The 113,742-nt window shown below is 67.0% G+C and carries 106 protein-coding genes (2 of these 106 cut by a window edge); 34 read left to right on the top strand and 72 right to left on the bottom strand.

Annotated elements, in window-relative coordinates; all coding sequences use genetic code 11:
• The 4 genes from ACIBK2_RS14430 to ACIBK2_RS14415 all read right to left on the bottom strand — a co-directional run.
• A protein-coding gene (locus ACIBK2_RS14430) for a ferredoxin (protein WP_396967167.1) crosses the window boundary here: on the bottom strand, positions 1-110 show its start. 121 nt of this gene lie to the left of the window's left edge; only the first 110 of its 231 coding nucleotides appear in the window; it begins with the start codon at positions 108-110; its stop codon lies beyond the left edge, outside the window.
• A gap of 12 nt (positions 111-122) precedes the next feature.
• The gene (locus ACIBK2_RS14425; protein WP_396967165.1) at positions 123-1,325 is read right to left on the bottom strand and encodes a cytochrome P450; all 1,203 of its coding nucleotides are present in this window, start codon (positions 1,323-1,325) and stop codon (positions 123-125) included.
• Between the two features lie 107 nt (positions 1,326-1,432).
• Positions 1,433-2,029, bottom strand: a complete 597-nt coding sequence (locus ACIBK2_RS14420; protein ID WP_396967163.1) for a TetR family transcriptional regulator — start codon at positions 2,027-2,029, stop codon at positions 1,433-1,435.
• Between the two features lie 148 nt (positions 2,030-2,177).
• Positions 2,178-3,074 (bottom strand): alpha/beta hydrolase, encoded by an 897-nt coding sequence (locus ACIBK2_RS14415; RefSeq protein WP_396967245.1) that lies wholly within the window; start codon positions 3,072-3,074, stop codon positions 2,178-2,180.
• 935 nt (positions 3,075-4,009) lie between these two features.
• Here ACIBK2_RS14415 and ACIBK2_RS14410 point away from each other — a divergent pair.
• Positions 4,010-4,213 carry a cold-shock protein gene (locus ACIBK2_RS14410; protein WP_069166293.1) on the top strand — a complete coding sequence of 68 codons (204 nt, stop codon included), beginning with the start codon at positions 4,010-4,012 and terminating at the stop codon, positions 4,211-4,213.
• Between the two features lie 53 nt (positions 4,214-4,266).
• Here the strand turns inward: ACIBK2_RS14410 and ACIBK2_RS14405 are convergent, their stop codons facing one another.
• The gene (locus ACIBK2_RS14405) at positions 4,267-4,914 is read right to left on the bottom strand and encodes a TetR/AcrR family transcriptional regulator (RefSeq protein WP_396967160.1); all 648 of its coding nucleotides are present in this window, start codon (positions 4,912-4,914) and stop codon (positions 4,267-4,269) included.
• A 113-nt stretch (positions 4,915-5,027) separates the two neighbouring features.
• Between ACIBK2_RS14405 and ACIBK2_RS14400 the strand changes: the two genes are divergently transcribed.
• Positions 5,028-5,423: a hypothetical protein gene (locus tag ACIBK2_RS14400; protein ID WP_396967158.1), complete on the top strand. Its 396-nt coding sequence runs from the start codon at positions 5,028-5,030 to the stop codon at positions 5,421-5,423.
• Here ACIBK2_RS14400 and ACIBK2_RS14395 read toward each other — a convergent pair.
• The 8 genes from ACIBK2_RS14395 to recC form a co-directional block, all read right to left on the bottom strand.
• Positions 5,416-5,925 (bottom strand): methylated-DNA--[protein]-cysteine S-methyltransferase, encoded by a 510-nt coding sequence (locus tag ACIBK2_RS14395; protein WP_396967156.1) that lies wholly within the window; start codon positions 5,923-5,925, stop codon positions 5,416-5,418. The two genes, ACIBK2_RS14400 and ACIBK2_RS14395, sit on opposite strands and share 8 nt — an antisense overlap.
• A gap of 62 nt (positions 5,926-5,987) precedes the next feature.
• Positions 5,988-6,269: an Ada metal-binding domain-containing protein gene (locus ACIBK2_RS14390; protein WP_396967154.1), complete on the bottom strand. Its 282-nt coding sequence runs from the start codon at positions 6,267-6,269 to the stop codon at positions 5,988-5,990.
• On the bottom strand, positions 6,256-6,984 hold the full coding sequence (locus ACIBK2_RS14385; RefSeq protein ID WP_396967152.1) for a 2OG-Fe(II) oxygenase: 729 nt from the start codon (positions 6,982-6,984) through the stop codon (positions 6,256-6,258). The genes ACIBK2_RS14390 and ACIBK2_RS14385 overlap by 14 nt, the downstream gene beginning before the upstream one ends.
• 116 nt (positions 6,985-7,100) lie before the next feature.
• A complete protein-coding gene (locus tag ACIBK2_RS14380; protein WP_396967243.1) occupies positions 7,101-7,715 on the bottom strand; it encodes a methylated-DNA--[protein]-cysteine S-methyltransferase in 615 nt (204 codons plus the stop codon).
• On the bottom strand, positions 7,715-8,194 hold the full coding sequence (locus ACIBK2_RS14375) for an RNA polymerase sigma factor (protein ID WP_396967150.1): 480 nt from the start codon (positions 8,192-8,194) through the stop codon (positions 7,715-7,717). The genes ACIBK2_RS14380 and ACIBK2_RS14375 overlap by 1 nt, the downstream gene beginning before the upstream one ends.
• 43 nt (positions 8,195-8,237) lie before the next feature.
• On the bottom strand, positions 8,238-10,151 hold the full coding sequence (gene recD / locus ACIBK2_RS14370; protein WP_396967148.1) for an exodeoxyribonuclease V subunit alpha: 1,914 nt from the start codon (positions 10,149-10,151) through the stop codon (positions 8,238-8,240).
• Positions 10,148-13,651 carry a UvrD-helicase domain-containing protein gene (locus ACIBK2_RS14365; RefSeq protein ID WP_396967146.1) on the bottom strand — a complete coding sequence of 1,168 codons (3,504 nt, stop codon included), beginning with the start codon at positions 13,649-13,651 and terminating at the stop codon, positions 10,148-10,150. Before ACIBK2_RS14365 ends, recD begins: the two co-directional genes overlap by 4 nt.
• 262 nt (positions 13,652-13,913) lie before the next feature.
• Entirely contained in the window at positions 13,914-17,288 is a 3,375-nt protein-coding gene (gene recC, locus ACIBK2_RS14360) for an exodeoxyribonuclease V subunit gamma (protein ID WP_396967144.1), read from the bottom strand.
• A 654-nt stretch (positions 17,289-17,942) separates the two neighbouring features.
• Here recC and ACIBK2_RS14355 point away from each other — a divergent pair.
• Positions 17,943-18,788 carry a tat pathway signal sequence gene (locus tag ACIBK2_RS14355; protein WP_396967142.1) on the top strand — a complete coding sequence of 282 codons (846 nt, stop codon included), beginning with the start codon at positions 17,943-17,945 and terminating at the stop codon, positions 18,786-18,788.
• Between the two features lie 32 nt (positions 18,789-18,820).
• Here the strand turns inward: ACIBK2_RS14355 and ACIBK2_RS14350 are convergent, their stop codons facing one another.
• A complete protein-coding gene (locus tag ACIBK2_RS14350) occupies positions 18,821-20,332 on the bottom strand; it encodes a cytochrome P450 (protein WP_396967140.1) in 1,512 nt (503 codons plus the stop codon).
• Between the two features lie 233 nt (positions 20,333-20,565).
• Between ACIBK2_RS14350 and ACIBK2_RS14345 the strand changes: the two genes are divergently transcribed.
• The 3 genes from ACIBK2_RS14345 (at position 20,566) to ACIBK2_RS14335 (ending at position 23,560) form a co-directional block, all read left to right on the top strand.
• A complete protein-coding gene (locus tag ACIBK2_RS14345) occupies positions 20,566-22,002 on the top strand; it encodes an NAD(P)/FAD-dependent oxidoreductase (RefSeq protein WP_396967138.1) in 1,437 nt (478 codons plus the stop codon).
• Between the two features lie 361 nt (positions 22,003-22,363).
• Complete coding sequence (locus ACIBK2_RS14340; protein WP_396967136.1) at positions 22,364-23,083, top strand: hypothetical protein; 720 nt, start codon at positions 22,364-22,366, stop codon at positions 23,081-23,083.
• Positions 23,084-23,293: 210 nt separating this feature from the next.
• Positions 23,294-23,560 carry a hypothetical protein gene (locus ACIBK2_RS14335; RefSeq protein WP_396967134.1) on the top strand — a complete coding sequence of 89 codons (267 nt, stop codon included), beginning with the start codon at positions 23,294-23,296 and terminating at the stop codon, positions 23,558-23,560.
• Here the strand turns inward: ACIBK2_RS14335 and ACIBK2_RS14330 are convergent.
• The 6 genes from ACIBK2_RS14330 to ACIBK2_RS14305 form a co-directional block, all read right to left on the bottom strand.
• Positions 23,540-24,193 carry an urease accessory protein UreD gene (locus ACIBK2_RS14330; RefSeq protein ID WP_396967132.1) on the bottom strand — a complete coding sequence of 218 codons (654 nt, stop codon included), beginning with the start codon at positions 24,191-24,193 and terminating at the stop codon, positions 23,540-23,542. The two genes, ACIBK2_RS14335 and ACIBK2_RS14330, sit on opposite strands and share 21 nt — an antisense overlap.
• Positions 24,183-24,899 carry an urease accessory protein UreG gene (gene ureG, locus ACIBK2_RS14325; protein WP_396967130.1) on the bottom strand — a complete coding sequence of 239 codons (717 nt, stop codon included), beginning with the start codon at positions 24,897-24,899 and terminating at the stop codon, positions 24,183-24,185. Before ureG ends, ACIBK2_RS14330 begins: the two co-directional genes overlap by 11 nt.
• Before the next feature lie 27 nt (positions 24,900-24,926).
• A complete protein-coding gene (locus ACIBK2_RS14320) occupies positions 24,927-25,577 on the bottom strand; it encodes an urease accessory protein UreF (protein ID WP_396967128.1) in 651 nt (216 codons plus the stop codon).
• Between the two features lie 84 nt (positions 25,578-25,661).
• On the bottom strand, positions 25,662-26,552 hold the full coding sequence (locus ACIBK2_RS14315) for an SDR family NAD(P)-dependent oxidoreductase (protein ID WP_396967126.1): 891 nt from the start codon (positions 26,550-26,552) through the stop codon (positions 25,662-25,664).
• Between the two features lie 90 nt (positions 26,553-26,642).
• Positions 26,643-27,086 (bottom strand): hypothetical protein, encoded by a 444-nt coding sequence (locus ACIBK2_RS14310; protein ID WP_396967124.1) that lies wholly within the window; start codon positions 27,084-27,086, stop codon positions 26,643-26,645.
• 49 nt (positions 27,087-27,135) lie between these two features.
• Positions 27,136-28,638, bottom strand: coding sequence for an MFS transporter (locus ACIBK2_RS14305; RefSeq protein WP_396967122.1), 1,503 nt, complete (start codon positions 28,636-28,638; stop codon positions 27,136-27,138).
• A 92-nt stretch (positions 28,639-28,730) separates the two neighbouring features.
• Here ACIBK2_RS14305 and ACIBK2_RS14300 point away from each other — a divergent pair, with 92 nt between their 5' ends.
• From ACIBK2_RS14300 to ACIBK2_RS14290, 3 genes are read left to right on the top strand one after another with little or no spacing between them, the layout of a single operon-like run.
• Positions 28,731-29,411 carry a TetR family transcriptional regulator gene (locus ACIBK2_RS14300; protein ID WP_357389052.1) on the top strand — a complete coding sequence of 227 codons (681 nt, stop codon included), beginning with the start codon at positions 28,731-28,733 and terminating at the stop codon, positions 29,409-29,411.
• A 52-nt stretch (positions 29,412-29,463) separates the two neighbouring features.
• A complete protein-coding gene (locus tag ACIBK2_RS14295) occupies positions 29,464-30,459 on the top strand; it encodes a zinc-binding dehydrogenase (protein ID WP_396967120.1) in 996 nt (331 codons plus the stop codon).
• Between the two features lie 44 nt (positions 30,460-30,503).
• Positions 30,504-31,076 (top strand): exonuclease domain-containing protein, encoded by a 573-nt coding sequence (locus tag ACIBK2_RS14290; RefSeq protein ID WP_396967118.1) that lies wholly within the window; start codon positions 30,504-30,506, stop codon positions 31,074-31,076.
• Positions 31,077-31,126: 50 nt separating this feature from the next.
• Here ACIBK2_RS14290 and ACIBK2_RS14285 read toward each other — a convergent pair whose 3' ends face one another.
• From ACIBK2_RS14285 to ACIBK2_RS14260, 6 genes are all read right to left on the bottom strand, one after another.
• Positions 31,127-31,801, bottom strand: coding sequence for an O-methyltransferase (locus ACIBK2_RS14285; RefSeq protein ID WP_396967116.1), 675 nt, complete (start codon positions 31,799-31,801; stop codon positions 31,127-31,129).
• Positions 31,802-31,846: 45 nt separating this feature from the next.
• The gene (locus ACIBK2_RS14280) at positions 31,847-33,508 is read right to left on the bottom strand and encodes a tetratricopeptide repeat protein (protein WP_396967114.1); all 1,662 of its coding nucleotides are present in this window, start codon (positions 33,506-33,508) and stop codon (positions 31,847-31,849) included.
• Positions 33,505-35,325: a hypothetical protein gene (locus ACIBK2_RS14275; protein ID WP_396967112.1), complete on the bottom strand. Its 1,821-nt coding sequence runs from the start codon at positions 35,323-35,325 to the stop codon at positions 33,505-33,507. The genes ACIBK2_RS14280 and ACIBK2_RS14275 overlap by 4 nt, the downstream gene beginning before the upstream one ends.
• Before the next feature lie 127 nt (positions 35,326-35,452).
• Positions 35,453-36,748: an ABC transporter substrate-binding protein gene (locus tag ACIBK2_RS14270; RefSeq protein WP_396967110.1), complete on the bottom strand. Its 1,296-nt coding sequence runs from the start codon at positions 36,746-36,748 to the stop codon at positions 35,453-35,455.
• A 33-nt stretch (positions 36,749-36,781) separates the two neighbouring features.
• Positions 36,782-38,116 (bottom strand): SPFH domain-containing protein, encoded by a 1,335-nt coding sequence (locus tag ACIBK2_RS14265; protein WP_396967108.1) that lies wholly within the window; start codon positions 38,114-38,116, stop codon positions 36,782-36,784.
• A complete protein-coding gene (locus tag ACIBK2_RS14260) occupies positions 38,116-38,547 on the bottom strand; it encodes an NfeD family protein (protein WP_396967106.1) in 432 nt (143 codons plus the stop codon). Before ACIBK2_RS14260 ends, ACIBK2_RS14265 begins: the two co-directional genes overlap by 1 nt.
• A 140-nt stretch (positions 38,548-38,687) precedes the next feature.
• Between ACIBK2_RS14260 and ACIBK2_RS14255 the strand changes: the two genes are divergently transcribed.
• The 3 genes from ACIBK2_RS14255 to ACIBK2_RS14245 all read left to right on the top strand — a co-directional run bounded on the left by ACIBK2_RS14255 (position 38,688) and on the right by ACIBK2_RS14245 (position 41,332).
• Complete coding sequence (locus tag ACIBK2_RS14255; RefSeq protein ID WP_396967104.1) at positions 38,688-39,515, top strand: DUF3097 domain-containing protein; 828 nt, start codon at positions 38,688-38,690, stop codon at positions 39,513-39,515.
• 90 nt (positions 39,516-39,605) lie between these two features.
• The gene (locus tag ACIBK2_RS14250; protein ID WP_379289165.1) at positions 39,606-40,421 is read left to right on the top strand and encodes a hypothetical protein; all 816 of its coding nucleotides are present in this window, start codon (positions 39,606-39,608) and stop codon (positions 40,419-40,421) included.
• A gap of 134 nt (positions 40,422-40,555) precedes the next feature.
• The gene (locus ACIBK2_RS14245; RefSeq protein WP_396967101.1) at positions 40,556-41,332 is read left to right on the top strand and encodes a serine protease; all 777 of its coding nucleotides are present in this window, start codon (positions 40,556-40,558) and stop codon (positions 41,330-41,332) included.
• 1,440 nt (positions 41,333-42,772) lie between these two features.
• Here the strand turns inward: ACIBK2_RS14245 and ACIBK2_RS14240 are convergent.
• The 8 genes from ACIBK2_RS14240 to ACIBK2_RS14205 all read right to left on the bottom strand — a co-directional run bounded on the left by ACIBK2_RS14240 (position 42,773) and on the right by ACIBK2_RS14205 (position 51,256).
• Positions 42,773-43,837, bottom strand: a complete 1,065-nt coding sequence (locus tag ACIBK2_RS14240) for a ferrochelatase (RefSeq protein ID WP_396967099.1) — start codon at positions 43,835-43,837, stop codon at positions 42,773-42,775.
• Positions 43,838-43,855: 18 nt separating this feature from the next.
• A complete protein-coding gene (inhA, locus tag ACIBK2_RS14235; protein WP_396967097.1) occupies positions 43,856-44,692 on the bottom strand; it encodes an NADH-dependent enoyl-ACP reductase InhA in 837 nt (278 codons plus the stop codon).
• A 77-nt stretch (positions 44,693-44,769) separates the two neighbouring features.
• Positions 44,770-45,486, bottom strand: coding sequence for a 3-oxoacyl-ACP reductase FabG1 (gene fabG1, locus ACIBK2_RS14230; protein ID WP_396967095.1), 717 nt, complete (start codon positions 45,484-45,486; stop codon positions 44,770-44,772).
• Between the two features lie 78 nt (positions 45,487-45,564).
• Positions 45,565-46,569 (bottom strand): VWA domain-containing protein, encoded by a 1,005-nt coding sequence (locus tag ACIBK2_RS14225; protein WP_379289151.1) that lies wholly within the window; start codon positions 46,567-46,569, stop codon positions 45,565-45,567.
• Positions 46,566-47,567, bottom strand: a complete 1,002-nt coding sequence (locus ACIBK2_RS14220) for a DUF58 domain-containing protein (protein WP_396967092.1) — start codon at positions 47,565-47,567, stop codon at positions 46,566-46,568. Before ACIBK2_RS14220 ends, ACIBK2_RS14225 begins: the two co-directional genes overlap by 4 nt.
• A gap of 26 nt (positions 47,568-47,593) precedes the next feature.
• The gene (locus ACIBK2_RS14215) at positions 47,594-48,817 is read right to left on the bottom strand and encodes an AAA family ATPase (protein WP_396967090.1); all 1,224 of its coding nucleotides are present in this window, start codon (positions 48,815-48,817) and stop codon (positions 47,594-47,596) included.
• Between the two features lie 188 nt (positions 48,818-49,005).
• Complete coding sequence (locus ACIBK2_RS14210; RefSeq protein WP_396967088.1) at positions 49,006-50,418, bottom strand: NlpC/P60 family protein; 1,413 nt, start codon at positions 50,416-50,418, stop codon at positions 49,006-49,008.
• 265 nt (positions 50,419-50,683) lie between these two features.
• A complete protein-coding gene (locus ACIBK2_RS14205) occupies positions 50,684-51,256 on the bottom strand; it encodes a DUF6676 family protein (RefSeq protein ID WP_396967086.1) in 573 nt (190 codons plus the stop codon).
• A gap of 343 nt (positions 51,257-51,599) precedes the next feature.
• On the opposite strand from ACIBK2_RS14205, the gene ACIBK2_RS14200 reads away from it, so the two are divergent.
• Together ACIBK2_RS14200 and ACIBK2_RS14195 are read left to right on the top strand one after the other, a co-directional pair.
• Complete coding sequence (locus ACIBK2_RS14200) at positions 51,600-54,407, top strand: aconitate hydratase (RefSeq protein ID WP_396967241.1); 2,808 nt, start codon at positions 51,600-51,602, stop codon at positions 54,405-54,407.
• A gap of 87 nt (positions 54,408-54,494) precedes the next feature.
• Positions 54,495-55,061, top strand: a complete 567-nt coding sequence (locus tag ACIBK2_RS14195) for a helix-turn-helix domain-containing protein (RefSeq protein ID WP_357392088.1) — start codon at positions 54,495-54,497, stop codon at positions 55,059-55,061.
• A gap of 119 nt (positions 55,062-55,180) precedes the next feature.
• Here the strand turns inward: ACIBK2_RS14195 and ACIBK2_RS14190 are convergent, their stop codons facing one another.
• The 7 genes from ACIBK2_RS14190 to ACIBK2_RS14160 form a co-directional block, all read right to left on the bottom strand.
• The gene (locus tag ACIBK2_RS14190; RefSeq protein ID WP_396967084.1) at positions 55,181-59,017 is read right to left on the bottom strand and encodes an NACHT and WD repeat domain-containing protein; all 3,837 of its coding nucleotides are present in this window, start codon (positions 59,015-59,017) and stop codon (positions 55,181-55,183) included.
• 255 nt (positions 59,018-59,272) lie between these two features.
• Complete coding sequence (locus tag ACIBK2_RS14185) at positions 59,273-59,509, bottom strand: hypothetical protein (RefSeq protein WP_396967082.1); 237 nt, start codon at positions 59,507-59,509, stop codon at positions 59,273-59,275.
• Positions 59,510-59,569: 60 nt separating this feature from the next.
• The gene (locus ACIBK2_RS14180; protein WP_396967080.1) at positions 59,570-62,377 is read right to left on the bottom strand and encodes a hypothetical protein; all 2,808 of its coding nucleotides are present in this window, start codon (positions 62,375-62,377) and stop codon (positions 59,570-59,572) included.
• 658 nt (positions 62,378-63,035) lie between these two features.
• On the bottom strand, positions 63,036-63,830 hold the full coding sequence (locus ACIBK2_RS14175; protein WP_396967078.1) for a hypothetical protein: 795 nt from the start codon (positions 63,828-63,830) through the stop codon (positions 63,036-63,038).
• A gap of 192 nt (positions 63,831-64,022) precedes the next feature.
• Positions 64,023-64,097 (bottom strand): 50S ribosomal protein bL37, encoded by a 75-nt coding sequence (locus ACIBK2_RS14170; RefSeq protein ID WP_375914870.1) that lies wholly within the window; start codon positions 64,095-64,097, stop codon positions 64,023-64,025.
• Between the two features lie 32 nt (positions 64,098-64,129).
• Positions 64,130-64,951 (bottom strand): SDR family NAD(P)-dependent oxidoreductase, encoded by an 822-nt coding sequence (locus ACIBK2_RS14165; RefSeq protein ID WP_396967076.1) that lies wholly within the window; start codon positions 64,949-64,951, stop codon positions 64,130-64,132.
• A gap of 783 nt (positions 64,952-65,734) precedes the next feature.
• Positions 65,735-66,283 (bottom strand): MarR family winged helix-turn-helix transcriptional regulator, encoded by a 549-nt coding sequence (locus ACIBK2_RS14160; RefSeq protein WP_396967074.1) that lies wholly within the window; start codon positions 66,281-66,283, stop codon positions 65,735-65,737.
• 102 nt (positions 66,284-66,385) lie between these two features.
• Between ACIBK2_RS14160 and ACIBK2_RS14155 the strand changes: the two genes are divergently transcribed.
• The 4 genes from ACIBK2_RS14155 to ACIBK2_RS14140 all read left to right on the top strand — a co-directional run bounded on the left by ACIBK2_RS14155 (position 66,386) and on the right by ACIBK2_RS14140 (position 69,135).
• The gene (locus tag ACIBK2_RS14155; protein ID WP_396967072.1) at positions 66,386-66,889 is read left to right on the top strand and encodes a cupin domain-containing protein; all 504 of its coding nucleotides are present in this window, start codon (positions 66,386-66,388) and stop codon (positions 66,887-66,889) included.
• Between the two features lie 79 nt (positions 66,890-66,968).
• A complete protein-coding gene (locus ACIBK2_RS14150) occupies positions 66,969-67,385 on the top strand; it encodes an acyl-CoA thioesterase (RefSeq protein ID WP_396967070.1) in 417 nt (138 codons plus the stop codon).
• A gap of 260 nt (positions 67,386-67,645) precedes the next feature.
• Entirely contained in the window at positions 67,646-68,161 is a 516-nt protein-coding gene (locus ACIBK2_RS14145; protein ID WP_396967068.1) for a hypothetical protein, read from the top strand.
• An 11-nt stretch (positions 68,162-68,172) separates the two neighbouring features.
• Complete coding sequence (locus tag ACIBK2_RS14140) at positions 68,173-69,135, top strand: hypothetical protein (RefSeq protein WP_379289122.1); 963 nt, start codon at positions 68,173-68,175, stop codon at positions 69,133-69,135.
• Between the two features lie 255 nt (positions 69,136-69,390).
• Here ACIBK2_RS14140 and ACIBK2_RS14135 read toward each other — a convergent pair whose 3' ends face one another.
• Both ACIBK2_RS14135 and ACIBK2_RS14130 read right to left on the bottom strand, forming a co-directional pair.
• The gene (locus ACIBK2_RS14135; RefSeq protein ID WP_040736162.1) at positions 69,391-69,624 is read right to left on the bottom strand and encodes a helix-turn-helix domain-containing protein; all 234 of its coding nucleotides are present in this window, start codon (positions 69,622-69,624) and stop codon (positions 69,391-69,393) included.
• 80 nt (positions 69,625-69,704) lie between these two features.
• Positions 69,705-71,336, bottom strand: coding sequence for an ABC-F family ATP-binding cassette domain-containing protein (locus ACIBK2_RS14130; RefSeq protein ID WP_396967065.1), 1,632 nt, complete (start codon positions 71,334-71,336; stop codon positions 69,705-69,707).
• 161 nt (positions 71,337-71,497) lie between these two features.
• On the opposite strand from ACIBK2_RS14130, the gene ACIBK2_RS14125 reads away from it, so the two are divergent.
• From ACIBK2_RS14125 to ACIBK2_RS14110, 4 genes are all read left to right on the top strand, one after another.
• The gene (locus ACIBK2_RS14125) at positions 71,498-72,262 is read left to right on the top strand and encodes an SDR family oxidoreductase (RefSeq protein ID WP_396967063.1); all 765 of its coding nucleotides are present in this window, start codon (positions 71,498-71,500) and stop codon (positions 72,260-72,262) included.
• Between the two features lie 349 nt (positions 72,263-72,611).
• Positions 72,612-73,721 (top strand): lycopene cyclase family protein, encoded by a 1,110-nt coding sequence (locus ACIBK2_RS14120; RefSeq protein ID WP_396967238.1) that lies wholly within the window; start codon positions 72,612-72,614, stop codon positions 73,719-73,721.
• Positions 73,722-73,801: 80 nt separating this feature from the next.
• The gene (locus ACIBK2_RS14115; protein ID WP_396967061.1) at positions 73,802-74,725 is read left to right on the top strand and encodes a Ku protein; all 924 of its coding nucleotides are present in this window, start codon (positions 73,802-73,804) and stop codon (positions 74,723-74,725) included.
• A gap of 34 nt (positions 74,726-74,759) precedes the next feature.
• Positions 74,760-75,317 carry a GNAT family N-acetyltransferase gene (locus ACIBK2_RS14110; RefSeq protein WP_396967059.1) on the top strand — a complete coding sequence of 186 codons (558 nt, stop codon included), beginning with the start codon at positions 74,760-74,762 and terminating at the stop codon, positions 75,315-75,317.
• 588 nt (positions 75,318-75,905) lie between these two features.
• On the opposite strand, the gene ACIBK2_RS14105 is transcribed toward ACIBK2_RS14110, so the two are convergent.
• The 4 genes from ACIBK2_RS14105 to ACIBK2_RS14090 form a co-directional block, all read right to left on the bottom strand.
• Positions 75,906-76,532 (bottom strand): hypothetical protein, encoded by a 627-nt coding sequence (locus ACIBK2_RS14105; protein ID WP_396967057.1) that lies wholly within the window; start codon positions 76,530-76,532, stop codon positions 75,906-75,908.
• Positions 76,533-76,732: 200 nt separating this feature from the next.
• On the bottom strand, positions 76,733-77,002 hold the full coding sequence (locus tag ACIBK2_RS14100) for a hypothetical protein (RefSeq protein WP_396967055.1): 270 nt from the start codon (positions 77,000-77,002) through the stop codon (positions 76,733-76,735).
• 112 nt (positions 77,003-77,114) lie between these two features.
• Complete coding sequence (locus ACIBK2_RS14095) at positions 77,115-77,759, bottom strand: hypothetical protein (protein ID WP_396967053.1); 645 nt, start codon at positions 77,757-77,759, stop codon at positions 77,115-77,117.
• Positions 77,760-77,859: 100 nt separating this feature from the next.
• Positions 77,860-78,189, bottom strand: a complete 330-nt coding sequence (locus ACIBK2_RS14090; RefSeq protein ID WP_396967051.1) for a hypothetical protein — start codon at positions 78,187-78,189, stop codon at positions 77,860-77,862.
• A gap of 232 nt (positions 78,190-78,421) precedes the next feature.
• Between ACIBK2_RS14090 and ACIBK2_RS14085 the strand changes: the two genes are divergently transcribed.
• Positions 78,422-79,459 carry an isopenicillin N synthase family dioxygenase gene (locus tag ACIBK2_RS14085; RefSeq protein ID WP_396967049.1) on the top strand — a complete coding sequence of 346 codons (1,038 nt, stop codon included), beginning with the start codon at positions 78,422-78,424 and terminating at the stop codon, positions 79,457-79,459.
• Positions 79,460-79,465: 6 nt separating this feature from the next.
• On the opposite strand, the gene ACIBK2_RS14080 is transcribed toward ACIBK2_RS14085, so the two are convergent.
• The gene (locus ACIBK2_RS14080) at positions 79,466-80,332 is read right to left on the bottom strand and encodes a MetQ/NlpA family ABC transporter substrate-binding protein (protein WP_396967047.1); all 867 of its coding nucleotides are present in this window, start codon (positions 80,330-80,332) and stop codon (positions 79,466-79,468) included.
• A 132-nt stretch (positions 80,333-80,464) separates the two neighbouring features.
• On the opposite strand from ACIBK2_RS14080, the gene ACIBK2_RS14075 reads away from it, so the two are divergent.
• From ACIBK2_RS14075 to ACIBK2_RS14065, 3 genes are read left to right on the top strand one after another with little or no spacing between them, the layout of a single operon-like run.
• A complete protein-coding gene (locus ACIBK2_RS14075) occupies positions 80,465-81,340 on the top strand; it encodes a MetQ/NlpA family ABC transporter substrate-binding protein (RefSeq protein ID WP_396967045.1) in 876 nt (291 codons plus the stop codon).
• Complete coding sequence (locus ACIBK2_RS14070) at positions 81,337-82,344, top strand: methionine ABC transporter ATP-binding protein (RefSeq protein ID WP_396967043.1); 1,008 nt, start codon at positions 81,337-81,339, stop codon at positions 82,342-82,344. The genes ACIBK2_RS14075 and ACIBK2_RS14070 overlap by 4 nt, the downstream gene beginning before the upstream one ends.
• Positions 82,345-82,396: 52 nt before the next feature.
• A complete protein-coding gene (locus ACIBK2_RS14065; RefSeq protein ID WP_396967041.1) occupies positions 82,397-83,059 on the top strand; it encodes a methionine ABC transporter permease in 663 nt (220 codons plus the stop codon).
• 64 nt (positions 83,060-83,123) lie between these two features.
• On the opposite strand, the gene ACIBK2_RS14060 is transcribed toward ACIBK2_RS14065, so the two are convergent.
• Both ACIBK2_RS14060 and ACIBK2_RS14055 read right to left on the bottom strand, forming a co-directional pair.
• On the bottom strand, positions 83,124-83,555 hold the full coding sequence (locus ACIBK2_RS14060; RefSeq protein WP_396967039.1) for a DUF4189 domain-containing protein: 432 nt from the start codon (positions 83,553-83,555) through the stop codon (positions 83,124-83,126).
• 143 nt (positions 83,556-83,698) lie between these two features.
• Positions 83,699-84,124, bottom strand: a complete 426-nt coding sequence (locus ACIBK2_RS14055; protein ID WP_396967037.1) for a DUF4189 domain-containing protein — start codon at positions 84,122-84,124, stop codon at positions 83,699-83,701.
• A 199-nt stretch (positions 84,125-84,323) separates the two neighbouring features.
• Between ACIBK2_RS14055 and ACIBK2_RS14050 the strand changes: the two genes are divergently transcribed.
• Together ACIBK2_RS14050 and ACIBK2_RS14045 are read left to right on the top strand one after the other, a co-directional pair.
• Positions 84,324-84,938, top strand: coding sequence for a DUF6801 domain-containing protein (locus ACIBK2_RS14050; RefSeq protein ID WP_396967035.1), 615 nt, complete (start codon positions 84,324-84,326; stop codon positions 84,936-84,938).
• Between the two features lie 160 nt (positions 84,939-85,098).
• Positions 85,099-86,001, top strand: a complete 903-nt coding sequence (locus ACIBK2_RS14045; RefSeq protein ID WP_396967033.1) for a type IV toxin-antitoxin system AbiEi family antitoxin domain-containing protein — start codon at positions 85,099-85,101, stop codon at positions 85,999-86,001.
• Between the two features lie 477 nt (positions 86,002-86,478).
• Here ACIBK2_RS14045 and ACIBK2_RS14040 read toward each other — a convergent pair whose 3' ends face one another.
• The 9 genes from ACIBK2_RS14040 to ACIBK2_RS14000 form a co-directional block, all read right to left on the bottom strand.
• The gene (locus ACIBK2_RS14040; protein ID WP_135231963.1) at positions 86,479-86,847 is read right to left on the bottom strand and encodes a metal-sulfur cluster assembly factor; all 369 of its coding nucleotides are present in this window, start codon (positions 86,845-86,847) and stop codon (positions 86,479-86,481) included.
• The gene (sufU, locus tag ACIBK2_RS14035) at positions 86,844-87,323 is read right to left on the bottom strand and encodes a Fe-S cluster assembly sulfur transfer protein SufU (protein ID WP_396967031.1); all 480 of its coding nucleotides are present in this window, start codon (positions 87,321-87,323) and stop codon (positions 86,844-86,846) included. The genes ACIBK2_RS14040 and sufU overlap by 4 nt, the downstream gene beginning before the upstream one ends.
• Positions 87,324-87,326: 3 nt before the next feature.
• Entirely contained in the window at positions 87,327-88,616 is a 1,290-nt protein-coding gene (locus ACIBK2_RS14030) for a cysteine desulfurase (RefSeq protein ID WP_396967029.1), read from the bottom strand.
• 1 nt (position 88,617) lies between these two features.
• Positions 88,618-89,436, bottom strand: coding sequence for a Fe-S cluster assembly ATPase SufC (sufC, locus tag ACIBK2_RS14025; protein WP_396967027.1), 819 nt, complete (start codon positions 89,434-89,436; stop codon positions 88,618-88,620).
• Between the two features lie 37 nt (positions 89,437-89,473).
• Positions 89,474-90,682 carry a Fe-S cluster assembly protein SufD gene (sufD, locus tag ACIBK2_RS14020; protein WP_396967025.1) on the bottom strand — a complete coding sequence of 403 codons (1,209 nt, stop codon included), beginning with the start codon at positions 90,680-90,682 and terminating at the stop codon, positions 89,474-89,476.
• Entirely contained in the window at positions 90,682-92,118 is a 1,437-nt protein-coding gene (sufB, locus tag ACIBK2_RS14015) for a Fe-S cluster assembly protein SufB (protein WP_396967023.1), read from the bottom strand. Before sufB ends, sufD begins: the two co-directional genes overlap by 1 nt.
• Positions 92,115-92,918, bottom strand: coding sequence for a helix-turn-helix transcriptional regulator (locus ACIBK2_RS14010; protein WP_396967020.1), 804 nt, complete (start codon positions 92,916-92,918; stop codon positions 92,115-92,117). Before ACIBK2_RS14010 ends, sufB begins: the two co-directional genes overlap by 4 nt.
• 356 nt (positions 92,919-93,274) lie before the next feature.
• Positions 93,275-94,294 carry a zinc-binding dehydrogenase gene (locus ACIBK2_RS14005; RefSeq protein WP_396967018.1) on the bottom strand — a complete coding sequence of 340 codons (1,020 nt, stop codon included), beginning with the start codon at positions 94,292-94,294 and terminating at the stop codon, positions 93,275-93,277.
• A 51-nt stretch (positions 94,295-94,345) separates the two neighbouring features.
• Positions 94,346-95,092, bottom strand: coding sequence for a TetR/AcrR family transcriptional regulator (locus ACIBK2_RS14000; RefSeq protein ID WP_396967016.1), 747 nt, complete (start codon positions 95,090-95,092; stop codon positions 94,346-94,348).
• 105 nt (positions 95,093-95,197) lie between these two features.
• Here ACIBK2_RS14000 and mptB point away from each other — a divergent pair, with 105 nt between their 5' ends.
• Entirely contained in the window at positions 95,198-96,886 is a 1,689-nt protein-coding gene (gene mptB / locus ACIBK2_RS13995; RefSeq protein WP_396967014.1) for a polyprenol phosphomannose-dependent alpha 1,6 mannosyltransferase MptB, read from the top strand.
• A 9-nt stretch (positions 96,887-96,895) separates the two neighbouring features.
• Here mptB and ACIBK2_RS13990 read toward each other — a convergent pair whose 3' ends face one another.
• Positions 96,896-97,195: a hypothetical protein gene (locus tag ACIBK2_RS13990; protein WP_396967012.1), complete on the bottom strand. Its 300-nt coding sequence runs from the start codon at positions 97,193-97,195 to the stop codon at positions 96,896-96,898.
• A gap of 427 nt (positions 97,196-97,622) precedes the next feature.
• Here ACIBK2_RS13990 and ACIBK2_RS13985 point away from each other — a divergent pair, with 427 nt between their 5' ends.
• The 4 genes from ACIBK2_RS13985 to pip all read left to right on the top strand — a co-directional run bounded on the left by ACIBK2_RS13985 (position 97,623) and on the right by pip (position 101,473).
• Positions 97,623-98,555 carry an ABC transporter ATP-binding protein gene (locus ACIBK2_RS13985; protein ID WP_396967010.1) on the top strand — a complete coding sequence of 311 codons (933 nt, stop codon included), beginning with the start codon at positions 97,623-97,625 and terminating at the stop codon, positions 98,553-98,555.
• Entirely contained in the window at positions 98,552-99,343 is a 792-nt protein-coding gene (locus tag ACIBK2_RS13980; RefSeq protein ID WP_396967008.1) for an ABC transporter permease, read from the top strand. The genes ACIBK2_RS13985 and ACIBK2_RS13980 overlap by 4 nt, the downstream gene beginning before the upstream one ends.
• A gap of 66 nt (positions 99,344-99,409) precedes the next feature.
• Positions 99,410-100,378, top strand: coding sequence for a heme A synthase (locus ACIBK2_RS13975; RefSeq protein WP_396967236.1), 969 nt, complete (start codon positions 99,410-99,412; stop codon positions 100,376-100,378).
• Between the two features lie 117 nt (positions 100,379-100,495).
• Positions 100,496-101,473 (top strand): prolyl aminopeptidase, encoded by a 978-nt coding sequence (gene pip / locus ACIBK2_RS13970; protein ID WP_396967006.1) that lies wholly within the window; start codon positions 100,496-100,498, stop codon positions 101,471-101,473.
• Here the strand turns inward: pip and ACIBK2_RS13965 are convergent.
• The 11 genes from ACIBK2_RS13965 to ACIBK2_RS13915 all read right to left on the bottom strand — a co-directional run bounded on the left by ACIBK2_RS13965 (position 101,470) and on the right by ACIBK2_RS13915 (position 111,497).
• Positions 101,470-102,069, bottom strand: coding sequence for a TetR/AcrR family transcriptional regulator (locus ACIBK2_RS13965; RefSeq protein ID WP_396967004.1), 600 nt, complete (start codon positions 102,067-102,069; stop codon positions 101,470-101,472). The genes pip and ACIBK2_RS13965 overlap by 4 nt on opposite strands.
• Complete coding sequence (locus ACIBK2_RS13960; protein WP_396967002.1) at positions 102,066-102,731, bottom strand: TetR/AcrR family transcriptional regulator; 666 nt, start codon at positions 102,729-102,731, stop codon at positions 102,066-102,068. Before ACIBK2_RS13960 ends, ACIBK2_RS13965 begins: the two co-directional genes overlap by 4 nt.
• 45 nt (positions 102,732-102,776) lie before the next feature.
• Positions 102,777-103,244, bottom strand: a complete 468-nt coding sequence (locus tag ACIBK2_RS13955) for a hypothetical protein (protein ID WP_396967000.1) — start codon at positions 103,242-103,244, stop codon at positions 102,777-102,779.
• Between the two features lie 465 nt (positions 103,245-103,709).
• The gene (locus ACIBK2_RS13950) at positions 103,710-104,654 is read right to left on the bottom strand and encodes an MlaD family protein (RefSeq protein ID WP_396966998.1); all 945 of its coding nucleotides are present in this window, start codon (positions 104,652-104,654) and stop codon (positions 103,710-103,712) included.
• Entirely contained in the window at positions 104,651-105,670 is a 1,020-nt protein-coding gene (locus ACIBK2_RS13945) for an MlaD family protein (RefSeq protein WP_396966996.1), read from the bottom strand. The genes ACIBK2_RS13950 and ACIBK2_RS13945 overlap by 4 nt, the downstream gene beginning before the upstream one ends.
• Positions 105,667-106,746, bottom strand: coding sequence for an MCE family protein (locus tag ACIBK2_RS13940; RefSeq protein WP_396966994.1), 1,080 nt, complete (start codon positions 106,744-106,746; stop codon positions 105,667-105,669). The genes ACIBK2_RS13945 and ACIBK2_RS13940 overlap by 4 nt, the downstream gene beginning before the upstream one ends.
• A complete protein-coding gene (locus tag ACIBK2_RS13935) occupies positions 106,716-107,762 on the bottom strand; it encodes an MlaD family protein (protein WP_396966992.1) in 1,047 nt (348 codons plus the stop codon). The genes ACIBK2_RS13940 and ACIBK2_RS13935 overlap by 31 nt, the downstream gene beginning before the upstream one ends.
• Complete coding sequence (locus ACIBK2_RS13930) at positions 107,759-108,766, bottom strand: MlaD family protein (RefSeq protein WP_396966990.1); 1,008 nt, start codon at positions 108,764-108,766, stop codon at positions 107,759-107,761. The genes ACIBK2_RS13935 and ACIBK2_RS13930 overlap by 4 nt, the downstream gene beginning before the upstream one ends.
• Positions 108,763-109,791, bottom strand: a complete 1,029-nt coding sequence (locus ACIBK2_RS13925; protein WP_396966988.1) for an MlaD family protein — start codon at positions 109,789-109,791, stop codon at positions 108,763-108,765. Before ACIBK2_RS13925 ends, ACIBK2_RS13930 begins: the two co-directional genes overlap by 4 nt.
• A gap of 3 nt (positions 109,792-109,794) precedes the next feature.
• Positions 109,795-110,664 carry an MlaE family ABC transporter permease gene (locus ACIBK2_RS13920; RefSeq protein WP_396966986.1) on the bottom strand — a complete coding sequence of 290 codons (870 nt, stop codon included), beginning with the start codon at positions 110,662-110,664 and terminating at the stop codon, positions 109,795-109,797.
• A complete protein-coding gene (locus ACIBK2_RS13915) occupies positions 110,664-111,497 on the bottom strand; it encodes an MlaE family ABC transporter permease (protein WP_396966984.1) in 834 nt (277 codons plus the stop codon). The genes ACIBK2_RS13920 and ACIBK2_RS13915 overlap by 1 nt, the downstream gene beginning before the upstream one ends.
• A gap of 196 nt (positions 111,498-111,693) precedes the next feature.
• Here ACIBK2_RS13915 and ACIBK2_RS13910 point away from each other — a divergent pair, with 196 nt between their 5' ends.
• On the top strand, positions 111,694-112,605 hold the full coding sequence (locus ACIBK2_RS13910; protein ID WP_396966982.1) for a 2-hydroxyacid dehydrogenase: 912 nt from the start codon (positions 111,694-111,696) through the stop codon (positions 112,603-112,605).
• 48 nt (positions 112,606-112,653) lie between these two features.
• Here the strand turns inward: ACIBK2_RS13910 and ACIBK2_RS13905 are convergent, their stop codons facing one another.
• A protein-coding gene (locus tag ACIBK2_RS13905) for a flotillin family protein (protein ID WP_396966980.1) crosses the window boundary here: on the bottom strand, positions 112,654-113,742 show its 3' portion. 369 nt of this gene lie beyond the right edge of the window; 1,089 of the gene's 1,458 nt are visible here — the last part of the coding sequence; the start codon falls outside the window, past its right edge; the stop codon is at positions 112,654-112,656.

Here is a 113,742-nt window from a genome sequence, read left to right as displayed (position 1 = left end):
CTGGAGCGGCCGTCGACGAGGGTGAAGTGGTCGGGGGCGAGGCCGGTGCACATGCCTGAGCCGAGGCAGGTGCTCCGGTCGACCTCGATCCGCCACTGTTGCTGTGCCATACCAGTTTCCCCTTACCAGCTCACTGGAAGCGCTTTCGGCCCGCGTACCAGCAGGCCGGTCTTCCACGGTACTTCCTCGAACGGGACCGCGAGGTGCAGCGTCGGGAAGCGTTGCAGCAGTGAGCCTAACGCGACCTGCAGCTCCAGTCTGGCGAGTTGGGCGCCCAGGCAGTGGTGCACGCCGTGACCGAAGGCCATGTGCGGGTTGTTGTTTCGGGTGAGGTCTAGGTCGTCGGAGTTCTCGAACACGCTCTCGTCGCGGTTGGCGGCCTGGGTGTTGACGATGACCGATTCCCCGGCCCGCACGGTGACGCCGCTGAGCACGACGTCCTCGGTGGCCACCCTGGCGAAGGAACCGCCGGACCCGAGTTGGACGTAGCGCAGCAGTTCCTCGATCGCGCCGGGCACCAAATCCGGCCTGCCGCACAGCAGTTCCCAGTGCCGCGGCTCGCTGAGCAGGACGTAGGTGAAGTTGGCGATCTGGTTGGCGGTGGTTTCGTGGCCCGCGATCAGCAGGCCGATACCCATATTGACCAGTTCGTCTTCAGTGAGCCTGTCGTCGTTGTCGCGAGCGGCGACCAGCGCGCCGAGCAGGTCGTCGCTCGGCTGCTCCCGGCGCCGCGCGACCACCTCGGCAAGGTAGGCCTCGAGGGCCGCGCGCGCGTCATCGATCTGCTCGGTGGTGTGCGCGGTGGTGGACAGCACGGTGTCGGAGAAGTCGCGGAACCGGTGCTGGTCATGGGTGGGCACGCCGAGCATCTCGCAGATCACGGTAACCGGCAGCGGCAAGGCCAGGCTCTGCACCAAATCGGCTACGGGCCCGGCGGATTCGATCTCGTCCAGCCGTTCGTTCACGATCTCCTGCGCCCGCGGACGCAGTTCTTCGACGCGGCGGCTGGTGAACGCCTTCGCGACCAGCTTGCGCAGCCTGCTGTGCTCGGGTGCGTCCATGCTGAGCAGCGAGTTCTGCCGCGACGGGTTGGGCGTGGTGCGCGGGATGTCTTCGCGGTCCACCGTCACGGCACGACTGAATCGCGGGTCGGCGAGCACCAGTTTGGCGTCCGCGTAGCGGGTGACCAACCAGCCCGCGTCGCCGTAGGGCAACTGGACACGCGAGACGGGTTCTTCGCGGCGCAGCTTGGCGAAGAGCGGGTCCATGTCTAGGCGGATGGGTTCACCGAAAGGGTATTGGCGCACCTCAGTTTTCACGGTCATGCGGGTCTCCCTTGGCCGACGCCGACTGGCGCGGTAGCGATGTAAGCAATTGCTTACACAACCTCATGTTAGGGAGGTCACACTGCTCCGTCAACGGTCGGATTCCGTTACGGCGGCGGGAAATTCGCGTCCGTGCGGGCCAAAAGCACTTGGGCGGCGCGCAGCACATGACCGGCAACTGCCGCCGGGTCCGCGCTGGCCAGCGGCTCTCTGCGGTGCACGGAGCGGAGCAGGCCGATGCCGAGCAACCAGGCGAGCAGCAGGTCGGCACACAGCTCGCTATCGGGGCCGTCGCCGAGCGAGGACATCGCACGCACGTACTCGTCGCCCAGCTCGCGGCGAATCGCCGACGTCCCCTCATCATGTCCGGGCGAGCGCAACGCGGCCTGTAGCCAATACTCTTGCGCCGCTGAGCCGGTCGGCTCGAGCATCCCCGCGAGCAGCCTGCTCAGCAGACCCTCGACCGGTCCGTCCGCGAGCCTGCGGCGCCCCTGGTCCGCGATCGCCGCCCGGAACAGCTCGTCCTTGTTGCCGAAATACCGGAACAGCAACGCCTGATTCACCCCGGCGCGCGCCGCGATGTCGCGCACCGTGGCGCGCGCATACCCCCGCTCGGCGAACAGCTCCTGCGCCGCCGCCAAGATCGCGGCGCTGGTGGCGGCCGAATCCTTTTTCCGGCTGACCGTTTCGTTCTCGCTGGACATGCATCCTCCGGTTGCCAAATCTGCGGAAGAGCAGCGTAAAGCAGGCAACCGATCCTTCGCTGACACCAGCCGCGGCGCCGACCGAGCGGTCCACAACTGCCGTCAAGGATTGTCTACTTCGACCATTTTCGCGAGGGCTGCCGGGGCATCACGCACCGAGCGCCCCGGCCAGGTGCGGCCAGGAGTCGTGCAGGTCCGTTTCGAACTGTCCCCAGGTATGCGCGCCCTCTGGTCGGTTGACGTGCACCGCGGGCAGTCCGAGCTGATCGAGTCTGCCTGCGAAGGCAGCCGTGCAGGCGCTAGCGATGGCCTCGATCGGCGGAAAGGGCAGTCCCCCTTCGTCGATCGCGCCGGGTGTGCCGGTGGCGGCGGACAGGTAGATCGTCTTCCCCGCCAGCGCAGCAGCATTGGCGAACGCGTCGTGCGCCCGCCAGATCGCGTCACCCGGTGCGCCCCACATGTTCGCCGCATTTCCGCCACCGCGCAGCACCTGGGCGCTGACCATCGCCACCCCGAGAGCATCAGCGGCCCAAGGACATCCGCTGTACGCGGCCACGGCGCGGTATACCTCGGGCGCCTGGATCGCGAGGTCGACCGCGGACCCCGCGCTCATCGACACCCCCGCGATCGCGTTCCGTCCGGTGCTGCCGAGCCGTGCGTCGAGGACGCCCGGGAGTTCACGGGTGAGGTAGGTCGTCCACCGGTTGCGCCCGACCACCGGATCGTCGGCGAGCCAATCGGTGTACAGGCTGTACGCGCCGCCGACGGGCATCACCACGTTGACGTGCTTGTCGGCGAAGAAGTCCCGGACATCGGTGTCGTCCCACCACGAGATGCCGTCCTGTCCACCACCGATCCCGGTGAGCAGATACAGCGTGGGCGCAGGCCCGCCGGCCGCCCGAATCACCCGGTTGGTCACCACCCGATCCATCGAGGGCGAGTAGACGTCCATCCGCGAGACGGAACCGCCCAGCGACTCCTCGCCCGCCAACCGCGCCCCGGCCGGCGCCGCCGCAGCCGGTCCGACCGAGCAGACCGACACCATCAACACACCGACAAGCGAAACCAAAAACTTTGAAGCCGCCACTATTCCGTTATACCGCCGGAACACCACGGTAAAACCCGAAGCAGCAGACCAAGATTCGGGTCTTGACAGTGCGGCCGACCTGTCGTTTCATCTGCTCATCAGCCACGAGACCAGCCAAGATGACCCTGATCATGAACTGGGACAGGCGCCGTCGCGGTAGGCAGGACAACGGGATCGAAAACGGCCGCACGACTTGCCGATTCGGCGAGTTCGGACGCTCTGGCGAATACCTAGCATGCACCAAGAGCTCCAGCCGACGGCGCGATCGCCGGTCGGTGCCGCGGAGATCCCCGAAGCAACCTGCCGCAGGGTCCGAGCACAACAAATTCAACCCTGACCGATTTCTGCCGGAAATCTACACAAAGTGGACACCCAGGTTCGCGGGGCGTATAAGCCGTTCGGCTCCGACGAACCAACCTGCATCGGATGCCAATTCGCATACCACGAAATTTTGCTCGCGCTCGCCACCATCGCGGCCACCTTCGATGCACAACCCCTACCGAACTAAACCCCGATGTCGGTGAACAAATCACACACAATCGCCGCGGACTTCGTGTCGAAATGCACAAGCGGGCCCGGCCGACGCCGAGGACCCGCCGCACAACCGCCCCGATCAGCGGCGACACCACCGCGGCGCGCCGAAGGCCGGACACGGGTTGTCCGTCGAGCCGCCTAGGCGGCGCCACCCACAATCGGCGCGGAAAAGGTAGGCTGACGCGGCGCTAGTGCTGTCGGCTCTTGGCCGGCAGAGCAGTGAGCGGAGAATGCTTTTGCACACATTCCGCTCGCCCGCGTTAACCATGCGGCCAGCGCGCATGGAATGCTGTCCACTGAGTCCGTAATTTTTGCACCATTTCTGTGGACTGAAACATCACTGAGTACAAGGAGAAAATATGACACAGGGCGTCGTCAAGTGGTTCAACGCGGAGAAGGGGTTCGGCTTCATCGCGCAGGACGGCGGCGGTCCCGACGTCTTCGTCCACTACTCGGCTCTCGGCGGGTCCGGGTTCAAGTCCCTCGATGAGGGACAGCGTGTGGAGTTCGAGGTCGGCCAGGGCCAGAAGGGTCCGCAGGCCACGGACGTCCGCGCCATCTGATCAGGCCGGATTGACGCTCCTCCCACTTTTCGGGTGGGAGGGGCACACCTGCTTCAAATACCGCGAGCGATCATGTCCAGCATCCGCTGTCCCATAGCGTCGAGCTGATCGTCCGGCAAGGTCCGCAGCGGGCCGTCGATGGCCAGAAATGCCATCCCGTGCACCGCCGACCACACCAAGTACTCCGCATCCGGCCTGCGTTCCATCGGCAGGTTTCCGGTAGCGACCAGCTCGTCGAGCGCGTCTCCGAGCAGTTCGATGCCGGATCGGCCGGTGGGACCCGCGGCGTCCGGTGAGCCCGTTGCGGTGGTATCCCGGCCGATCGTGAACGCGGTGCGAAACAGCCCGGGTTCAGTCCGCGCGAAGCGCAAATAACCGATGCCGACACCTCGGAACCGCTGCCGCGCGGCTACCGCGGGATCCGCGTCGAGCGTCAAACTCTCCTGCTCCGCCGCCATCATGGTCGCCATCTGTGCCAGCGCCGCGGTCGCCACCGCCGAGACCAGCGCATTGCGGTCGGCGAAATAGGTGTACGCCGCGTTCGGCGCGACACCGGCCTGCCGAGCCGCCTCGCGGAGCACAATCGCATCCGGTCCGCCGCCAGCCCGAGCCAGGCGCAGCCCCGCCTCGATCAGCGCCGGTTCGAGCGCGCCGTGCCGGTAGGTAGTGCGGCGCGCGGCCTGCGGATTGCGCTCAGTCATGAAACCTCGCCATGTGATTCGCCTCACATCATCTGTATGGCGTCCAGATACGCACTTATGTTCTGTACGTCGTTCAGATTAGTGGAACGGACACATCGACTGAGGAACTACCTATGGACCCCATCAAGCTGTTCACCGCCATCGCGCTGATCTCCCTGCCCACCGTGATGTTCGGCGGTGTCATGGCCCTGCGCCTGCTCACCGCCGAGAAGCTCACCGAGTACCAGCGCACCTACTTCCGGGCCGGGCACGCGCACGCGGGCGTGCTGCTGGTGATGACATTGGCGACGCTCGCGATTCTGGCGGACACCGGATTCGGCGACGGCGTGCTGTGGGTCGTGTGCACGCTGCTCGCGCTCGGCGTAATCGCCCAATCCGGCGGTATGTTCCTCAATCTCGCGATCGGCAAGCCGGGCAAGTGGTCGGCCGCGAACTCGCTCACTGCCTTCGGTGGTCTGCTGCTCGCTATCGCGATGCTCACCACCGCGTACGGGGTGATCGTCAAATAGCCAGGGGCAGTAGGAGATCGGCGGACTCGAGGTCCAGCAGCGCGCGTTTGGCGGGAAGTCCGCCCGCGTAGCCGGTGAGGGTGCCACCCGCGCCGAGGACTCGATGGCACGGGATCAGGATCAGCAGCGGGTTGCGTGACAGTGCGCCGCCGATCTTGCGGGCGTCCTCGGGTCCACGGCCGAGTGCGCGGGTCAGCGCGCCGTAGGTCGTCGTGTCGCCGTAACCCGTTGTGGCTTCGAGGGTTTCCAGGACCTGCCGGTCGAAGGTGCTCATCGCGGACCGGTCCACGGGGACCGTGAACTCCTGACGGGTGCCCGCCAGATACCCGTCGATCTCGGCGATCGCGGTGACGAGATAGTCGAGCGCACAAGAATTTTCGGCAGTCGGCGTGGTGGGTGCGTCATCGGTGAAGACGACGCGGGTGATACCCACCGAGCTTGCCTCGATGCGGAGGTTGCCGAAGGTCGAGGCGTGAACTGTATGGGCTGTCGAGGTGTGCATGCTGTGCTCCTGTTCGGCGTTCTTGTCATCTGGTAGACGCCGGCCGAGCCGCAAACGTGAGATCACGGAGAATTGTTGTGCCGGGTTGCTTTCCAGGTGGCGTACTGCTCCGGTAGGCAGACCGCGCACGGCCGATAGCCCGCGCTGATCGCGGTGGCTTCGTCGGCGAAGAACACGCGGTAGGCACGATAGAAGCCGCGGGACAGCGCGCGCAGAGCGGACGGGCAGTCCAACCGACCGTAGATTCGGCCGCGCCGATGGCCGCCGTATGTTCCCGGAGTCGGGCTGAGATACGAGCGGCCATCGGCGTCGAGCAGCGTGTACATGCCGTTATTGGGCGTCATGCAGGACTAGACCGAGGGTGTGACGGATACCGCCACGAATTCGGCTGACGCCGTGGCGAACCGGCGCGCGCGACCAGCCGCGGCTCGACGGGGTCGGCCGGTCACGAGTGGTAAAGATCAGGCCGTGTCCCTGCTCCAGCACGGTGACAGTGGCTTTCGACTGCGCGCGTGGACGTTGCTCTACGAGCGTGAACTCCCCGCCGATGTGGTCTATCCCCGGACGGTCCAGCCCGATCACCACTTGCAACGGGAACACCAGGTCGCCGTATAGGTCGCGGTGCAAGGCGTTCCAGTCGCCTTCGGTGTAGCGCAACAGAATCGGCGTCGGCTTGGACTGACCGGCGGCGTGGCAGGCCTCGAGCCACTGCTCGAAGTCATCCGGCCACGGTGCCGGATCGCCGAGCCGTTCGGCCCAGGAACGGGCGACGGGCAACAGTTTTCGGTAGAATGCTGCCCGCATGGTCATGATCGGCTCGGGGACCGGATGGGCGAAGTATCGGTAGGTGCCCTGGCCGAATCGGTAGCGTGCCATGTCGATGGTGGAGCGGAATCTCGCCAGGTCCTCCCACATTTCGGTGAAGTCGGCGCATTCGTCGGGCGTCAGCAATGGGCCGGTCTGGGCGCACCCGTAGGCGTCGATCTCATCGATCAAGTCTGGCCACGGCTGCGCGGCTACTCGATCAGCCAGCGGGGCAAGAGTATCGGTGTTTTGCATACCGCCTCCAAGTCAGCGGGGTTGTCGTTGCTGCGCTGACCATCCAGCTGTGCGATCACTGGATGGTCAGCGCAGCAACAAATTTCAGTTCTGTCGATCCGGCGAATGAATGGCGCTCACGCGGCTTCCAGAGTCAGCAGTGCGTTCTTGGCGCCGATGCCACCCACGTACTGGCCGATCGATCCGTCGCTGCGGACCACCCGATGGCACGGAATCACTACGGGCAGTGGGTTGTGCGCGCAAGCCGAACCGACGGCGCGTACCGCCCGGGGATTACCGACGGCAGCGGCGACGACGGCGTAGCTTTCGCGCTGCCCGTAGCCGATGTCGATCAGATGCTCGATCACCTGGCGACGGAACCCACCGGTCAGTTGCAGATCGAGGGGCAGGTCGAAATGTGTTCGGGCACCGGCGAAGTACTCGTCGATCTCGCGGGCCGCGGCATCCAGGCGCGCGGGTGCGGCGAGCACGCGCGGGCTGACCCGCTCGGACAGTGTGGTCAGGACGGTGTCGTGGTCCTCGTTCGGATAGGCGACGCGGACCAACCCGGACGGGGTGGCCGCGAGCAACAGTGTGCCGACCGGGGTGTCGATGGTGCGGTAGGCGACGTCGAGCAAGCCCGCGGACTGTGCGTCCGTGGCCAACCGGCGGTGCAGCTGGGCCAGCAGGTCACGGTCGGGGGTCAGGCCGTCGAACAGGCCGTTCGGGTCGCCACGGTCGATGGTGGCCATCATGTTTCATCCTTCGGATAGAGCTTGCGCAGAGTTTTGAGGCCGTCGGCGGCGGCGCGGCGGGCGGCGTCGGTGGAGTTGCCGAGCAGTTCGGCGATCTCGGCGTGTGGCAGGCCTGCCAGATAGTGGTAGGCGACCGCCTGACGTTGCTTGGGCGGCAACGCCTTCAAGGCGGCCCAGAGGTCCGGGTCGTAGTCGGCCGGGTCGGGCGCCGCGGACGGGCGCTCGGGCAGTGTCTCGGCCGGGACCGGAGCGCGGGTGAGCGCGCGGCCGACGTCGATCGCGCGACGGTGCGCGATGGTGACCAACCAGGCCTCGATGTTCGCGTCCGCGTCGAGGTCGGGATACGCGCGCAGGGCGGACAGGAACGTCTCCGACCACGCGTCGGCCGCATCGGTCGGACCGAGCACCGCCCGGCAGACGCGCAGCACCATCGGGCCGTATTCGGCCACCACTTCCTCGAACGGAGGCAATCTCACACTGGGTAGACGTTCGGGACGTCGGAAACGTGAGATGCGCAGGTCATCGGGTGCCGTCCTCCCTGCGGGACAGCCCGCTGGCACGTAGCACGCGGCGGGCGATACCGGCCCTGATGGATTCGTCGGTGCCGATGACGCGGACGTGGCGGCGTGCGCGGGTGATCGCCGTGTACAGCAGCTCCCTGGTCAGCAGGGTCGATTCCGGTTCGGGCAGGACCACCGAGACGGTGTCGTACTGACTGCCCTGGCTGCGGTGGATGGTCATGGCGAACACGGTGACCACGGCCGGGAACTGGGTCGGGTGCACCAGGTACGGCTCGCTCCCGCGTTGCAGTGCGGCGCGCAGTGAACCGTCGGGCATGCGCACCACGACGCCGGTGTCGCCGTTGTAGATGCGGGCCTCGTGATCATTGGCGGTGACCAGCAGCGGCTGGCCGGGATACCAAGGAGCCGAATGGGATTCGGGGCCCGCTCCCCCGGCGGCGGCCCACTCGGCGGCCATCCGGTCCCAGCGCTCGACACCGAACGGGCCTTGTCGGTGCGCGCACAGCAGGCGGTGTGATTCGAGGGCGGTGAGCGCGCCCGCCGCGTCACCGTCGAGGGCGGCGGTGGTCACCTCACGGGCGGCGCGCACGACATCCGCACGGACACCGGCCATCTCGTCGGGAGCGCTCAGCGAGAGTTCGTCTCCGCCCGCGCGGAGCAGGTCGAGCGCGGTGTCGGCGTCGCCCGCGCGGACCGCGACGGCGAGGTCGGCGATCCGGCCGCCGAAGCGGCGGCCGCGGGTCAGTCGAACGATGCCGCCGCGCAGGCGAGTTCGTTCCAGTGTCGTGAGGGCGGCCGGGTTCTGTTCCGGCGCGGCCGATTCCGGTGAATCCGCGCCGAGGATCTCGTCGAGCATCGGATTCGGGCTGCCCGCAACGGGTCCCGCGACGAGGTCGGCGAGCACCGCGCCCGCGTCGACCGAGGCGAGCTGGTCCGGGTCGCCGACGAGGACCAGTCGGGTGTCGGGGCGCAGGGCGGCGAACAGCCTGCTCATCATGGTGAGCGACACCATGGAGGTCTCGTCGACGACGATCACGTCGTAAGGGAGCCGGTTGAATTCGTGATACTTGAACCGGGTGGTGCGGCCGCGCTGCCAACCGAGCAGGCGGTGCAGGGTTGCGGCGGTGAGGTCGGGCAGACCCAGTTCTTCGGCCTGTTCGCGCACGGCCTCCTGGAGTCGCGCGGCCGCTTTACCGGTCGGCGCGGCCAGTGCGATGCGCAGCGCGGGCAGTTTGGGGTTCGCTTTACGGTGTGCGTCGAGCAGGCCGATGATGCGCGCGATGGTGTGTGTCTTGCCGGTGCCGGGGCCGCCCGCGACCACCGTGGTCCAGTGCGTCGCGGCGAGCGCGGCCGCGAGCCGCTGACGGTCGGGGACGCCGCCGACGGGTGCGTCGAACAGCCGATCCAGTTCGCGGCGAATGATATTCGGGTCGACCACGGGGTGGTGTCCGGAACGCTCCGTGAGGACACGGCGGACCGTCTGCTCCTGCTGGTAGTACCGATCCAAGTAGAGCAGTGGGCCGGTGTCGTCGCGGCTGCGCGATTCCACCAGCCGCAACGGCTGCAGCGGACCCGCAGGCCCACCGGTCACCAGCGGACTCACACGCAGCGCACCCACCACCGCCTCGATGTCAGGCCACGGCAGGGTCGCCGGATCGATCCGCTCACCCGTGTCCCAGGTTTCATCCGCATCGATACCGATCTCCCGCATCCGATGCAACTCCAAGCACACCGACCCGGACCGCACCGCCCGCACCGCGAGCGCCGCCGCGAACAACACCTCCTCGGTGTCTTCCCGCCCCAACCGCCCCAACCGAACCGCGACATGCACGTCCGCAGCGGACAGCACCCCCGCCTCATTGAACGTCCGCAACAGCCCGGTCCCCCGCTGCGCCAACTGAATCGACGTCATCGGGTGACCTCCCCGGCCAGGAGTTGGGACAGGGCGATGATCAGCGGAGCCGGTGGGTTCCAGTCGAAGACGCCGTGGCCGGTGGGGGTTTCGGGGCCGATCATGCCGCGGACGAAGAGGTAGCGGGCGCCGCCGAGGTGGCGGGTGGGGTCGTAGTCGGGCAGGCGCCAGCGCAGGTAGCGGTGCAGGGCTACCGCGTAGAGGAGGGCCTGGAGTGGATAGTGGGAGCGGAGCATCTCGGCGGCCATGCGGTCTCGGGTGTAGTGGTCGACGGTGAGGTCGCCGGTGCCGAGGCGGTTGGTTTTGTAGTCGACGATCACGAATCTGGTGTCCGTGCCGTCGGTTACGCGCAGGACCGCGTCGATGCTTCCGGTCAGGTAGCCGCGCAGCGGGATGTCGTCGAGGGTCGCCAGGTGGTCGGCGTAGACGAAAAGGTCGTCGTCGGACGGTAAGTGGGCGCGCAGCAGGTCTGCTATCTGCCGCAGCGTCGCGGATTCTGCACTCGGCGAGTCACCGCCGGCCAGCGGGAGCTCGAATTCCAACTCGTTCAAGCGGTCTCGGCTGGAGACGTCGGCGAGCGAGCCGAGGCCGAGCGGGGTGCGCAGCGCGGCGAGTACGGCGGTGCTGAGTACGGCAGGGTCTGCCTCGGCCATGAGTTCACCGATGATCGCGCGGCAGCGGGTGTCCACCTCGGCGGCCAGATCCGGTGCGTCCGTGTCGATCAGCTCGAAGACGCCGTGCACGAGGGTGCCGAACTCCGCGCCGTAGGGCAGCGAATTCATCAACGACGCCGGGCCCGCGAATACTTCCTCGACCTGGGCGACCACCGGGGTGCTCGGCTCGTCGGCCGGACCACGGTTGTCTTCGGCTTCGATCTCCAGCTCAGGTGTGACGGGTCCGTGCGCGGAGGCGGTCAGCGCGGAGTACGAGGTCCGCCGCCACTGCTGGTCCAGCTTGCGGTCGAAATGCGCGGCGGCGAGCTCACCGGTGACGGGTTCGGTGCGCACCCGCTGGATCGCGACGTCGTCGGCTCCGGCGACGGCGATCAGCGAGATGGCTTGCGCCGCTCCCCCGGCCCAAGCCGAAAGGAGTCCCGGCGCAACGGCATCCGCGGGCACCGAGGCGCGCGGCGGGACGGTGTCGCCGCCGTCCGGGCGGCCGAGGATCATCCGGTGCAGCGGCGAGGCCGCGGTCGTGATCGCGGGCGCCCACCACGCGACGACCTGGCACATGGCACGGGTCAGCGCGACGTACAGCAGCCGCAGTTCCTCACCCGCCTCTTCGGATTCGCTGCGCAGCTTGCGTTCCGCGTAACCGGACGCGTCCGGCCCGCCGACATCGAGCACGCGCATGTCGTTGTCGTCGTGGAACAGCAGCGTCGCCGGGTACGGGTTCTTCGCGTTGTCCCAGGCGAAAGGCAAGTAGACGATGGGGAATTCGAGGCCCTTGCTGGCGTGCACGGTGGCGATCTGCACGGCGGCGGCGTCGCGGTCGAGCCTGCGGCTGCGGTCGGCGACGGTGCCCGACGCGGGATCACGTACCCGGTCACCCAGCCAGCGGGTGAGCGCAGTCAGCCCGAGCGATTCGGTGAGCGACACCTGATCGAGCAGCTGCGCGACGTGCCGCAGGTCGGTGAGCTGCCGCTCGCCGTTCTCGACCGCGAGCAGCCGGTGCGCCAAATCCGCTTCGGCGGAGATCTTTTCGAAGACGGCGGCGAACCCGGCCCGGGCGAACAGCCGGGCGGCATCTCGGAGTTGCGCGCTGACGCGGCCGACCAGATCCGCGCCGCCGCTGTCGATCTCGGCTGCGGTGACGCCGATCAGTGGTGTGCACGCCGCCAACCGGACCCGGTCACCGCGATGCGGCTGTTCCAGTGCGCGCAGCAGCCACAGCCAGTCGGTGGCACTGCTGGTCGCGAAGACACTGGTGCCGCCTGCGAGAACGGAGGCGACACCGACGCGATCCAAAGCTGCTCGGACTACATCGATTTGGGACCTCGTCCGCACCAGGACGGCGATATCGCCGGGACTGATCGGACGGTGCATGACATCCGGCCGTCCAGCATCGCCATCAGCGCCCGCGCTCGACTGGTCGACGCCTCGACCGGAGTCCTGCCCTGGTGCCTGTTCGACGATCGCCTCGCCGAATGCGGTATTCGATACGGCCACCGGCGAATTCGGGCCGGCGTGGCTCGGTCGCGCGGTGGTGGCCAATGCGGCCCCGGACTCCAGGAGCCGGACGATATCGGCAGCAAGGTCGTCGGCGACCTTCGCGCGCATCCGGCCGACGGCGGGGAATCCGGACTTGTTCAACGGCCCCGCACCGGTGCGCGGCAAGCAGCGCATCCGCATCGGCGTAACGAGCTCATCCGGCCCGGACAGCCGCGACCACGGCCGGGTGGCGGTCACCGGGTAAACGGTGATCTCCTTGTGTCCCAAGGCCGCTCCGCCCTGCAGGTGGTCCAGCGCGGCGAGCAGACCGGCGTCGCTGCGCCAGTTGGTGGTGAGTTCTTTGCGGGTGTCGGCGTGCGCGACGGCGTCCAGGTAGCTGAGCACCTCGGCACCGCGGAAGGCGTAGATGGCCTGCTTCGGGTCGCCGACGAGCACCAGGGTGGTGTGGCCGTGGAAGGAGCGCCGCAGAATGTCCCACTGCAGCGGGTCGGTGTCCTGGAACTCGTCGACCAGCGCGACCCGGTAGCGCTCGCGGATGCGACGGCAGGCGCGTGGCCCGTGCTCGGTGTCGGCCAGCACGTCGTGCAGCAGCACCAGCAGGTCGTCGAAGTCGCGCAGGCCGGCCAGCCGCTTCCGGCGCTCGGTTTCCGCGCGGACCGCGGTCGCGAAGGCCACCCGTTCCCCGGCGGCGGAATCGCCCTTCGGCATCAGCACCGCGTGCCGGTCGCGCACGGCGGCCAGCGCCAGCGTGTGCGCCTCCTTCACCGAGAACGGCGGTTCCTTGCGGGCGTACCGGTTCAAGTAGAGGTCGTCAGCGACCGTGCCGATCAGCTCGTCTACGTTCTCGACCAGCCGCGAACCTGGGTCGTGCTCACCGGCCAGGCCGAGCTCGTCCAGCATCCGCTGGCAGAAGCTGTGAGTGGTCGCGATGGTGCCCGCGTCGAAATCCGAAAGGGCCGTGAGCAATCGGGCCCGCCGACGGCGCACCTCGTCCGAATCCGCCTGGGCCAGATAGCGAATCAGGTCATCGGTGTGGACGCGGGCCAGGTCGGGATCCGCCAGTCCGGCGGCGACAACCACGAATCGATCTCGCGTGCGCTCCCGCAACTCCTGCGTGGCCGCTCGGCTGAACGTCACCAGCAGCAACTCGGAGACATCAATCCCGGCTTCGGCGACATACCGCACCGCCAACCCGACGATCGCATGCGTCTTACCGGTCCCGGCACTCGCCTCCAACACGGTTGTCCCGGTGGGCAGCGGACCGTACGGCTCGAAGCTGTCGGGTGCGTCGAACTCGGGCACCACGAACGAGGTGTCTTGCACGGTCACGCGAACACCCGCCTTTCGACCCGCCGAAACAGCCATTCTGCCGGTCCGACGCACGCGGCTGTGCCACCGACACGCGTGACGGTGGCCGCATTCGCCGCCGAATCGCGCCGGACCAGCCCATACTTGCCAGCCCAGATCGCGCCCGAACAAGTCCACGCCGCGGCCGCCGACACTCCGGTCAGCCCATCGCGGCGTGCCCGGACCTGCGCACGCCGGCCAGCCACCGAAATTCGCGACGCATCGTTGGTGCCATCGCCAAGAATCACGGTTGGCCCTGACTCTCGGCGCTCAGCAACGGCACCCACATGCGTCGCGCGAGCGCGCCGAACCGGGTGGTCTCCCCTGGTTCGCCGGGCGGTGCCGGCATTTCCATGAGGTGTTCGAGGCGGGGTGCCGGGCCCCAGACGTAGCGCAGGTGACGGTCGGTGTGGTCGCCGAAGGCACCGGGGCCGTTCGGGCCACCGTTGAATTCTCGTTCGGCGGCGACGATGGCTTCGTCGACATTGGCGCCGCGGAAGCGACGTTCGGCGTAGGCCGCTGTCGCGCCGGGGGTGATCGGTAGCGGTTCGGTCAGTCCGGCATCGCGCAGGGCGACGAGTTCGCGCAGGATCGTCCGTGCTGCGGGCATATCCGGCGCGGTGATCTCGGAACGCCATGCGGGACGGCCGAATTGGCCGCGGCCGGTGGTGACTGCGCGCCAGGAGCGATCCTCGGTCACTGCGAGGGCAAGCAGCGACACCCACGCGGCGATCCGGTGTTTCGGGGCGAGCCGAGAGAACGTGGTGCGGACCAGCGTCTCGCCACGCACCTCGGGCACGGTCCCGGTGAGCCTGCGCCCGTTGCCGAGATCCACCGCGACGTCGACGGCGCGAGGCGCACCCTCGTAGTCGCCCTGCGACGCACGAACCAGCTTGTCCACGGTGTGTTCGACCTCGTCGAGCACCGCGGCGCCGAAACCGAAGGGCGGCAACGAGCCACGCCGCCACTCGGCGGCACGAAGCCCGGCAGGGTCGGCGCCGGTCAGTCGAGCGGCCAGCAGGCGTTCGCCAAGCTCCCACTTCGCCAGACCATCGAGTTCGATGGGCAGCCGATCGGCGATGTCCTCTTCGTGTTCGGGAACGCGCAGTCCGAGCCGCTGCCACAGGAAGGCGCGGATCGGGTGTTCGACGAACGAAATCAGGTCGGCGAGTGCCACATCCGCGAGTTCCGGCGTCGGCAATGGCTCCGGCAGGAACGCGGGTCGCGGCGCGGCGGGCTGCCCGGCGGAGACGGCACCCGCGAGCGCGACCGTGTCGAAGCTGAACGGCCGCTCGGCCCGGAAGTTGCGACGGTCGAAGGCCTGCAACGGATGTCGGGTCACCACCGCGTCCATTCCGGCCGCACCGACATGGGCCCGCAGTGCGTCGAGCAACTCGGCCACCGGAATCGCGGGCGGGCGGTGCGCACCGGTGACCGGGTCGGCACCGGTGTGGAACACCAGCAACTTGTCCTCGGCCGCGAGGATCGCGTCGAGCAGCAACTGCCGATCCTCGCTGCGCGGATCCCGTTCGCCGAGTAGCGGATTGCGGGCGAGCACGTCGTCGCCGTCCACGCCGCTGGTGCGCGGGAACACGTCGTCGTCGAGGCCGAGCAGCACCACCACGCGATGCGGCACCGACCGCATCGGCACCATGGTGCACACGGTCAGCTCACCGGTACGGAAGTTCGCGCGGGTCGGCGCGGCCGCCAGCCGGGAGTGCAGCAGCACCCCGACGTCGGCGAGCCGCAGCGGCACATCGCCCGCGTGCTCGGTGGCGGCGGCCAGTTCTTGCCGGGCCTCGGTGCGCACCCAGGCTTGCGAATCCGGCACGTCCGTCAGCAGATCCAGCGCGCGGCCGAGCACCGTCGCCCATTCGTGCGCGGGACGCGGGCCGCGCAGATCGCGCAGGCAGACCGCGAGCCGGTCGATGAATTCGGCGAACCGGCCCGCCAGATCGACGTCGTTGCTGTCCACGTCGTCCAGCGGCAGCGCGAGATCCAGCCAGTCCTCGGAGGTTTCGCCCGCGGTGACGCCGAGCAGGATCCGATCCACCGCGGCGTTGAGCGTGTTCTGCGCGAAGTCGGCCAGCCCGAACGCCTGTCGCTGCCGCTGCCCGATCCCCCACCGCGCGCCGGCCTCGGCGGCCCATTCGCGCAGCCGCTCGATATCGTCGTCGTCGAATCCGCAACGCCGCCGGACCGTTTCGGCCGCCGCCAGGTCGAGCACCTGCGTCACGGTGACCCGGCCGTCGGCCAGCTCGAGTAACACACCGATCACCGCGAGCAGCGGATTGGTGACCCCACGCCCCCGGTCGGCCAGCCGCACCCGCAGGCGATGGGCCGGGTGCCCCGAATCCGGTGCCAGCTCAACCGCTCCCGGCACCCGCTGCCCGAATGCCGCGCGCACCAGCGGCGCGTACGCCTCGACCTCGGGACACATGACCAGCACGTCCCTCGGCTCCAGCGTGTCATCAGCGGCGAACAACCCGAGCAGGCATTCGCGCAGCACCTCGACCTGTCGCGCGGGTCCGTGGCAGGCGTGTACCTGCACGGTGCCGTCGCCGGCCCGCACCGCGACCGGCGGCCACCGATCGTCGCGGATACCCGCCTGCAACGCGCCGAGCAGCGTCGTATCACCGTCCGGCACAAGATCATCCGATGCCGGGTAGTAGGTCTCGGCGGACTCACCCAGACGCTGCTGCAGTTCCCGGACATCGCGCGCGAGACCGGCCAGCAGCGGGTGACGCACGACACTCCCGCTGAGATCCGCGGCCCGCGAACCGGCCGCAGGACTCCCGGCCAGCTCGGTCCACATCACCGGACTCGGATGCGGCAACCACAGATGGATCTCGCGAGTCTCCGCCAACGCCGACAGCACGGCGAGCTGATCGGTCGACATTCTGGTCGCACCGAACAACGAAAACCGCGCCGGAAATGGAACAAGTTCAGCGTCCGCCCGCAACCGCGCGCACGCGCCGTCGAGCCGCTCCGCCGGACTCGGCGCACCCACCTCGGCCCGCAGCCGCCGCCACAGTTCCGGCTGCCACAGCAGATCGTCGGGCACCGGATTTCCCGCGCCGTCGGTGTCCGAACCCGCCGCCCATTCGAGGATCAACCCGGGCCGCTGCGCCGCGTAACTGTCGAACAATGAGGCCAGATGGGCGGCCGTCGCATAGCGCCGACCGATCCGATAGTCGGGTCGGGTCGGGTCCTGCACGCCGAGATGCCGGGCGAGCACCGCACACCACGGCTCACCAAGGGAGGCATCGATCACTCGCAGCAAGGTCCACACGACACGTTCGACAGCCCACGGATCATCCTCCGGCCGAACCCAACTCGCCGCCGCCAATGCCGTCGCGACCAGCGCGGACGGCGACGGGAACTGGATATTCGCCGCGACGCCGTCGGTCGAGGCGGCATCGAACGACGCAGAAAACGCCACGGCCCCCGACACTCCGAGCACCGACGACAACCGCTGCGTCAACCACCGCTCCACCCCCTTCGCGGGCACCGCGACCACCTCCGCCGCGAACGGGTCCGGCAGTGGCGTGCGCAACAGACCGGCCAGTCCGTCCGCCAGGACATTGGCGCGTTCGGCACGGTGAATGTGCAGCGGCATCTGCGCCTCTCGGTCGGTGGAGTATCGGACGGCGCTGGAGTTCGCGGCTCCCTGACTACTCGGGCGCGCCTCGGCCTTCGTGCACGTTTATACGCGCAGCGACTCCCGAGCGACTTCACCACCCCGAAGCAGGTCCGAACGGACTTCATAGTGTTACCTGTGTGACTGGAGTGAAATGAGCCACACAAGAACACATTCCTACGCCGTGTCCGCTCGGATCCGAGCGCCCGATGTGCAACAGTGCTGAACCGGGGAGGACGAGAGAGCTGCACCGAAAGGCTGGTTCGCGTTCATGATTGCGATGGTGATTCCCCTGGTTCCACGAGGCGGGTTCACAGTCCGCCGCGTAGGAGATCGTTGGGAGCTCGTCAACTCGCGAGGCTACGGCCGTACCGTCGTCCTACATTCCTGGCCGCGTGATCAGCACACCGAGGCGTTCGAGCACTGCTATCGCCTCAATGGGCGCACGGTAGAGGAATTGCAAGCCGCGTTCCGCTGAATGGGCTGGTGGCGGCCGAAACCCGCTGGGACGCAAGCGCGCAACATCGTCTAGCACACGCCGGTCCTGAGCTCAAGACGTGCGTCTAGCTCGCCGATGTGCGATCGTGTTGCCTCGTGCGTCATCCCTCGCCCGCCACCCGTTCCGTTCCCCGCGTGGCCGCATCCGCCTGTGTCCTCGCCGCTGCGGCGATCCTCATCCCCAGCGCGCCAACTCTGCTGCCCAGCGCGGCCGCCGTGCCGCTCGCGCACACCAGCGCGTGCCTGGCCGGTTTCGACTGCGATATGAGCAGCCGGATCGCGGCGGTCGACAAGTACCTGACCGGCCGTCCCGGCGTCACCGGTTACGTTGTGCGCGACCGGGTCTCCGGTGGCGTGTACGCGAATGCCAACGCGGAGAACAAGGTCTGGACCGCGTCCACGATCAAGCTGGCCATCGCCGAGGATCTGCTGAACCGGGCCAGGGTCGGCGCGATCAACCTGACGCCGGAGGATCGCGGCACGATGGAGGCGATGCTCGCGACGTCCAACGACGGCGCGGCCGACATCCTGTGGACCAAGTACTCGGGCATCGATCGGATGGCGTTCAACAACGCGTTCCGCGCCAACGGCATGGCCACCCTGGACCCGCAGCCGACCAACACCGCGCTGTTCCCGGACTGGTCGTTCCAGAAGTGCACCGCCGCCGATCTGGATCGGCTGATGGACAACGTCCTCAACCGCATGCACCCCGACGACCGCAACTACCTGCTCGACCGGATGCGCGCGGTGGACAGCAACCAGCACTGGGGCGTGTGGGGCGCGGGCGCGGCGATGCGGCCCGGCCTGAAGAACGGCTGGTCCCAGGAGCAGGGCGGCTGGGTGGTCAACTCCGTCGGGTTCGCAGGCCCCGGCGAGCGATACACCCTGGCCATCATGACCGCGCTCGGCGACAGCGGCGGCTTCACCGAGGGCTCGGACACCGACACCAAGGTGGCCGAGATGTTGTTCGCCGGTCGCTGACCGGCACCGAACCCGCTACGCACACAACGGGTTCAGGCGGAGCGCCGCCGCAGCACCATCGGCGCTCCGTCCCTCGGGAACGGAATCGAGGTGTACCCCCACGGCATTCGGTACGCCGCGGGAATCTGCCACGCGTACGCACGCACCAGCGCGGCAATGACCGTCTTCACCTCGAAGGTGCCGAAATGCATGCCGATGCACTTGTGCGCGCCCGCGCCGAACGGCAGCCAGGCCAGCCGATGCGACTTGTCTTCGCGCCGTTCCTCGCCGAACCGTTCGGGATCGAAAATCTCTGGCCGGGTCCACAATTCGGGTAGCAGGTGGTTGACCTGATAGGCGAGGTCGATCGGGGTGCCCGCCGGAATGTAGTGGCCCGCGATCTCGGTGTCGCGCACCGCACGACGGCACAACCCGGGCACCGGCGGCATCAACCGCAGGCTCTCCTTCACCACCAGATCCAGATCGCGCAGCCCCTCCAGATCGGCGATAGTCGGTGCCGCACCGCCGATTTCGGCGTCGAGCGCGAGCACCTCGGCGCGCACCCGCTCCTGCCAGTCCGGATGCTTGCCCAGGTAGTAGGCGACGGCGGTGGCCGTTGTCGTGGTGGTGTCGTGCGCGGCCATGATCAGAAAGATCATGTGGTTCACCACATCCGCGTTGCCGAACACGCCGCCGTCCTCGCTGCGGGCGTGGCACAGGCCGGAGAAGAAGTCCGATGATTCGGTGCGCCGCTTCTCCGGCAGCATGGCGGTGAAGTACTCCTCCAGCACCTTCCGGCCGCGCAGTCCGGACCGCCAGTTGCCGCCGGGCACCGAGTGCCGGATGATCGCGAGACCCGCGTGCGTGCAGTCGATGAACGCGTCGATCAGCTCGCGTCGCTGCGCGCCGACGTCGACGCCCATGAACGTCTCGCCCGCGATGTCGAGGGTCAGCTCCTTGATGGTCGGATACAGCCGCACCGTCCGTTCGGCGTTGCCGCCCTGCGGAATCCAGCGTTCGATGCTCGCGCGCACCACCGGGGTCAACGCGGCGAGGTGGGCTTCCAGGCGGTCCCTGGTGAACGCCTGCTGCATAATCCTGCGATGGAATTTGTGCTCGTCGAATTCGAGCAGCAGCAGGCCGCGCCGGAAGAACGGGCCGATGAAGTAGTCCCAGCCCTGGCCGAAGTCGCGGCGCCGGCGGCCGAGTACCTCGTCGAGCGCCTCGGGTCCGGCGACGAGCACCCGGTCGACGCCGAGCGAGGTATTCAACGAGACCGGTCCGTATTTGCGATAGCGGCCGACCATCTCGGCCGGGCCCCAGCGCATGTACTGCAGCACTCGACCGAGGTACGGCAGCCCGGCGTCGCCCTGCACCGCGGTGGTCTCGCTGCCCGGTGGCGGCGTCGCGAGGACCTGGTGCCGCTCGGGGAGCCGATCCAATGCCCGATCGAGCAGGTGGTCGTGTGGGATGTCGATCAGCGCGGCGTTCTCGGAGCCGGGTAAGTCCTCGGATTTCCCGCGCACGCTTGGCTTTCGGCCGACTGCACGGTCCCCGGCGACCATCGCGAACCTCCCTGAGCGAGGGTTTTTATCGTATTCTCTTTTGGAGTTTCCCTAGGTCGGTTCGCCGCATCTGACGACGGCAATGGTGCCCCGGCGGGCATCGGGTATCGCACCGCAACACACCGGGAACAGGGACGTCGTCGCGACGGGCGAGATGGAGCCGACTACGGTTAGGACCTGACAACAACCGTTCGCGGGGGATAAACCCCCAGGTCTGTCGAGGAGTCAGGACGATGAGCACTCAGTCTGTGGAGAACCGTCGTCACCAGGTGGTGGTGATCGGCTCCGGCTTCGGCGGCTTGTTCGGCACCAAGCACCTCAAGCGCGCGGACGTCGACGTCACGTTGATCTCCAAGACCACGTCGCACCTGTTCCAGCCGCTGCTCTACCAGGTCGCCACCGGCATCCTCTCGGTCGGCGAGATCGCCCCCGCGACCCGGCTGGTGCTGCGCAAGCAGAAGAACGCGCAGGTGCTGCTCGGCGATGTCATCGACATCGACCTCGAAGCGAAGACCGTCACCTCGCGCCTGCTCAACTCGAACACGGTCACCCCGTTCGACAGCCTGATCGTGGCCACCGGCGCGCAGCAGTCGTACTTCGGCAACAACCAGTTCGCCACCTATGCCCCCGGCATGAAGACCATCGACGACGCGCTCGAACTACGCGGCCGCATTCTCGGCTCGTTCGAGGGTGCGGAGCTGGCCACCAGCCAGGAGATGCGGGACCGCCTGCTCACCTTCGTGGTGGTCGGCGCCGGACCCACCGGAGTCGAATTGGCCGGGCAGATCGCCGAACTCGCCGATCGCACGCTCGAAGGAACGTTCCACAACATCGATCCGCGCGACGCCCGCGTGGTGCTGCTCGAGGGCGCGGGCGCGGTGCTCGGCCCGATGGGACCGAAGCTCGGCCTCAAGGCCAAGAAGCGGCTGGAGAAGATGGGCGTCGAGATCCAGCTCAACGCCATGGTCACCGACATCGACGCGCTCGGCGTGACGGTCAAGGACTCCGACGGCACCATCCGCCGCATCGAATCCTCCTGCAAGGTGTGGTCGGCCGGCGTGCAGGCCAGCCCGCTGGGCAAGATGCTCGCCGAGCGCTCCGACGGCACCGAGGTGGACCGGGCCGGGCGCGTCATCGTCGAACCGGATCTCACCATCAAGGGACACCCGAACGTCTTCGTCGTCGGCGACCTGATGTCCGTTCCGGACGTACCAGGCCAGGCGCAGGGCGCGATCCAGGGCGCCACCTACGCGGCCAAGGCGATCAAGGCGGGCCTGAATGGCCAAGCGCCGCAAGACCGTAAGCCGTTCAAGTACTTCAACAAGGGCAGCATGGCGACCGTGTCACGGTTCAATGCCGTGTGCCAGGTGGGCAAGCTGGAGTTCAGTGGATTCATCGCCTGGCTGGCTTGGCTGGCGCTGCATCTGTACTACCTGATCGGGTACCGCAGCCGGATCGTCACCGTCATCCAGTGGTTCGTCACGTTCCTCGGGCGTAGTCGCGGGCAGATGGCGGCCACCGAGCAGTGGGTGTTCGCGCGGCTCGCGCTGGAGCAGGTCAATTCCGATGAGGAAGAGGCCGATGAACTCGCGGCCGCGTTGGGTGCGCCGCCCGCGAACGGCAAGCTCGCCGACAAGGCCAAGGCTGCTGTCGAGGGCAGGGTGAGCTGACACCCATAAACCGACCGAAGGCGACCTTCATGCTGTCTGGACAGCTGAAGGTCGCCTTCGGTCGTTAGAGCGGGTTTGGGTGTGCCGCGCGCCCGGTGCACAGACTGCAAGGTCGGGTTCGGGTGATGTGTGCCGGATGTCTGAAACGGCGGTCGCCGGTCGCATTCGCAACCCACACGTAGCTATTTGATGGCAATACCATGGCCGCTAAATCGGCCGGAAATGCACCCATCCAGGCGCCGAGCAGATCCGAATGTGGGACGTCGAAAGTGACATCTCTTCTGACCTGACGAAAGGCGATCTACCTATGGGCACAGGCAAGCACAGAGCCCCCAACCCGCAGCGGCAAAAGGTGGGCTCGATGGTCGCGGCAGGTGCGGTACCGCTGGTCCTCGCACTGGTCGGCACCGGCACCGCCAATGCCGAGCCTGCACAACCCAACGCGGCGGCACAGCCCGACCATCCGGCCCAGTGGCCCGCGGCCGAGCCACCGAACGCGATGCCGTACGAGGGCCTGCAGATCCCGGACAACACCAAGAGCTCGCTGCAGTGGTCGCGGCCGCTGCCGGAGAAGAAGTACCTGGCACCGGTCGGCGTGCTGCACGCGCCATTCCCGGTGGCCCCGGTGCCGCCGATCGCGCCGCCGCCCGGCAAGTTCCGCTTCGGCGACGTGCAGGTGGACGCGCCGGACTGGATCGACTCCGAGCAGGCCATCCAGATCAATGACAACTCGGCCATCGCCGAGGCCAACCTGGCCACCTTCCTCGACTCGGTCGGGATGGAACGCAGCAGGTCCGACCGGATCGCCGGGCAGACCGTCGGCACGGCCGCCATGGGCGCGCTGGCCGGTGCGGCCTCGGGCGCCCCGTTCGCGGCGACCTCCGCGCTCGTCGGCGGGGCGGTGGGCCTGGTTGTCGGTCTCCCGTTCGTGCCGGTCGGCATCGTGGCGGGTCCGATGCTCGGTGCGTCCTTCGGTGCGGCCGTGATCACGGTCCCCGCGGCGGCGATCGGTGCGGCGGCCGGTGCGGCCGTCGGCGCGGTGAACGCGTTCAACGCCCCCTCGCGGGTCGTCGGCGACTGATCGTTAGGTGCGGCTAGTACGCACGAGGGTGGGAGCTCGACGACACTGTCGAGTTCCCACCCTTTCTCTTTTCTCCCGTTCTGGGCGGGCTACACCTCGGGGTGACGGCCGCCACCCATGCGCGTTTCTGATTCGGCGCGTCGCTTTCGGCGAGTCGTCGTAGGGTCAAGATCAGCGCAACACGACAGCTAATCGTCGAGAGGGGATGCGGTGGAAGCCGGGCAATGGGTGGTCGTGTTCTTCGCCATCGCGCCGTTCTTCGCGGCGCTCGGACTGATGGTCGCGCGGTACGTCCGCATCCGGCGGTACGGGCGGCACGGGGGTGAGTTCAACGATCCGCTCGCCAAGGCCGGCGGCGGCGGTGTCTTGCCGGGCACTGTTTTCCAGGAGGACTTCGGCGGCACCGGGACATCGCAGTCGTGGCAGGCGACGGGCGAACCGGAGCGGCCGCGTCGATCAGCGGACCGCGAGGAGTGAGCTCGTTCGGGTGAGCAGGGTTCCGCCCGCTGCCAACGGGAGGCGCGTCTCGGTGAGGCCCGTGGTTTCCGCCGGTCGGTCGTCCGGGTAGCGCAGTTCGCTTTCCAACGCTCGCGGTGCGGTGAGCGGGTCGTCCGCAGCCGTGCCTGCCCCGAGCTCCAAACGGTGTCGCAGCAACGGGATTTCGCCGAGGTCGGCGATCAGGTCGCCACGCCAGCCACCGTTGTCCTCGCCGGAACGTCCGATCTGGACCCGTTCCCTTAAACACAGCTTGGCGTCCGGCGCGAGCCGGATCGAGGTGATGGTGTGGTGGTGTGCGCCGCCCGCCACGATCGTCGGTTCCGGATCGAAGTCGAGGTCTCCCCCGCTGTCGACCTGAAAGTTCCAGCGCGCCACGGACGCCGGTGTCGCCGCGCTCGGCAGCGCGATGGTGGCCGCGACCGAACGCACGGCGAGCCGCGCGCCCGGGCCGACCACGATGGTGATGTCGAGCTCGTCGCCGCCGAGCGGGGTCGCGGCGGTGCCGATCAGGTGCACGGTGTGCGGGCCGGTGCGGCGGGCCGAGAGCCCGCCGCTCGCGTGGATCTCGGGTAACGCCGCAGTGCTCGCGACAATCCGAACTTCAGTGCGCAACAGCGGATTCGGTGTTGGCCCGATCCTGCTCGGCCAGCGCGTGCAGCTGCTCGCGCACCCAGGCCAGCACCGGGGTGGCGGCCGGATCGTCGGTGAGCGAGATCAGCGCGGTCGGGCGGCCCTCGCGCACCTTGGCCGCGTCGCGCTCCATCACGCCGAGGTCCGCGCCGACCAGCGGGGCGAGGTCGGTCTTGTTGACCACCAGCAGGTCCGAAAACGTCACGCCGGGACCGCCTTTGCGCGGCACCTTGTCGCCGCCCGCGACGTCGACCACGAAGATCTGCACGTCGATCAGGCCGGAGGAGAAGGTGGCGGTGAGGTTGTCGCCGCCGGATTCGACCAGGATCAGATCCAGCGGCGGGTTCGCGGCGATCAGGTCGTCGATGGCGTCCAGGTTCGCGGTGATGTCGTCGCGGATGGCGGTGTGCGGGCAGCCGCCGGTCTGCACCGCGGTGATCCGCTCGTCCGGCAGCACCGCGTGCCTGCGCAGGAAGTCCGCGTCCTCGGTGGTGTAGATGTCGTTGGTCAGCACGGCGAGCGAAAGTTCTTCGCGCAGTTGCCGACACAGCGCAGCCACCAGCGCGGTCTTGCCGGAGCCGACCGGGCCGCCGATGCCGATGCGCAGTGCCTCGCCGGGCGTGCGTTGACGTTTCGGCCGATCGTGGGTGTGGTCGTGCGGTTCACCGTCGATCAGGTGCGGTGGCATGGTGGCGATCTCCTTCTTTCCGGGGACTCAGCTGGCGAATAGTGGCATATCGCGGTGCAGGTGACGTTGAGCGAGGACGTCCTGCAGCGGGTCGGACAGGCAGGCGAGGCCATCGGCCGCTTCGGCTGCGGTGCGGTCGCACAGCTCGGCGAGGCGGACCGTGCAGCCGGCGATGGCCGCGGGGTCGAGGGCCAGCAGGCGTTGGGCGGCGGTCGCGGCGCCGGTCAGGGTCGTGTAGACGACCACGCCCGCGATCTCCTGCGGGGTAACCATGCATGCCGCGCCGACCTTGCCGAACACTGTCGAGAGGTGCGGGCGCGCGCCGAGCGCGGACCAATCTTCTTGCGGCCATAACTGTTTGGCGAGTCGTAGCAGTCCGCGTCCCTGCGCGCGCGAGGCTGTTCGCGCGGCGGGCGACGGTGTCCGCGCGTCCGCCTCGGCCTCCGCCCGGGCCGGTTCGAGCGCGCCCGCACAGACGGCGGCGGCCAGCGAGGCCGCGACCAGCCCCGAGGTTCGGATGCGGCGACGCAGATACAACTCGACTGTCGCCACGTCACGCACCAGGCCGGACGCGATCGCCTCCTCGACTCCCCCGGAATGCACGTGCCCGCCGATCGGCAACCGGGAATCCGCCAGTGCGAACAACGTCGCCAAACTGACCGGTCCGATTTCACCCACCGGAGGATCTTATGCCCGGCGTGTTGCAACGGCGTGTCCTGGTTGGCGTCCGCCTGGGACACGCCGAGTCAACCTGCTCCGCACCTAGGTCCGGCGTGACCTCCCGGAGAGGCGGGGCCTGCGTTCGAAGACGCGCTGGATTTGGTTGCGGGTGAGGTCGGTCCAGGCTTGGACCGGAGCGGACCACCAGGGCGCGATTTCGCGGGGCTTGGCGGTTACCGCGTGCAAGACGAGGTCGGAGGCTTCGTCGACGGTCAGGCCGGGGACGCGGCTGAAGTCGGTGGGCGCGCTCATTCTGGTGTGGACGAGGGGCATGTAGATGGACGTGGCGGTGACGCCGTCGCCGGAGACTTCGGCGGCGACACTGCGCAGCCAGACGTCGAAGGCCGACTTCGACGCACCGTAGGCGGCCCACTGCGGGGCGGGCGGCATCAGCACACCCCAGGTGGAGATGTTGACGATGTGGCCCTGTTTGCGTGCGCGCATGTCCGGCAGCAGGGTGAGCAGCAGGCGCACCGGGCCGAGGTAGTTGATGTCGATGGTGCGGGTGAAATCGTGGAAGCGGTCGTAGGACTGGTCGATCGAGCGGCGAATCGACTTGCCCGCGTTGTTGATCACCACGTCGAGGTGGCCGTGCTCCGCCAGCAGCTGACGGCCGAGCTGCTCGACGGCGTCCATGTCGGTGAGGTCGGTCGGATAGACGTGCGCGGTGCCGCCGTCGGCCTTGATCTCGGCGGCGACCTGATGCAGGTCGTCGGCGGAGCGGGCGACCAGCAGCACGACCGCGCCCGCCGCACCGAGCTTGCGCGCGCTGGCCTTGCCTATCCCGTGCGACGCGCCGGTGACCAGCACGATCTTCCCGTCGACGGCCGCGCGCAGCGCCGTGTCGCGCGGCCGAGACTTCGGATACAGCAGTCGCGTCGCCACTCGCTCGGCGATCGGCCGCCCGTTGCTCTGCGCCGGTGTTTCGTTCACGCCCCCGACTCTATTAGCAGCACGCCAATTTGGCCCGAGTTCGTTGGCAGTGATCAACCGGCGACTTTACGACTGATCTCCGGCCGATGATCACTCCCGACCAGCCGCCGCCCGCATGAGTTGCGGCAGATCTTGCCTAGTGAGATAGGCGGCGATCCGTAGGTCGCCGTCGACGCGTCGGATCAGGAAGTCGCTGTAGAGATCGAGATGACTGCCTGCGAGGGGCAACCGCCACCGCACCGAGGTCAGCCAGTAGTGCCCGCCGAATTCGGCGGTCGACTGTTCGATCAGCTCAGTGTGCGGTACCGAATCCAGCTGGCGGGCACGGGCTTCGGCGGCGCCGGCGAACTCCGCACGAGACACCGAACGACTCGAGGTCGGGGTGATCACCAGCACCTGTTGGTCGAAAAAGCTTGGCAGCGTGTCGAAGTCGGCGGCTTGGACGGTGTCGTCGTAGCGACGAACAAAGTCCGAGACCGCGGCGGCGTCCTGCGAAGAAGTGTTGTCGGCGACAGCCGGATCATGCGAGAACATGACACTTAATTATATCGCGGACAACACTTCTTCCGTGGGAGGCGCGCCGCTAGTGGCCCGCGCCCGCGCTCGAAGGAACGCGAGCGGGTGAGGCGAGTCGCGCGATGATCGCCATCGCGATGAGCACGGTGGCACCGACCGCGGTCGCGATATGCATTCCGGAGACGAAGGATTCGCGGGCGGACTCGATCAGCGCGGTGTTGTCGCCTGCCTCCTGGATGGTCTCGCCCAAGGTCGCGCCGTAGTCGCCGCCGGACCGGAAGATCAGGGCGGCAAGGGATCCCAGCAGGGCGAGGCCGAGCGCGTTGCCGAGTTCGAAGCTGGTTTCGGAGATGCCGACGGCCGAGCCCGCGCGTTCCGGCGGTACCGAGGACACCGAAACATCCGACACCAGGGTGAAGGCGAGGCCGTAACCGATGCCGGCGATGGTGGATCCGACCAGATACCACCAGAGCCCGCCGTGCACGCCGACGCCGAGCAGCATGAGATTGCCTGCCGCCGAGGCGGTCAGCGCGAACACGAAGGTGTTGCGGGTGCCGAACCGGCGACCGAACCGAGCGCCGCTCATCGAGCAGACGAACACCGCGACCGCCATCGGAATGCCGAACAGGGCCGCGGCGAGCGGGTCGCGGCCGGTGACCGACTGCAGGTAGATGCTGGTGAGGTAGCTCATCGCGGCCAGCGACATCATGCCGACGAGGCTGGATCCGATGGCCACCGAGAACCCGGCGCGCGAGAACAACCGCAGGTCGAGCAGCGGTTCGTCGAGCTTGCGCTGCCTGCGCACGAAGACGGTCAGGATCACCACGCCGATCAGCGAGATGATGATCGCCTCGGCGTCGACCCCGTCGGCCGCGGCGTGCTTGATGCCGTACACCAGCGGCAGGATGCCGCCGATGGACAGCGCGACGCTCGGCAGATCTAGCGGTCCGCGCACGCCCGCGCGGTGCTCGGGCAGCACGAACGGCCCGAACGCGAGCAGGATCAGCAGCACCGGGATGTTGATGAGAAAGACCGAGCCCCACCAGAATTGGTGCAGCAGCATGCCGCCGATGATCGGGCCGACGGCCGAGCCGCCCGCAAAGAACGCGGTCCACACGCCGATGGCGGCGGCCCGCTTGCGCGCGTCGGGGAACAGGGTGGAGATCAGCGCGAGGCTGGACGGCAGCAGCGTCGCGCCGCCCGCACCCATCAGCGCCCGCGCGATGATCAGCACCGCGGCGCTCGGCGCGAAGGCGGCCAGGATCGAGGCGATGCCGAAGATGGTGGCGCCGGCCAGCAGGATGTTGCGCCGCCCGATCCGGTCGCCGAGGTTGCCCATGGTGATGAGCAGGCCCGCGATCAGGAAGCCGTAGATGTCGAGGATCCACAGCTGCTGGGCGGCCGACGGGTCGAGGTCGACGGTGAGGGTCGGCATCGCCAGGAACAGCACCGAGATGTCCATCGACACCAGCAGCACCGGGAGCAGCAATACCGCAAGCCCGAGCCAGGCACGGCGCGAGCCGACAGCGGGCGCCGCCTGAGCGGTCCGCACTGCCTCAACGTCAGTCATCCTGAATTTTCCTCTCCATCTCGCGTACGGCGTACGCACAAGCTGGAGTACAGTGTACGCAACCTCCCCCGGAAGTGAAAGTGAGTCATCCGATGTCTGAGCTCAAGCTCAACCGAGCCGCCATCATCGACACCGCGATAACGCTTGCCGACGAAGAGGGCCTCGACGCGTTGTCCATGCGGCGGATCGCCGACAAGATGGGCGTCGGCGCCATGTCGCTGTACCGGCACGTCGCGAACAAGGACGAACTGCTGGCCGCGATGACCGACGAGGTGGCGCGGCGCAACCCCTACCCGTCCGCGGCGGGACAGCAGTGGACCTGGCGCGATCGGGTCCGCATCGCCGCCGAGATCGATTGGGCGCTCTATCAGCAACATCCGTGGGTGCTGCTCACCTTCGCGACGCCGCGCTACAGCTTCGGGCCGATGAGCCTGGCCTGCCTGGCGTGGATGGTCGAGGGCTTCGCCGAGCTGAACGTCTCCACGCGTGAGGCGACGACGATGGCTTTCACCGTGTGGAATCACATCTCCGGCGCGACCCTGCCGCACATCAGCGCCGCGCTGATGGCGCGCAAGGGCATGAACCCGGAGGGCGACAACGGGCTGCGCACGATGCTGAAAGGAAGATCACAGTTCCCGGTGCCCGCCGCGCTCGCCGACCTGGAAGGCAGCGGGATCAACGACCTCTCGCAGGAGGATCTGTTGTACGCCGGACTGGCGGCGCTCTGCGACGGCTTCGAGGCCAAGGCGCGGCAGCGGGCCGACTTGACCTGAACCTAGCTTGATGTTGCACGGTGGGTGGCGACCATCACGAACAGGAGCCACCGTGCACGCGATTCGCCTTCATGACTTCGGCCCGGCCGACAATCTGCGCTACGAGACCGTTCCCGATCCGACGCCGGGAGCGGGCCAGGTGCGAATTGCCGTGGCGGCGGCCGGTGTTCATCTCATCGATACCGCGTTGCGCAAGGGGTTGGCCGGACCGTATCCGGTTCCCGAACTGCCAACCGTGCCCGGACGGGAGGTCGCCGGGACGATCGATGCGGTTGGGGCCGAGGTCGATCCGGAGTGGGTCGGTAAACAGGTGGTCGCGCATCTGGGCATGGCGCCCGGCGGGTATGCCGAGCTTGCCGTGACCGAAGTCGCTCGGCTGCACGAGATTCCGGCGAATCTCGGACCGGCCGAGGCGGTGGCGATGATCGGCACCGGGCGCACGACCTTGGGGATTCTGCAATTCACCGAGCTCGGCCCCGACAGCGTCGCGATCGTGACCGCCGCGGCAGGCGGAATCGGCACGCTGCTGGTGCAATTCGCGAAGAATGCCGGAGCGACCGTGATCGGGCTGGCCGGTGGTCCCGCGAAAGTCGAACTGGTGCAACGCAACGGTGCCGACCTCGCCGTGGACTATCTGCTCCCCGACTGGCCCGAACAGGTCGGAGGTTTCCTCACGGATCGGCGCGCGACCGTCCTGTTCGGCTCGGTGGGCGGCGAGATAGCCCGTGCCGCTATCGATCTGCTCGGCAAGGGTGGACAGCATCTGGTTTTCGGCGCGTCCGGACAGAGCCCGAAAGATGCCGCCGTGCCGACGCTGTCGACAGAGGAATTGGCCGCACGCGGTATCACCTCCGAATTCGTCCTCGGGCCGCCGATGATCCAGCGCGCGGGCGGCGACCTTCGCATTCTCGAAGATCGGGCCATCGCAGAGGCGGCCGCCGGGCGGCTACGGCCTGCGGTGCAAAGGTTCGCACTCGCCGACGCTGCCGCCGCACACCGCGCCCTGGAGACCAGGGCGACCATCGGCAAGGTTGTGTTGATCCCTTGAAACCGATTGAGCGGCTTCGTGTTTCCTCTCTACGCTCGACAGCTATGGGAGGAAATACGGGGCTGCTCAATGTCGTCGATGTCGAGGCGACCTGTTGGGATGGCAAGACGCCGCCCGGCGCGGTGAGCGAGATCATCGAAATCGGTTTGACCGTGGCGGATTTGGCGTCGGGTGAGCGGCGGGGCAAGCATCGAATTCTGGTCCGGCCCGCCCGGTCCACGGTGAGTGAGTTCTGCACCGAATTGACCGGGCTTACCCAGGACGAGGTCGATACCGGTGTCTCATTTACCGACGCGTGCCGGTTGTTGGCGACCGAGCACGAAGCAGGTGTACGTGCTTGGGCCAGCTGGGGTGACTACGACCGCAAACAGTTCCTGAGCCAATGCAACGCCACCGATACCGCCTACCCGTTCGGACATCGGCACACCAACGCCAAACTGGTGTTCAGCGAGGCCTACGGGCTCAACCGGCGGCAAGGTATGGCGGGCGCGCTGCACATCGCCGGGCTTCCGCTCGAAGGGCGGCACCATCGGGGCGAGGACGACGCGTGGAATATCGCGGCGCTAGTGCTCGATATCGCGGGCCGGGGAGCTTGGCGGATAACGAGTACGGACTGAGCTGGCCAGTTTGATCGCGGACGACATCGGCCGTCCGCGATCTCGCGACATCAGTCCGTCTCGCCCTGCACCACGGCATACGCGAAGCCATCCCAGCCCTTGCTGCCGACGGTCTGCACGACGGTCGCGTCCAGCGTCGGCTCGGCGGCGAACAGTTCGACCACGGCGCGGCTGGCGCGGTTCGCCTCGTCCGCGGAGTTCGCATCGGCGAGGCCGCCCCTGCGGACGACGTTGTCGACGATGATCACCGAGCCCGGCCGAGTCAGTTTCAGCGCCCACTGGACGTAGTTCGAGTTGTTGACCTTGTCGGCGTCGATGAACACCAGGTCGAACGGTTCGGGCTGCTCCTCGGCCAGCACCGGCAGGCTGTCCAGGGCGGCACCGACCCGAATGTCGACCCGGTCGCCCACACCCGCATTGTCGACGTTCTTGCGCGCGACCTCGGCATGCTCCGGCTTGAACTCGAGGGTGATCACCTGCCCCTTCTCACCGACCGCACGGGCAAGCCAGATCGTGCTGTACCCGCCGAGCGTGCCGATCTCCAGCACCCGCCGCGCCCGCGCCGTGCGCGCCAGCAGATACAAGAACTTCCCCTGCGGCGCAGACACATCGATCGCAGGCAGTTGCGCGGCAGCATTCGCCGTCAGCGCCGCCGCCGTATCCGCATCCCGCACCAGCGTGTCCACGATGTAGCTGTCTACATCGCCCCATTCGGTTGTCGTCATACCCCGCAGTCTGCCACCACAGCCACCCCCTAACCGGACTCCCAGCTAGCGGCCCATATCGGCGAGGGGCCAGTGGTCGATGTGGTCCAGCACGCTGAGTTCGGTGCCGGTCAGAACCCAACGGGCTTTGGCTATATAGCGTTCGGTGTGGCGGGCGGCGGGATGCAAGCGGTGCGCCTCGGCGAGCCAGCCGCTGGCCTGGCGTTGGACCTCCAGCGAGGGCAGGGGCCGGTCGGCGGGGAAGAGGGTGTCGCTGTATTCGGGAGCGACGATCATGGCGGAGCCGAGGTGTTGCAAGCAACGGGCGGTGCCGGGATCGTCGGCCAGTGTGCGGTAGCCGGTCAGTGCCCGCTGCCAGCACCGCAGTGCTCGGCGGAAATCACCGCGCGCCCATCGCACGACGCCCATAGTCTCCTGGATCTGTGCACGACCATCGGGCTCACGGCCGGCGTTGGTCAATGATTCAGCCAGTTCCAGGCGGTCCTGGGCGGCATCGAGCCTGCCTTGATGGATATGGACGACAGCCAAGTTGATCAGCGCGCAAACCTCACCCGCCACATCCTCCCGGGGCAGCAACCACCAGGCTGCTTCCAACCGCGCAGCCACTGCGGGCAGGTTGTCGGGCGATTCGGCCAGTATCCGTAGCGCCTCCCGGTGTTCCCATCTCGCGGCCAGGCTGGTGGACAGGTTGCGTGGCCGGTAACGCTTCGGCCGTCCGTGCAGCAGGCCCGCCCGCATCTGCACCAGATCCCGGTGCACCACAAGACCTTCCAACCCGCGTATACGGTTGAGCTCGGCAGCCAACTGGCGATGGTTCTCCCGCTTGCCGATTCGGGCATACCATCCGTCCAGCGCATCCCCGATCCGCACCAACTCCGGCACCAGGGTGGCCGGTACTGCCGCACCCAGCGACGCGCAGGCAAAAACAAGTTCGCGCAGACCCCGCTCTTCGGCGTCGAACCAGAGTCGCGCCCCCGCGGCGAACTGCTCCGAATCCAGTGCGAACGCCCACCGGGTTGCCCGATCGGCGTAAAAGTGCACGAGCGCGGTCAACGCCGCCCGCCACTGCGGCCTCGCGGTCACCTCCCACTTGGCCGGCAGCCCCGGCACCTTGCACAGGCAATGGCGTTGCACGCCAAGCGGCGTCACGATGCCGGCCCTGGTGAGCTCGGCCAGCTTGGTGACGGCCGTGGCGCGTGACTCGGCTTGCGCGACCGGCAGCCGAGCCGGCGCGTCGAGCACGGCGGCCAACACGGCAAGCAATGCGGCCGTTTCGAAATCACGCACGGGCAGATGCCGCAACACCGCGATCTCGAGATCCTCCCACGCCGCGTCGACGAACCTGCCCGGATGCCGTACCGATGCGGCACGTACCGGCGGCCCAGAATCGGCCAGATCCGCGATCATCTCGAGTTCGTTTGCCGTACGGATCCTTTCGCGATACCGCTGCACAAACCGGTGTCCCACATAGACTGCCGCTGCCGCGACAACGAGCACCGACAACCACCGCAGCGCGCCCGCCGCCACCTTGACCGCAGCGCTCTCCCCCAACGAATTCAGCACCAGATTGCGCGCCAACTCGAACAGCAGAGCGTAGGCCACCACCGAGGCCGTGCCTAGAAACCCTTGCCAGATAGAGGATCTCGGCGTGCTCGGCTCGACCGACGACGCCTCTCCCTGCCGCTCCCGCTCCTCTGGACGACTCATCGCAATGCCCCTCCGGTGAGACCGGGCACCAGCCAGCGACGCCAGGTTGCGAGCAGTAGAGCGACGGGCAGAATCGCCGATATCAACGCGCCTGCCGCCAATTGCGCTGAGTTCTCGCCGAATTGGCGTGCCTCGCCCCAGAGCAGCAGTGACCACGGTGTCGCCCCCGCGCCGCTGATCAGTAGCCCGATCACGAAATCGTTCCAGACCTGGATGAATTCGAGCACCGCGACAGCGGCGAGGGCCGGGCCCGCCGACGTCAGCACACGTCGGGCGATTGTTCCTGGGCCGGCCAGGCCGTGCAGGGCGTCTGCGGCAGGGCTACCCGGCGGGGCAAGCAGGGCGCCACGTAAGACGAGGATGGCAACCGGCAGCCCGGCCGCGGCATGCAGCAGGATCAACGGGATTCGGGTGCCGGAGAGTCCGTAGCTGTCGATGAAGGCATTCACCGGGCCGAGGTAGCTCTGCACCGGTAGCACCGAGAGCACCACCAGGAAGACCACCGCGATGCCAGCGGCGGGCCGGCTCGGCCGCAGTGCCGCAAGGCGATACGCGACCGGCACCGCCGCGGCCACCACCACGAGTGTGGCCAGGACCGCCACCCACGCCGTCGTCTCCAGTGACCGCAGCAGTGCGGGGTCGCGCCACATGCGCGTGAGCGCGCCGAAGCCCCAGCCATTCCGGTCCTGCAGCATCGTCAGGATCAGCGCGACGATCGGGAACAATGCCACCCCCGACACCGTCAGCATCCCGAGGACCCGAAGCGGCTTCGGCGGTTGCCACGCCGCAGGCCCGGCCCGCTCCGTCGGCGCGGACCAGCTGGTCCGATGCTTACCTACATCGTGTTGCAGCAGCCAGGCCAAGAATCCGACCAGCACCGCGAGCGGAAATCCGTAGGCCGCCGCGACACCCGCGTCGACATCGGAGTCGACGGCCAATCGCCACCAGTGCACGGTCGCGCTGTCGACCTGATACTGCATCGAACCAGGCACCCCGATCAGCACCACGTCGAACACCCTGGCCGCGGCCACTCCAACGGCAAGTCCGACGATCAGCACCACCGGGCGCAGTAATACGTAGAGCCGCAACGGCAACGGCTTGTCCGTGCGATGCAGATCACCGACGCGCGCCGGATCGGTCTCGACAGCGTGGATACCGGCGCGGAACAGCCCGGTAACGAAGCCGAGCCAGGTCCACAGGAACGCGAACCCCAGCATCGCCGCGAACCAGAACCGGTATACCCCAACGCTTTCGATCCCGAGCCGGTCGCCGAGGTACTGGAAGATCAGGCGAAAGGCGACACCGGATACCACTGCGGAGATCCCGAACGGCACGATCAGCGGCCGCCACAACCACCGCGAATCCCTTCCCCACCAAGCGATCCCCATCGCCACCGCGAGCAGCACCACCCCGAACAGCACCCACACCAACGTCCGCAGATACGCCCAACTACCGTCGCGCCCCAACGCACCGCCGAGCGCCCACAGGCCCACGACAACAACGGCAAGCAGAATCGGCCACGGCACCAACCGAATCCCCGAAAAACACCGATGCCGCGCAAGCTGCGTCAACCCGACGGCCCCGAATGCCACCAGCAGACACGACCCGACCACCAACGGCCGCGCCCGCACCGCGATCACCACTGTCCACACCACCGGCACCGCAACCAGCGACACCGTCAACACCGTCGCAGGCAACCCCGCCGCCAACCCGACCCACCGCCGAGGATGACTCCCCGCAACCAACGGCCCCCGCATCCGTCGGGTAGCAAGCTCCAACCGCAATCCGTTGGCCTGGAAATCTGGCGAACCCGCCATCACCCCACCTCTCCGCAACGTGGAGCGCCGGCGACCGCGCGATCGCAGCGGGCGGCGAGCGGACGACAGAGACCGCGGACAACAAGTCCGAGCCACGACCCGTTGCCCCGAAAGTCGGCCCGGCCCATCATCGCTGCCCCCGATCCACCGCGTCGAGCGCGGAAATCGCGCGATCGGTCGCGTCGTCGAGCCGTTCGGTCTTACCGTCGCCGACCGCGATCAGGAAGTCGGTCAGTATGCGCCACAAGCCGTTTCGGCCACCGACCGCGCCGATCCGATCGGACAGGTCGAACGCGCTGCGCGTGTTCAGGGTGCGGGCCGATGCCTCGAGGAAGGGCGAGTATCGGGCGTTCGTCCGGAGGTTCGGCGCGATGAAGCCGCCGTAGTTCTCGATCCAGGGCAGCGGGGCCGCGGGATCGGCAAGGGCGCCAACCACTTCCATGGCGCGGTCGGCCGCCGACTCGGTGACCACCATGACGTCGCCGCCGACGATCCGTGGCGGGTCCTGATCGGCCGCGACGGCGGGAAAGGCGGCGACGCCGACCACGTCTTCGGCGCGCCGCCCGGAGCGCTGAACCGCGGCGCGCACGATCGGCTCGGCGAAGTCCGCCTCGACGACCATGACCGCGCGCCGATGCTCGAAAACCTCACGGACCGCGTCCGGGAACTGGCGGGTCAGTGCGGCAGCGATGCCACCGGGAAACGCGTGCCGGTGGCCCCACAGCGAGCCGAGGTGATCGAACGCCGCCCGCACGCCAGGACTCTCCCAGGTGCGGTCATTGCGTGCGGCGGCCACCTCGTCGTAGATCCGAGGTGATTCGGCGAGCAAGGCGTTCTCGAACACATCGGAGAGCACCCAACCATCCGCGGCGCCCAGGGCGAGCAACCGGACAGGCGTCTCGGCGAGCACCTCCATTCGGTCCAGCCAGTCCGCCAGGGTCCAGCCAACCGGGTCCCCGAGACCGTACTTCTCGACGAGCTGCCGGTCGTACCAGACCATCGACTTGTCCGCCGCCTTGAACGGCACGCCATACGGTTTTCCGTTGTGCTGCAACAACTGCCGCCACACATCCGGGTAGCGCGAACCGAGCTCGTCGGACCACAGCGCGTCGCGAACCGGCCGCAATTTGCCCTGTTCGGCGAGCGGCTGCACCCGGCCCGCCTGCGGCAGCATCACAATGTCGGGCGCGGAACGACCACCCGCCGTGAACGCGGTCTCGATCTCGTCGCCGAGCGGAACGACATCCACCTGGCTGTCGTAGCCGAGGCGAGCGAGCACCGCCCGGAACGCCGCCAATTCGGAACCGCTCCACGACACCCCGATGCGGACCGCACCGGGATTGCCGAGCAGGAGATTCGGGGCACAGGCGGCTGCCAGCGGCGCGATCAGCGCCGCTTGCAGTAGTTCCCGCCTGCTTCGCATATCCCCCCGGGCCCGGCTACTTCCTGCGACCGCTTACTTCGAGAAGTTCTCCGGCGGCTGCCACGGCCGACCGTGCGGGTCGTCGGGGCGGTAGACCGGCGGTTGTTGCTGCGGCTGTTGCTGCGGAGGCTGCTGCTGTGGCGGTTGTTGTTGCGGCAGTTGCTGTTGCGGCGGGGTCTCGCGCTGCGGCGGGTACGCCTCCTCGCGCGGCGGCATCACCGCCTGATGCGGCGACGCCTCGTGCGAGGTGGGTGTTGCCGCGGTCATCAGGCCGTCCACCGGCTTGCGAGCGGTCGCTTCCGCCGCGCGCACGGCGCGTTCGATGGCGGGGTCGGGTGCGGTGTCGAACCAGTCCGCGACGTCCTCGGAGTCGTCCTCCACCTTGGTCGGTTCGCTGTCGGCGGCGGGCGCCTCGTAGCGGAAGATGCCGTCCTCGCCCTTGCTGGCGAAGCTGGTGGCGAATCCTTCGAGCGCCTTGCCGAAGTCGCTGGGCACCAGCCACACCTTGTTGGCGTCGCCGCGCGCGACCATCGGCAGTGTCTGCATGTATTGGTAGGCAAGCAGTTCCGGCGTCGGCTTGCCGTTTTTGATTGCGGCGAAGACCTTTTCGATGGCCTTGGCCTGACCTTGTGCCTGCAGGTACGAGGCGGCCCGCTCACCCTGCGCGCGCAGGATGCGGCTCTGCCGTTCACCTTCGGCCTCCAGGATGGCCGACTGCTTGGCGCCTTCGGCGGAGAGCACCTGGGCCTGCTTGGAACCCTCGGCCATCTTGATCTGCGATTCGCGGGTGCCCTCGGCGGTGAGGATCATCGCGCGCTTCTCGCGGTCGGCCTTCATCTGCTTTTCCATCGACTCCTGGATCGATGCGGGCGGGTCGATGCTCTTCAGCTCGACCCGCGCCACCCGCAGACCCCAGCGTCCGGTCGCCTCGTCCAGCACGCCGCGCAGCTGACCGTTGATCTGATCGCGGGAGGTCAGCGTCTGCTCCAGCGTCATGCCGCCGACCACGTTGCGCAGCGTGGTGACGGTGAGCTGCTCGACGGCGGCGATGTAGTTGCTGATCTCGTAGACCGCGGCCTGCGGGCTGGTGACCTGGAAATACACCACGGTGTCGATGTGCAGCGTGAGGTTGTCCTCGGTGATCACCGGCTGCGGCGGGAAGGACACCACCCGCTCGCGCAGGTCCACCTTGGCGCGGATGCGGTCCGCGAACGGGACGAGGAACGTCAACTGACCCGACACCGTGCGCGAATACCGGCCGAGCCGCTCGATCACCGCCGCCTCGGCCTGCGGCACCAGCGCGATCGACTTGAACACCACCACCACAACCAACAGCACGAGTACGGCGGCAACGATCAGTACAGCCATTACGGCCCCTTCCAGACGACGGCGGTCGCGCCTTCGATCCTCATGACATACACCTTCGTACCCGGTTCATAAACCTCGGACTCGTCCATCGGCCGCGCGGTCCAGACTTCCCCGCCCAGTTTCACCTGACCGGAGTGCGCGGCGACCTCCTCCAGCACCACCGCCGACTTGCCTTCCAACGCAGCCACGTTCGTCGGGGTCGGCGGCGGCGTGCCGAAGCGGCGGCGCAACAGCGGCCGCACGCCGAGGAACAGCAGCAGCGTGAGCACGCCGAAGACGATGGCATCCACCACCAGCGTGGTATCCGCGACCGCGCTGACGCCCGCGGTGCCGAGCGCGGCGACACCGAGCATGAGCAGCGTCAGGTCGCCGGTGAGCATCTCCGCCGCCGCGAGCAAGATCCCCGCGACCAGCCAAACTATTGCGGCCACAAAACCACTCTAGTGCGCGGGTGATGATCTCGGGCCGCACTGACACGACTACAGATCTCGGGTGAATCACGAAGCACGCGCGGACGCGCGGACCGCGCCGCTGTATCGAAATCGCCAGCGGCGGTGCTAGCTTCAGGCGGGTGAGCGGGCATAACAGCTATGGCGGCGACATCTTCGCCGGACACTCCCGAGCGAAAAAGCGCGCGGTGCCGCAGGTAACGGCGGATCGCGACCTGGTGGTCGAGGACGCGGCCAGCGGATTCTGCGGTGCCGTGGTGGGTTTCGAGCGCAGCTACGACGGCGAGTTCGTGAAACTCGAGGACGCGCGCGGCGCGGTGCGGCTGTTCGCGATGCGCGAGGCCGCGTTCCTCATCGACGGCGAACCCGTGACGTTGATCCGGCCGACGGCCGCGGCACCGAAGAAGGAAACGCGCTCCGCGTCCGGGTCGACCCGGGTGGAAGGTCTGCGCGCCCGAGTCGCACGGACCAGCCGGATCTGGGTGGAGGGCGTGCACGATGCGGCGCTGGTCGAGCGGGTTTGGGGACATGACCTTCGGGTCGAGGGTGTGGTAGTCGAGCATCTGGAAGGTCTGGACAATCTGGCCGAGCGGCTCACCGAATTCGCGCCGGGACCGGGTCGCCGGGTCGGAGTGCTGGTCGACCATCTGGTCACCGGATCCAAGGAAACCCAGCTGACCACCGGGCTCGGTGCGAACGTGCTGGTCACGGGGCATCCGTACATCGACGTCTGGCAGGCGGTGCGCCCGGCGACCGTTGGGATCGCGGCGTGGCCGCAGGTGCCGCGCGGCGAAGACTGGAAAACCGGCATTTGCGATCGATTGGGGTGGGGCACGCCACAGGAGGGCTGGCGGCGGGTCTACAACTCCGTCGAGTCGTTCCGCGACTTGGAGGCACCGCTCATCGGGGCGGTGGAACGGCTCATCGACTTCGTCACCGAACCGGAATAGCAGGTCCGCGCGGGTGCCTCGCACCGCTGCTCAGGAATGCCCTTTCCGGGAATGCCCGCGAATAACCGTCACCCTTTATGCTCGATAATTATGTGCTCTCCTAGTGCCACGCTGACGGTGTGGGCCGGCTCCTGGCTGGCCGGCTGTAGCGCGCCCGACGACGTATTGGAGGCCCTGCACGCGTGGGCGCCCCAGCACACCATCGCCGCCGGTGACCCGGTCACCGGTGGCCGCACCGACCTGCCGTGGTCGTCCCGCGGCAACCTACCCGGTACCGGAATGATGGCACTGCTCAAGGTGATTCGCGAGAGCATGGCCCAGCCCGGCGCGCAGCTGCGGCTGGTGCTCCCGGTGCCGGGCGACGTGCGCGGCCTGCCCACCGGCACCGCCTTCGCGGCCGACGCGATCGAGGCGGAGGAGGGGCTGCTGATCGGGGTGCCCGGCACCGAGGGCACCGGCCTCATCCCGCAGTGGACCGACGAGGACACGCTGCAGTGGGCCGTCTACAGCACGCCGATTCCGCCGGTGCCCGGCCAGGACATGTCGCTCGGCGAGGCCGAATACGCGATGCGCGAGGCGGTCCGCGACGCCGCCGACGCGCTGCTGCAGCTGCACACCACCTCCGTCGGCTCGGCCGACTCGGACCCGCGCGAACTCATCGAGGCCGAGCTCGCCGACTACTCCCGGCACGACTACCCCGGCTCGATCCCGTTGCGGGCCAGGAAGATTCTCGATACCGCCGATCATGTCGCGGCGATACTCACTGTGGCGCAACGGGAACCGGCGTCCTCGCCGACCTCGGCGAGTGCGATCGGCGCACAGGAGTCGCTACTACGCCCGCTGTGGGACGCGATCCGAGCCGCGCGCCTGGTGGCCATTCATGCGGCGGCCCGCAGCACGCCGTGAATTCGACGGCTCCCGTTCGACTCCGGGTCGATCGACGAAGCGGGCAACACGGACGCTACGGACAGTGCGCGCGCCATCTCCTTCCATCTGGTTGAATGATGCGACCCTCCGGCCCTCTCAGCAGGCGGTATGACATGAATTTTCCGCGTCGCGGCGCCGCGACCCTCGTCGCCGCACTGCTCGCCCTCGGCCTGCCCGCCGCGGCGCCCGCGTCGGCGATCGTCGGCGGCACCGAGACCGAGGCGAGCGTCTACCCGTGGCTCGGCGCGGTCGGTAGCTCGCTGTTCTTCACCAGGCCGTCCGGCCAGTTCTGCGGTGGCGCGCTGATCGCCCCCGACCAGGTACTCACCGCGGCGCACTGTGTTTCGCTCGCCAAACTGGTCTCCCAGGCGGTCACGGTCACCTTCGGGCGCACCGACTTACGCGACTCCGACGGAGTCAAGGTGCACGTCAAGGACATTCGCATCCACCCGGACTTCTACGACACCGACTTCGACGGCGAGACCGTGCACCACAACGATCTCGCCATCCTCACCCTGGACCACCCCCAACCCGGCCCGTTCGTGAAAGTCGGTGCCGTCCAAGCGAAGACCGGCACCGTCCTCGGCTGGGGCGCCACGTCGGAGGCCGACGAGTCCAACACCCACCTGCGCCGCGCCACCGTCCCGCTCGTCTCGGACGCCGACTGCGCCGCGGCATACGGCACCGCCTTCGACCCGACCGACATGCTCTGCGCCGGTTCCCCCGAAGCCGACACCGCCGAATACGACAGCGGCGGACCACTTCTCATCGACGGCCAACTGGTCGCCCTCACCTCATGGGGCAAAGGCGCCGCCCGCCCCGGCTTCCCCGGCGTCTACGCCCGCATCCCAAGCAACTTCATCGAGTCGAGTCATACGGTGGCTAATTGATCTTCAATAGCAACCATATGACTCGCCTCGATGACGCCCAACAACCCTTTGACTCGCCTCGTTTTCCCCAGCATCTTTCAACCGGACCACAGCCAGTCCTCACGCTGGAACCCACACGCTGCCCATCACAAGTTGCGGAAGAGAAGGTCGGGGACCCCACCTGACGTGCTCAGTACTACTCCGGTCATCCGACGAACCAGTCGACAACCTCTGGGCCAGCACACCACCGGAGATCTCTCAGTACACCAACCCGAACCAGTACACCCAGAGATCCTCGAAAAGGTGAACCTATCCGGGCAAGTGCTTCTCAGGACTCCAAAGGTGGACAGTCCAGAGAAGCTGAAGACCTATCCACATTTTCCCGTGAGTAGTGCTGGGCGCGTCGCCTGCCGTACCCGGCTTTAGGTGCACGTCAGGCGCGCGATGTCGCGTTCCCGAGGTGGTCATCTGGCTGTGGTCACGTCACAAGCGCTTTGGACAAGAGCGGGTGGTCGGTGGCGGTTTCGGTGGTCGATCAGACCCACAGGGCGCTCCCCGACCGGTATGCCCAGGATCTGCACTCTGTCTCGGGATCAGCACTCGGAATAGGGCCCTAAAGCCAGTGCAGGTCCCGAGAGAGTGCGCAGATTCCGGGTTCGGCTTGGTGGGGTGGGGTGCTCGGCACTCGTGGCGGGGTGCGTTCCCGGTTCGATTGCGGATCCGCACTCTTTCTCGGAATTCGCCCCAGTGCAGGTCACGAGAGAGTGCGCAGATTCCGGGTTCGGCTTGGTGGGGGTGGGGTGCTCGGCACTCGTGGCGGGGTGCGTACCCGGTTTCGAGCACCGATCCGCACCCTCACTCGGAATCCGCCCGGCAGTAGGGCCTTAATCCGGGTGCGTGATCCCGACACAAGGTGCCGATTCCGTTGCCCGCGTAGCGAATTGGAAGGTGCTCACCCTTTGTTTAACCTGCACACCCGGTATACCGGGTGTGCAGGTTAAACAAAGGGTGAGTGGTTCAGCGCAGGCCGTTGATGTACCCGGTTTCACCACAGATCTGCACTCTGTCTCGGGATCGGCACTCGGAATAGGGCCCTAAAGCCAGTGCCGATCCCGAGTGAGAGTGCGGATTCCGCTGCTCGCGTGGCGAATTGGAGGTCGCTCACCCTTTGTGTGACCCGCACACGCGGTATACGGGGTGGGCGGGTTAGGCGAAGGTGAGCGGCTGGGTTCTAGCCCGGTGATCGGGCTGGCAGAGTCGGGATTTGCACTGTGTCTCGGGATCGGCACTCGGAATAGGGCCCTAGAGACGGTGCAGATCCCGAGTTAAGGTGCGGATTCTGCAGTCGGGTGGCTACACGTAAGTGGTCAACATTTCAGAATAGATCATCGATACTTCATCTTTCGCCCCGCTTCGGCTTCCTCCGAAGGCGGAACCGATGCTATCGCAGCCTGATTCGCGTTAATTCCCGGCGGTAACCGGTCGCTTAGGCGGCGCACAGCAACCCACGGCACAGGGTGTGCCGTTGAGGGTGCAGCCGTAGCCGGGGACCTCGCCGAGATGACGGGAGGCGGTGTCGTTCAACTGCTCATCGATCAATTCGACGACCAGTTGGGCGAAGCGCGGGTCGGTGCCGGGGGTGGCGGCGCGGGCGAAGGCCATGCCTAGTTCGGCGGCTTTCTCTTTCGCCTCGTTGTCGAGGTCCCAGATCACCTCTAGGTGGTCGGAGACGAAACCGACGGGGCAGACGATGACGGCATCGACATTCTTCGCCGAGAGATTGTCGAGGTGATCGACGATGTCGGGGTCGAGCCAGGGCACCTGCGGCGGGCCGGAGCGCGACTGCCAGACAACGTCGTAATCGGTGAAACCCGTTGCAACAGCGGACAACCGGGCGGCCTCGGCAACCTGACGGCTGTACAGGTGGCCGCCGTCGGCAGGCGGCCCAGCGGCCGTGTCGGCGCTGACCGGAATGGAGTGCGCGGTGAAGACGAGCCGCGCACCGTCCCGCCGATCGGCCGGAAGTTCTTCCCGCGCCGCACGAATCGCATCGGCGAAGGCCTCGATCAGCAACGGATGGTCGAAGTACTGCCGCAATTTGACCAGATCCGGTGCTTCGTCACCGAAAGCGGTTCTGGCCCTGGTGATGTCCTCGTGATACTGCAGGCAACCCGAGTAACCACCCCACGCGGACGTGGGGAACACCAGAGCGGACCGAACACCGTCGGCGGCCATCCGCGCGACGGTGTCCTCCACCATCGGAGACCAGTTCCGATTACCGAAGTACACCGGGAGATCGATACCCGCCGTGGCCAATTCGGCCTCGACCGCGGCGATGATGTCCCGGTTGAGCGCGTTGATCGGCGAGACGCCGCCGAAGTGCAGGTAGTGCTGCGCGACCTCTTCGAGGCGTTCGCGCGGCACACCCCGGCCCCGAGTGACGTTCTCCAGGAACGGCATCACGTCCTCGGGGCGTTCCGGGCCGCCGAAGGACAGCAGCAGAAGTGCGTCGGCAGCCCGAACCACAATGCCCTCCTAGGAAGATCAGTTGATCGACATGCCTTCGGGGAACCAGGTGTTGTGGCTGGCTCCGCCGTCGACGTAGATGATCGACGCGGTCGTACCCGGCAGCCAGTCCGACAGCAGCGCGACGATCGACTTGGCGACCACCGTCGGGTCGTCGACGTCCCAGCCGATCGGCGAGGCGCCGTCCCAGTACTCGTTGAGCTGGTTGAGCTTGGCGGCGTCGTCGGTCGCGGTGCCCGCGATGGCCTTGGCCGCGAGGGTCTTGATCGGGCCTGCGGCGATCAGATTCGAGCGAATCTTCTTGGCGGCGCCCACTTCTCGCGCCACGTACCGGTTGACCGACTCGAGCGCGGCCTTCGCCACACCCATCCAGTTGTAGTACGGCATCGCGGTGCGCGGATCGAAGTCCATGCCGACGATCGAGCCGCGCTCGTTCATCACCGGCAGCACCGCGCGGGCCAGCGAGGCGTAGCTCCAGGCGGAGATCTCGAACGCCTTGGCGGCGTCCGGGCCGGGACCCTCGAGGAACGGACGCGCCTCCGGACCCATCAGGGTGCGCGGCGCGAACGCGATCGAGTGCAGCACGCCGTCGACGCCCTCGGGCGCCAGCTCGCGCACCTTGTCCGCCAGCTCACCGAGGTTTTCCTCGTTGGTGACGTCGAGCGGGATGGCCGGGGGGACCTCTTGCGGCAGCCGCCTGGCGATCCGGTCGATCAGCCGCAGCCGCTCCGGAATGCCGGTGATGATCACCTTCGCGCCCTGCTCCTGCGCGACGGCGGCCGCGTGGAACGCGATCGACGAGTCGGTGATGATGCCGGTGACCAGAATGGTCTTACCTTCGAGCAGTCCGCCCATAAGTTTTCGGTTCTCCTGGAGTCGAGTGTGGAATTGCTTGCGGCCGCCGAGGTTTCGGGGCCGCCAGGTCCGTCGGGTCAGTGGCCCATGCTCATGCCGCCGTCGACCGGAAGGATCGCACCGGACACGTAGCGGGAATCCTCCGAGGCCAGGAAGCTGACCACGGCCGCGACGTCCTCCGGCTGGCCGAGGCGCTGCAGCGGAATGAACTTCTTGGCCATATCGCGCAGATCGTCGGGCAGATCCTTGGTCATATCGGTCTCGATGAAACCGGGCGCGACGACATTCGCGGTGATCGAGCGCGAGCCGAGCTCACGGGTGATGGAGCGCGCCAGGCCGATCACACCGGCCTTGGAGGAGGCGTAGTTGATCTGCCCGGCCTGGCCGCCGAGGCCGACCACTGAGCCCAGGAAGATCATCCGACCCCAGCGCGCCCGCAGCATCGCCCGATTAGCCCGCTTGGCACAGCGGAACGCACCGGTCAGGTTCGCGTCGATGACCCTGGTGAACTGCTCCTCGGTCATCCGCATCAGCAACGTGTCGTCGGTGATGCCCGCGTTCGCGACCAACACCTCGACCGGACCCTGCTTCTCTTCGACCTCGGTGAACGCGGCATCGACCGAAGCACTATCGGTCACATCGCATTTCACGCCGAACAGGCCGTCCGGCACCCCCGAGCCGCGATGCGTGACGGCCACCTTGTGACCGTCGGCGAGCAGCCGCTGCGCGACCGCGAGACCGATGCCGCGATTACCGCCGGTGACGAGGACAGACCGGGATGTGTTGTTCGACATGACGGACAACCTATCTGGTGAGGTTCGGACGCCGCGCCTTGGCTCCACCCGTTGGTGGATGCCACAGTCGCATGGCGTTTACGGCAGGCGTTGACGATAAAGCAATCCGGTGACGACGCCGGCGGCGACCAGCAGCATGCCGAGCAACAGCCAGGGCCTGCTCGCATCACCTCTGGTCATCTCGTAACCGATCTGCTGTTCGAGAGTGTCGTAGACGGCAGTCAATTCCGCCAGGCTCGACGCCGTATAGAAATCACCGCCGGAGAGCTTGGCGATCTCGCGCAACGAGTCGTTGTCGACGGGCACCTTGACCCGCTGCGAACCCTGTCCGTCCTGGTCAGGGATCTCCACCGACCCCCATTCGGTACCGAACGAGATCGTCGAGACCGGCACGCCCTTGTTCTTGGCGAGCCGCGCGGCGGTGAATCCGTGCCGCGGATTATCGACGTCCTTGTCGTCCGGCACGGTCTGCTTGCCGTCAGACATCAGCACGATGCGCGCGGGCGGCGGCGTCTCCGCACCGCCGAGCACGGAGGCGAGCGTGTCGATGGAATTGAGCGCGGTGAAGATGCCCTCACCGGTCGCGGTGCGCTCGGCCAGCTTGATGTTGTCGATAGCGGCCTTGACGGCTTCCCGGTTCGTGGTCGGCGAGACCATCACCGAGGCGGTGCCCGCGAAGGTGACGAAGCCGAGATTGATGCCGGGCGTGAGCCCGTCGACGAACTCCTTGCCCGCCTTCTGCGCGACCTGCAGCCGGGTCGGCGGCACGTCGGTGGCCTCCATGGACAGCGAAACGTCCATCACCAGAATGACGGTCGCGCGATTGCGCGGCACCTTCTTGACCGCCGTGGGCCCGGCGGCCGCGACGGTGAGGAAGACCAGGCCGACCAGCATCAGCGCGACGGGCACATGCCGGAACTGGCTCGGCCGCGACGGCGCCACCTTCTCCAGCAGCTCCATGTTGCTGAACTGCAGCATGTGCTTGTGCCTGCTGCGCTGGACCAGGATGTAGCCGAGCGCGATCAGCGCGACGACGGCCAGGAAACCGAGCCAGATCTGCGCGGTGAAATGCGAAATACTCACTGGCGAGGCACCCGCCCGCTAGGGGCGCCCAAGCTGTGGCGCCGGGTGGACACGAACCGGACCACGTCGGAGATCCAGTCCCGATCGGTCTGCAGGGTGAGCACCGGCGCGCCACAACTGCGCAACGCCTCTTCGACCTGATCCCGGTGCCGCTGCGCGGCGGCCGCGAAATCCGCGCGCAGCGTCGGCGTCACGCTGAATTCGCGGGTGCGCCCGGTCTCCGGGTCGTGCAGCACGACATCGCCGACGTCGGGCAGCGACAGGTCGCGCGGGTCGAGCACCTCCACCGCGAGCAGGTCGTGCCGCGCCGAGATGGCGCGCAGCGAGCGCTGCCAGTCGATGTCGCCGAGGAAGTCGCTGATGATCACCGCGAGGCCGCGCTTGCGTTGCGGGCGGCGCAGCGATTCGATGCCGCCGCGCAGGTCGCCGCGCACGCCGTCGCGGGCGTGCGGGGTGGTCGCGATGCTGCGCAGCAGCGACTGGGCGTGCACCCGTCCGCTGCGCGCGGGCACCCGGACCAGTTCCTCGCCGGTCGCGACGACCGCGCCGATCCGGTTACCACCGCCGCTGGTGAGATGGGTGATGGCGGCCGCGGCGGCGATCGCCAGATCCCGCTTCTGGCACAGCGCGGTGCCGAAGTCGAGGCTCGCCGACAGGTCGACGACCATCCAGGTTTCCAGCTCGCGGTCGGCGACGGTCATCCGCACGTGCGGATGGGTGGTGCGGGCGGTGACCGACCAATCCATCTGCCGCACATCGTCGCCCGGCTGATAGGTGCGCGCCTCGCCCGGCTCGGAACCGGGACCGGGGATCAGACCGAGGTGGTCGCCGTGCAGCACGCCGTCGAGCCTGCGGCGCACGGTGAGCTCGAGCGTTTTCAACGCCGCGGCCAGCCGCGGGTCGGTCAGCTCGCCCGCGTGGAACGAGGGCGGTGCGTGCGATGGCGTGCCCGCTGGGGGATGGTAGGGAGGCGGAGCCGACCGGGGGTGGGTAGACACGGGCGGAAGCGGTTCGCGCGCCGCGGTCACTTGTTCTGAACGTTGCCGGCGGGCTGGGACTGCTGCCCGTTCGGCTGCTGCGGCACCGGCTGCGGGACACCCTGCTGCGGCTGCTGCGCGGGCTGCGGCCCCCCGCCCTGCGGGCCGTTCTGCTGCGAAACCTGTTGCGGTGCACCGGAATTGACGGGCGGTGCGCTCGGCGCGACGGCCTGCGGCGCGACCTGCGGCATGCCGATGGTCTGCAGCACCCGCTTGATCACTTCCTCCGGGCTGATCTCGTCGGCCAGCGCGTCGTAGGACAGCACCAGGCGGTGACGCAGCACGTCCGGGATCACCTCGACCACGTCCTGCGGCACCACATAGTCACGGCCGCGGATCAGCGCGACGGCACGGGCCGCGGCGATGATGCCGAGGCTGGCGCGCGGCGAGGCGCCGTAGGCGATCCAGCTGGCCACGTCCTGCATGCCGAAGTCGGCGGGCTTGCGGGTCGCGGCGATCACCCGGACCACGTAGTCGACCAGCGCGTGGTGCACGAAGACCGAGGCCGCGACTTTCTGCAGGCGGACCACGTCCTCGGGAGTCAGGATGCGCGTCGCCTCCGGCGGGGTGACACCCATCCGGTAGATGATTTCGCGCTCCTCCTCGACCGAGGGGTAGTCGACGACGACCTTGAACAGGAAGCGGTCGCGCTGCGCCTCGGGCAGCGGGTACACGCCCTCGCTCTCGATCGGGTTCTGCGTCGCCATCACCAGGAACGGGTTCGGCATCGGGTAGGTCTTGCCGCCGATCGACACGTGCCGCTCGGCCATCACCTCGAGCAACGCCGACTGCACCTTCGCGGGCGCGCGGTTGATCTCGTCGGCGAGCACGAAGTTCGCGACGACCGGGCCGAGCTCGGTGTCGAATTCCTCGCGGCCCTGCCGATAGATACGGGTACCGATGAGGTCGGTGGGCACCAGGTCCGGGGTGAACTGCACCCGGGAGAACGAGCCGCCGATCACCTTGGCGAAGGTCTCCACGGCCAGCGTCTTCGCGATACCCGGCACGCCTTCGAGCAGGACGTGACCACGCGCGAGCACGCCGACGAGCAGCCGCTCGACCAGTCGATCCTGGCCGACGATTACCCGCTTGACCTCATAGATCGCCTTCTCCAGGGTCTGGACGTCACGCTCCAGGGTGCTAGGCGTGGACGCTGGCGCATCTTTCGCCAAATTCGCCCCGCTCACACCGTCTGTCGAAGTCACCAACATCCCCGCTTTCGCCTTGGTCCTGTGCGTGCTGCCACAACTATTCCAGGTAATGGCCGTATGTGCCGCAACCGGACCCGACATGAAGGGAATTCAAAGCTTTCAGGTGTCCGGTTCGGGTTAGTCCGCGGCTCTTGCTATCAGTACTCGCAATCGCCGTATGTCGCGAACTCTGACACGACGAAGAACCGTCAGCTGACGATCCGCACCGCGTAGGGCATGATGCCACCCTCACGCACCGACGTCACCCGGACGACCTCGCCGGACTCCGGCGCCTCGATCATCTGCCCGTTGCCCAGGTACAACGCGACATGCTCGCTGGCGTTCGAACCCCAGAACAGCATGTCGCCGCGGGCGCGCTGATCCACCGGCACGCGAGTGCCCGCGTTGTACTGGTACCCGCTGTAGTGCGGCAGCGAAACCCCGATCCCGGCAAAGGCATAGATCATCAGTCCGGAGCAGTCGAAGCCGATCTTGTCGAAGTCGCCGTAGGTGTCGGCGACGCCGCCGTCGTGGATGCCATACGTCGGGCCGTCCTCGTCACCGCCACCCCAGGCGTAGATAACACCCAATTGGGACATGGCGCGATCGACCACCGTCTCGACCGCCGCGGAGCCGCCGATGGACGGCAGGTTCGGACGCGGGGTGCTGCGGCGCGGTGGCGAGTTCTCCAATTGGGTGTGCGGACGCTTGCCCTGGCCGAGTTGTCCGGCCCGGCTCTGCGCGTTCTGGTCGGCGTTGGCGCGGGCCGCGGCTGCCGCGGCGGCGGCGCGCACGGCGGCCTCTTCGGCCTTGCGTTGCTGTTCCCAGTTCAGATAGACGTCGCGCTGGCCTTGCAGTCCGGCCACGTTCTGGCGCGCGAAGTCCAAGCGGTCCTGCGCATCCTGACGCTGGCGCTGCAGGTTGTCGCGCTGCACCGTTTGCTGGTCCAGCGCGGCCTTGGCGGCGGTGACCGCGTGCTCGGCGTCGACCTTCGCCTGTTCGGCGGCCGCGGCGGCCGCGTCGGCGTCCGACTTCGCTTGGCGCGCACTGGAATTCTTGTTGCCCTGGTCGATCTGGGCGCGACGTAGGCTATCTAGGACCTGCTGCTGGTTCTTCGAGACCAGCGATAGGAGCTGGGCCTGGTCGAGGGCGGCGGCCGGGGTGGCCGCGGCTAGGTAGACGACCATCGACTCGGCGGCGGGTCGGGTGTAGGCCTGGGCGGCGAACTGGTCGAAGTTGCGCCGCGCGGCGCCGACTTTCGTTCCGGCGTCGGCCAATTCGCGCTGGGTGTCGGCCACCACGGCGGCGGCCGCGTCGGCGGCGTCGCGCGCGTTCTGCAGGTCAACCAGGGCCTTGTTCACTTCTTCGCGCTTGCGGGCGACCTCGCTGTCGAGCTGCTGCAACTGCTGGTCGACCGCCGCGACCTGATTGATCAGCCCGCCCACCTCGGTCACGCTGGCGTCGACTTGCGCTCCGGCATCGGCGATCTGGCCGTCACTCGGGTTCGGCGGGGCAGGCGGCACGGCGGCGGCAGGTCCGGCCAGCACCACGACGACCGTCACCAGCAACCCCAGAGCGACCCCCAGCGGACGCCGATAAGCGGCCTCGCCGTTGTTGCGCATCGCACCTCCCAAGGACCCGACTCCAGCAACGCCCCATGAGCACCAACCGCACCTCGACGCTCAATGGTGGGCAGATAACCCCTGACTACACTTCTTCCCCATCGGTAACTACACGACCGTACGACACTTCAGTCACCAAAGGAACTCCAGCAACAGAATGACAGGCGCGTAATTTTGCCGTTGCCTGAGATTAGCCGTATGCGGCAAAGGTTTCCGAGCGGTATTACATACCGGTCGTCAGGGAAAGTAGCTGTCTAGAAACCAGCTATGCGGTAGAGGCCCGATCGCCCTCGGTGCCGGAAACGGCAACCGGCGTGGCGGGTTCGGCACGCCGACGCGACTTCACGAAGTAGAGCCCGACCACGACGGCCGCGGTGCCCGCGAGCAACACACTGGCGATCGCGGTCCAGGAGACGGCCTCCGGCTGCTCCAGCTTGTCCACGAAATGCTGTGCCGCCTCGGCGGAGTGCCCGCCGTTGAACTTCGCCTTGTCCTCGGCCCACTCGAGCCGGACCCGGGAGATGGAGTCGCTGTAGGTGCCCGCCCAGTCGTCGCTCAGTACCAGGACCGTGCCCTGCTCGTCCTTGCCGATCGTGGTGGCCAGGTCACGCAAGCTTTCGTGGCCCGGAGCGCCCGGCACGACCACGATGTTCAGCGGGATGCCGTGCGCCCTCGCGTCGGCGGCGACCGCCGCCAACTCCGTCTGATCCTTGCCGTCCAGCGTGGCGACGTGATTGTCGGCCAGGTCGGCGTTGATGGTGGTGACGGTGTCCTCGGTGACGTTCGGCGGCAGTTCGGCGGCCATGGGCGTGAAAACCGAGGTGTGCGAGACGGTCATCTTCCATCCGGTCTGTCGAGCCGCATCGGCATCCGAAGCGACGTGCATCCAACACTGCGGGGTGAGCTCAATGCCACCCGGCTGGCTCCGAAAGCACAGTACGCGACGGAGAGTCGAGGCACGCGCAGACGGCACGCGACGCGCCCCCGCGCGGCTCGGTACGGGCCGCGGCGCACACTATACGGGCGGGGTCGATGCGCTCACAGGACAAGCGTACTGTTAAGGTCGAAGCGCGAGGAACCGGCGCACTCTAGTGCCGGAGCACCTGCAAAGACTCGGTCGCCGGCACAGCCCCGCCGGCGGCCAACCCTCACAGACGAGTGGAGCTGACGTGACGACAAGTATCGATACTTTCGGCGCCAAGGGCACCCTCGAGGTCGGAAGCAACTCCTACGAGATCTTCCGCCTCTCCGCCGTGCCCGGCACCAAGAAACTCCCCTACGCCCTCAAGGTCCTCGCGGAGAACCTGCTCCGCACCGAGGACGGCGCGAACATCACCGCCGATCACATTCGCGCCATTGCGGATTGGGATCCCTCGGCCGAGCCGAGCATCGAGATCCAGTTCACCCCGGCCCGCGTGATCATGCAGGACTTCACCGGCGTGCCCTGCATCGTCGACCTCGCCACCATGCGTGAGGCCGTCAAGACCCTCGGCGGCGACCCGGACAAGGTCAACCCGCTGGCCCCCGCCGAGATGGTCATCGACCACTCGGTGATCATCGACGTGTTCGGCCGCGCCGACGCGCTGGAGCGCAACGTCGACATCGAGTACTCCCGCAACCGTGAGCGCTACCAGTTCCTGCGCTGGGGCCAGGGCGCGTTCGACGACTTCAAGGTCGTCCCCCCTGGCACCGGCATCGTGCACCAGGTCAACATTGAACACCTGGCCCGCACCGTCATGGTCCGCAACGGCCAGGCCTACCCGGACACCTGCGTCGGCACCGACTCGCACACCACGATGGTCAACGGCCTCGGTGTATTGGGTTGGGGCGTCGGCGGTATCGAGGCCGAGGCGGCCATGCTGGGCCAGCCCGTCTCGATGCTGATCCCGCGCGTCGTCGGCTTCAAGCTGACCGGTGAGATCAAGCCGGGCGTCACCGCCACCGACGTGGTGCTCACCGTCACCGACATGCTGCGCAAGCACGGCGTGGTCGGCAAGTTCGTCGAGTTCTACGGCAAGGGCGTCGCCGAGGTGCCCCTCGCGAACCGCGCCACCCTGGGCAACATGAGCCCCGAATTCGGTTCCACCGCAGCGATCTTCCCGATCGACGACGTGACCATCGAGTACCTGCGCCTGACCGGCCGCGACGACGACCAGCTCGCGCTGGTCGAGGCGTACGCCAAGGAACAGGGCATGTGGCACGACGCCGAGCACGAGCCGGTGTACTCGGAGTACATGGAGCTCGACCTCGGCGACGTGGTGCCGTCCATCGCGGGCCCGAAGCGTCCGCAGGACCGAATCCTGTTGTCGGAGTCCAAGACCGCGTTCCGCAAGGACATCCACAACTACACCAACGACGCGGAGAGCGGCCCGGCCGCCGTCACCCCGCACACGCACCTGGACGAGGCCATCGAGGAGTCCTTCCCGGCCAGCGATCCGGCCGTGCTGTCCTTCGCCGATGACGACGCGGTGCTGATCCCGTCCGCCGCGAACGGTGCCGTCGGCCGCCCGAGCAAGCCGGTCAAGGTCTCCTCGGAGGAGTACGGCGACTTCGTGCTCGACCACGGCGCCGTGGTGGTCGCCTCGATCACCTCGTGCACCAACACCTCCAACCCGTCGGTCATGCTCGGCGCCGCGCTGCTCGCGCGCAACGCCGTGGAAAAGGGCCTGACCTCCAAGCCGTGGGTCAAGACCTCGATGGCGCCGGGTTCGCAGGTCGTCAACGACTACTACAACAAGTCGGGCCTGTGGCCCTACCTGGAGAAGCTCGGCTTCTTCCTGGTCGGTTACGGCTGCGCCACCTGCATCGGCAACACCGGCCCGCTGCCGGACGCGGTGTCCAAGGCGATCAACGACAACGACCTCTCGGTCACCGCGGTGCTCTCGGGCAACCGCAACTTCGAAGGCCGCATCTCCCCCGACGTGAAGATGAACTACCTGGCCTCGCCGCCGCTGGTCATCGCCTACGCGCTCGCCGGAACGATGGACTTCGACTTCGAGACCGACCCGCTCGGCCAGGACGCCGACGGCAACGACGTCTTCCTGAAGGACATCTGGCCCTCCTCGAAGGAGATCGAGGCGACCATCGGCACCTCGATCAGCCAGGACATGTTCATCAAGTCCTACGCCGACGTGTTCAAGGGTGACGAGCGCTGGCGCGGGCTGGCGACCCCCGAAGGCAAGATCTTCGACTGGGACGTCAACTCCACCTACGTGCGCAAGCCCCCGTACTTCGACGGCATGCCGCAGGATCCGGAGCCGGTCACCGACATCTCCGGTGCGCGAGTGCTTGCCCTGCTCGGCGATTCGGTCACCACCGACCACATCTCCCCGGCGGGCAACATCAAGGCCGGTACGCCGGCCGCGCAGTACCTCGAGGGGCACGGCGTCGAGCGCAAGGACTACAACTCCTACGGCTCGCGGCGCGGTAACCACGAGGTGATGATCCGCGGCACCTTCGCCAACATCCGGCTGCGCAACCAGCTCCTCGACGACGTCTCGGGCGGTTACACCCGCGACTTCACCCAGGACGGCGGCCCGCAGGCCTTCATCTACGACGCCTCGCAGAACTACCAGGCCGCGGGCATCCCGCTGGTCGTGCTCGGCGGCAAGGAGTACGGCTCGGGTTCCTCGCGTGACTGGGCCGCCAAGGGCACCTCGCTGCTGGGTGTGAAGGCCGTCATCACCGAGTCGTTCGAGCGCATCCACCGCTCGAATCTCATTGGTATGGGCGTCATTCCGCTGCAGTTCCCGGCCGGTGAGTCGGCCGCGTCGCTGAAGCTGGACGGCACCGAGACCTTCGACATCGAGGGCATCACCAAGCTGAACGAGGGCACGACGCCGAAGACCCTGAAGGTCACCGCCACCAAGGAGAACGGTGACAAGGTCACCTTCGACGCCGTGGTCCGGATCGACACCCCCGGTGAGGCCGACTACTACCGCAACGGCGGCATCCTGCAGTACGTGCTGCGCAACATGATTCGCGGCTGATCACACACACGCCGTTGGTCGAGGGTCCGCGCACCGCGTTTTCGCGGTGCGCGGACTGCTCACACCTCTTGGAGGAGCACGCCCGCTATGCCCAAAGTCAGTGAAGATCACCTCGCCGCCCGGCGCAGCCAGATTCTCGACGGGGCGCGGCGCTGCTTTGCCGAATACGGGTACGAGGGCGCCACGGTCCGCCGCCTCGAGGAGGAGATCGGGCTGTCGCGCGGCGCCATCTTCCACCACTTCCGGGACAAGGACGCGCTGTTCCTCGCGCTCGCGCAGGAGGATGCCGAGCGGATGGCCGATGTCGCGGCCAACCAGGGCATCGTCGGGGTGATGCGGGACATGCTCGCCCATCCCGAGCAGTTCAATTGGCTGGGAACGCGTTTGGAGATCGCGCGGCGGTTGCGCACCGATCCTGAGTTCCGTGCGGGGTGGACTCAGCGGTCGGCGGAGTTGACTGCCGCGACGCTGGCCCGGTTGGAGCGGCGCAAGGCGGCGGGGGCGTTGCGTGACGACGTGCCTACCGATGTGTTGCTCGGGTACCTCGACCTGGTGCTCGACGGGCTCATCGCGCGGATCGCGTCGGGGCATACGAACGAAAACCTCACTGCGGTACTGGATCTCGTCGAGGCCTCGGTGCGCCGTCGCGACTGACCTCGCCGCCGCACACCGCTCCTCACGCCCGAATCACGCAGCGCCGCACCACTTCTGATTTCCCGCACCTGAAATCGCATGCGATTCTCGGTGCGGGAAATCAAGAGGCGTGCGGGGAGTCAGCAGGGGCGGGTGTACGGCACGGACGGGAGCAGGCTGCGCCACTCTTGTTCGTCGAGCACGGCGGACGAGGAGGAGCACAGCTTCTCGGCGACCGCGGCCGGGTCGGTGTACCAGAGGGTGGAGAGCTGGTCGCCGACGCCGAGTAGGCGTGACTCGTCGGTCGGGTCGAAGCGCAGGAACCAGGTCCAGCCGATTTTGGCCTCGATCGCGTCCCCCTGTGCGCCGAGGTGGGACGGGTCGGTGACGTCCCATAGCCGAGCCGTTTCGTCCGCGCCGCCGGAGGCGAGGCGATGACCGGACTCGTCCAGCGCGAGCGTTCGGATGGCGGCCGTGTGTGCGCGCACCGCGTCCAGTTCGCGGACCTTCGCCGGATCGGCGACGTCCCATGAGCGGATCATGCCGCTGTCGTCACCGCTGAACAGGGTCTTGCCATCCCGGGCGAAGAGCAGCGCCTGGGCTTTCGCGCCGTGCAGGTCGAGGGATACCGCGGCCGACTTGCCTGGATCGGTGATGTCCCACAGGTGGATTCGCGCGTCGTCATCGGCGGCCGCGACCAACGGGCGGCCGGGAGCGAAGGCGGCCAGTTCGAGTTCCCGGTCGTTTCCGGTCGGCAGTGGACCGCCCAGCGGGCGCGGGGTGGCCGGGTCGGCGACGTCCCACAGTTGCAGCGACCGATGACCTACTCCGGTGACCAGCCGATCGCCCTTGGGGGCGAAGGCAATCGGCCCGGTGCCGGGTGCCGCGCCGAGCGGCACGGGCCTGGCTCGGTCGGTGAGATCCCACAGCCGGACTTCCTCGGCGCCGGTGGTGGCCAGCAGGGTGCCGTCGGGGCGCAGGGCCACCTCCGTGCCGTGCCGGTCGGGCGGGCCGGCCCGTACCTCGCTGACCATCGCGCTGGTGAGTGGCACGGCGATGTTCCACACGGCGACCTGTCCGTCGCGGAATCCACCGACCAGGGTTTTTCCCGGTTGGTCGAAGCCGAGGGAGGTCAGCGAGCTGGCGAACACGATGGGTAGCCGGGCGCCCGCCTGGCTCCAGGTCCGCAGCTTTCCGTCGGCGCCCGCGCTGATCGCCGTGGTGTTGGTGACGACCACCAGCGACTGCATCGAATCGGCGTTGACCAGTTCGAGGACGACGGGCGTGACGCGGTCGAGGCGGCTGGTGTTCCATTCGCGGGCGGTGCCGCCCGCGTCGGTGACCACGAGCGCTCGGCCGTTGAGCCAGTATTGCAGGCCCGAAATCGGTACGGGGCGAGTCTGTTTCCGGTCGACCAGCTGTGGCCGATCGCGATCGCGGGCGTCCCAGAACAGCAGTTGGCCGTCGGCGGTGCCCGCGGTGAGGCGGCCGAGCGCGCCGAAGGCGAGGGCTTGTACGGCGCCGCCGCTGTCGAGCGGAGCACCGACCGGGCGCGGCTGCTGGCTGTCGTCGACGGACCACAGGCGCACGGTGTGATCGTCGCCCGCGGTGGCGAGCACCGGCGCGTCTGGGGCGAGCGCCATTGTCTTGATGGCAGTGGGGTGCGCTCCGAGAACTGCGCCGAGTCGCCGAATGGCTTGCGGTGCGGCGATATCGAGGAAGGTGAGGGTGCCGTCGACGCCGCCGACCGCTAGTGTCCGGGCATCGGGGAGAAACGCGACGGTGGTGAGCGCAGTGCCGTTGTCGAAGGTGCCCGCCAGGGTCGGGCGACCCGGATCGCGGATGTCCCACAGTCGCAGCGTGCCACCGGAATCGAGGCTGGCCAGCATGGTGCCGTCCTGGTTGAATTCGACCGATTCGACGGCACCTCGATGCCCACTCAACGGTGGTCCGACCTGCGTCAGCGCGCTGGGATTCGAGATGTCCCACAGCTTTACGAGACCATCGTCGCCCGCGCTGGCCACCAGTCGATGGCTCGAGCTGAACGTCAGTCGGCGGATCGGACCGTCATGGGCCGCCGCGGTGACGAGTTCGATCGGCTGCACTTGGACGGCCAGCAAGCGAGCCCTGGCGGCGGGATCGGCCGGGTTCAACCGATAGGCCGCGAGCGCGAGTTGCGTGGACAGCACCGGGTCGGCGTTCTCTACCCGTTCGGATTGATCGACGAGCTGGCTGAGCACCGTGTCCTTGTGTTCCTGGGCGACGGTCGCGCGCTGGCCGACCACCACGACCGAAAGCACCAGTGCCGCAACGGTGAGCACGGCGACGGCGGAGAGGAAGACCCGCCATCGGATGGTGCGCGTCCGGTGCCGCTCCTGCGACGCGGAGACGAATTCTCGGGCGAGCCGGTTCGACGACTCGGTGCGCCGCATCCATCCGGTCGCGTTCTCCAGCCGAGTCTTGGTGTACAGCAGCGATATCGGTCGTTCCATGCGCGCCCACTCGCGGGCGTCGGCCTCGATGCGCTGCCGATCGGCGGCGAATTCCCTTTCCTCGGACAACCATTCGGCCAGCCGGGGCCAACCGGTGAGCAGCAACTCATGGACCAGTTCGATATCGTCGCTGTGCTGCACCAGGATTCGTCCTGCGGTCAGCTTCGCGATCGCGGCGTTGGCGGCTTCGGGATCCGCCGACTCCTCGATCAGCAGTGCGACGGGCATCCGGTTGCGTACCACGGTGGTCGGCTCGGTGATCGTCAACGCGACGAGCATCTGCCGTGCGGTCACCCGCTCGCGGTCGGTGAGCTGGGACCAGACCGACTCGCAGCCGATCGCGCAGGCGCCGCTCAGGCCGCCCGCTTCGCGATAGCCGTCGACGGTCAACGTACGGCCGTGCCGATTCGCCCACGTCATGGACAGTGCCAGCGACAACAGCGGAAGCCGTACCTCGCTGTTCGCCTGGATGGCGCCCAGATCCTGCAGCACCACCTCGACCAGGCTGTCCTCCACCCGCAGGCCGGCGGCCTCGGCGGGCCGGACGATCACCTCGCGTAGCTCCGGCAGGGTCATCGGGTCGAGCAGCATCGCGTGCTGCCGCAGTGGTTCCACCGTCCACGAGTACCGCAGGAACGCGTGCAGCAGCTCGTGCAGGTAGGCGATGTCGAAGGCGGCGACGACGGTGGTCGGCGGGTCGGCGGCGGGATCGGCGAGGGCGGTGAGCTTGCGCAGGAACTGTTGCCGCAGTGCGTCATCCGTGCACAGCGTGAACAGCTCCTCGCCTTGATCGATCAGCAGCAGCCTGCGGGTCGACGGCTGGTCGGCGAGCACGGCGTCCAACGCGGCCACCGGGTCGTGGCCGGGGGTCATGGCGACCGGCGTGCGCGGTCCCGGCGCGGCCTGCAACCCGGCGGCGAGCAGCGACGACTTACCGATGCCGGACGGCCCGAGCAGCAGTGCCGCGACCGGCCGCTCGCTCGACTCGACCGCCGAAATCAGTTCGAGCAGGCGATGTTTCGCATCACTGCGGCCAAAGAACAGATCGCTGTCCTCGACCCGGTACGGCCGGAGACCGCGGTAGGGCGCGCGATCGGCATCGACGACAGGCGGCTCGACCTTGGCCGCCTCCCAGTCCTGGTGCCAACGCTCCAGATCGAGCAACGTGGGGTCGATCCGCGGATTTTCCGGGGTCCGTCGGCGCGCGTCCGCGATCAGCACCTCCAGTACCGGCCGGACGGAGTCGAACGCAGCAGGCGTGCGCTGGCCACGCCGCCAGTCACTGATCCGCTGGAAGGTGATCTTGCTGGTGCCCGGTGCGAGGCGGGCGTTGGCGGCTCGGACCACGGACTTCAACGGCGGCCCGCCCGCCGCGGCGAAGAGGTCGCTGAGCCGGTCGGCGAACAGGCGGCGGCCTTCGGCTCGACTCGGGGTGGCGACGTTTCTCGGCGCTACCACGTTCGCGACGGCGAGGACTTGGGACATACCAGCGAGCAGAACAATCGCATGTTCACCACCAACGTGTCGGGTGTCCAGGAATTGTGGCGCTGAGCTGACGAAATGCGTTCCTGCGATCAGCCATCGGGTGATCGGTATTCGGCACCGACGCTGGGTTGGAAAGCCGGTTCCAGCGGCGAGCTGAGCATACCAGTCGGTATGTTCAATGCCGATTCAATGCCGAACCCGCATCGCGTCGGGTGACGCGCACCGTGCTGGCACGGTGCGCGTCACCACGCTCGGCTACGACTGCACCAGGAGAACGGCGTACTGCACCGCCGGTATGAGGCCCAGTGCCGTCACCAGCGTCATCCCGACGCCGATCGCGACCCGCCGGTGCCGCGACCACCAGCCGACTCGGGTAACGTCCCGGGAAACGGCTTCGGTGTCATCGGCGTTCTGCGCATAGTAGCCGAAACCGATTGGCGCGGAGCTGATATCGAGCAGGCGCTCCGGCCTGGTATCCAGGATGGGCTTCATCGCGGACTCCTATGTTCGTCGTAATCCGTTGCGAGCGAATGGTTCCGGTCAGCTGACAGCTCAGACCGTCACCAGCTCGCGGTCGTTCACACCCATGCCGCCATCGCTCTGCGGCACCGAAGAGCTCGTGTACGCCGTGCCATAGGCCCGCGGTCCGCCCTGCGGTACCGGCTCGAGGTACTGCCGAGGAGCAGGTTCGGCATACGGCTGCGGCGCAGGCTCAACGAGATACGGCTGGGGTGCCGGCTCGAGATACGGCTGCGGCGCGGGCTGCGCGTACGGCTGCGGCGCAGGCTCAACCAGATACGGCTGCGGCGCAGGCTGGGCATAGGGCTGCGGCGCGGGCTGGGCATACGGTTGCGGCGCAGGCTCAACGAGATACGGCTGCGGTGCGGGCTGCGCGTACGGCTGCGGCGCGGGCTCAACCAGATACGGCTGCGGTGCGGGCGCCGAGTACGGCCGCGGCTCGACCCAAGGCTCAACGTACGGCCTCGGCTGAACCTGCGGAGCGGGCTCACTGTACGGACCGGGCTGCGTGCGCGGACCGGTCTCACCATTGGGCGCCGGTGCCGTGCGCGGGCCGGTCTCACCGTTCGGCGCCGGTGCCGTGCGCGGGCCCGTCTCACCATTGGGCGCCGGCGCCGTGCGCGGGCCGGTCTCACCATTGGGCGCCGGCGCCGTGCGCGGGCCGGTCTCACCGTTCGGCGCCGGTGCCGTGCGCGGGCCGGTCTCACCGTTCGGCGCCGGTGCCGTGCGCGGACCAGTCTCACCGAACGGCGAAGGCGCTGTGCGCGGCGAAGATTCGCCGAACGGCGTCTGCGACGGCGACGGAACCGGACCCGTCTCGCCGTAAGGCGACGGCGTCTGGGCACCGAACGGCGAAGGCGCTGTGCGCGGGGCACCCTCACCGAACGGCGACGGCGCCGGGCTCGGCGCGTTCTGACCGAACGGCGACGGCGCGGTACGCGGGGCCTCGCCGAACGGCGACGGAACCGGACCCGTCTCACCGAACGGTGCAGGCGCCGGAGCGCCGAACGGCGAAGGCGCGCTGCGCGGGACCTCGGGCGCGAATCCGCCCAGCATGGACCCGATCAGCTCCTCGAAGAGCGCGGCGCCTTCCATCTCCTCCAGCAACGGAATCGTCAGGAACAGCATCGACAGCATCCCGAGCGTCAGCAGCACCACGAACGCGGCAGGCACGCCGAATTCGAGCAGCGGAACGCCGATCACCGTCACCAGTCCCATGCCGACGGCGGCCGTCGCGGCCGCGGCCGCACCCGCCATCAGCGTCCCGATCAGCACCGTGCCGACCGCACCGGCGATCATGCCGCCGACCACGAGCAGTGCGGCACCGCTGGCTGCCACCAGTCCGGCCAGCGCGCCGAGCGCGAACACGCCGAACCCGAGCACCTCCGGCAGCGTGAACAGTGCGCCACCGAACAGCACCGCCGCACCCAGGGCAAGCACCCCGAGCACCTCCGGCGCCGCGAGCAACGCGCCACCGAACAGCACAGCAGCACCAAGCCCGAGCACGCCAAGTACCTCCGGCGCCGCGAGCAACGCACCGCCGAACAGCACAGCAGCACCGATCCCGAGCACGCCGAGCACCTCCGGCGCGGCCAACAGCGCGCCGCCGACCAGCACGGCCGCACCCAGAGCGAGCGCCCCGAGCACCGGTACCCCGATGGTGATCTCGAACGGCAAGGCCAGCACTTCGAGGCCGGCGAGCACAGCACCGATCCCGAGGACCGCGGGAATCGCGATCGGCGCGAGCAGGACTGCGCCGATCGCCAGCGCGCCGAGGATCTCCGGCGCCGCAAGCACTGCGAGCGCCGCGGCGGCACCGAGCGCCAACGTACCGAGGAGCAGACCGCCGCCGACCACGCCGGCGATCATCGGCAGCTCGAGGGTCGCGTTGTGGATGCCGAGCAGACCGCCGTCGTTGCGCATGCCGCGGGCGTCGGTCAGCATCGGCGCCAGGCCGACACCGAGCGCCGCGGCCGGATCGGCGATGAGCTGCCGCAGGCCGGTGGCCAAGCCCTGCAACGGGTCCCCGCCGCCCGTGGCCTGGCCGAGCATCGGATTGAGCAAGTCACGCAAGCCCTCGGCGGGGTCGGGTCCGCCGTTCGGGAAACCGAAGAACGTGCGTGCCTGGTCGGCCACGTTCTCCAGCGGTGCGCCGAGCAGGTCGCGGCGGATGCCCGCCTGCTCGATCGCCTCATCGGCGAACACGAGCAGATCCCGGACCGGCTGCCCGAGCGGTCCGGTCGGCACCGCCGCACCGACCAAGCCGGTGAGTTGCGGAAGATCGATGGTGCCGACGATCTGTTCGGCGGCCGACGCCAGTTCAGGCATCGGCGCGGAACCGGCCGGACCCGAGGCCGCCGCGTCGTCGACGGTCAGACTTCCCGGCAGTGACGAGTGCGCGGGCTCCGGCGCCGGGGTGGTCAGGTCGTGGATCATCTCGCCCGTGCCGTCGGCTTGCGGAACCACCGGCTCGGTGCCGAGCGCGGTGAGCGCCTGGCCGAGCACGTTCTGCACGACCGGGCTCCAGGTCGCCACGAGGTCATCGAGTTCGGGCACTCCGGTCGGAGGTGGCACCGAGTCGCCGAACTCGGTCACCGCCCGGCGGATGTCCGGCAGCGCGACGGCGAAGGCCGAGTTCACGCCCGCGGCGATCTGGCTCGGGTCCGCGGGGGGTTGCGGCGGCGCAGGTGCTTCGGCGGCCGCCTGACCGGTGGACAACAGGACGGTGGCCAGCGAGGCGACCGCGGCCGCTGCGTACCGGCCCTTGCGCGTGCGATCGGCTACCTTGCGGTGCCGCGCGCCGGGCGTGGTTACCCGGCGGCGTTTGTGTGTTGCAAACATACGAGGACCTTTCGATCGGGGTGATGCAGCGAGTACGCGGCCGGATCGGACCGGGTCGGCAGTACTCGCGCCGAGCTCTGCGAATGAGGACGAATTCGTCGCTCGGACCGGTCCGAGGTACCGGTCGCGCATACCGTCCGTGACCACAAACCGCTGATTCCGGCGGTAGTGGCGATGCGGACGCGGATTGCGCCGCTGGCGTCGCGAGAGCACAGATATGCGCGTTGTTCGACATGTGCGCCCTGCGGGAACAGTGCGCGCGGCCCGGGCGGACAGGCCGCGGAACAGCCGCCCGGCGGCGGGTCGTGCACCGGTCGCACGGCGGACGGCGAGCGCATGACGACCGACGCACGTGCGGTAGCTAATTTTCCGCATCTCTCGTAACTGGTCATGCTTCCAGGTTTGAGATGCGACACGCACCCGTCAATGGACAAAAAGGTCTCACTGGACATCCGACCAGCTAGGCAGGCAGATTGGACCTTTCCGCCGCGGAACGCATTTACGGGATACTGACGGCCGTCGCTCTTGACATACAACTTTCAACCACTTTTAAAAGTCGAAAGATGCACAACAGCGACCTTCTAGCTATCTTTCTGTTGCCACCGGATTGACCGCCGAAGCGTGTCCGGTTCGCGGTTCGGCGGCTTGGGAACCCGACTCAGAATGTGTCGTTGATGTACTCGGCCGCGTCGGTCGTCCACAGATGATCGGTGCCGGGCATGTTGTGACCGGAGTACAACACGTGCTGCCCGTCCGGCCACGGGGTGAGGTAGCCGATGAGCCCGCGGACGGCCGTGGCATATCGATCGAGGTTCGCGATCGGGTCGCGCATCAGCCACTCGAGTAGCTCGGCGAAGATCAGCGGACCGAGGTTGCCGATCCGGGCACCCTCCAGGAACGAGAACGGCGAGATGCCGACGTCGATGAACCGGAGCGGCGAATCCGCGGGCGCGGCGGTGATGATGTCGCCGGGATTGGCGTACTCGCGAACGGCGACCGCGGCGGGCCAGGCCCCGCGCTGACCGTGCAGGCCGAAGGTCGACGGCGGGCACAGATTCCCCACCGACTGCCCCGCCTTGCGCAACGGGTTGGCGATGTTCACCGCGAACGCGATCTCCAGCGGCGTCCCATTGGTGTTCTTGTACTTACCCGAGCGCACGCCCTCCAGAATGTGGCTCGCGCAGATGCCGCCGAGTGAATAGGTCAGCAGCCCACAGACATTCGGCGAATCCTGGATCGCCTTGACACCAGCCGCGGTACCGATCCGCACCGAGGTGTCCAGCGACGAGCCCCAGACATCCGGGTCCGGCCCGACCGAGGCGGGCCAATCCGGCTCGAAGAACGAGAATCGTTCGGTATCGAGCAGCTTCGTGACGTCGTGCAGCATTCCCGTGGGCGTTCCGTTCGAGTTCCGCGGCTCGCCGGTTCCGCGGAGGGTGATGATGTCGATCATCTGTGATCTCCTGACGCACCACACCGAGGTTTTCGGTGCGGAACCCCACGGTAAGCCCGCCGAACGGCCGATGCGCGAGTAACGAACTACTCGATTCGGTCACCGGACCGACCACCCCGAACGGACCCGCCGCGACCCCGAATGGAGTCGCGGCGGACCTAGCTCGCTACGTCCAGGAGAGATAGCGAGGGCTTAAGCGCCCGGCCGTTTGCCGTGATTGGCCTTGTTCTTGCGGCGGGCGCGTTTCTTGTTCGCGCGCTTGGACACTGACGTGCCTTCTTTCGTTGTTCGGTAAGGGACTACTCGGCGTGCACGGGCTGGCGACTCCACGCGGCCAACCGCGCGCGAGCACGTGAATTACGCACCAGCGCAGCCGGTTTCGCCTGCTCGATGCCGTCGTAGTAGCCGCCGTTGACCACCGGCGTCGACGAAGCACTCAGCAACGCGAGCAGATCGGCGGCCCCGTCTACCGGCGCGGCCGCGTGACTGCGCAGCTGCGGCATGTCGAGCTCGAAATCGGCCGGGCACACGCTGATCGCGGTCAGCCCGGCCGGACCGGTCTCGGCGAGCGTGCGGGTGAACATCGTCAGCGCCAGTTTGGACTGGGCGTACACCGACATCGGGGTATAGATGCCACGGTTGCGGTCCAGGTCGGAGTAGTCGATGTTGCCGCCGACGTGCAGTCGCGAGGTCGCGTTGACGACCCGGCCGTGTGCCGCCGCGAGCGCGGGCGCCAAGGCGAGAGTCAGCCGCTGCGGCGCGAGATAGTTGAACTGCATGGTCAGCTCGTTGCCGTCCTCGGTGTGCGAACGCCGCTGCAAGCCCGGCATCGCCGCGGCATTGATCAGCGCGTCGAGCGCAGGCACCGTCGCGGCCAGCATCCCGGCCAGCTCGTCCACCTCGGCCAGCTTGGTGAAATCGGCGTGCACCATGCGCAGCCGCTGCGCCTGCGCGCCGTCGGCGAGTAATCGTTCCAGTGCGTCGTCGGCGAGTTCCTTGTCCTGCGCGTGCAGGATGACGGTGGCCCCGTCGATGACCAGCCGCTTCGCCGTCGCATACCCGAGGCGTTCATCGACGCCGGTCACCAGCACAATCCGGCCGTCGGACGAGAATTCGGACATAGCTCTCCTATCGAGGAGCGCGCGCCTCGGCCTTGAGGGTCACGAAAGACGCACGCCGAGAATGGATCCGCGATCACACGCCGCGGATGATGAACGCGCACACCGATACACCGGCTAGATACGCGAAGAGAAAAGCCGCACAAGGCCATTCGGCCGCGCGGGTAAATGGGTCAGACCGAACCGGGACTTGGCGGTTCGTCCTCACTCCCGAAGCCAACCAGCTCCAGGGCGGACGGAAGATCCGATCCAACACACACGCCAACCCCGGACAACCCGCGCAGCGCGCGACGAAGGCCGAAAGTTGCGGTCATACCGCGATATAACCGCGCCCGCCGATCCCGGGCAAGAGATCCACGCCCGCTTTGACACATCCCTAACGCCCGCCTCCCCCACCCCGACCACCCGACTCTCGTCCAAAGCGCTTGGGACGCAACCGCAACCCGATGACCACGTCCGGAACGCGACACCGCGCACCTGACGTACACCTAAAGGCGGGTACGGCAGGCGACGCGCTCAGTCGTGTGGCAGTTCGGGAGGTCGCTGGGGCTCCGATGTGCACTCGTTGTTCCGGCCGAGCACCCTTTCTTTTACCCTCACACCCGGTATAGCGGGTGTGAGGGTCACAGAAGCGGTGAGCGCCTGACATCGAGGGCGTGGGACGGACCGCCGTTGGCGACAGACGCACTCATACTCGGGATCTGCACTGGCTCCTGGGGCCCGTACTCGGTGCGGATCCCGAGAGAGAGTGCAGATCTCGACGCGGTGGGGCGTTGTCTGTAGGGGCTACTCCCCCGACTCAAGGCTGCCCAGCAGTACGCGGGCGATGCGGTCGAGTTCGCTGCGGTCTGTGGCGGAAAGTACTGCGAGCATGCGGGTTTCGTTGTTGGCATGGGCGGTGACGACTCGGTCGATGAGTTTGCGGCCGTCTTCGGTCAAGGCGACGCGCACGGCGCGGCGGTCGGCCGGGTCGGCGATCCGGCGGACCAGACCGGCCGACTCCAGTCGGTCGAGGCGGCCGGTCATGCCTGCGCGGGACAGCATCAGTGTGTCGGCTAGTACGGACGGGTTGAGTTCGTATGGTTCGCCCGAACGGCGTAGGGCCGCAAGCACATCGAACTCGCCGCGCTGCAAGCCGTGCGCGGTGAAGACCTCCTCGACCACCCGCTGGCCGATGATCAGCAGCCGTGCGAGGCGGCCGAGGATCGACATGGCCTCCAGTTCGAGATCGGGTCGTTCGCGCCGCCATTGACCGATGATCACGTCGACGGGATCGTCCCCCGCCGACAGTGGCACGGACGCCGGGGTCGTGGGGGTGCCCGGCGAGTCACCCATGTGCTTGCGAAATCAGTCGCGTCTCGGCCATAGACAGGATTCTATTCGCTGATATATAGTTCGGTAGCGAATTATCAATCAACGAACTATCTGGAGCGCAGCATGAGCACCACCTCTCCCCGCATGGACGTCGCGATCCGCCGGACGCAGGACGCCGAGACCCTGGGCACCGGCACAGTCACCATGCGGCTACTGCTCGACGCGGGAGACACCGACGGCGCGCTGAGCACGCTCGAGGTCACCATGCAGCAGGGGGCGGACGGTGCCGCGCCGCACTACCACACCAGCTCGGACGAGCTGTTCTACGTCGCCGAGGGCGAATTGCAGCTGCTGGCCGGCGACAAGATCGTCACCGTCGGCACCGGCGGCACGATCGTGGTGCCGAAGTTCATGCCGCACGCGTTCGGCGCCACGCCCGACAGCTCGGCGCGCATCATGATCGCGCTGATGCCCGGCGTGCAGCGCTTCGAGTACTTCCGGCTGCTGGACCGCATCGCCAAGGGCGAATCGCAACTGTCCGAACTGGCCGCCGCGCAGGAAGAGTTCGACAACCACTTCGTCGACGCGCCGAACTGGTGGGCCGAGCGCAACGCCAACCGCCGCTGAGGCAGGCGCACAATTCCACTGTGACCAACCCATCGTTGCAGGTCGGAACAACTCCGACCACGAAGGAGGTTCGCAGGATATGACCTTTTCCGTACCGATCGTCGTCCGCGGCTACGAGCTCGACACGCAGGGCCACCTGAACCAGGCGGTCTATCTGCAATACGCCGAACACGCCCGATGGGAATTGCTCCGTGCGGCAGGCGCGCCACAGGACAAGCTCATCGCCGGCGGCATCGGCCCGGTGGTGCTGGAGAACAACATCAAGTACCTCCGGGAGCTGCGCGGCGGCGACGAGGTCACCGTTTCGGTCGACTTCGAATGGTCGACCGGCAAGACCTTCGGATTCCGGCACGAGATCCGCAAACTCGACGGCACCGTCGCCGCCGAGATAAAGACCACCGGCGGCCTGCTCGATCTCGCCGCCCGCAGGCTCGTCGCCGAACCGGGCGAACGCCTCGCGGCGCTGGCCGAGCGCCCGGACCTGCTCGGTCTGTGAAGCGGTAAGTACGGATGCACAGCCGTCAACCCGTGGCAATGCACCGCCAGAGTTTTCCATTCGGAAATAGCTAAACGGTTGCGCAGGAACTATTTCTGGTGTACCGAAAATCTTTCGGCGCTAGCGCATCCTGCATCGAAATCCGGTTTGCCACCGGCCGTGAAATCTCCCGATCCGAACCGATCCGACCCCGCTGCGCGATATGATCCAGTTCACGCTCGGGGGTCGTGGCAAATCGCGAGCAGATCGGAGAAACAGTTATGACCGACGCACTCCGCCTCCCTGGCACCGCGCCGAAGAGTGACCGCGTTCCCCCGCTCCAGGGTTTGCTGGTAGCGGAGTCGGAACGCGATATCACCGTGCGGGTCGCCGAGGGAACGTGGACTTTCCGTCGGTCCGACGTGCTGCGCGTGCTCGATTCGCCGCTGCCCGACGGGGTCTCGTGCGTGCCCGACGGCATCGCCACGGTGCCCGACGGATTCACGACCGAGACCACCGAGCGCGACGGTCGCCCGGTGCTGGTGGACATCCGCGCGGGCGCGACCGCCGATTTCACCCGCCGCCTGCGCATCGACCTGGTCGACCGGCCGATGACGCTCACCGAGACCCCGTCCGCGGCGCTCGGCGACGAGCAGTTGCAGCAGCTCACCGAAACCTGGGCCGACCGCCTGCAACTGGCCGACCTCACCGGCGCGCACGGCGCCACCTTTACCTACTGCCAGACCAAGTCGCTCGCAACCAGCGACGACGGCATCAACTGCGACAGTCTCGACTGAGCGGTGCACGCATGACGGCACGCCGGGCGAGCTCGGTCCTCATAGTGTCGGAATCCGACGATCTACACGCCACCGCCATGGCCGCGACACTACGAGAACACCACGCGCTCAACGCCATTCACCTCGACCTGCGCGACTTCCCCCGGGAGTCGGGCAGTTTCCGGCTGGACCGGCTCGGCACCGCGCGCTCGCTCTCGCACCTGATCGGGCTCGATGACGTGCGCTCGGTCTGGTGGCGCAGGCCGCATCCCGCCCAGGTGCCCGGCGGCGTGCGCGCCGCCGACGACGACTTCCGCCAGGCCGAATGCGACAGTTTCATCCAGGGCATGCTCTGGTCCATTCCGGCCAACTGGATCAACGATCCCGGCGCCGACCGCACCGCGACCCGCAAGATCGTGCAGCTGGAGACCGCGTTGCGCGCCGGGTTCGCGGTACCGGAGACGCTGATCACCAACGATCCGGACGAGGCCCGCAGCTTCGCCGAATCCCGGCCGGGCCCAGTCGTTTACAAGCGCACCGGGACCAGTCGCGCCGAGTTCGCGGAGACCAGGATCATCACCGAGGCCGACTACGGCAGGCTGGCCGGTATCCGGTCGGCGCCGACCACCTTCCAGGATTACGTCGACGCCGAATGCGATCTGCGGGTGGTCTGGGTGGACGGCGTCGAATGGACGGTGCGCATCGACTCGCAGGCCGGGGTCGGCCGGGTCGACTCCCGGCTGGACACCTCGGTCGATTTCGTGCCCGAGCATCTGCCCGCCTCGGTGAGCAAGTCGCTCGCGACGCTGATGGGCGCGCTCGGATTGTCCTTCGGGGTCTTGGACATTCGGCTCGGCCTCGACGGCGAGTACTACTTCCTCGAGGTCAACCCGCAGGGACAGTTCGCGTACCTGGAGATCAAGACGGGTCTACCGATTTTCCGGAGCCTGGCCAATCTGCTCGTCGACGGCGATGGGTCGGTCAGCGGCTACTGACGAGAGTCCGTAGTGGCACACCCGATTCGGTGCGGATGCACCTCGAACAGCCGAGAACATCAGCGGCCGAGGTCGATCCGACGCGCACGACCGGATCAGGTTGTGCCGACACAACAATCGTCGACAACGCGCCCGACCAGCGGATCCAGCGCACAGCACCGGCAGTGGCCGGGCCCGATACCGCACCCGACCAGCCGAACTCCCCGGTAACGGCGAAAAACATACCGCCGAAACCGGTTTCGAGTTCTCCGGACGCTACTGGCTCTTGCGACGGTTGGCGCCGCCGCGGCTACGGAGTTGCACGTGCGACTCCACCAGTACGTTGTGGATGAAGCCGTAGGAGCGACCGGTTGCTCGCGCCAGCGAGCGAATGCTCGCCCCTGCCTCGTACTGCTTCTTCAACTGGGTCTGTAGGCGGTCCCGGGACTTCCCCGTGACGCGTGTTCCCTTACCCAGGGTGGCTTTGACTTGCGTGGGCCTGTCGCTCATGGCTTCCTCCGAGTCGCCGAGCAGCTCTTTCCAGGCTAAGCACTCGAGGGTCCGTGATCAACGGATTCTTGTGATGAAAGTCACGCAAGCTGAATAAGTTCCAAATATTCGGCGGACCAATGGTCTTCCGTACCGTCCGGTAGCAAGATCACCCGCTCCGGCGACAGCGCCTCCGCGGCACCCGGATCGTGCGTGACCAGCACGACCGCGCCCGCGTAAGTGCGCAGCGCATCGAGCACCTGCTCGCGCGACACCGGATCGAGGTTGTTGGTCGGTTCGTCGAGCAGCAGCACATTGGCGGCCGAGGAAACCAGGCCGGCCAGCGCCAGGCGGGTCTTCTCACCACCGGACAGCGTGCCCGCGGGCTGATCCAACTGGGGACCGGTGAACATGAACGCGCCGAGCAGACTGCGCAGGCTCTGCTCCCCCGCGTCCGGCGCGGCATGGCGGATGTTCTCCCACACGCTGGCCTGATCGTCGAGGGTGTCGTGCTCCTGCGCGAAATACCCGACCTTTAGGCCGTGTCCTGGCACCAGGTTGCCCGCGGTCGGTTGTTCGACCCCGGCGAGCATCCGCAGCAACGTGGTCTTGCCCGCGCCGTTGAGGCCGAGCACCACGACCCGGCTGCCTCGATCGATCGCGAGGTCGACGCCGGTGAAGATCTCCAGCGAGCCGTAAACCTTGGTCAGGTTCTCCGCCATCAGCGGCGTCTTGCCGCACGGGGCGGGCTCGGGGAACTTGATCCTGGCCACCTTGTCGGCGACGCGCACGTCGTCCAGCTCGGCGATCAACCGGTCGGCGCGCTTGGCCATGTTCTGTGCCGCAGTGGCTTTGGTGGCCTTGGCGCCGAGCTTGGCGGCCTGCACGCGCAGCGCGCCCGCCTTCTTCTCGGCGTTGGCGCGTTCGCGACGGCGGCGCTGTTCGTCGGTGGCGCGGGCGTCGAGGTACTTCTGCCAGCCCATGTTGTAGACGTCGGCCTCGCCGCGCACCGCGTCCAGGAACCACACCTTGTTCACCACGTCGCCGAGCAGTTCCACGTCGTGGCTGATCACGATCAGGCCGCCGTCGTGGTTCTGCAGGAAGCCGCGCAGCCAGGTGATCGAGTCGGCGTCGAGGTGGTTGGTCGGCTCGTCGAGCAGCAGGATGGTGTCGGAGCGCCCGCCGCTGCCGTCGGAGGCGGCGAACAGGATGCGCGCCAACTCGATTCGACGACGCTGACCGCCGGACAGGGTGCGCAGCGCCTGGGCGAGCACCCGGTCGGGCAGGCCGAGGCTGTTGCAGATCCGGGCCGCGTCGCTCTCCGCGACATAGCCGCCGAGCGCCGAGAACTGATCCTCCAGGCGGCCGTACTTGCGGACCGCCTTGTCGCGTTCGGACTCGTCGGCCACCTCGGCCATCAGCGCCTGCTGCTTCTCCATGTCGCGGATCAGCGTGTCCAGGCCGCGCGCCGAGAGCACCCGGTCGCGGGCCAGGATGTCGAGGTTGCCCTCGCGCGGATCCTGCGGCAGGTAGCCGATATCGCTGGAGCGCAAAATCTTTCCGGCGTACGGCTCGCCCTCACCCGCCAGGATGCGCAGCGTGGTGGTCTTGCCAGCACCGTTGCGTCCGACCAGTCCGATCCGGTCGCCGGACTGCACCCGCAGGGCCGGTCCGGGGGCCGACAGCAGGGTGCGGACTCCGGCCCGGACCTCCAGGTCGGTCGCGGTGATCACAGATTTCTCCTCGCGGATCAGTGGTGCTGGGCGGTAGCTACTCGATTGTGCGACGCGATATGCACAAGAACCACTGATTTTACCTGGGTCCGGCGACCTCCTTTACCCACGGCGACGCACATGTGACGGCACTAACTGAACGGCGAGTAGCCTGCCGATGCATGAGTGACGATCTGTTGGGCAAAAGTGCTTTGGTTTCTGGGGCCAGCCGGGGCATCGGCAAGGCCGTCGCGGCGGAGCTGTTGAGTCGTGGCGCGAACGTGCTGATCACGGCCCGTAAGAAGGACCCGTTGGAGGAGGCTGCGGCCGAGCTGCGGGCCCTCGGTCATCAGGGCGAGGTCGTGGCGTTGGCGGGCAACTCGGGCCAAGCCGAGGATCGCGCCGCCGCCATCGATCGATTGATGGCCGAATTCGGTTCGGTCGACATCCTGATCAACAACACCGGCATCAACCCGGTGTTCGGCTCGCTGATGGATGCGGACCTCGATGCCGTGCGCAAGATCTTCGACGTGAACGTGGTCGCGGCGCTCGGCTACATCCAGCAGGCGTTCAAGGCATGGATGGGTGAGCACGGTGGCGCGGTGGTCAATGTCGCCAGCGTCGCGGGCATCCGGTCGTCCGGCGTGATCGCCGCGTACGGCGCGTCGAAGGCCGCACTCATCCGGCTCACCGACGAACTGGCCTGGCAGCTCGGACCGAAGATCCGGGTGAACGCGGTAGCGCCCGGCGTGATCAAGACCAAGTTCGCCGACGCGCTGTACTCCGACGACGAGGAGCGCGCGGCCAGCATCTACCCGATGAAGCGGCTCGGCACCCCCGAGGACGTCGCCCGGCTGATCGGTTTCTTGGTCTCCGACGAGGCCGCCTGGATCACCGGCGAGACCGTGCGGGTCGACGGCGGCCTGCTGTCCACCGGCGGGCTCTGACCGTCGCGAAAATGCCGGCGGTCGTTAGTCACTCGCCGATGGTGGCCGTCAACCGTGCGCGACCCGCGGCCAAACGTCGCGCACGGCCAGCAGCCGCCCGCCACACGCGGCCAGCTGCCCTACGCCAAACGCGGCCCTCGGCCGTCCGCCACGCGCGGTCCACCGCCATCCGCCACGCAGATGTCATGACCATCTGCCGGATGGGGATCGAAGACCACCCATCGTGCAAGGCAGGTGATCGTCCCGAGTGGCGGCTGGCTCTCGGCAATTGTTCGATGATCGTCCGATCAGCCGTGCCGACGGGCCGCCTCACATCGACGCACCGGCAGCGGTCGAAGGCGGCCGCGTGATGATAGACGTCATCATCTGCGGACTCGGGCCTGCCGGGCGAGCGCTTGCCCATCGCTGTCTCGCGCGTGGCAGCTCGGTCACTGTCGTCGATCCGGCACCCGATCGGCAGTGGTCCGCGACTTACGCGGCGTGGGCGGACGAGTTGCCCGGGTGGCTGGACCCGTCGGTCATCGCGGCCAGGGTCGATGAACCGATGGCGTGGGGAACTCGTGCGCATCGGATCGATCGGCCGTACGTGGTGCTCGATTCGGGTCGGTTGCAGAAGTCGCTGGATCTGACCGGGGCCGAGATCGTCGCGGATCGCGCGGTGGAGCTCACTCCAGGCAGGGTGTCGCTGGCCGCTGGACGGCCGCTGACGGGTCGACGGGTCATCGACGCACGTGGGATTGCCCGCTCGCCCAGATTGGCCGAGCAGACGGCGTATGGGCTCGTGCTCGACGAGCGGCGCTGCGCGGGATTCGAACCGCTGTTCATGGACTGGCGCTTGGACAACGGCGCATCCGCCGACGCGCCTCGCTCGTTCCTCTACGCGGTGCCGCTCGGCGGCGGGACGATGCTGCTGGAAGAAACTTGCCTGGCCGGTCGCCCCGCCCTCGACGGCACCGAGCTGCGCGACCGGCTGCACCACCGATTGCGTTCGCGCGGAATCGAATTCAGCGGCGCGGAACCAGTCGAACGCGTTCGCTTCCCGGTCGAAGGCGGCCGACCCGGACGACACACTTTCGGCGCGGCAGGCGGATTCGCACACCCGGCCACCGGCTACAGCGTGGCCGCATCACTCACCGCAGCCGACACCGTCGCAGCGGGCGCGCAGGCGTGGCCCGCGTCCGCACACGCCGTCCATCGACTCCGCGCCGCGGGCCTCCGCGCACTACTCGCCCTGCCGCCCGCCGACATCCCCGTTTTCTTCGACGCCTTCTTCACCATGCCGCCCGCCGCCCAGCGCGCCTACCTGTCCGCGCGAACCGATCTGACCGGCACCGTTGCCGCCATGCGCACGCTTTTCGGCGCACTCCCGCCGCAGCTGCGTCGGCGCGTCGCCGTCGCGACACTCGGGATGCGCATTCGCTCGCGTATTCGAATACCGTCCGCCATCATGGAAGAATGAGTGGGCCTTAGCGTCCAGCACTCATCCGTTCCGAGCCGCCGAATCGGTGACCCGAGTACCCGCGTCGAGGGGATGCAGCAGTGAGGTCGATCTGGAAGGGCTCGATCGCATTCGGGCTGGTGAACGTCCCGGTCAAGGTCTATACCGCGACCGAGGACCACGACATCCGCTTCCATCAGGTGCACGCCAAGGATGGGGGCCGGATCAAGTACGACCGGGTCTGCACCGTGTGCGGGAAGTCCGTGCAGTACGCCGATATCGACAAGGCGTACGAGTCCCCCGAGGGCGACAAGGTCATTCTCACCGACGAGGACTTCGCCAAACTGCCCGCCGCCGAGAAACACGAGATCCCGGTGCTGCAGTTCGTGCCGTCCGACCAGATCGACCCGATCCTGTTCGACAAGAGCTACTACCTCGAGCCCGACTCCAGCACACCCAAGGCCTACGTGCTGCTGGCGACGACGCTGGAACGCATCGACCGCACCGCGCTCGTGCACTTCACGCTGCGGCAGAAGACCAGGCTGGCGGCGCTGCGGGTGCGCGACGGCATGCTGGTGCTGCAGACGCTGCTGTGGCCGGACGAGGTGCGCGCGGTCGAATTCGAATCCCTCGACGGGGTCGCCGCGCCGCGCCCGCAGGAAATCAAGATGGCCGAGACGCTGGTCGAGTCCATGTCCGACGATTTCGACCAGGACCAGTACACCGACGAGTACCAGATCGAACTCAAGCGGCTGCTCGACGAGGCCATCGCCAGCGGCACCGGCAAGGTGCCCGAGCAGCCCGAGTCCGCGCCCGTAGAGATGGACGCGGAAGTGGTCGACCTGGTCGCCGCCCTGCAACGCAGCCTGGAGGCCAGCGGTCGCCGCGCGGCGGGCGGCGGCGAGGAGAACGGCAAGGTCAAACCGGCGAAGAAGGCGGCGGCCAAGAAAACCGCTGCCAAGAAGACCGCCGAGAAGCCTGCGAAGAAGGCCGCCAAGAAGACGGCGGCCCGCAAGGGCGCGTGACGGCGCCACCGCATCCAGCTGGCAAACTATCGGCATGGATTCTGCCGTTGTGATCGTCCCGATGGGTCTCGGCCACCTGCGCCAGGTCCTCGATCTCGGTCACGAAGTCTTCGACATCACCACCAAGCCGTACACCTCGTGGTCGCTCACCTCGGTCGCCGAGCACCTGGACAGCCCGGACAACGCCTGCTGGGTCGCCCTCGATTCCGACCGGGTGGTCGGTTTTGTGCTCGGGTCGATGGAATTCGAGAACCGGGACGACTGGGCCTACCTCGAGTGGATCGCCGTCGCACCCGACATGCAGGGCCACGGCATCGCCCGGCGACTGGTCGACGTCTGCTCCGAGGCGCTGTTCGCCCGCGGCGCGCGGCGGATCGTCACCGATGTCGAAGATCGCAACGCCGCCTCCACCGCCCTGATGACGCGCAGCGGTTTCCTCCCCGCCGCTACGGTGACCCTGTTCGTCCGGCCGAATCCCAATGAGCCCGAACCGGATTCGCACCTCGACGCCGCCGCCCTCGCGCCCGGCAGCAAGCGCGCGCTGATCCGCCGGGGCCGTCTGGCCGGCGACAACCACCGCGCAGCCCGCTAGAGCGGGCGTCGAATCCCCCGCCCGCACAGCACCATCGGACCAGTACACGCACAAACCCCGGAGAAGGTCCGCCTATCCGGGCAAGTGCTACTTAGAACTCCAGGCGTGGACCTGTCCAGTGAGCTGAAGACCTATCCACGTTTTCCTGTGAAGTAGTGCTGAGCACGTCGTGTGCCGTACCCGGCTTTAGGTGTGCGCCAGGTGCGCGGTGTCGCGTTCCCGCGGTGGTCACCGGCTTGTGGTTGCGTCCCAAGCACTTTGGATGAGAGCGAGTAGCCGGTGTAGCGCTTTAGCGGGATCCGGCGGTGGTCGCCGCGCACGAATTACGTGGCCGCGCACGGTATTGCTAGCAATTTCGGGCGCGGCCGTACAACTCGTGCGCGGGATGGGCTTCGTCGCCGTTGGCGGCGCGGATCCGCACTGGGACTCGGGATCTGCACTGGCTTTAGGGCCCTAGAGTCAGTGCAGATCCCGAGATAGGGTGCGGCTGCTATCCGGCGCACGACGCCACGCACTATTACTGACTTCCCGCACCGGATTTCGCATGCGATTTCCGGTGCGGGGCATCAAGAAGCGTGCAGGCGTGGCCTATTCGACCGCGGCGCGGCCTTGTTCGAAGAACTCCAGCAGGGTTGCGAGTGAGTTCACCTCGTCCTGCGGACGGAACGCACCGAAGGAGGCGTTCCAGAACTCGCCGGTGCGCGGAGTCCATGGGCCGACATAGGCGTAGGGGCCCGAGTGGAATGAATCTCCCGGCGAGACACCGTAATTCACTTCGTCGATCGTGATGGACAGATCGAAGTGCTCTGGCCACAGCACGGGCGTCGCATCCGGCGCCAGCGCGCGCAAAGCCTTGTCCCCCAGCGCAAACCAGTCGCCGACCAGCCGCGCCGCCGCGGGATCGATCTCCATCACACTGTCGGGATCAACCCCCGTCGTGTCCTCGTACACCCCCTTCGGCGCCTCCGGCTCGAACCCGGCCAGCCGCCCGAGCTCCCGATAGGTCCCCTGCAGCGGCGCCCGCCCCTGCGCCCACACCAGTTCCGCGCCGACCACCGAAACGGGCCACTGCACGCCCCCGAACCCCTGGTCCACCGCCCGCAACCGAATCGTCCCGTGCTGCCGATACTGCGGCCCGGCGATCAACAACTCCGCCACCGCATGCAAACCACGCCGCGACCGCTCGTACATCTGTTCGTCCACATCCGAAATCATGGCCGCAACCGCCGCCGCCCGCAGCACTTTCCGCTCAGAGCGGAGTCCGCAGGTCAGCACCGCCGGGGTTCACCCAGGCAATGATCCGCGGTTCGGGCGTCGGCGCAACCCGCTTCCGCCCGAAAGTCCATGTCACGCTAAGGAGTTGAGCGTCCACACCGGGATCGTGCCCGGTGTGGACGCTACTCGCGGGGAATCGCCTACTGCTGAGCCGCGTCCTCGGGGGCTCTCACGCCCAGATGCGAGGCGATTGCGTCAACTGCCGCACCCAGGCTGCCCAGGCGGCGGACATCGCGACCGAGGGTCTCCACCTCGAGTCGAACACTAGTCATCTTCAGTTGCAGCGTCATGATCCGGCTACGAACATCCGTGAAAGCGTCGTGCGCCGTGAACGGCGACTCGTCGCGCTCCCCTACCACCCTTTCGAGCACACACACCCTGGCCGCGAGATCTTCCAGCGTTACCGACATAAAGCCCCCTGTCTCATTGAACCCCCATCCCCGCCCTCGCGGTGTCGCCGCGCACAACCCTTCTGGCATCGAAGTGGTCACCGGAGGACGGAATGGAGTGCTCGCCTACCTGCTAGTTCTCGCCCTCGGGTATAGCGATTCCGAGGCTCGCCATGATCGCACTGACACCCTGCGTCAATGTCGACATGCCTTGCTTCAGACCCGAAACATCATCCTTCAGACCTGAAACGTGATCCTTCAGACCCGAAACGTGATCCTTCAGACCCGAAACGTCACCCTTCACACCCGAAACGTCGTGCTTCACACCCGAAACGTCGTGCTTCAGACCCGACATGCCTTGCTTAAGGCCCGAAACGTCATGCTTCAGACCCGACATGCCTTGCTTAAGGCCCGAAACGTCGTGCTTCAGACCCGACATGCCTTGCTTAAGGCCCGAAACGTCGTGCTTCAGGCCTGAAACGTCGTGCTTGACCGCCGCGAAGTCGTGCTTGACCGTCGCCAAGTCGTGCTTGACCGTCGCGAACTCGTTTCGGACCTCGTGCCTGAACGCGCCCATCTCCAGCCTGAATGTCACGAAGTCATCGCGTAACTCCCAGACTTCCTGCTGGATCCCCTGAACCCACCGATGGGTTTTCTTGACCCTCCTCTTCGTCTGGTAGATCGCGTCCTCGTACGCGCGGCGGTCCTCGTCCAGTCGCTCGTGCTTGGTCTCCAAATTGCTCACACGCACCTCGAGCGGTACCAGCGTCACTGACATGTAGAGCCCCCTGTCTCGTTGAACCCCTATCCGCCCCCACGGTGTCGCCACACAGCCCGAGCGACATCACCGGGGGACGGATGGGATGGTCGTTACCTTGCTAGTTCTCGTCCTCGGGAATCGTGATCTCGAAGTACGACACGATCGCGTTGACGCCTCGCTTCAACCCGGACACGTCGTGCTTCAACTCCGACACGTCTTCCTTCAGCACAGACACGTCTTCCTTCAACTCCGACACGTCTTCCTTCAGCACGGACACGTCCCCCTTCAGCACGGAGACGTCCGGTTCGAGCTTCTTGACGATCTCGAGGATCCCGACGATTTTGTCCTGGTAGACCGCCCGGTCGTCCCTATAGGACTCCATCCAGGACTCGTACCTCCCCTCCAACGAACTCACCCGCTCTTCCAGAACCGACGATGTTGCAGACATGTAGCCCCCTGTCTCGAATGGGAATGAGGCCCCAGTTTAGGGCAAGACACCGACAGAAAAGCAAGTCGAATCGGCGACGAATTTCGTTGAACCAGGCCAGGTTTCAGAATCGACCACTGGTACGTTCCAATAGGAACTTGCGTTTACAGGAATGTGACTCGAACGTACAATTTGGGACGTCCGCACGCTGCATGCTTGGAGCGGTTATCGGCTATTGAAAGGACGGCTCGTCGTGGAGTTTCAGGTTCCCGTTATCGATATTTCCGCCTACATCAGCGGTGCGAGTGCTGCGGAGCGGGCGGTGGTCGCGCGGCAGATCGATGAGGCGGCGCAGCAGGTCGGGTTCATGCAGATTCGCGGGCATGGGATCGCGCAATCGGTGCTCGATGAGTTCGCGGCCGCGCTCGACGAATTCTTCGCTCTCGATCAGGCGACGAAGGAGGCTTACCGGACGGCGGTCGAGTTCAATCGGGGCTATTCGCCGCCTAAGAGCGAGAGCCTGAGTTTGAGTCTCGGGGTGGCGTCGGCGACGCGGATGAACGATTTCTTCGAGGCGTTCAATATCGGCACAACCACCGCCGACTATCCGGGGTTGGATTTGCCTGCTGCGGCCGGATACGCCGAAAACGTTTGGCCTGCACAGCTTCCGACGTTCCAGCAGCGAGTACTGACGTACTACGCCGAGGCCGCACGCGTCGCGGGCACCCTCACCACGATTTTCGCCGACGCCCTCGACCTGCCCACCGGATACTTCGACCGCTTCACCGATCACTCGCTGAATGTCTTGCGAATGAACAACTATGCGCTGCCGCCAGGCAACGTCGACCTCGACGGCGAACTCAAGGGCATGGGCGAGCACACCGACTACGGCATCGTCACCGTCCTGTGGGCAGACCAGGTACCCGGCCTGCAGGTACTCGGCGCGGACGGTCACTGGCACGACGTGCAACCCGCCGACGACGCGCTGCTGATCAACCTCGGCGACCTGATGGCCCGCTGGACGAACGAGCGCTGGCTCTCCACCCTGCACCGGGTGATGCCGCCGATCGTCGACGGCACCGTCGAACGACGCCGCAGCGCAGCGTTTTTCCACGATGGCAACTTCGACGCACTGATCGAGACGCTGCCCTCCTGCATAGGCACCGGCAGCAAGTACGCGCCGATCACGGTCTCCGAACACGTACAAGCCAAGCTCGCCGGTTCCCGTGGCCTGCAACCGAATACGAACGCGCCGAGGGAGGCCGCGCGGGCTCTCTCGGCGCGCTCGTAGCCGAAACTACTTGCGGAACTTGGCTTCCAGCTCCGTCGCCGTCGCCTGCAGGTCGGCCGGTTCGTTGGTCTTGAAGATGCCCTCGTACCCGGTCTCGGCGCGCACCGCGGCCTCGACCTCCGGATCGTGGTACAGCCGAGCCAGTTTCAGCAGCGTCGGGTTGTCCTTGTCCGCAGCCCGCGCGGCGAAGATGTTGATGTACTGCTTGAGCGCAGGCAGTTCCGGGTCATCGGTGTAGATCGTGTCGTTCTTCGTCAAACCCGCTGGGCGAGCGAAGGTGTCGTCGACGAAGGCGGCATCGACACTGCTGAGCGACTGCGCGGTCAGCGTCGGATCGATGGGCGTCAGCTTCACCTTGGACGCGGCGGTATCCACGTCTTCGATCTTGGAATCCCAACTGGCACCGCCCTTCAGCACGATCAGCCCGGCCGCGGCCAGGCTGAGCAGCGGCCGCACCTGGTTCGCCGAGTTGTTGCTCAACGTGATCTGCCCGCCCTGCGGGATGTCGGCCACCGACTTGTGCTTACGCGAGTACAGCGTGAGCGGGAAGATCTCGGTCGCGCCGATCGGCACCAGGGTGTCGTTGTTGCGGGCGTTGTAGTTGGCCAGGTATCGCACGTGCTGGAACTTGTTGAGATCGATCTGGCGTTGCGCGAGCGCGGGATTGGGCTGGTTGTAGTCGGTGAAGTTGACGAACTCGATCGCGATGCCCTGATCTGCGGCTTTCTTCTTGTACACATCCCAGTGCGGCAGTGAGAGGTCGTTCACACCGATGCGGATGACGTCGCCGCGGTGTTCCGCGCCACACGAAACGGAGGCGATGGCCAGGATGGACAGGATCGGGATCAGCAGTAGTCGGTGCAGCAAGCGCATTGCGGCCAAACTAGACGGCCGTCCAAGTTTTCGGAAGGGTTTTGCTCACCACAATCTCAACCGTTGCCTACCCGGTTGCCGGGTCGCTTGGATTACCGGGTTCATATAGCGACAAGCATTTCGGGAGCACGAGTGAAATTCCATCGGGTACTGGCGATCCCGGTCCTGGTAGCAACCGCGGCCCTCACCCTTACGGCGTGCGGTTCTGACGACAAGGCTTCCTCCGACACGGTAGTGCGCATCGGCACGACCGACAAGGACAAAGCCTGGGACGTCTTCGAGCAGCGGGCCAAGGACAAGGGCATCACGCTGAAGATCACCAACTTCTCCGATTACAAGCAGCCGAATCTCGCGCTGGCGCAGAAGCAGATCGACGTGAATCTGTTCCAGCACCTGCAGTTCCTCGGCGCGTACAACGTCGCGAACAACGACACCCTGACGCCGATCGGGTCCACCTACATCGTGCCGCTGGGCCTGTACTCCAAGAAGCACAAGACCCTCGCCGATATCCCGCAGGGCGGGGAGATCGCGATTCCGAACGACCCGACCAATCAGGCGCGGGCCCTGTTCGTGTTGCAGGCGGCCGGCCTGCTGAAGCTGTCTTCGAACACCAACTCGCCCTCCCCCGCCGACATCGATCGTGGCGCCTCGAAGGTCAAGGTGACCACCGTCGACGCCGCGCAGACCGCGCTCTCGCTGGCCTCGGTGGACGGCTCGGTGATCAACAACACCTTCCTCGAGCGTTCCGGCATCGACCCCACTTCGGCGCTGTACAAGGACGATCCGAAGAACCCGGCGGCCGAGCCGTACATCAACGCGCTGGTGACCAGGGCCGAGGACAAGAACAATCCGAAGCTGCTGCAGCTGGTCGAACTCTGGCACGACCCCGAGGTGCAGAAGGCGCACAGCGAGGTGACCAAGGGCACCGCCGTCGAGGTGAAGCGCAGTGGCCCTGAGCTGGAACAGATTCTGCAGCGGGTGCAGCAGTCCATCCGCGACGGCAAGTGACGGATAACCCGCCCGCAGTCGAGTTCCGTTCGGTCACCAAGGTTTTCGGCAAGGGCGCGGATGCCCAGGTCGCGCTGGACGATATCGATCTGCGCATCGAGCAGGGTGAGATCTTCGGCGTGATCGGCTATTCCGGCGCGGGCAAGAGCACGCTGGTCCGGTTGATCAACGCGCTGGAGAAGCCGACCAGCGGCACCGTCGAGGTCGCGGGCACCCCGATCACCGGGGTGCGCGAGGCACAGGTGCGGCGGCTGCGCCGCGATATCGGGATGGTGTTCCAGCAGTTCAACCTGTTCCGATCACGCACGGCCGCAGGCAATATCGAGTATCCGCTCAAGGTCGCGGGCTGGAAACGGGCCGAGCGCAAGGCTCGGGTCACCGAATTGCTGGAGTTCGTCGGGCTGTCCGACAAGGCCCGCAGCTATCCCGATCAGCTGTCCGGCGGGCAGAAGCAGCGGGTCGGCATCGCCCGGGCGCTGGCGACCTCGCCATCGCTGCTACTCGCGGACGAGTCGACCTCTGCGCTGGACCCGGAAACCACCGGCGAGGTGCTCCGACTGCTGAAGAAGATCAATCGCGAACTCGGCGTCACCATCGTGGTGATCACCCACGAGATGGATGTGATCCGCGCGGTGGCCGACCGGGTCGCGGTGCTCGCCGAGGGCCGCATCGTCGAACTCGCCAGCACCTTCGAGGTTTTCGCGGCCCCGAAGGCGGCGCCGACGCAGTCGTTCGTCGGCACGGTGCTGCACAATCGGCCGTCCGAGGACGAATTGCGCAGGCTCGGTGAGCTACACGGCGGCCGGCTCATCACGGTGGACGTGGACGACCGGCGCGGCATCGGCGCGGCCCTGGCCACCGCGGTGCACACGGACGTCCGCTTCGAGGTGGTCTACGGCGGCGTTAGCACGTTGCAGGACAAGACATTCGGCAGCGTCACCCTGGCGCTGCACGGCACCGACGAAGCCATCGACCAAGTCATCGACGAGCTTCACCGCCGCTAGCGACTGCTTGCAGGTCGCTCGAAAAGGCCAGTACGGCCTGAAAGGAGTACCTATGCATGCGAATTGGGACACTCTCCGGCCGCTCCTGTACGAGGCGATCGGCCAGACCATCTATTTGGTGCTGCTCACCTTCGTGGCGTCCGGCCTGATCGGCCTGTTTCTCGGCACCGTGCTGTATGTCACCCGCAAGGGCGGGCTGCTGGCGAACGCGCCGATCAACCTGCTGCTCAACGTGATCGTCAACGTGGTCCGGCCCATCCCGTTCATCATTCTGCTCGCGGCGCTGGGCCCGGTGACGCTGAAGGTGGTCGGCACCACCATCGGCGGGGATGCCGCGGCGTTCGTCATGATCGTGGCGGCGTCGGTGTTCATCGCCCGGATCGTGGAGCAGAACCTGGTGACGGTCGACCCCGGGGTGATCGAGGCGGCCAGGGCGGTCGGCGCCGGGCCGCTGCGCATCATCCTGACGCTGTTGATCCCCGAGGCGCTGGGCCCGCTGGTGCTCGGCTACACCTTCGCGGTGATCGGCATCGTCGACATTTCCGCTATGGCAGGCACCGTCGGCGGCGGCGGGCTCGGCGATTTCGCGCTCGTCCAGGGTTATCAGCGATTCAACTGGCAGGTCACCCTGGTGGCCACGCTGATCATCATCGCAGGCGTGCAGGTCATTCAGTTCTTCGGCAACTGGATAGCTCGAAAAGTCTTGCGCCGCTGAGGCAATAACCAAACGAGGGGTGTCCACGCCAGGCGTGGACACCCCTCGTTCAGTTATGCGGTGCTTACTCCGGCGAGCACTGCGAGTGCAGGACCTCGGCCCGCTTGGGTGCCGAGCTACCGAAGTTGGGGAACGGCGGCGCCAGCGGGCCGAGGGCCGCGATGGCGTTGCGTTCCGCCTCGGCCCGGTCCCGACCGGTGCCGACGGCCCACTTGCCGTCCGAGTTGGCCGCGACCGCACCGCATCCGTCCGCGTAGCGCACCACGACGAAGCAGTCCCAACTGCCGCATTCGGCCAGCGCGCGGGCGTCCGACGACTCCCAGCTCGGGTAGTTCCACGACGATCCAGTGTCCCCGTTCTTGGGGTTCAACGCGATCGACCCGTAGTACCTGCCCGCCGAGTCCGGCTCGGCCTGGGCGGCACCCGCACCGGCTGCGACCAGGACGGCCGCGGATGACACGACCAGGCCGAGAGCAGCCTTGCGCGACAACGACATTGTGATCCTCCCCGAGAAAGAAATAACTTCGAGTCAGATCATGAGCCACGGCACCCGAATTGTCCAAATTATTTCCGACGTGAAATGGCCTGGGCCACAGAGCCTTTCGGAATGAAACCCTCGAATTGCGGGACGTGCGAAACTCAGCTCGCGTTCTTCGTGCACGAAGACAACACGATGCTCGCCGCCCGCGGCGAAGCACTACCGAGATCCGGGAACGGCGGCGCACTCTCCCCGAGCTTGGCGATCGCCAGCCGCTCCGCCTCCGCCCGCGACGGCGCCGAATCCGCCCCGAACTGCCCGTCCGCGCCGCGCGCAATGGCCGCACACCCATTGACGAACCGCACCATGATCCGACAGTCGTAGACGGCACAGTCCCGAATAGCCGCCGCATCCGCCGCCACCCAGGTCGCCTGATCGGTAGCCTCGACAACCTTCCCGGTCCCCGGCGAAAGCGCCAGCGTCCCATAGTAATTACCCGCCGCACCCGCCGAACCCGCCCCAACGACGGTAAGCGCCACAGCGGATGTCAGAGCCGCACCGAACGCAGCCCTACTCAGAACTGACACCAGATTCTCCCCGGTTTCAAAGAAGTAAATGCGAAGCTGATCATCGCCGAGGAGTAGCTGGTCTGTCCAATGTCCGGCTGCACCGCGGAGAGTACTGGCACCAACACCTCTGGCAGCGAATCTACCGTCCCGACAATAGTTTTCAACGAGCCTACCGTCAGGAGACAGACCTGTCTCATCCCCGAAAGAAGTGATCATTATGTACACCCGCCTCACCCCGGCCGTCAGCGTCCTTGCCGCCACTGCCCTCTCAGCGACCGGCATCATGATGGGCGTAGGTCCTGCCGCCGCAGCCACCCACCTCGACCGAACAATCACTTTCGACTGCTCGCTCTACGGCCAGCACGTCCCGGTCTCTGTGCATGCCACCGGAGACCTGCCCGACTCGGTACCGGTGAACCAGCCGGTCGGCACCATCACCCTCACCGCGACCGTCCAAATCCCCGGGGCAGCTGTCACCGTCGCGCGCCAAGCCGGTGCGGCGACAGCCCGGGCGGTGGTAGAAACCGGCACCTCAGCGGTGATCGGCACCCATGAGGTGAACGGCGGTCCCGACCACCTGGTCGGCTCCCCGGCGCCGTTGCCCACAGCGGGTCCCGTCACCCTCACCGCGACCGACACCGGTGCCGGCCCGAGCATGGACACCACCGGCACCGCCGTCGTGCACCTCTTCGACACCGTGATCGTCACGATCGTCGCCCAGAACGCGGACAGCACTCAGAACGACGGCGCCAGTGACCAAACCCAATGCCAGCTCACCCCACCCGACACCGACACCACCCTCGCCACCCTCCCGATCACCCCTCGCACGTGAATCCCCATCGAAGCGAGTCAATTGGTCGCTAGTTGATCTTCAACAGCGACCATTTGACTCGCCTCGATCGCCATCCCCAACGGGGTAGTAGTGCACAGGGCAGTTGTTTGCGCAGGTGGGGTAAGGCAGGCTGACATCGCGGTGCTCGATGCTAGCGGGCATGAGGGCAGAACTGGGGGCGTTGCGGGACAAGCAGTTCGGCGTCTTCACCACCGCTCAGGCGCGGATCGAATACACCCGTGCGGAATTGCGCGCACGCCTGCACCGTGGAGATTGGGTACCGGTGTTCCACGGTGTCTATCGCGAGGCGACCGCGCCGGAGGGGCCCGAGCTGCGCGTCGAAGCGGCACGCCTGTCGATGGGGTTGCCGATCCTGATCGCCGCTTATGACACGGCGGCCGAGTTACACGGCTTCTCGGTAACCGAGCGGAATGCGACGCATGTGCTTGGTGTGCAACTGTCTCGCTCGAAACATCTTGTCGTGCACCGAGATCGACTCGATCCCGGACAGGTGACATCGATAAACGGCGTGTCTACCACCCCCGCCACGCGCACCGCGATCGATCTGGCACGCACCCTGAATCGGATGGACGCACTGGCAACGCTGGATGCCGCGAGCCGCCTCGGACTCTCACCAGACGAACTCAGCGAGGAACTCACCCACCATCACCGCCGCCGGGGCGTCCGGCAAGCTGCCGAATTGATCGACTTGGTCGACGGCAGAGCCGAATCACCGATGGAGTCACGCACCCGACTGCAATGCGTCGACGCCGGCCTCCCCCACCCTGAGCTGCAACTGGAGGTCCCGACCCCGGACGGCCCCCGCCGGCTAGACATCAGTTGGCCGCAATACCGCATCGGACTCGAATATGACAGCGTCGCTTGGCATTCCGGAATGCATGCCGCCGCAAGAGACAACACCCGCCACAACCATCTAGCCACCCAAGGCTGGACAATCTTCTACGCCACCGCCCAAGACGTCTTCCACCGCCCCGAGTCCTTCACCGAGCCCATCAGACAGGCGATCAACCGAGCACTCCGCACAGCACACCCCCATCATTGAGGCGAGTCATATGGTCGCTAGTTGATCTTCAATCGCGGCCATATGACTCACCTCGATGACCCCAACAACCATTTGACTCGCTTCGATACTGGAAGGTCACTGGACCACAGCCGGTCCTCGCGCCGGAACACACACGTTGCCCATCTCAAGGCTGCGGAAGAGGAAGCCGGGCACCCCATCTGACGTGCTCAGCACTATCCGGTCATTCCCTTGGATAAGTACACCTATCAAGGAAGTGCACCTAAGGACTTCCCAACGTGACCTGTTCATGAAAACTGAAGACCTACCCAGTTTTCCCTGAAGTAGTGTGGGCGCGTCGTGTGTCGTACCCAGCTTTAGGTGCACGTCATGTGCGCGATGTCGCGTTGCTGAGGTAGCCATCGGCTTGTGGTGGCGTTGAGGGAGTTTCAAGATCAAGTGAGTCAAATGGTTGCTGTACGAGATCATTTAGCGACCATTTGACTCGCGTCGATGAACTCAGACGGTGAAGCCGAGGGCGCGGAGTTGTTCGCGGCCGTCTTCGGTGATCTTGTCCGGGCCCCACGGGGGCATCCAGACCCAGTTGATCTTGAGGTCGTCCACCAGGCCGCTACGGACCAGGGCGTTGCGGGACTGGTCCTCGATGACGTCGGTGAGGGGGCAGGCCGCCGACGTGAGGGTCATGTCGAGGATGGCTACCTCGTCCTGCACGGACAGGCCGTAGACCAGTCCGAGGTCGACGACGTTGATGCCGAGTTCGGGGTCGACGACGTCGCGCATGGCCTCCTCGAGGTCCTCGAGGCGCTTGATGTCCTCGGCGGACAGCTCGACCTGCTCAGCCGTCTCGGTTGCCGGTGTCTCCGTCATGCCTGATCCCCGTTTCCCATCGAACGTTGCGCCTCTTCTGCCGAGGTTATCCGGACGACCGCGTCTTTGAACGCCATCCAGCCGAGCAGCGCGCATTTGACGCGTGCCGGGTACTTGGCGACGCCGACGAAGGCGATGCCGTCACCGATCATGTCCTCGTCGCCCTCGACGGCGCCGCGGCTGGAGATCATCTCGTGGTACGAGTCGACCACCTTCAGCGCCTGCTGCACCGGCAGGCCGATCACCTGGTCGGTGAGCACCGAGGTGGAGGCCTGGCTGATCGAGCAGCCCTGACCGTCGTAGGAGACGTCGGCGACATCGCCGTTGTCGTCGAGCTGCACGCGCAAAGTGACCTCGTCACCGCAGGTCGGGTTCACGTGGTGCACCTCGGCACCGAACGGCTCCCGCAGCCCGCGGTGGTGCGGGTGCTTGTAGTGGTCCAGGATCACTTCCTGGTACATCTGCTCCATGCGCATGTTCTATACAACTCCACTGTGTCCATTGTCGGCGTTCGCTCCGCTCACGCCGAAAAAGCTCTGAGCTTTCCGCACGGCCGCGACCAGTGCGTCCACCTCGTCGAGGGTGTTGTAGGCGGCGAACGAGGCACGCGCGGTGGCAGGCACGCCGAGCCTGCGCATCAGCGGCCACGCGCAGTGGTGACCGACCCGCACCGCGACACCTTCGTCATCGAGAATCTGCCCGACGTCGTGCGCGTGGATCCCGTCGACCACGAACGACACCGCGCCACCGCGATCCACATTCTCGACCGGACCGATGATCCGTACCCCGTCGATCGCACTCAGGCCCTCGATCGCGGCACCGACCAGCGAATGCTCGTGCTCCGCAACGGCATCCATGCCGAGCGCTTCGAGATACCGCACGGCCGCGCCCAATCCGACGACCTGCGAGGTCATCGGCACGCCGGCCTCGAACCGCTGCGGCGGCGCCGCGAAGGTGGTCGCCTCCATGGTCACGGTCTCGATCATCGAGCCGCCGGTGATGAACGGCGGCGTCTCCGCGAGCAGCGCGCGACGCCCGTACAGCACGCCGACACCGGACGGGCCGAACATCTTGTGCCCGGAGAACGCGGCGAAGTCGACGTCGAGCTCACGGAAATCGACCGGCATGTGCGGCACCGACTGGCAGGCGTCGAGCACCGTCAGCGCGCCGACCGCCTTTGCGCGGCGGACCAATTCGGCGACATCGGTGATCGCGCCGGTCACGTTGGACTGATGCGTGAACGCGACAACCTTGGTGGCGGGCGACAATTCGAGCGAATCGAGATCGATCCGCCCGTCGTCGGTGACGCCGTACCACTTCAACGTCGCACCGGTCCGCCGCGCAAGTTCCTGCCACGGAACGAGATTCGCGTGATGCTCCAGCTCGGTGATGACGATCTCGTCACCGGGACCGACGTGGTACGGGAACCGATCGTCGGCGAACGAGTAGGTCACCAGGTTCAGCGACTCGGTCGCGTTCTTGGTGAACACGATCTCGTCGGCATAGACCCCGACGAACCGGGCGATATCGGCGCGGGCGTTCTCGTAGGCGTCGGTCGCCTCCTCGGCCAGCTGATGCGCACCGCGGTGCACGGCCGAGTTGTGCGTCACCAGGAACTCGCGTTCCGCGTCGAGCACCGCCAGGGGCCGCTGCGAGGTCGCGCCGGAGTCCAGGTACACCAACGGTTTCCCGTCCCGAACCGTGCGGCTCAGGATCGGGAAGTCGGCCCGGATGCGGGCCACGTCGAGGGTGCGGACCGTGGCGGTCATATCAAGCTCCTGCAGGGGCAGACACGGGGACGGCAGTCGGCGAAGCCGACGGGGTGGGTGAGCTCTGAGTGAAGCGGACGTAGCCGTTGGCGTCGAGTTCGTCGGCCAGCTCCGAGCCGCCCTCGGCGACGATGCGGCCGTTGACGAAGACGTGCACGAATTCCGGCTCGATGTAGCGCAGGATGCGGGTGTAGTGCGTGATCAGCAGCACGCCGCCGTTCTCGCGCTCCTTGTAGCGGTTGACGCCCTCGGAGACGATGCGCAGCGCGTCGACGTCCAGGCCCGAGTCGGTCTCGTCCAGGATGGCGATCTTCGGCTTGAGCAGGCCGAGCTGCAGGATCTCGTGACGCTTCTTCTCGCCGCCGGAGAAGCCCTCGTTCACGTTACGCTCGGCGAAGGCCGGGTCGATTTCCAGCTCGGCCATCGACTCCTTGACTTCCTTGACCCAGTGCCGCAGCTTGGGCGCCTCGCCGCGCACGGCGGTGGCGGCGGTGCGCAGGAAGTTCGAGGTGGACACGCCGGGGACCTCGACCGGGTACTGCATGGCCAGGAACAGGCCCGCGCGCGCCCGCTCGTCGACGGTCATCGCGAGGACGTCCTCGCCGTCGAGGGTGATCGAGCCGGAGGTCACCGTGTACTTGGGGTGACCGGCGATCGCGTACGACAGGGTCGACTTGCCGGAGCCGTTGGGGCCCATGATGGCGTGCGTCTCACCGGACTTGATGGTGAGGTCGACGCCCTTCAGGATCTTGATGGGCTCGCCCGACGCGTCCGGGTTGGCGACCTCGACGTGCAGGTCCTTGATTTCCAGGGTGGTCATCGAATTCGAATTCCTTTGTGGGGGTGTTAGTTCGGGATCAGACGCCGACAGCGGCGAGCTCGGCCTCGATGGCCGACTCCAGCCGCTCCCGGATCTCGGGGACCGCGATCTTCTGGATGATCTCCTGGAAGAAGCCGCGCACGACCAGGCGCCGCGCCACGTCTTCCGGGATGCCGCGGGCGCGCAGATAGAACAGCTGCTCGTCGTCGAAGCGGCCGGTGGCACTGGCGTGACCGGCGCCGGCGATCTCGCCGGTCTCGATCTCCAGGTTCGGCACCGAGTCGGCGCGCGCGCCGTCGGTGAGCACCAGGTTGCGGTTCACCTCGAAGGTGTCGGTGCCTTCGGCGGCGGCGCGGATCAGCACATCGCCGACCCACACGGTCCGCGCGTCACCCTTGGGCGAATCCGGATCGCCTTGCAGCGCACCCTTGTACAGCACGTTCGACTTGCAGTTCGGCTGCGAGTGATCGATGAGCAGACGCTGCTCGAAGTGCTGTCCCGCGTCGGCGAAGTAGAGGCCGAGCAGTTCGGCGTCGCCGCCGGGGCCCGCGTAACGGACGGTTCCGGTGAGGCGAACCAGCTCGCCGCCGAGCGTGACGGCGATGTGCCGCAGCGTGGCGTCGCGGCCGAGCAGCGCGTAGTGCGCGGTCGCGTTGACGGTGTCGTCGGCCCAGTCCTGCACCGCGACAACCGTCAGCTTGGCGCTGTCGCCGAGCACGAATTCGACGTTCTCCGCGTAGGTTCCGCTGCCGCGCTGGTCGATGACCACGGTGGCGGTGGCGAAGTTGCCGAGCCGAATCTGCAAGTGGCCGTAGGCGGTCCGGCCCTCGCCGGGGCCGGTGACCGTGACGACGACCGGTTCGGCGACCTCGGACTCCGCGCCGACCGACACGATGGTCGCCGACTCGAAGCCCGAGAACGCCTGGGCGGCAACACGATCCGCCGGAGTACCCGCGGCGCCGAGGCGCGCGTCATCGCGTCCGACGGTCTCCACCTGGACGCCGTCGACCGAGCTGACCTCGACCGTCGCCTGACCGTCGCGCACCGCGGAGCCGTCGTGCAGCCCGCGCAGTCGGCGCAGCGGGGTGAACCGCCACTCCTCGTCCCGGCCGGACGGCACCTCGAAGGCGTTCACATCGAAGGAGGTGAACACCTCGCCCTTGTTGGTCGCGGCCCCAGCGCCCGGGTTCTGAATCGGCTTCGCGGGGTTCTCGCCCTCGACCGCTCCAATGACACCTGTCGCCATCAGCCGACGGCTCCTTCCATCTGCAGCTCGATGAGCCGGTTCAGTTCCAATGCGTATTCCATCGGCAGTTCCTTGGCGATGGGCTCGACGAAGCCGCGCACCACCATGGCCATTGCCTCGTCCTCGGTCATGCCGCGGCTCATCAGGTAGAACAGCTGGTCCTCGGAGACCTTCGAGACCGTGGCCTCGTGACCCATCGTCACGTCGTCCTCGCGGATGTCGACGTACGGGTAGGTGTCCGAGCGGCTGATCGTATCGACAAGCAGCGCATCGCATTTCACGGTCGACCTGGACCCGTACGCGCCCTTGTTCACCTGCACGAGGCCGCGGTAGGAGGCCCGGCCGCCGCCGCGCGCCACCGACTTGCTGATGATGTTCGAGGAGGTGTGCGGCGCCAGGTGCAGCATCTTCGCGCCGGTGTCCTGGTGCTGGCCCTCGCCGGCGAACGCCACCGAGAGCACCTCGCCGCGGGCGTACTCGCCGGTCATCCAGACCGCCGGGTACTTCATGGTGACCTTGGAACCGATGTTGCCGTCGACCCACTCCATGGTCGCGCCCGCCTCCGCCTTGGCCCGCTTGGTGACCAGGTTGTAGACGTTGTTCGACCAGTTCTGGATGGTGGTGTAGCGGCAGCGGCCGCCCTTCTTCACGATGATCTCGACCACCGCGGAGTGCAGCGAGTCCGACTTGTAGATCGGCGCGGTGCAGCCCTCGACGTAGTGCACGTAGGCGCCCTCGTCGACGATGATCAGGGTCCGCTCGAACTGGCCCATGTTCTCGGTGTTGATCCGGAAGTAGGCCTGCAGCGGGATGTCGACGTGCACGCCCGGCGGCACGTAGATGAACGAGCCACCCGACCACACCGCGGTGTTCAGCGCGGAGAACTTGTTGTCGCCCGCGGGGATCACCGAGCCGAAGTACTGCTGGAACATCTCCGGGTGTTCCTTCAACGCCGTGTCGGTGTCGAGGAAGATGACGCCCTGCTTCTCCAGGTCCTCACGGATGGAGTGGTAGACGACCTCGGACTCGTACTGCGCCGCGACACCGGAGACCAGACGCTGCTTCTCCGCCTCCGGGATGCCGAGCTTGTCGTAGGTGTTCTTGATGTCCTCGGGCAGGTCGTCCCAGGTGGCGGCCTGCTTCTCGCTGGAGCGGACGAAGTACTTGATGTTGTCGAAGTCGATGCCGTCGAGGTTGGAGCCCCAGTTCGGCATGGGCTTGCGATCGAAGATGCGCAGCGCCTTGAGCCGGATGTCGAGCATCCAGTCCTGCTCGCTCTTCTTCTCCGAGATGTCGCGAACAACCGCCTCTGACAGGCCTCGTTGCGCGCTGGCTCCGGCCACATCCGAATCGGCCCAGCCGTAACCGTATTTACCCAGGGAAGCGATGGTCTCTTCCTGAGTGAGCGGCTGCACCTGGTCGGTGGTTGTCGTCATTCGGCACTCCTTCCGGAGTCGTTCGTTCGTACCGCTGCGGGCTGTGCAGCGATTTCTGGTGAAGTTTTGGTGGTAATCGGTAATACGAGCAGCGGCACGTGCGTTGTGCACGCGCAGTCGCCGTTGGCGATCGTGGCCAGCCGCTGCACGTGCGTGCCGAGCAGGTCACGGAACGCCTCGAGTTCCGCCTCGCACAACTGCGGGAATTCCTCCGCGACGTGCGCGACCGGGCAGTGATGCTGGCAGATCTGCACGCCGTTGCCCACCTTGCGGGTGGAGGCGGCGAAACCGGCCTCGGTGAACGCGTCCGCGATCTCCTCGGCCTTGGCCTCGGTCTGCTGCGGGGTGTGCTCGTCGACCGGTGCGATCCCGGCCACGATAGTCCTGGCCCGTTTCCTGGCGAACTCGGTGATGGCTTGGTCGCCACCGATCTCGCCGAGCTGGCGGATCGCCGCGCCGGCCAGGTCGTCGTAGGCGTGACCCAGTTGGCCACGGCCGGCGGCGGTGAGTTGATACTGCTTGGCGGGGCGGCCGCGACCCTTCTGCTGCCACGGCGCGGACCTGCTGGCCCGCGCCTGACCGGAGTCGATCAGTGCGTCGAGGTGGCGCCGCACGCCGGCCGGCGCCAGTCCCAAACTGGTGCCGATGGCGGTCGCGGTGATCGGGCCCTCTTCCAGCAGCAGCTGGACGATGGCCGCGCGGGTGTGTCCCTCGCCTGCGGTCGCGGACGCAGCAGGGGATCCGGTACCGGCCTTACGACCAGCCCTTTCGTCCTCGCTCCGCAAACCCACGGTTTTCACAACATCAGTGTGGCGGAATTCGTTCCCGAAATCTAATAAGGGTGCCCTGAGTTCTCGGGGCTCGTGACCTGCATAGACCGCTGTTGCCGGGTCGCCGGGAGCGCGATCGGTGCTGCGACGGAGTTGCCGATCGAGGTCGCATCGGTCCGTTATTTAAGCCGAGCCTTAAAACGGCCGCAAATATAGCCTCTGAGCTGCGGTTTCAACGAGCGGTCCCAGAATGGTCGGGCGTGCGAGTTGTTCGCGGTCGACGCGTCGGCCATCTCGGCGACCGACGCTTCGACGATCATTCTCGCGCTCATCGTGTCCAGTGCGTTACATCACATATGGTCGGCTGACCACTTCGCCGAGACCGTTCAGCGGACGGCGACGAGCTTCATCGGCGTCTCCAAAAGCGCGTCGACGGCCTCGTCCCAGTTTGCTGTCCGGGTGGTTACCAGCGACGGATCGAACCGCCCCGCGGCGACCAAATCCAGCACCTCGGGGATGGCGGGACGGGCGTGCGCACGACCGGTGTGGAACGTGCAGCAGCGCGAATACATCTGGAAGATCGGCAGTGGCACGTCGGTGAGCTGGACGCTGACGCTGGTGCACCAGCCGTCGTAGGCGGTGGCATCGACGGCGGCGCGCAGTGCCGTGGCGCCGCCCGCGGATTCGACCGTGATCGGGAACCGGCCGACGCGGGCGTCGCGCGGACCTTCGATTGCCTCGGCGCCCAAGGACTTAGCGATTTCCAAGCGTTCGATGGAGTCGTCCAGGTAGACGACGCGGGCCGCGTCGAGTGCGACGGCGAGGCCCGCGGCGTAGAGACCAATTGACGGAGCCGCCGGTCCGCCGATGATCAAAACCTCGGCGCCGGGGTTGTCGGCGAGCTGCGGGCCGACGGCGCGATAACCGTCAGGGATGTTGTCGCTCGCGCTGGCCACGGCCACCGGGTCGATGCCGGGCGGCAGCGGCACGAGCATGGCGTCGGCGTGCGGGATGAGGGCGAGATCAGCCCAGAGCCCGCCCCAGTCCAAGCCGCCGAGCTGCCCGAGGCCGTAGGACGACAACGGCGGGTGGCTCGTGCAGTTGCCGGTGCGGCCACGGAGGCAGGCATGGCATGTGCCGCAAGAGATTTGGAACGGCACCACCACCCGATCACCAACCGCCACAGAGCGCACACCCGCGCCGATCGCGACGACTTCGACAACGCCCTCGTGCCCGAACGAGTACGGACCCGGTAGTGGAAACTTGCCGCGCAGGACGGCCGGATCGATATCGCAGGTGGCCAGGGCGATCGGGCGCACCAGCGCCTGGTCCGGTCCCGTGAGCTCGGGTTCTGGGTGTTCTTCCCAGCGCAGCTCGCCGGGGCCGGTCAACATCAGACGCTTCATGAGTCGAGTTTCGCTAGAACGTTCTTTCTAGTCAATGCCTCGCAGGGAATTTCACTGCTCAGCACCAACTTCCGGAACATTTCCGCTGACTTCGGATTTCGCTGCTGCCGCAACCACTCTCGCCTCGACCGAGGCGACCTGGTCCACCGCGATCATCCCCGTGTCGATATCCGACGATCCGGTGCCCGACTCGCCGTTGTCCGTCGCACCCGATTCGCCGTTCAGCAGTCCGGCCTCGGTGAACGTCACCCGGATCAGCCGCTCCATCGCCGCCGCCACCGTATGTAGCGGCGCCTCCGACCGTCGCACCCTGGCCAGCAGCGTCGCGCCCTCGTACGCGGCCACGACCGTGGTGGCCAACTCCCCCGCGTCCTGCGCGGACAACCCCAGCTCGGCGAGCAAACCGGCGAACGCCTGCTCCATCGCCTCGAAGGCCGTCGCGCAGGCCGTGCGGATCGCCTCGACGTCGCTGCCGCCATCCAGCGCCGGCGTGCCGATCGGACACCCGTCGTCCCATTCCGAGGCCGCCAGCTTGGCGACCATGAAGTCGAAAATGGTGTTCGTCGTGGCGAAGACGTCCGTCGGCGCCTGCCGGATCATCCGCCCGGTGAGCATCCCCGTCCCGGTGATCGCGGCGACCGCGATCTCCTCCTTGCCGCCCGGAAAGTGGTGGTAGATCGACCCGTACGGCAATCCGGCCGCCTCGCTCAACGCCTTCAGACCGAACCCGTGATAGCCATGCCGTGCGAGCAGCCCGCACGCGGCGACTTCGATCCGCCGCCTGGACTCCGAAACCATATGTCTGATTGTGCCCCGGTCGGCGACGCTGCCGAACGGAACGAGCACTGCCGGTCAGCGGGCCTCGCACGGTCAGTGGCCGGACTCCGCCCGACCGCGCCCCTTATGCTTCGTCTCGTGGCGGTACTGGAGGGCGCGCGGCGCAGGACACTGGCATTCGGGCGCCGAGCACTCGGGTTGGACGTGCCGACCGCCGATCACACGATCGCGGTCCTGCACCAGGACGAGACCGAAGTCCCCGGCCTCGACCCGAAGGAACGCGTCCAACTCGACCGCATCCGCCTGATGGGCGCGACCGGAACCGTCCTGATGGCGATCAGCGCGCTCGGCATCGGCGCCCAACCGGTCCACCAGAACCCCACCTCGGGCGTGCGCGTCCTCGGCATCTTCGCCCGCGCGCACACCGGCTCCCTCGCGATGTGCATGACCGGCACGGTCGTGGTGGTGCTCGCTTGGCTGCTGCTCGGCCGCTTCGCGGTCGGCGGCATCGGCGGCGCACCACGCCACCGGCTCAGCCGCTCCCAACTCGACCGGACGCTGCTGCTCTGGATCATCCCGTTGAGCGTCGCGCCACCGTTGTTCAGCAACGACGTGTATTCGTATCTGGCACAAAGCGAAATCGCGGCGCGAGGCATCGACCCCTATCAGGAGGGACCGGTCGCGGGGCTCGGCATCGATAACGTGCTGACCAACAATGTGCCGACCATCTGGCAGAAGACACCGGCGCCCTACGGTCCACTGTTCCTCTGGATAGGTCGTGGCATCGCCGAACTCACCGGCGACAACATCATCCTCGGCGTGTGGGTGCACCGGGTGCTCGCGATCGCCGGTGTCGCGCTGATCGTATGGGCGCTGCCTCGGCTGTCCCAGCGCTGCGGCGTCGCGCCCGTCAGCGCGCTGTGGCTCGGCGCGGCCAACCCGCTGGTGCTGTTCCATCTGATCGGTGGCGTACACAACGACGCGCTGATGCTCGGCTTGATGTTGGCCGGTCTGGAGCTCTGCCTGCACGCCATCGAGGACATCCATCCGTTCGACGGACGTGCTTATACGTGGTTGATAGGCGGGGCCATTGTCATCGCCATGTCGTCCTCGATCAAGCTCACCTCGATCATCGCGCTCGGCTTCGTCGGGATGGCGTTGGCCCGGCGCTGGGGGTTCACTCCGCGCACCGTTGCCGTCGCAGCCGCCCTACTGGGCGCGATCGCCATCAGCACAACAGTTTTCATCGGTGCGGCGAGCGGGCTCGGATTCGGCTGGATCCACACCCTCAATGTCGCCAACGCGGTGCGCAGCTGGATGTCGGTGCCGACGGTGCTCGGCATCATCACCGGGTTCGGCGGGGTACTGCTCGGACTCGGCGACCACACCACCGCGTTACTCAGCATCACCCGTCCGATCGCCGCGGTGATCGCCGGGTTCCTCGCGGTCCGCATGCTGATCGCGACCGGCATCGGCCGCCTGCACGCGGTCGGCGCGCTCGGTGTCGCACTCGGCGCCATCGTGCTGCTGTTCCCCGTGGTCCAGCCCTGGTACCTGCTGTGGGCGATCGTGCCGCTGGCCGCCTGGGCCACTCGCCCCATCTTCCGCGTTCCCGCCGTAGCCTTCTCGGCCATCGTCAGCGTCATCCTGATGCCACGCGGCGCCGACCTCGAAGTCTTTCAAATAGTCGGCGCCGCGATCGCCACCGTCATAGTCACAGTGCTGTTCTTCGTGATCACCCGTAACAAACTGCCGTGGCGCGGCCAGCGGGAACCCAGCCTGAGCCCGCTGCAGACGAGCGGAACGGTTGCTTAGTCGCGTACGTCAGCCCGACCGGCCACCGCTGGCCGCGACCTTCGCGCAAGGCCGGCCGAGCAGGCGTGCTTCGTCGCTCGGCTTATCTTTTCGCCAGGCCTCGCCACAGACCCAGAAAGGCTGCTTCTGGGAGCCCTTCGGCGGGCCCGCCACGGTCAGATAGGGCCATTCCGCCCAGTCAGAGCGCTTATCGACGCCACCGCCGAAGATATGGAGTTGTGTGGAAGATCCACGCGGGGTGTCACAGTTCATATAGTCGCTTCTGATGTCGGCGTTATAGACCCAATCGTGCATGGGACTGCCGACCATCAAGGGCACACATCCGTCCCATGTGGTCCACTATTCAGCCTGTGCCGTAACGGAATTCGCGGTCACGATACCCGCAGCCATCATGAGACAAAGCGAGATCCTTTTCAACATAACGCACACTCTCCCGAGTTTGCTTTGTATGCCGAGCCGATAAATGACGGCAGCAGCATTCGATAAGTGCGATAAGCGACCGACGCCAGCTCATCTGCCCATCAGAGTTCGATAGATGAATTGCTCAGAAATCCGTCACAGATTGGACCCCCGCCCGGTTTCGATGCATTCCGGTCGGCATTCCCGCCTGCCAACCTGATCGACTTCGCATGAATATTACCCGAGCATCACGAATTGTCAACCGCCGCAGCTATTTTCAAGATCTAACAGGGGTGTCTTCCAGGTCACAGGGGTCGACCGCCTACGGTATTGCCTCGTGACCGCAGCTCTAGAACCCGCTGTTCGCATCGACGGCGTCGTCAAACGCTATGGCGACATCACCGCGGTGGACGGTGTGAGTTTCGAGGTCGAACGCGCGCAGGTCCTCGCCCTACTTGGCCCGAACGGGGCGGGCAAAACCACCACCGTTGAAATGTGCGAAGGGTTCGTGACGCCGGACGCGGGCTCGGTGCGCGTCCTTGGGCTCGATCCGATCGCCGATTCTGATCGCCTCCGGCCTCGCATCGGGGTGATGTTGCAGGGCGGTGGCGCCTATCCGGGGGCGAAGGCGGGCGAGATGCTCGATCTGGTCGCCGCCTACTCCGCTGATCCGCTGGATCCCGAATGGCTGCTGCGGACGCTTGGGCTGCAAGACAACCGCAGTACGCCTTACCGGCGACTGTCGGGTGGGCAGCAGCAGCGGCTCGCGTTGGCCTGTGCGCTGGTCGGCAAGCCGGAGATCGTGTTCTTGGACGAGCCGACTGCGGGGCTGGACGCCCAGGCGCGGCTGATCGTGTGGGAGCTGATCGATGCACTGCGGCGGGACGGAGTGACGGTTGTCCTCACCACGCACCTGATGGATGAGGCGGAACAGCTCGCCGATCAGCTGGTGATCATCGATCATGGGCGGATCGTGGCGTCGGGGACACCCGCCGAGGTGACCGCGCACGGTGCGGCCGGGCAGTTACGCTTTTCCGCCCCACCGAAACTCGATCTGGAGCTGTTGAAATCGGCTCTGCCCGAGGGGTTCTCGCCACGGGAGACCACGCCGGGCACGTATCTGGTGGAGGGCGAGATCAATCCGCAGGTGCTCGCGACGGTGACCGCGTGGTGTGCGCGAGTGAACGTGCTGGCCACCGATATTCGGATCGATCAGCGCAGGCTCGAAGACGTCTTCCTGGAACTCACCGGACGGGACCTACGCGGATGACCCAGCCCGACCTGACCACCAACCGCTTCGCGCCGGGCACCTTCGCGCCCGATCCACGGCCGAACTCGCGCGCCGCGATGATGCTCGCACAGACGCGACTCGAGCTGATCCTGTTGCTGCGCAACGGCGAACAGCTGCTGCTCACCATGTTCATCCCGATCACACTGCTGGTCGGGTTGAGCCTGCTGCCGTTCGGCGACCTGGGTGACGACCGCGTCGACAAGATCGTGCCCGCAGTGATGATGGTGGCGGTCATGTCGACCGCGTTCACCGGACAGGCCATCGCCGTCGGCTTCGACCGCCGCTACGGCGCGCTGAAGCGGCTGGGCGCCACCGCGCTGCCCCGGTGGGGCATCATCGCGGGCAAGAGTGCTGCGGTGCTGATCGTCGTTGTGCTGCAAGCGATTCTGCTCGGCGCCATCGGCTTCGCGCTCGGCTGGCGACCCGAGCCCGCCGGACTCGCTCTCGGTGCGCTCGTGATCGCGGTCGGCACCGCCACTTTCGCGGCGATGGGCCTGCTGCTCGGCGGCACGCTGAAGGCGGAGATCGTGCTGGCGCTGGCGAACATCCTGTGGTTCGTGATGCTCGGCATCGCCAGCGTGGTGTTCGCCTCCGACGACCTGCCCACCGCGGTGAATGTGCTTGCCCGCCTGGTCCCTTCCGGCGCACTGGCCGTCACGCTCGAGGACGCGATGCGCAGCAGCATCGACTGGTTCGGCATCGCCGTGCTCGCAGGCTGGGGCGCGGTCTCCGGTGTGCTCGCCGCCCGCTACTTCCGCTTCGAATAGCCCATCGCACGGCCCACGCTCGGTACCAACGACAGCGTGTAGTTGACCGTGCTCTACCATCGTGACGTGCTGTATCGCGCCTTCCTGCGACTCGTCGACAAGCTGCCACTGCCCTCGCTGCGGGTGCAGCGGCTGATCGCGATCGCGGTCATCCTCTCGCAGGCGGGCATCGCGGTCACCGGGGCTGTCGTCCGGGTCACCGCCTCCGGCCTCGGCTGCCCGACCTGGCCGGAGTGCTTCCCCGGCAGCTTCACCCCGATCGGCGTCTCCGAGGTGCCGGTGCTGCATCAGACCGTCGAGTTCAGCAACCGGCTGCTCACCTTCGCCGTCTCGCTGTGCGCCGCGCTGATCGTGCTCGCGGTCACCCGCGCCCGGCGCCGCCGCGACGTGCTGACCTACGCCTGGCTGATGCCCGGCGGCACCCTGCTGCAGGGCATCATCGGCGGTATCACCGTGCGCACCGGCCTGCTCTGGTGGACCGTCTCGGTGCATCTGCTGGCGTCGATGCTGATGGTCTGGCTGTCCGTGGTGCTCTACGCGAAGATCAACCAACCCGACGACGGTATCGAGACCGTGCAGGCGCCCGCGCCGCTGCGCTGGCTCACCGCGCTCAGCGCTGTCGCCATGAGCGGCGTGCTGATCGCAGGCACCCTGGTCACCGGTGCCGGGCCGCACGCGGGCGACAAGAGCATCGAGCGGCCGGTCGAGCGCCTGCAGGTCGAGATCGTCACCCTGGTGCACCTGCACTCCCAGCTGCTCGTCGGCTACCTCGCGCTGCTGATCGGTCTGGCCTTCGGCCTGTTCGCGGTCGGCATCACCCCAGCGGTCCGCAAACGCCTGTTCGTGCTGCTCGCCCTGGTCTGCTCGCAGTCCTTGGTCGGCATCGTGCAGTACTTCACCCACGTCCCAGCAGCTCTCGTCGTGATCCACGTCGGCGGAGCCGCCGCCTGCGTCGCGGCCACCGCCGCCCTCTGGGCGTCCCTGCGCAGCCGCGAAACGGTCGCCGCTACCGCCTCCGCGAAGCAGTCCGCGTAACTCACAGAGCCCCCACACGCCTCACAGCGGGCGAAGACTCCCTGTGCGGCGCGTGGACGGTCTGTGAGTCCGGTTGACTACGCTCGGGACGGCCGTGGTCGAGAGGTGGGAGTCGCGATGGGTACGGAAAACGTAGTGGCACAGCCGTTTCCTGATATCGAGCCGTACGCGCATGGGCTGTTGGACGTCGGGGACGGCAACCGGATCTACTGGGAGACCAGTGGTAATCCGGACGGCAAGCCCGCTCTGGTGGTGCACGGTGGGCCCGGTGGCGGAGGTAAGCGCGGTGCGCGAAAGAGCTTCGATCCCGCGATCTATCGCACCGTCCTGTTCGACCAGCGTGGCTGCGGCGAGAGCCTGCCGCACGCCGCCGACCCGAACGTCGATCTGACCCACAACACCACCGAGCATTTGATCGCCGATATGGAGCTGCTGCGGATCCACCTCGGCATCGAAAAGTGGCTGCTGTACGGCGGATCCTGGGGGTCGACGCTGATACTCGCCTATGCCGAGCAGTATCCCGAGCGGGTCTCGGAGATCATCCTGATCGGCGTCACCATGACGCGTCCCGAAGAGACCGACTGGCTCTACCACGGTGTCGCCCGGTTTCTGCCGGGACCGTGGGAGGCCTTCCGTGACGCGCTGCCGGAATCCGAACGGAGCGGGAATCTCGTTGCCGCATATAGCCGTTTGGTCAACAATCCCGATCCGGCGGTAGTCGCGAAGGCGGCGCGCGATTGGTGCGCGTGGGAGGACGCCGTCATCTCGCACGAATCCCTCGGCAACCCAGGCCAATACAGCGGCAAACCCGACGCCGCCATGCTCGCCTTCGTCCGGATCTGCACGCACTATTTCGCCAACAACGCCTGGCTCCCCGACGGACAGCTGCTCCGTGACGCGCACAAACTCGCCGGCATCCCGGCGGTGCTGATCCACGGACGACTGGATCTCAGCACTCCCCTGCAGACCGCCTGGCAATTGGCGCACGCTTGGCCCGACGCCGAACTGCACGTCATCGACGACTCCGGCCACACCGGCAGCCCAACTATGCGCACGACGATCCTCGAGGCCACCGCCCGCTTCGGCCGTTCCTAGGGTTCGAGTGCCGCCCGGACGAACCCGATGAGGTCGGTTCGGACGCGGTCCTGGTCGAGACCGTCGGCTCCGGCACGGATGGCGGACAGCAAGGCGGACAACAGAATCGAGAGCAGGATCTCACCGGACAACCTCGGATCGAGCGCGGGATCCATGTACCCGAGGGCGATCCCGTTCTTGATCCAAGCGGTGGCCTCGTCGCCGTAGGTCGTCAGATTCTGGATCGATCGCTCGGCCACCCGGTCATCGATCGAGGTCGCCTCGATGAGGATGAAGGTCACCAAACCTGGTTCGTCCGCGACCAATTCGTAGCAGTGATCGATGATGCGCCCGAACAGCGCACAGAACTCGTCGAGGGTCTGCGGAGGCGGTCCGGTCACCGCCCGAGCGAACACGCGGTCCCGGATCAACGCGAAATAGTGGTCGATGACCGCGTCGAGAACGTCACGCTTATTGGTGAAGTAGTTGTAGAAGGTGCCGTGGCTGACCCCTGCGCGGGCAACGATATCGGCGACGACAACCGCGCGATATCCCTTGTCCACGAACAGCTCATAAGCGGAGAAAACGAGCTCCGCGCGACGTTTGGCGGCAATCATCGAGCAGGTCCGGCCGCGACGGGATCGCGTGGCCGCAAGGCCTTTTCGAGCAATCTGAGGACACCGGCGGTGGCCCGTTCCCGCGCCTGCGGGGTGTTGTCGCCGCGCATCTCCTGCAACAACCCGGGCACCACCAGGGTCATCGTAATGTGCGCGGTCACCTCGGGATCGATGTCCGCCCGAATCCACCCCGCCGCGACACCGCGCCGAAGCTCTTGTGCCACAAAGGTACTCACGAGCAACTCGACGCCGAGCAGCCGATCGCTGAGCTCCTTGTCGATGGCGCTCGCCTCGACGAGCACCAGCCGGACGAAATCCGGATCGTGCTCCAGCATCGCGTACAACCGCGCGATGGCCGCCTGCACTCCGGCGAGTAGTTCCGCGGCCGAGCTCGGACGGCTCAGCAGTGACTGCGGCTCCAACGCGTCGATCAGCTTCCCGAAGCCGAAATCGACCACATGGTCGAGGATTTCACGCTTGCTCACGAAGTATCGATACACCGTGCCCTGCCCGATACCGGCGTGCGCGGCCACGTCGGAGATCGCGGTCGCCTCGTACCCGCGCTCGACGAACACGGCGTACGCCGATTCGATGATCTGCTGCCTGCGTCGTTCCGGCAGGCCGGCCAACGGTGGCCGACCACGGCGGGGCTGCTCCGGCACAGCACTCCCTCTCGACAGAACCAGGACAAATAGCTCGTCAGCTTATCAACGCGCCGCCGCCTCGCCCTTCGGGCCGTAGTCGACGACCTGCCAGTTGCCGCCGTTCTTCGCCACCGTGACCACCAGCAGGTTCGGCACCGTCGCCGGGGTCGGCTGCTGGATGTTCTGCGTCTTCTGCGTCGCGAACACCGTCACCGAGTACTGATCGTTGCCCTGCGTGTCCACCGTCGTGCCGAGTACCTGCCCGGTGGCCACCACCTGCGCCTCGGTCATGATCTTGGCCAGGGTGTCGTGCACCTCGTCGTAGCGCTTGCGCAGCGCGTCGGAGGTGCCGCGCTGCACACCGTCGAAGAACGCGGGCAGGCTCTTGTAGTCATAGGTGAGCGAACGCAGCGTGTAGTCCTTGGCGATCTCAGCGGCCTTGTCCCGGTCGGTGTTCTGCTGGCGCAGTGCGCTGAGATCGTCGGAGGTGGACTGCCAGGACAGGCCGAGCGCGATGCTGAGCACTGTCAACAGAACTGTGAGACCACCGAGGATGTAGCCGATCCCATTGCGCCGCAATCCGTTCGGCGCTGCTGAAGGCCCGGCAATCGCGCGGCCCGTCGAGGCGGCGACGCTCTCCGGAGTCGAGGCGGCAACGGCCCCAGGCGCCGAGGCGACGACAATCTCCGGAGTCGAGGCAGCAACGGTCCCAGGCGTCGGGGCGGCAACCCCCTCAGGCCCCGGGGCGGCAACGGTCTCCGACGCCGGGGCGGCAACGGTTCCAGGCCTCGGGGCGACGACCTTCTCCGGAGTCGAGGCAGCAACGGTCCCAGGTGCCGAGGCAGCAATCGCCTCAGACGTCGGGGCGGCAACACGCTCAGGCCCCGAGGCGGCAACCGTCTCGGGCGCTGAGGCAGCGACAGTCTCGGGCGCTGGCTCCGTATCGGTTTCGGCCCCGTCGGCTGGCTCGTTCGTGGTCATGGTGTCCTCAACTCTCTATTTCGGAACGTCGAGCGTGATTCGGGCGGTGCCGTTCTCTGGAAAGGTGGCCGAGAGCAGGTCGATGATCGAACCGGCGTCCACCCGAACGGGTTTCAGCACGCTGGTGGACGGCTTCAATGCGGTAGCGATGTGCGAGAGGTCGGGGCCGAGCACCGCGAGGTACTGGTCGATCTTCTGCACCAGCGGGCCGAGCGGCTCGTCCCAGACATGTTCGCCCGCATAGGAATAACCCTGGAAGCTTTGGATCAGGTGCACCACGTCGGGCAGCACCTGGGTGAAATCGTCGGCCCAGCCGCCGATCACCGGCCCGTACCCGTTGAAGTTCTCCGCGAGGTCCTGACCGTTCAGATACAGCCGGGTGATCTCGTCGCGCTTGTCGTGCAGCAGCTGCGCCGTCATGGTCAGCGTCCGGGTCAGGTTGGCGATCTCTTTTTCCCGCCCCGCGTAGCCCTGCGAGAGGATGGCGGCGAGCTGTTCGATCTTCGCCGGATCGATCTGCGAGTTGAGCACGTCCAGCTTGGCCAGCGCCTCGCTGACCGTCGTCGCGATCCGAACCTGGTGCGCGGGAACAACACTGCCGTCGGCCAGATACGGACCCGCCGTTCCGGTCGGCCGGAAGTCCATGAACTGCTCGCCCGCCGCCGACAGGTTGCTGACGTGCACCTCGCTGCCGATCGGCACCCGGTACTTCGCGTCCAGCTCGATCCGCACCGCCAGCCCGGTACCGGTGGCGGTAATGGCGCGCACCTTGCCGATCCGCATGCCGCGCAGGTCGACCTGTGAGGTCTGCATCAGCCCGCCGGACGAATCCATCAGCACCGTCACGGTATTCGTCGTGCGACGCGGATCGATGTCGAGCACCCCGATGGCCATGTACGCGGCGCACACCACTGTCATCACCAGCAGCAGCACCAGCGAGACCGGACCGGACAGCTTCATCGGACCATTCCTATCGACCGCAGCACCTGGATCATCTCGTCGGAACGAGCCGACGCGGCGGCGGCGACGGCGTCCGCGCTGAGCCGCTGCACCCGAATGTTCGGTGGCGCACTGAAGAACGGGATCAGCTTGTCGCGCAACAGCCGGTTCATCGTGTCGACGTTCATCGGAACAGTGGTGTCGGCGCTCGCGATGGTGAGCGCCGCGGGCGCGAGAATGCTGATGATGTCATGCAGGTCGCCCCGCAGCGGCAGCGCGAGATCGCCTACATACCTGGCCAATTCGCCGCCGTCGATAATCAGCTGGACCAGGCCGAACAGCACGTCGGACAGACCGGCGGCGCGGCTCGGTCCGAGGGTGAGGGTGCGGTCGACGTTGGCCTTGTTCGCCTCGAGGGTGGTCGTCACGCTGGCAGCGGCGGCCAGGATCCGGTCGATATCGTCGCTGTGCGTGGCGAGGTCGTGCAGCGCGTTCTTGCCGCCGGTCAGAATGCGCTGCAGATCCGCCGGGTCGGTCGGGAAGGAGGCATTGACGCTGGCGACAAGCTGCTGCATTTCGCCGAAGCGGCCGCCGGTGACGATATTCGACAGCGCCCGCAGGATGTCCTCCACGTTGGCGGCGGGCACGGTGCGCGAGCGCGGGATGACGTCGCCGTTCACCAGGAACGGCGGACCGGCGTTCGGCGGCGCCTGCAACGCGATATGGATATCGCCGAGGATCGTGCTCTGCCGCAGTTCCGCAGTGGTCGACTTCGGCAGCTGCACATCGGATTTCAGGTCGACCGTGGCGACGGCGGTGTCGCCGATCAGCTCGATCCGGTCGAGCATGCCGACCTCGACGCCCTCGGCGATCACCTTGGCCCGATCCGGCAGGTTGAGCACCGAACCGAATTCGATCCTGATCGAGAAGGTGTCCCCCGCCAGATAGGTCCCGGGAATCGGCACGTCGGTCGCGCGCAAACCGCAACCGGTCAACAGCAGCACCACCGCGGCGAGCACGGGTATCAAACGCTTCACGGCGCCCCCAACGATCCGAGGATCACCTGGGCCAGGCCAGGCTGGCTGCCGTCCGCCGACTCGTAGTGCGGCGGGCGGTAATTCACCCGCACCGCGCCCGTCGCCGGGTCGAACACCTGAACCAGCCGATTACTCAACGGCGGCAACTGCACCAGCAGATCCACGATGCTGCCCGCCAGCACCGCGTACCGATGCACCTCCGGCACGATCCGATCCAGGAACTCGTAGGACTGCTGGTCGTACTTGCCGACATTCCGGGCGATCACCGGCAGGAACTGCAGCGCGAGATCGACCGCCCTGGACAGTTCCGCGGAGAAACCGTCGACCAACTGGACGCCGTTCTTCAGATTGTCCAGCAGCGCCTGCATATCCGGCCAGTTGGTGATGAACATCGTGGTGAGCTGGTCCAGGTTGTCGACGAGCCTGCGGATCACCACATCCCGATCGGCCGGATCCCCGATCACCTGGGACAGCCGCTGCAGCAAGGCATTCCACTGCGGCCCGGTGCCATCCAGCGAGCGGACCGCACCGGTGATCGTCTGATCGAGCAACGTGTCCGATGGCGCGCCCGGCGCCGGCGACTGCTGCCCGCCGAGCAGGTCGCCGGACAGTCGGCCGAGCGCGTCGAGCGCGTCGCTGATGCCGACCGGAGTTTTGGTGTGCTCCAGGGGAATACAGTGCGCGGTATCGAATTTCGGTCCGCCGGTGTAGGTCTTGGTCAGCTCGACATGCCGGTCGGTGACGATCGAGCTGGACATGGTCACCGCCCGGATGTCGGCAGGCAGCGCGAGCTTGCCGTCGATCGACATCGTCACCTGCATGCGGTCGCCGCGCGCCTCGATACCCGAGACGGTGCCCACCTCCACGCCGAGCATGGTGACGCTGTTGCCCTCGTAAAGCCCCACGGTGTCGGTGAATTCGGCACACATCGTCTGTTTGGCGGGTTGCACCCGGTCAATCCAGGTCGCGCCGCTGACCCCGACCACCACCGCGACCGTGACCACGACCGCCGCGATCACCAAACCCGTTCTGCCCCAGGCCCGCATCAGCACGCCCTCCCCTCGAACGGAATGCACAGTGCCGGACCACGAACCACGCTGGCGGACTGGTCGATGGTCACCCCGTCCGCGCCGAGCATCGCCGAAATCTTCCCGATGAAGTCCTTGATCCCCGCGATGACCGTGTCGAGCCGGCCGGGATCCTGCACGAGTTTGTTGAACAGGTCCTCGAATTCGGCCACGGACGGCTCGATCGAATCGCCGTAGGCCATCACCGGCCGATGCAGCACCACGAAGAACCGCCGCAACAGCTCGAACACCTGGACGACCTCGCCTTTGCGCTGCCCGAGCACCACAGCGACAACGCCGAGTTCGTGCACGAAATCGGCGAGCACCGCCCGGTCGGTCGCGATCGCGCCGATATATTCGTCGGACACCTGCACCGCCGAATCCAGCTGCTTCGACCGATCGGCCAGCACCCCGGTCAGATCGTTGAAGTTGCCGATGATCGAGCGCACCGCATCGGGCTGACCGGCCAGCGCGGCATTCACCTCGGCGACGGTGCTGCGCAGCGTGGTGCCGTCCACCTGGCCGAGCACCGGGGTGGCGACGTCGATGATGTCGGTCAGCTCGAACGGTGTGCTGGTCCGCTCCGACGGAATGTGCTTGCCGCCCAGCGCTGGCTCCCCCTGCGAAGCCAGCGACAGGTAGTGCCCGCCGATCGGTGTCAGCATCTTCACCGCCACCGACGAGGCGTCGCCGACGTGCACGTCGCGGTCGACGCCGAAGCGCACCTCCACGTGGTCGCCGACCAGGTCCACCGAACGGACCTGGCCCACTTTGATGCCCGCGATCCGCACCTCGTCACCGGTGCGGGCGCCACCGGAGGAGCGGAAGTCCGCCGTATAGGACTGCTCCCCGAACGGCACCACGTACAGCACCGCCGCGGCGAGCAGGGCGAGCACGCTCAGCAGCACTCCCGCGATCCCCCACCGCAATTGGGACCAGGATTCCGACTTCGCGGCGCGCAGCTGCTTCAGCTCACCGAACAGCCGAAACGGTAGTCCCGCCAGTTGCCTTGCCGCACCGGTCATTTGCACACCACCAGCTTCTGATTGCCGAGCACGACATTGCCGATGCCCGGTAACCCGAGCTCACCGCCTGCACACGAATACGTCTTCGCCTCGCCGCTGGCCGGGATGTTCTGGTTGAGCCCGGCGAGCAATGACGGCACCAGCGAAAGGATTTCGACCAGTTGATCGGTCTGCGGCAGCAGCCTGCGCAACAGCCCGTCCAGCGGCAGGTAACTCTGGTCGTAGGCCCCTTGCAGCTCCTCGAGCAGCGGGATGAGCGGCACCAGGGTGCGGTTGGCCTGTTCGATGGCGGTGATGATCGTCGCGGTCCGGTTGCCGAACGCGCTGAGTACGCCGTTCAACTGCTTGACCAAATCGCCGACCGCAGCGGACTTTCCGCCGATCGAGCGGGAGATCTCGCCCAGGTTGTGGATCAGCAGCACCACCACCGCCTCGCTGCTCTTGGCATGCTTGGTCAGCTGGTCGAGATCGGCGAGCGCGGGACCGATGCCGCTGCCGTCACCCTGCAGCACCCGCAGGATGTTGGTGCCGAACTGGTTGAGCTGGGCCGTATCCAAGGTGTCGAACAGCGGCTTGAAGCCGTTGAACAGCTTGGACACATCGAAACTCGGGATGGTGCGTTCCACCGGAATGGTGGCGCCCGCCGCGAGCCGCACCCCGCCGGTCTTCGCGGTCATCAACTCGATGTAGCGCTGCCCGATCAAATCCTGGTACCGCACAGCGGCTTCGGTGCTGTCGTAGATCGGGCGCTGCCGATCCACGGTGAACCGGACCCGCGCGTGCGGGCCGTCCAGCGCGACGCTGTCGACCTTGCCGACCGCCACCCCCGACATCCGCACCACGTCGCCGGCGTAGAGCCCCGAAATATCGGTGAAGACAGCGTCATACGAGACCTTGTCCGCCGGCACCGGCGTATTCAGCGCGGCCACAATGAAGGCCGAGCACACCGCGACGATCGCGACGAAGATGCCGAGCTTGACGGCCGCGCCGGTGACACTGTTCATCGCGGCACCCCGATAATCGAATCAGCCAGGTAGGGCATGTTTTTCACGATCACCTCGAGTTGCAGCTGCACCCGGCCGTCGACCACCGGGAACGCGCTGTCGATGCGGGCGAGCAGAGCGGGCAGCCGGTTGTACGCGGGCGCGACGGTGCCGATGGACGCGCTGATCGGCACCACCAGATCCAGCACGCCGCCGATAATGGCGGCCAGATCGGGGTTGTCCCTGCGCAGGAGATCGGTGACCGGCAGCAGCAGCGCGGTGTCCAGCGTGGACAGCGAATGCTTGGTCCGTTCCCGGTTCTCTTCGGAACCGAAATATTCGCTGTTGTCGAGCACGCCGAGGATCACATCGACCACCGGCGGCGTCACCTGCGCCGCACCGGTACCGACATCCGCGCCGATGTCCAGGTAATGCCCCAGCGGCGCACGCTGATTCATGGCGAGCACCCTGGCGGTGGCGAAGAACGACTGCACCGCCGGGCCGAGCGAGGCGGTGTTGTCCAGCAGCAGATCGAACAGCGCGCGCACGGTGTCGGAGTCGAGCACCTGGGTCAACCGCGCCGCCCGGCGGAACACACTCGACACGGTCGCGTTGGTCGCGTTGGCGCCGATGAACAGCGTGGTGTTCTCCGGCAGCCGCCCGCCCTTGCCGGTGTTCACCAATTCGATTGCGCTGGAACCGAAGATGTTCGACGAGGTGAATCGCGCCGACACGTCGTCGGTCAGCGCGGCGGCCTGGGTGCGGTCCAGCGACAATTCGATGCGCTGGTGCCCGTAGTCGACGGTCTCGACCTTGCGCACGGTGCCGATCCCGAAGCCGCGGAACTTCACCTCCGCGCCCGGCGCCAGCCCCTCGCCGAGGGTGGCCGCGTCGATGGTGAGGGCGAACCGGCCTGCGAACTTGCCCTGCGCGTATTGCGTGGTGAACACGGCCACCACCAGGATGACCACGGCGACGATCAGCCCGCGCAGCCGCAGCATCCACCGCCCGGCGGTGCGCCCCGAATGATCAACGAATATCGGCACGCGTCACCCCGAAATCTTGATTCCGACATCGAGACCCCAGAAGACGATCGTCATGATCATGTCCGCGATCACCACCAGCACCAGGCTCGCGCGGATCGCCCGGCCCGACGCCCGCCCAACGCCTTCCGGCCCGCCGGTCGCGTAAAACCCTTGGTAGCCGTGGATCAGGATGATCATCACCACGAACACCGTCGCCTTGATCAGCGAGGCGATCACGTCGCCGGGTTGCAGGAAGGCGTCGAAGTAGTGGTAGTAGGTGCCCGAGGACTGACCGTGCAGCACATTGACGACGACCGCGCAGGACAGGTAGCTGAGGATCAGCGTCAGCAGGTAGAGCGGGACGATGGTGATCATCCCCGCGATCACCCTGGTGGTCACCACGAACGGAATCGGCCGGATGCCAATGGCTTCCAGCGCGTCGATCTCCTCGGAGATGCGCATCGCGCCGATCTCGGCGGTCATCCGGCAGCCCGCCTGCGCCGCGAAACCGATCGCGGCGACCATCGGCGCCATCTCCCTGGTATTCGCGTAGGCGGAGACGAATCCGGTCAGCGGACCCATGCCGACCATGTTCAGCGCGGTGAATCCCTCCACGCCGATCGAGCCGCCGACCGCGACGCCGAGGAAGATCAGCACCGCCACCGTGCCGCCGCCGACGATGATATTGCCGCTGCCCCAGGTGATGTCGGTGAGGATCAGCATGGTCTGACGGCGGTAGGCGCGCAGTGTGTGCGGCACGGCGGCGAGCACCTGGCTCACGAAAGTCAGTTGGTGGCCGAGCGATTCGAACAGCGTCAGCGGTCCGCGCGCGCCGCGTTCGACGAGGCGACCGGCCCGGCCGAACGGGCGATACTGGGCGGGAACTTCCGTCATCAGCCCACCTTTTGCGGCAGGAACATCGAAACAAGCTGGGTGATCACCAGATTCACGCCGAACGCGGCGATCACCCCGATCACCACGGCGGCGTTCACGGCGTTCGCGACGCCCTTGGGTCCGTGCGTCGCCTCCAGCCCGCGCTGGCAGGCGACGATCAGCACGATCACGCCGAAGATGACCGACTTCGCGATCGCCACGAAGAGATCGGCCATGGTCGCGAACGCCGCGAACGAGGAGAGGTAGCTGCCCGGCGTCACCCCTTGGAACCCGACCGCCACCACGTACCCGGTGAACACCCCCATGAAGATGACCAGCAGGCACAGCAGCGGCGTCAGCACGATCATCGCCGCCAGCCGCGGCGCGACCAGCCGCCGCACCGGGTCAATGCCCATGGTGCGCAACGCATCTACTTCCTCGCGGATGGTGCGCGCGCCGAGATCCGAGGCGATCGCCGACCCGGCCGCGCCGCCGAGCAGCAGCGCGGTCACCATCGGCGCGCCCTGCCGGATGACGCCGAGCCCGCCCGCGGCACCGGCCACCGAGGTGGCGCCGACCTGTTGCGTCAGGCTGCCCACCTGCACCGAGACGATCACGCCGAACGGAATCGCCACCAGCACAGCGGGAATCGCGGTCACGCTGACGATGAACCAGCCCTGCTGCAGCGTGTCCCGCCAGGGATGGCGCAGCTTGATGATGTCGCCGACGAGGTAGCTGAACGCGGCGGCCGCGAGTTGCAGCGTCCGGCCGAAGGTCCGCAAACTCTTGATGACTAGATCGAATCCCCACCGCACCAGTGGCTCGGACACCCGAGCGACCCTGTCGACAACCACTGTTACCTCGATTCCACCGGCTCCCCCCGGCGAGGCATAATTTAACCGACTGATATGTCACTCTGCGGCCGTTTCGGCTCAATCCTCTCACTGACTGAGACAGTTACGGACAAATCCGTTTCCACGGGCTGACCGGCCGGAAAAAGTCCGGACGGAACCCGGCATACGCCCGGCCGCGGCCGCTAACCTGGCCTGCATGGCGGTCATTGTTTTGGTGCCGGACGACTACGGAGTCGCGGCGCTGTCCGGAATCGACGGGGTACAACCACTGCGGTACAACGCGGGCGAGGCGCTGCCCGACGGCGCCGAGCACGCGGAGGTGCTCGTCCCCAAGTTCCTCTCCCGAGCCGACACGGTCGACCTGACCCGGCTGCCCAAGCTGCGACTGGTGCAGATGATGACCGCGGGCGCCGAAGGCTGGGTCAGTCAGTTACCCGACGGCGTGCGGCTGTCCACCGGCCGCGGCGCACACGGCGGCAGCTCGGCAGAATGGGTGCTGGCCGCGCTGTTGCATATCTACCGCGAACTCGGCGGCTTCGTCGATGCCCAGCGCGCGCAGCAGTGGACCTTCCATCAGACCCAGACGCTGATCGGCAAGCGAATTCTGATCATCGGCGCAGGTGACCTCGCCACCGAGCTGGTCCGTCGACTGACCGGCTTCGACACGATGGTGACCCTGGTCGGCTCGCAGGCCCGCGAGGGCGTGCACGGCGTCGATGAACTGCCAGGACTGATCCCCGGGCAGGACGTCGTCGTGCTGACTGTCCCGGTCACTTCCCGCACCACCGGTATGGTCGACGCCGAATTCCTTGCCGCGATGGACGACAACGCCATCCTGGTCAACATCGCCCGCGGCCCGATCGTCGAGACCGACGCACTGGTGGCCGAACTACAGTCGGGCCGTTTGCGCGCCGCGCTCGACGTCACCGATCCCGAGCCGCTGCCACCGGGCCACCCGCTGTGGACCGCCCCGAACCTGCTGCTCACCCCGCACGTCGGCGGCAGCAGCACCGGCAGTTTCGAACGCGGCTATGCCGTGGTGCGCGCGGAGATCATCCGCTTCGCAGCGGGCGAAGAGCCGAAAAACCTGGTGCGCGGCGAATATTGAGCGTTGCGCACCAGGTTATGACGCTGCGGTCAGTGGAAAGTCGCTGAGCTACTTCGGCCGGTCGGCACCGACCTGGCCGTTCTCCGCGGGCTTGACGCCGGAAGCCATTGCCGGAGCCAGTGATTCACGCGCCATCGAGGTGAGCGCGCCCGCCTGCTGAATGATCTCGGCCAGTGCCGAGGTCACGCCCTGGGCCCCGTTGAGCACGGTGAAACTGTCGATGTGCTCGAACGGCGCCGCGGCCGCCGCGACGATCTGCGGGAGTTTCTCGGCGATCTGCTGGGCGATCACCGCCTCCTGGTTCTGACTCATCGCCTCGGACCGCAGCTGGATGCCCGCCGCCTCGGCCGCCATGTGTGCGCGCACCGCGTCGGCCTCGGCCAATCCGCGCGCCTTGATCGCGTCGGCCTCGGCCTGACCGGCCAGCCGGGTCGCGTCGGCCTGCGCCGCCGCGCGCAGCTTGATCGACTCGGCCTCGGCGAGGGCCTGCATCTTCGTCTGTGCCGCAGCGGCTTCCGCGCGCAACCGGGTTTCCTGCGCGTCGGCCTCGGCCTGGCTGATCCGGGCATCGCGGCTGGCGGTCGCCAGGGTGGTCTGCCGGTAGGCCTCGGCGTCGGCAGGCTTGCGCACCTCCACTTGCAGCTGCTGTTCCATCTGCTGCGCCTCCAGCTGCGACACCTTCGTCGCGACCTCGACCACCGCCTGCCGGGCGGTGGCCTGGGCGAGCGGACCTTGCTGCGCGGCTTCCTGGCTGGCGCTGTCGATCTCGGCCTGGTACTCCGCCTTCTTGATCTGGGTGTCGCGCATCGCGAGCGCGATCTGCCGCTGCGCCGCCTGTTCCTGCTCGATGGCCTCCCGGTCGGCGTTGGCCCGCGCGATTCGCGCCTTCTGCTCCACCGCCGCCTGATGCGGAATCGCCAGGTTGGCAATGTAATTCGAGCCGCTGGCGATCGATTGGATCTGGAAGCTGTCGATCACCAGGCCGAAGGATTCCATCTCCTGCGAGCACCGGTCGCGCACCTGCTCGGAGAACTTGTCCTGATCGCTGATCATGTCCTCGACGGTCATCGAGCCCGCGATGGCCCGCAGATGCCCGACGAAGACGTTCTGCACCTTGGTCTCCAGCTCCTGGGCCGG

This window comes from Nocardia sp. NPDC050175 (assembly GCF_044459885.1).
Lineage (GTDB): Bacteria > Actinomycetota > Actinomycetes > Mycobacteriales > Mycobacteriaceae > Nocardia.
This window is presented reverse-complemented; position numbering and strand designations above follow the sequence as displayed.

What these genes read in the sequence shown, in the direction of transcription:
- ACIBK2_RS14425 (WP_396967165.1), bottom strand. Translation starts at nt 1,325, where the DNA reads ATGACCGTGAAAACTGAGGTGCGCCAATACCCTTTCGGTGAACCCATC.
- ACIBK2_RS14420 (WP_396967163.1), bottom strand. Translation starts at nt 2,029, where the DNA reads ATGTCCAGCGAGAACGAAACGGTCAGCCGGAAAAAGGATTCGGCCGCC.
- ACIBK2_RS14415 (WP_396967245.1), bottom strand. Translation starts at nt 3,074, where the DNA reads ATGGTGTCGGTCTGCTCGGTCGGACCGGCTGCGGCGGCGCCGGCCGGG.
- ACIBK2_RS14410 (WP_069166293.1), top strand. Translation starts at nt 4,010, where the DNA reads ATGACACAGGGCGTCGTCAAGTGGTTCAACGCGGAGAAGGGGTTCGGC.
- ACIBK2_RS14405 (WP_396967160.1), bottom strand. Translation starts at nt 4,914, where the DNA reads ATGACTGAGCGCAATCCGCAGGCCGCGCGCCGCACTACCTACCGGCAC.
- ACIBK2_RS14400 (WP_396967158.1), top strand. Translation starts at nt 5,028, where the DNA reads ATGGACCCCATCAAGCTGTTCACCGCCATCGCGCTGATCTCCCTGCCC.
- ACIBK2_RS14395 (WP_396967156.1), bottom strand. Translation starts at nt 5,925, where the DNA reads ATGCACACCTCGACAGCCCATACAGTTCACGCCTCGACCTTCGGCAAC.
- ACIBK2_RS14390 (WP_396967154.1), bottom strand. Translation starts at nt 6,269, where the DNA reads ATGACGCCCAATAACGGCATGTACACGCTGCTCGACGCCGATGGCCGC.
- ACIBK2_RS14385 (WP_396967152.1), bottom strand. Translation starts at nt 6,984, where the DNA reads ATGCAAAACACCGATACTCTTGCCCCGCTGGCTGATCGAGTAGCCGCG.
- ACIBK2_RS14380 (WP_396967243.1), bottom strand. Translation starts at nt 7,715, where the DNA reads ATGGCCACCATCGACCGTGGCGACCCGAACGGCCTGTTCGACGGCCTG.
- recD (WP_396967148.1), bottom strand. Translation starts at nt 10,151, where the DNA reads ATGACGTCGATTCAGTTGGCGCAGCGGGGGACCGGGCTGTTGCGGACG.
- recC (WP_396967144.1), bottom strand. Translation starts at nt 17,288, where the DNA reads ATGCCGCTGCACATTCACCGTGCCGAACGCGCCAATGTCCTGGCGGAC.
- ACIBK2_RS14350 (WP_396967140.1), bottom strand. Translation starts at nt 20,332, where the DNA reads ATGGTCGCCGGGGACCGTGCAGTCGGCCGAAAGCCAAGCGTGCGCGGG.
- ACIBK2_RS14345 (WP_396967138.1), top strand. Translation starts at nt 20,566, where the DNA reads ATGAGCACTCAGTCTGTGGAGAACCGTCGTCACCAGGTGGTGGTGATC.
- ACIBK2_RS14340 (WP_396967136.1), top strand. Translation starts at nt 22,364, where the DNA reads ATGGTCGCGGCAGGTGCGGTACCGCTGGTCCTCGCACTGGTCGGCACC.
- ureG (WP_396967130.1), bottom strand. Translation starts at nt 24,899, where the DNA reads ATGCCACCGCACCTGATCGACGGTGAACCGCACGACCACACCCACGAT.
- ACIBK2_RS14310 (WP_396967124.1), bottom strand. Translation starts at nt 27,086, where the DNA reads ATGTTCTCGCATGATCCGGCTGTCGCCGACAACACTTCTTCGCAGGAC.
- ACIBK2_RS14305 (WP_396967122.1), bottom strand. Translation starts at nt 28,638, where the DNA reads ATGACTGACGTTGAGGCAGTGCGGACCGCTCAGGCGGCGCCCGCTGTC.
- ACIBK2_RS14300 (WP_357389052.1), top strand. Translation starts at nt 28,731, where the DNA reads ATGTCTGAGCTCAAGCTCAACCGAGCCGCCATCATCGACACCGCGATA.
- ACIBK2_RS14290 (WP_396967118.1), top strand. Translation starts at nt 30,504, where the DNA reads ATGGGAGGAAATACGGGGCTGCTCAATGTCGTCGATGTCGAGGCGACC.
- ACIBK2_RS14285 (WP_396967116.1), bottom strand. Translation starts at nt 31,801, where the DNA reads ATGACGACAACCGAATGGGGCGATGTAGACAGCTACATCGTGGACACG.
- ACIBK2_RS14280 (WP_396967114.1), bottom strand. Translation starts at nt 33,508, where the DNA reads ATGAGTCGTCCAGAGGAGCGGGAGCGGCAGGGAGAGGCGTCGTCGGTC.
- ACIBK2_RS14275 (WP_396967112.1), bottom strand. Translation starts at nt 35,325, where the DNA reads ATGGCGGGTTCGCCAGATTTCCAGGCCAACGGATTGCGGTTGGAGCTT.
- ACIBK2_RS14270 (WP_396967110.1), bottom strand. Translation starts at nt 36,748, where the DNA reads ATGCGAAGCAGGCGGGAACTACTGCAAGCGGCGCTGATCGCGCCGCTG.
- ACIBK2_RS14265 (WP_396967108.1), bottom strand. Translation starts at nt 38,116, where the DNA reads ATGGCTGTACTGATCGTTGCCGCCGTACTCGTGCTGTTGGTTGTGGTG.
- ACIBK2_RS14250 (WP_379289165.1), top strand. Translation starts at nt 39,606, where the DNA reads ATGTGCTCTCCTAGTGCCACGCTGACGGTGTGGGCCGGCTCCTGGCTG.
- ACIBK2_RS14245 (WP_396967101.1), top strand. Translation starts at nt 40,556, where the DNA reads ATGAATTTTCCGCGTCGCGGCGCCGCGACCCTCGTCGCCGCACTGCTC.
- inhA (WP_396967097.1), bottom strand. Translation starts at nt 44,692, where the DNA reads ATGGGCGGACTGCTCGAAGGTAAGACCATTCTGGTCACCGGCATCATC.
- fabG1 (WP_396967095.1), bottom strand. Translation starts at nt 45,486, where the DNA reads ATGTCGAACAACACATCCCGGTCTGTCCTCGTCACCGGCGGTAATCGC.
- ACIBK2_RS14215 (WP_396967090.1), bottom strand. Translation starts at nt 48,817, where the DNA reads ATGTTGGTGACTTCGACAGACGGTGTGAGCGGGGCGAATTTGGCGAAA.
- ACIBK2_RS14210 (WP_396967088.1), bottom strand. Translation starts at nt 50,418, where the DNA reads ATGCGCAACAACGGCGAGGCCGCTTATCGGCGTCCGCTGGGGGTCGCT.
- ACIBK2_RS14205 (WP_396967086.1), bottom strand. Translation starts at nt 51,256, where the DNA reads ATGACCGTCTCGCACACCTCGGTTTTCACGCCCATGGCCGCCGAACTG.
- ACIBK2_RS14195 (WP_357392088.1), top strand. Translation starts at nt 54,495, where the DNA reads ATGCCCAAAGTCAGTGAAGATCACCTCGCCGCCCGGCGCAGCCAGATT.
- ACIBK2_RS14190 (WP_396967084.1), bottom strand. Translation starts at nt 59,017, where the DNA reads ATGTCCCAAGTCCTCGCCGTCGCGAACGTGGTAGCGCCGAGAAACGTC.
- ACIBK2_RS14185 (WP_396967082.1), bottom strand. Translation starts at nt 59,509, where the DNA reads ATGAAGCCCATCCTGGATACCAGGCCGGAGCGCCTGCTCGATATCAGC.
- ACIBK2_RS14180 (WP_396967080.1), bottom strand. Translation starts at nt 62,377, where the DNA reads ATGTTTGCAACACACAAACGCCGCCGGGTAACCACGCCCGGCGCGCGG.
- ACIBK2_RS14175 (WP_396967078.1), bottom strand. Translation starts at nt 63,830, where the DNA reads ATGATCGACATCATCACCCTCCGCGGAACCGGCGAGCCGCGGAACTCG.
- ACIBK2_RS14165 (WP_396967076.1), bottom strand. Translation starts at nt 64,951, where the DNA reads ATGTCCGAATTCTCGTCCGACGGCCGGATTGTGCTGGTGACCGGCGTC.
- ACIBK2_RS14160 (WP_396967074.1), bottom strand. Translation starts at nt 66,283, where the DNA reads ATGGGTGACTCGCCGGGCACCCCCACGACCCCGGCGTCCGTGCCACTG.
- ACIBK2_RS14155 (WP_396967072.1), top strand. Translation starts at nt 66,386, where the DNA reads ATGAGCACCACCTCTCCCCGCATGGACGTCGCGATCCGCCGGACGCAG.
- ACIBK2_RS14150 (WP_396967070.1), top strand. Translation starts at nt 66,969, where the DNA reads ATGACCTTTTCCGTACCGATCGTCGTCCGCGGCTACGAGCTCGACACG.
- ACIBK2_RS14145 (WP_396967068.1), top strand. Translation starts at nt 67,646, where the DNA reads ATGACCGACGCACTCCGCCTCCCTGGCACCGCGCCGAAGAGTGACCGC.
- ACIBK2_RS14140 (WP_379289122.1), top strand. Translation starts at nt 68,173, where the DNA reads ATGACGGCACGCCGGGCGAGCTCGGTCCTCATAGTGTCGGAATCCGAC.
- ACIBK2_RS14135 (WP_040736162.1), bottom strand. Translation starts at nt 69,624, where the DNA reads ATGAGCGACAGGCCCACGCAAGTCAAAGCCACCCTGGGTAAGGGAACA.
- ACIBK2_RS14125 (WP_396967063.1), top strand. Translation starts at nt 71,498, where the DNA reads ATGAGTGACGATCTGTTGGGCAAAAGTGCTTTGGTTTCTGGGGCCAGC.
- ACIBK2_RS14120 (WP_396967238.1), top strand. Translation starts at nt 72,612, where the DNA reads ATGATAGACGTCATCATCTGCGGACTCGGGCCTGCCGGGCGAGCGCTT.
- ACIBK2_RS14110 (WP_396967059.1), top strand. Translation starts at nt 74,760, where the DNA reads ATGGATTCTGCCGTTGTGATCGTCCCGATGGGTCTCGGCCACCTGCGC.
- ACIBK2_RS14105 (WP_396967057.1), bottom strand. Translation starts at nt 76,532, where the DNA reads ATGATTTCGGATGTGGACGAACAGATGTACGAGCGGTCGCGGCGTGGT.
- ACIBK2_RS14100 (WP_396967055.1), bottom strand. Translation starts at nt 77,002, where the DNA reads ATGTCGGTAACGCTGGAAGATCTCGCGGCCAGGGTGTGTGTGCTCGAA.
- ACIBK2_RS14095 (WP_396967053.1), bottom strand. Translation starts at nt 77,759, where the DNA reads ATGTCAGTGACGCTGGTACCGCTCGAGGTGCGTGTGAGCAATTTGGAG.
- ACIBK2_RS14090 (WP_396967051.1), bottom strand. Translation starts at nt 78,189, where the DNA reads ATGTCTGCAACATCGTCGGTTCTGGAAGAGCGGGTGAGTTCGTTGGAG.
- ACIBK2_RS14080 (WP_396967047.1), bottom strand. Translation starts at nt 80,332, where the DNA reads ATGCGCTTGCTGCACCGACTACTGCTGATCCCGATCCTGTCCATCCTG.
- ACIBK2_RS14065 (WP_396967041.1), top strand. Translation starts at nt 82,397, where the DNA reads ATGCATGCGAATTGGGACACTCTCCGGCCGCTCCTGTACGAGGCGATC.
- ACIBK2_RS14060 (WP_396967039.1), bottom strand. Translation starts at nt 83,555, where the DNA reads ATGTCGTTGTCGCGCAAGGCTGCTCTCGGCCTGGTCGTGTCATCCGCG.
- ACIBK2_RS14050 (WP_396967035.1), top strand. Translation starts at nt 84,324, where the DNA reads ATGTACACCCGCCTCACCCCGGCCGTCAGCGTCCTTGCCGCCACTGCC.
- ACIBK2_RS14045 (WP_396967033.1), top strand. Translation starts at nt 85,099, where the DNA reads ATGAGGGCAGAACTGGGGGCGTTGCGGGACAAGCAGTTCGGCGTCTTC.
- ACIBK2_RS14040 (WP_135231963.1), bottom strand. Translation starts at nt 86,847, where the DNA reads ATGACGGAGACACCGGCAACCGAGACGGCTGAGCAGGTCGAGCTGTCC.
- sufU (WP_396967031.1), bottom strand. Translation starts at nt 87,323, where the DNA reads ATGCGCATGGAGCAGATGTACCAGGAAGTGATCCTGGACCACTACAAG.
- ACIBK2_RS14030 (WP_396967029.1), bottom strand. Translation starts at nt 88,616, where the DNA reads ATGACCGCCACGGTCCGCACCCTCGACGTGGCCCGCATCCGGGCCGAC.
- sufC (WP_396967027.1), bottom strand. Translation starts at nt 89,436, where the DNA reads ATGACCACCCTGGAAATCAAGGACCTGCACGTCGAGGTCGCCAACCCG.
- sufD (WP_396967025.1), bottom strand. Translation starts at nt 90,682, where the DNA reads ATGGCGACAGGTGTCATTGGAGCGGTCGAGGGCGAGAACCCCGCGAAG.
- sufB (WP_396967023.1), bottom strand. Translation starts at nt 92,118, where the DNA reads ATGACGACAACCACCGACCAGGTGCAGCCGCTCACTCAGGAAGAGACC.
- ACIBK2_RS14005 (WP_396967018.1), bottom strand. Translation starts at nt 94,294, where the DNA reads ATGAAGCGTCTGATGTTGACCGGCCCCGGCGAGCTGCGCTGGGAAGAA.
- ACIBK2_RS14000 (WP_396967016.1), bottom strand. Translation starts at nt 95,092, where the DNA reads ATGGTTTCGGAGTCCAGGCGGCGGATCGAAGTCGCCGCGTGCGGGCTG.
- mptB (WP_396967014.1), top strand. Translation starts at nt 95,198, where the DNA reads ATGCTTCGTCTCGTGGCGGTACTGGAGGGCGCGCGGCGCAGGACACTG.
- ACIBK2_RS13990 (WP_396967012.1), bottom strand. Translation starts at nt 97,195, where the DNA reads ATGGTCGGCAGTCCCATGCACGATTGGGTCTATAACGCCGACATCAGA.
- ACIBK2_RS13980 (WP_396967008.1), top strand. Translation starts at nt 98,552, where the DNA reads ATGACCCAGCCCGACCTGACCACCAACCGCTTCGCGCCGGGCACCTTC.
- pip (WP_396967006.1), top strand. Translation starts at nt 100,496, where the DNA reads ATGGGTACGGAAAACGTAGTGGCACAGCCGTTTCCTGATATCGAGCCG.
- ACIBK2_RS13965 (WP_396967004.1), bottom strand. Translation starts at nt 102,069, where the DNA reads ATGATTGCCGCCAAACGTCGCGCGGAGCTCGTTTTCTCCGCTTATGAG.
- ACIBK2_RS13950 (WP_396966998.1), bottom strand. Translation starts at nt 104,654, where the DNA reads ATGAAGCTGTCCGGTCCGGTCTCGCTGGTGCTGCTGCTGGTGATGACA.
- ACIBK2_RS13935 (WP_396966992.1), bottom strand. Translation starts at nt 107,762, where the DNA reads ATGACCGGTGCGGCAAGGCAACTGGCGGGACTACCGTTTCGGCTGTTC.
- ACIBK2_RS13930 (WP_396966990.1), bottom strand. Translation starts at nt 108,766, where the DNA reads ATGAACAGTGTCACCGGCGCGGCCGTCAAGCTCGGCATCTTCGTCGCG.
- ACIBK2_RS13920 (WP_396966986.1), bottom strand. Translation starts at nt 110,664, where the DNA reads ATGACGGAAGTTCCCGCCCAGTATCGCCCGTTCGGCCGGGCCGGTCGC.
- ACIBK2_RS13910 (WP_396966982.1), top strand. Translation starts at nt 111,694, where the DNA reads ATGGCGGTCATTGTTTTGGTGCCGGACGACTACGGAGTCGCGGCGCTG.